We start from the raw sequence: 112225 nt of genomic DNA on the forward strand, positions 1-112225 counted from the left end.
AATTAAATAACCTGAGTCCATATAAATATAGAACTCAGGTTACTTAGTTGTGCTTTTTGAATACAGTCTACTTGACAAGGGTCACTTCATATAGCGAGTTCTTTTCATTTTACATTTACTCAAACTTGTACAGGAGCTGGCTTTTGATAACGTAAAATCGGTTTACGTGCAGCCATTGTTTCGTCTAGACGTTTAATTACCGTCGTATGTGGTGCTTCTTGTACAACTTCTGGATTTTCTTCTGCTTCTTTTGCGATTTGAATCATCTTATCGATGAAACCGTCTAATGTTTCTTTTGACTCTGTTTCTGTTGGTTCAATCATAATACATTCTTCCACATTTAATGGGAAGTAAATTGTTGGTGGATGGTAACCAAAATCAAGCAGACGTTTTGCGATGTCTAGTGTACGTACACCAAGTTTCTTTTGACGGCGACCTGATAATACAAATTCATGCTTACAATGTCTATCAAATGGAAGATCATAGAACGGCGCTAATCTTCTCATCATATAGTTTGCATTTAATACAGCATATTCTGTTACTGCACGTAGTCCATCTGGCCCCATAGAACGAATATACGTATAAGCACGAACGTTGATACCAAAGTTTCCATAGAATGGTTTCACGCGTCCAATTGCTTGTGGACGATCGTAGTTAAAGTGATAACCATTTTCTGTTTTCTCTAAAATTGGTTTTGGTAAAAATGGAATTAAATCAGCTTTTACACCTACTGGACCAGAACCTGGGCCACCGCCGCCATGCGGACCTGTAAATGTTTTATGAAGATTTAAATGCACAACGTCAAATCCCATATCTCCAGGACGTGCTTGACTTAATACCGCATTTAAGTTTGCACCATCATAATACAATTTACCGCCTGCATTATGAACGATTTCTGCCATCTCTAAAATATTCTCTTCAAATAAACCAAGTGTATTTGGATTTGTTAACATAAGTGCTGCTGTTTCTTCGTTCACAACACGTTTTAAATCTTCTAAGTCAACAAGACCGTGTTCATTTGATTTTACTGTAATTGTTTCAAAACCTGCTACTGTTGCAGATGCTGGGTTTGTTCCGTGCGCAGAGTCAGGAACGATAACTTTTGTACGGTTATAATCACCGTTTGCTTCATGATATGCACGGATTAACATTAATCCTGTCCATTCCCCATGTGCACCAGCTGCTGGTTGAAGTGTTACAGTATCCATACCTGTAATTTCGATTAAATGTTCTTGTAAGTCGTACATTAATTCCATTGCACCTTGCACTGTTTTTTCATCTTGAAGCGGATGAATGTGTGCAAAGCCTGGGAAACGAGCCACGTTTTCGTTGATTTTTGGATTGTACTTCATCGTACAAGATCCTAATGGATAAAATCCAGAATCAACGCCGTGGTTACGGTTTGAAAGTGCTGTGTAATGGCGCATAATATCAAGTTCAGATACTTCTGGAAGCTCTGCATCTTCAGTACGGATATAATCGCTCTCAAACACATCTTCTAATTTCACTTCTTCTACATCTAATTGGGGTAAGCTATATCCTACGCGTCCTTCTCTACTCATTTCAAAAATAAGTGCTTGATCTTGGTTCTTCATTGGATAGCCCCCATTTCGTTTACAAGTATGTCAATTTCTTCTTTTGTACGAAGTTCTGTTACCGCTAGAAGCATATGATTTGTTAATTCTTTATAATCACGGCCTAAGTCGTAACCACCGATAATATTCTTTTGTACTAATGCATCATTTACTTCTTGTACTGGACGTTTGCAATCTACAACAAATTCATTGAAGAATGGTCCAGCAAATGTTACTGTAAATCCTTTTTCCTCAAATTGGCGTTTTGCATATTGCGCTTTAGAAATGTTTTGACGTGCCATTTCTTTCACACCTTGTCTTCCAAGTGCTGTCATTGCAACAGACGCTGCTAATGCATTTAACGCTTGGTTTGAACAAATGTTAGATGTCGCTTTGTCACGACGAATATGTTGTTCACGAGCTTGCAATGTTAATACGAAGCCACGTTTGCCGTCTGAATCCACAGTTTGTCCGACAAGACGTCCTGGGATTTTACGCATAAATGCTTTCGTTGTTGCAAAATAACCGCAGTGTGGTCCACCAAACTGTGTTGGGATACCAAATGGTTGTGCATCACCAATTACAATATCAGCACCAAATTTACCTGGTGGTGTTAAAGCGCCTAATGATAATGGGTTTGAAGAAACGATAAATAATGACTTTTGCTGATGAACAATTTTCTCAATATCAGCTAATCTTTCCACCTGTCCAAAGAAGTTTGGATATTGAACGATTACGCAAGCGACTGTATCATCTACTTCACTTTGTAATACATCTAAATCTGTTACACCATCTTTATGATCAATTTCAACAACTTCAAGATGTTGACCTTTTGCATATGTTTCAAGTACTGCTCTTGATTCTGGATGAACTGCTTTAGAAACAAGAATTTTCTTTTTGCGCGTATGACCAGCTGCTAACATTGCCGCTTCTGCTAACGCTGTACCTCCGTCATACATAGAGGAGTTTGCTACATCCATTCCAGTTAATTCACAAATCATTGTTTGGAATTCAAAAATCGCTTGTAATTCCCCTTGTGAAATTTCTGGTTGGTATGGCGTATAAGCTGTATAAAATTCTGAACGAGAAATAACATGATCAACAATTACTGGAGCGTGGTGATCGTATACACCTGCTCCTAAGAAAGAAGCGTATTCTTTTAAGTTAGCATTTTTACGAGCCATATCAGACAGTTCTTTTAAAAGCTCTGGTTCTGACTTTGCTTGTTTAATCTTTAAATCCCCTTTGAAACGAACACTTTCTGGAATATCAGAAAATAATTCATCGATCGTTGGAACGCCGATCGTTTGTAACATTTCTTTTTTGTCTTCTTCTGTCATTGGAAGATAACGATGCAACATGAAATCTACCCCTCTCCCCGTTACTTTGAACGTTTGTAAAATGGTGTTGGAACGACTACTGCTTTAACGCGTTTATTACGAATCTCAATTTCTACTTCTGTATCAACTGCTGCGTATTTTACATCAACTAATGCTAAACCAATGCTTTTCTTTAACGTTGGAGATTGTGTACCACTTGTAACTTCCCCGATTTTTTCTTCGCCTACATATACAGGATAATGCGTACGAGGAATACCGCGTTCAATTACTTCGATGCCGACTAATTTACGAGGTGCACCGTTTTCTTTGTATTCTTTTAATGTTTCTTTTCCAAAGAAATCTGCCTCTTTATTTGTTTTTACTGCAAAACCAATTCCAGCTTCAATTGGTGTAATATCTTTTGATAGTTCTTGACCATAAAGTGGAAGTGTCGCTTCAAAACGAAGTGTGTCACGTGCTCCCAAACCACATGGTTTTAAGCCGTCTTCTGCTCCAGCTTCAAGAAGTTTCTCCCAAAGTTTTGGAGCATCTTCACTCTTGCAGTAAATTTCAAATCCGTCTTCACCTGTGTAACCTGTACGAGATACAAGTGCAGGAGTTCCATCTACAAGAACATCATTTTTAAATTTAAAGAACTTAATTTCTTTTAAATCTTCTGACACAACTTTTTGTAAAATGCCTTCTGCTTTTGGACCTTGAATTGCAAGTTGTGCAATTTCACTAGAAACATTGACTACTTTCGTATTGCCAATGACATGACTTGCTAACCACTCGTAATCTTTTTCGATATTCGATGCGTTGATTACTAATAAGTAGTCTTCTTCACCACGTTTGTAGATTAATAAATCATCTACTGTACCACCATTTTCGTAACACATTGCTGTATATTGTGCGCCTCCTACCTTTAAGGTAGAAACGTCATTTGTAACAACACGTTGTAAAAATGCCAAACTATCTGTACCTGTTACTTCTACTTCCCCCATGTGAGACACATCAAACAGGCCTGCAGCTGTACGAACAGCTTCATGTTCTTCTTTAATGCTTGAAAATTGAACTGGTAATTCCCAACCACCAAAGTCGATTGTTTTTCCACCATACTTCGCGTATACATCAAATAGCGGTGTACGTTGTAATGTAATCATGTTCTTTCCCCCTTATGCTGTCTATGACAAATCAATAAAAGTTGGCTTCCCGTATCTAAACATTTTTCACTCAGAAAAGATGGGATATACGGAATCTCAATGTATTTTTTTATGAAAGCGTAAATAAAAAAGTACTTTCTTGGATAAAATACGAAAGATTCCACACATTTCACACCATTATCCTAACATTTTTCGATCTATTTCATCAATATTCTAGCATAAAAAATAATTTAGAATTTTTTATTCTTATACTTACAAAAACAACTTCACCTTAAAATGTTAGAATTTAGGATTTTTGGTGAGGGATGTAACAATAAGCGTTTTAGTTTACAGAAGGTGGGAGAGTTTCAATGAATGTCGATATTTCCGTAGATCGGACATGGCAAAATAATTTCTTAAAACGAATTGATGAAGATGGCCCTTGGACAAATTGGGAACTATATGATTTAGCCTATAAAACAGAAGAATCATTGCTTGTCCCTACATTTGATGGTTTGCAAGCCCCTAAACATTTATCCCATTTCACACCGCTTCCTCATCAATTAGAAGTAGCACAAACTGTTATTGAACAAATGAATGGAAAAGCGATACTGGCAGATGAAGTTGGACTTGGAAAAACCATTGAAGCAGGTCTTATTTTAAAAGAGTACATGGTGCGCGGTCTTGTAAAAAAAGTACTTATACTCGTTCCAGCCTCCCTCGTTTCACAGTGGGCATATGAACTGAACACAAAGTTTTTTATTCCTGCTGTTGCCCAGAGAAAAAGCTATTCGTGGGAACAAGCTGACGTTATCGTTTCATCCATTGATACAGCAAAGCGTTCACCGCATCGTGACATCGTTTTAAACTTGGAATACGATCTCATCATTATTGATGAGGCACACAAACTTAAAAATAATAAAACAAAAAACTATGAATTTGCACAACGTCTTAAAAAGAAGTTTTGTTTATTACTAACTGCAACACCTGTCCAAAACAAAATTGATGAAATCTTTAATCTCGTTTCCTTATTAAAACCAGGACATTTAGGCAATCAGTCTAACTTCGAAGAATATTATGCATCGAAAAATCGCTCAGCAGAGTCAGATGAAGATTTAAAAGCACTCATTAATAAAGTGATGGTAAGAAATCGGCGAAATGGTACAGGTATCGAATGGCCGAAAAGGCACGTTCGGACAATATTTGTTGATTTTAATGAGGAAGAGCAGGCTCTATACAATGCGATTGAAAATTGGAAAGGACAAGACGCTTTTACCTCTGCCTTTTCATCATTAACTTTGAAACGAGAAGTATGTAGCAGCCGTGAAGCAGTTTATTATTCACTCAAAAAGCATGTAGAAAAAAGACAAAAAGAAAATGAGAATTATATACCAGACCCATATATCGATGTTTTAATGGATAAAATCAATCATATTCCTTTTAATACAAAAGCAAACCAAGCACTGGAGCTTATAAAAGAAATTGATGATAAAGTCGTCATTTTTACAGAATATAGAGCCACGCAAATGTATTTACAATGGTTTTTAAAACAGCACGGTATTTCATCAGTCCCTTTTCGTGGTGGGTTTAAACGGGGGAAAAAAGATTGGATGAAAGAGCTCTTCCAAAATCATGCGCAAGTGTTAATTGCAACCGAAGCTGGCGGTGAAGGGATTAACTTACAATTTTGTAGCCATATGATTAACTATGATTTACCATGGAATCCAATGCGGCTTGAACAGCGAATTGGACGTATCCATAGGCTTGGCCAAAAAAATGATGTTCATATTTATAACTTAGCAACGAAACATACAGTTGAAGAACATATTTTGAAACTTCTATATGAAAAAATCAATTTATTTGAGCGAGTCATCGGTGAACTTGATGAGATTTTAACAAGAATTAATATGAAAAATATCGATGCACATATTCAAGAGATTTTCGCAGGATCAAAGAGCGAAGGAGAGATTCGAATTAAGATGGAAAATTTAACATCTATCATCGACTTTGCGAAGAGAAACGAAGCTGAGGTGCAAGGCTATGCAGCAACATGAAATTCATAATTACTTATGGAATTTTTTCCAAGCAAATGACTGTGAAATTTTGGGGCGTTCCCCGCATCTACTAGATGTACAATTAACAATTGAAATGGATAAACTATTGATGAATCGCCCTTTTTATTGGCACTACCTTGAGAAAACGGGTGGCATCCCAAATCCGATGCAACTTACTCTCATTACGGATCCAGAGAATGATGAAGAAGAAGGTGAGCTTATTCACTATGGCTCTCCTCGTCTGCATCAAATCTTCCAAACAACAAAAGAACTGGGATCCTACATACGTTTATTCGAAGAAGTAAATTCAAGTGGTACAACTCATATACCACTTCATCCATGGCTTGGCGTCAATGTAAAAGTATGTTATCAATGTGATCGAAAGAAAGATATGCTTCATTCCATCGGGATTCATCTTATTTCTGGAACAATGATTACAAATTTTCATGAAACACTAGCGAAAATTCGGCTCACGCCAAAAATACCAGATTTCAGTTTTACACTTACTCCCATTATTAAGCCGCAAAGTGGATTACAGCGGATAGAAGATGCATTAAAAAATCTCATTGCAGCAGATGATCATACATGGGCTGAAGAAGCACGTGTACGCTGGAATCATGATTTAGCGCTTCTAAATCGATTTTACGAAGAAAGCGAGGAACTTCCCGAAAGCTACGACATAGAAAAACAAGCATTACAAGAGCAATATGAACCGCGTATTACAATGCAAATTATAAATGGTGGGCTCTTTTATGTAACCGCTAACCATTTTTTTTCATAAGAAAAGCCCCTTCATATGAGAAGGAGCTTTTCTTATATTTTCCCATTATACTTTCGACCATCGTTATGTTCTTGTTGTTTCTTTTCTGTCATTCGCTTTTGATATTCTCTATCTTTTGCACTCACATGGTTTGCATCTGTTGGAAGATTTTTCTTCGAACGCCCTACACCATTACTCATCTTTTTCACTCCTTGCTCTTTTAAATTCCTCCTTATTTTCAGCTATAGAAGCATTCCTTATTCATTAAAATAAGAGAAGCTTTTCGCTCCTCTTATTCCTTCACATATTTCTGAAACATATCGTGTAAGCCTTGATTTACGAGATGAGAGATCTGTTCGTCAGATTTATGTGGATAACGATCACGCAACCTGATAGATGCTTTCACCATTAAATTTTCTAATACAGAACGGCCACCTGCTCCATAAATAATTTCAGCATATTCTACAAGCCTTCCGTCCTCTAATGTTGCTGGATTATGATTGAAGAAAAATTTACTCATTGTCTCCACCTCTCTTTTTTGATAACGTTTACATTTATATAGATTATTTATGTTATTTATTTCACAATATTGTATGCATGTATAGATGATTAGTTTCATTATAAAACAACATGACGATAGGAATAATGTATTTTTTCGTCAATTTTGTGAACAAATTTTTAAAAAATGAAAGCGTTTTAATTATTATATAATAAAAAAGATTACCACGCTAGAGGCAATCTTTTTTATTTCTACTAAACTATAACTTACGCTTCGTTTAGTACACGCTCAAGACGTTTGCGAAGCATTGGCATACCGCTGCCGCCTGCTTGGAAATGACGAAGTTTTCCTTCTTTATCAAATACGTAGTAAGCAGGAACATATTTATTTTCAAATGCATCTGTGATCGCATGTTTACTATCAACTAAAATTGGTTGAATGATATCGTGGCTTTCTGCCATTTTTTCAATTACTGCTAAGTCTAAATCTTCTTCTGAGCGAGGCATATGAACTGCTACAACGTTTAAGCGATCATCATACTCATCACGTAATTCATTTACTTCTGGCATTGCTTCTTTACATAAGTAACAGCTTACAGACCAAAAGTGAATTAATGTTGGCTTATCTCCAATTAAATCTTCACGCGTTACTGCGTCGTTTAAAATTTCTGTTGCACCTTCTAATGATGGCATTTGTTCACGTAATTTCATTCTATCTATTCCTCCTACGACTTATAAATTATAGAGTTTCTTGTCCTGGTTTCCAATTTGCTGGGCAAAGGCCGCCTGTTTGCAATGCTTGTAATACACGTAATACTTCGTCTACTTCACGTCCAATATTGTTATGGTGTACAACTTGGTACATTAATTCGCCTTCTGGACTAATGATGAATAATCCACGTAGTGCGATTCCTTCATCTTCTAATAACACGCCGTATTCGCTTGATACAACATGGTTTGTATCAGCTGCTAATGGGTAACGTAAGTCGCCTAAACCATTCTTTGTACGATCTGTGTTAATCCATGCTAAATGTGTGTGTACTGTATCTGTAGAAACACCGATTACTTCCGCATCTAAATCTTCGAACTCATCGTAGCGATCAGATAGTGCAATGATTTCTGTTGGACAAACGAAGGTGAAGTCCATTGGATAGAAATATAATACTGTCCATTTATCATTTTTCATGTTTTCTTCTAAACTAACATTTTTAAATTCTTTATTTGGCATTACTGCACTCATTTCGAAACGTGGTGCTTGTTTCCCTACTAAACGTTTTGTCATATCTATATTCATCCTCCTGAAGCTAATTGAGATTAATTTCTAATTTGTAATGATTACAATTTGTATTATATACAAGTTATCAAATTAAAGTCAACACTAAATTAAAATAATTTTAATTTGATTACAATTATCAATTAATCTTGTGCAATATTCAGAAATTGTATTGTAAAATATATCTATAACTAAGGAGGCACAAAATGAATCAAAATAAGAAAGCTATATTCGATATTGTATTTTATCTCGTCTTCCCTTTTCTCATTTGGAAATTTGCAAAAACGCATATTGATCCTTATTATGCAATGCTTATTTCCTCAGTACCGGGAATTCTTTATACACTGTACTGCTTTAAGAAAGAAAAGCAGTTCAACGTTACAGGGTTCTTTATTCTTATTACCCTTATTGCTAACACGACAGTAGACTTACTATCTGGTTCTGCTGAGAGAATGCTATGGAATGACGCATATTATCATATCGTACTCGGATGCATTGTCATCTGTACAATCTTTATTAAAAAACCACTCATGTTATATTTCGCAGCTGATATCGCAGCCTTGCAAGGACATGACCGAGATAAGAGCCGCACTCTTTACCGTGACAAACGCATATATCCAGCCTTGCAATATTTAACACTATTTTTTGGTCTCCAATTCATTTTAAAAAGCTTTTTAAAAATCTATTTCATTTCTGTTTTTGGTGTAGAAGGATATGGTGAAATGAGAGCAATCATGACCGCTGTTGGCTGGGGAATTTCCATATGTATTGGGATAGGATTTGTATGGGTTAATAATAAAATACACTCAGTAACTGAACAGAAAGAATCTACACAATAAGTTAAAAACTATCATAAGAAATAATAAAAATCCCCCTGTACAATATATGTACAGGGGGATTTTTATAGGTTTATCTGTCGAATCGATGACAAGTATACACTCATCGCAAAAATTGTACTATACCGCCCAGCATCATTACTAGCGGTAAATCATTCCAATTTTTATTAACTTGATTTTTTTCGTTTCTTCTTAACGTTTTGATAAAACAAAGCAGCGCTAAGCGGCATCATACCGAACCATCTATTTAAAAACGGCGCTTTTTCAGCACGGCGCTGCTCTTTCTTTTGCTTTCGATCCTCTTTTGGAGCATCCATATACGATACAAATTGTTGCGTCATAAAACGCACATAATCATTAGTAGACATATCATCACCTCTACTTGATTAGTATGTCCACTTTTTTACGCATTAATCTTACGCAGTAGCTCCCCCATAATCTCTTCCACACTTTTATTTGTCGTATCAATATATATATCCGCTTCTTCATAATATGCCCGGCGGTTCTCAAATTTCTCCACAAACGCCTCAATATTTTCTTTTTGAAATAATGGACGTGTCGTATCTTCACGAAGGCGCTCTGCAATAACATATGGATCACAATATAAATACACGACGGTTCCATTCTCTTTCATCCACTGACGATTCTCTGCGCGTTCCACGATGCCACCACCCGTTGTAATAATTACATTACTCGTTAATAACGAACGCAGCATTTCACTTTCATATTGACGAAATGCATTTTCCCCTTCTTCTGCAAAAATATCACGAATTTCCTTCCTTTGCTTCTCTTCAATTTTTTGATCTGTATCTACAACTGGAATATGGAGTTGCTCACTTAGCATCCTCCCAATTGTTGTTTTTCCGGCTCCCATAAAGCCTGTTATGTAAATGGATTTCATTTTGTTACCTCTTTTCTGTCTGTTTAATTATTTGTATTATAACGAAAGATAAGCTAACGTGGTTTATTTTATATACTACTTGCACAAATTAATAAAAAATGTTTTGTCCTTAATTTGTTATCAAGAACAAAACGTAATGGTCATGTAACTTCTTCCTCATCTCTCTTCCACCCAATTCATAACTCTTTTATTTATTTTATCGTACTGAAAGTTCACTTTATAAGAGCGATTTTGTTTCGTCATACACTGCAATGCGACAAATATAATTTCATTTTCAAATACATAATTCCCGCTCGCTTCACCATTTTCGTATCGAAACGAAAATACAGCATTTTGTTCTTTTTCCTGCAAATCATCCTTTATAGAGGAGACTGCTTGATCAGCAATCTCTTCTAACAAAAATTTTTGCTGCGCCTCCTTATAAAATCTTTGATCAGATTTCAACATATTTATTTCATATATAAAGAATGAAAATAGTAAGAAGAGAAGAATTAACGTTCCCGGCATCGCAAAACCATCTTGTTTTCTCATGTCTTCAACTCAATGGGTGTGTAGCGCGTTGCTACACCGTGATACATTTTACCGCTTATATCTTGCACATGTATAATTAACATATAAGGTGTTAAGTCATAAGAAACCGCATTTACCTTTTGTAATAGAATTTCCATTCCTAACGTATTTACTTTTCTCACGATATTATTTCCTAACATTTCATATGTTACATTCGCACCGTTACTCATTTGAAAAAGTATTAGAGCTTCTTTATTCTCTAACTCGACACCTTTCCCGGTTTTACTCTCTCGAAACTCTAATTGTACTTGTTCCAGGAACACATTCCATTCCCAACTGTTTATTTGCTTTGAATATGGTTTCTCGATAAATAAACTATGGAGGCGCGGCACAAGAAGAAAGAAAATAGATAAAAACAATAAACATAACATCATTTCTAATAACGTAAATCCTGCTTCTACCTCTTTACTTTTTGACATGACGACATTGTTCCATCCTTCTTTGTTTGGTATCTTTCCAAATTGTACAAACTTCTTCTTCCCGCCAATGTATCCAGTACACAACGCCATCTATCGCCTCCTCTTTTTGCTGCTTTAGCTGATTTTGATACATATATAGTGCTGCTTCCCTCTTCAACAATGAATGTGCTTTATACCGAAATTGAATATTTTTTCTTTCTTGCATGATGAGGAGTGTTTGCGGAAGTAATAGCGACACAGCCATCATTAATAAACTTAACGATACAAGCATTTCCAGCATAACCGACCCTTTTTGACACTTCACGATACGTAAATCTTCCTCTCCCAAGTTGAAATACAATTTCATAGGTGCGTGAGCGATAAGAAAGTAGAATTGTACCAGCTTTGTTTATATTTCCATTTGCATTATAGGTCATTGGATTTGGAAAAGTATTCAAATCAATTTTTATATCTCGTTCATATTCCCGGATAAAAAGGGAACGCTCATCCCCAGATTCCCAAATACTGTACATATGTTTCTCAGGACTCCATCGCAGCATATGAAGATTCCGGCGGTTTATAGCTAACTGCTGCATATACAAAATATCTTGTGAAAATTGCTTCAAAAACTGCTCTACCTTTTGCTTTTCATATAACGGAGCAACATTAAAGTAAGTGACGACGCTTAATATAGAAATGATGAATAAGACAAGAAGCATCTCTAAAAATGTAAATCCTTTTTGTTTCACGATTTACCAACAGATACTGTGCCGTCCTCACTTGAAATACTAATCGGTTCCCCTTTTGGACACGTTGTAGAAGTAATATACTTTTCTTTCACTAATTCATCTACTGTTGGTATCTTATTCTTTTCTAATTGATAAGCTTGCACTTGCGCTTCGACAGACTTCACGTATGCATCGCAACCTTTTCCTTGTACGGAAGAGCGCTGTTTAATTACATTTGGAATAATTAATAAAAGTAATACTGAAATAACGACCATCACTAATAACATTTCTAAAAGAGTAAATCCTTTTTCATTTTTCATTTAAACTACCTCCTAAATAGAATTCATCATTTGAAACATCGGCATAATCATCGCTAAATACATAAGAACAACAATTATGCCAATACATGTAAACAAAAGTGGTTGAATAATGACTAAAATACGTTGAATCTTTCCTTCCATTTTTTCAATCGTTAATTCGCTATAGTCTCCTAATTCTGTCGCTAAGTTTCCGTTTGCTTGTCCATGCGCAATCACGTAAGACAGTTCCCTCTCGTAATAACCGCTCTTCATAATAATAGAATCCAACTGTTCTCCTGCGATTAATAATTCTTCAATTCGAGTGGCTTCACATTGAAAAAACGGGTGATGTTTTTGTTCAACCATTAACGTTAAGGCCTCTAGTACCGATAGTCCTCCTTGTAATAAGCCGCTTAATTGAACAGAGAAATAATGAGAATTTGTTAAAATAAGAAATGTTTTTATAAGAGGAATACGAATCATAATATTCATTCTTTGAACTGGGGGAAGTTTTTGTATATAAAATACATATATACATGTTCCTAAAACGAGGCAGAGAAAAAATCCTCCAATCATGTACGGAAGCATTCGAATAAGGAGCATAATATGATCGGTAAATGAAACAGAAGAAGCTCGCAAGGAACTATATAATGTTTCAAATTGTGGAAGCAAAACGAAATTGAATACAGCAAGTATCCCTAATAGAAAAAAAGATAAAAATATCGGGTAACGAAGCACTTTCATCATATCTTTTTGATGTTTATCTTTTCTATGCAGCAGTACACTTCCTTGTTGCAACGCAAAAGAAATATCCCCATGCCGCTGTGCATAGAATAAATAACTTAATATGTCTGGATGAAACATAAGTTGGTGAAAAGCATCATGAATGCTTCGACCATTTTTTAATTCTTCTGCAATATGTTGCAATTGAATTTGTTTTTGAGAAGATAACTGAAACTGCAGAAACTCTAATGCTTGCAAAAGTGAATAGCCCTTTTCTAACAATTCCCCAAGTCTTCTTAATAACAAGACTTGCTCATGTAATCGCCACCCTTTTCGTTCAAACATAAACATCCTCTTCTAAAAAGCCTAAGGCATATCCTTTTCTTATACATGATTGCAACGTTTCATAATGATAGGTTACACGCTCTCCATTCGCTTCACGAATAGCTTTTTTCAATTCATGGCCATATAACAACTCATAAACGCTTGCTTGCCGCACTTGCCTCATTGCTTTACATAACGGCGAACATTTCCCTTTGCAAAATGGACACTTCAATTCAACAAGACGCTGTGCTGCCACAGCAAGCAATGATTGCTCAATTTCTTGCCGCGTAATCCCATAGTCCATCAAACGTAACACAGCTCCTTTTGCATCGTTTGTATGCAGTGTTGTCATTACTAAATGGCCTGTTAAACTCGCACGCACAGCTCCTTTTGCTGTTTCTTCATCACGAATTTCACCAACTAAAATAATATCAGGATCATGGCGCAAAATCGCTTTTAAACCAGTTGTGTACGTGATACCTGCTTTTTCATTAATCTGAATTTGTAACAAGCCATCCTTTCTCTTTTCGATCGGATCCTCCAGTGTAACAATACGACGTGTTTGTCCCTTTTTGGCTACCTCTAACAAAGCATACATTGTCGTTGTTTTCCCAGATCCTGTCGGCCCAGTAAACACGAGTAATCCATGAGAATGATGTACAAAAGAGAGAAGTGTTTTTGCCGAGCTTGGAAATAAAGAAAGATGGGAAAGTGGTTGAACCGACGCTTGCAAGTGTAAACGAATGACGAGGCTTTCTAAATACACAGTTGGTAGTGTAGAAAGACGCAAGTGCACTTCTTGCCCCTCAATTTGTAAATACAATGATCCATTTTGTGGCTTACGTCTCTCCCCTATATCCATAGATGCTAAAAATTTAAAATGCGAAACAAGTCTTTCTCCAAATTCCTTTCCAATACAATGCTTCGTTACTAAATCTTTTCCAATGCGCAATTGTATGACTGCATCTGCTTGTCGCGGCACGATATGTAAATCGGATGCCTGTAATGCACATGCTTCCTTCATAATTGTATTGGCAAAATGTTCAACACCATTCATAATGATCTCCTCCTCACTATGTATATATCATGCGGAAATATAAAAGAAAAATAGCGACTTTCGTATTTTCAACAGAGAAAAGAGGGAAAATATGTTTGTGAAATTATGAACAATTTCTGAATTATTGACTAAAATTACCTATAAGCAACTTTATCTGTATTATAATGTTATTATCTTGGATAAAGTGATAAAGGTGGAGATCCTCATGGAACAAGCTTTAAAAATTACAGGTGTACTATCTGATCCAACTCGTTATTATATTTATAAATATATTTCTCAAAAACATAGTTACGTAACTGTACAAGAAATCGCAGATGAATTTAATATCCATCCAAACGTAGCACGTCTACATTTATCAAAATTAGAAGATGTCAATATGTTGCGATCTGAAACAAAGAAAACGGGAAAAGGCGGCAGACCAAGCAGATTATATGTATTGTCTGAAGACTTAATTCAGCTACAATTCCCATTTCGCGATTATCAATTATTAGCAAAAATCGCTTTTAATTCATTGCTTAGCCTCGGTGCAGCCGGTGAAAAAGCACTATATGAAACAGGCAAACAATTTGGTAAAGAATTAATGGAACAACATATGCAGCATTTAAACATTAATGAAGATTCATTAACATTAGAACACAAAGTTCAAATTGCAAAAGAAGCATTATCAACTGCTGGCCTATCCCCTTCATTTGAATTAAGCACAGATGGTACACAAATTTTCTATGACGTGTACAATTGCCCATTCAAAGAAGTTGCTGTCCATCATCCTGAAGAAGTTTGCCATATGCATAGCGATATGATGAAGGGAATTTTTGAAATCCTATTTCCGGGCATGGAATTAACACGACATGATAATTTATTAGACGGATGTAAATCTTGTAACTACAAAGTTCAGCTATAACTTGTTTTTATATGAAATTGTGTCAAAAAGAAGTCAATTTGATTTGGCTTCTTTTCTTTTTTCACAAACATTTACAATAGTAAGAAAAATAAACTATAATGAAGAGAGGTTTACTTTTTTAGAAAAGGAGGGAGATTGCATGGAGCGCATGTTTCGCGTTCTCGGCTTTTGGACTGGAATTTTCTCGGTTATGTTTTACTTAGGGGATATGCACGCAACTGCACTATTATTTTTAGGACAAACAGGATTCTTCGTACTTTTAAGCTATTTAAAATTAACAGAGCGTATGTATATATACGTATTCGGGGCATATTTAACTGTTTTCTTCATTGGGTTTACATACTATACAACATTTCTACTTGTCCCTGGCGCTGGGCATTAAAAAGATGGCAAATTGCCATCTTTTTTTATTTTCTCTAATTACCTAGTTGACTTATAGGTTTTATTGAAATATATTCTATATAACAGATTGGAATTAGGGGGAATTATCATGAATACACTGCTAGTCGGTATTAACATAGCGGTCATGCTCGTATTAGTTGGCATATTGTATTATATGCAGCGCAAGCATGTATCATTTAATAAACGCGTATTTACTGCTTTAGGGGTCGGAATTGTATTTGGCCTTATCTTACAATTTATCTATGAACCTACTTCTAAAATTATCGTGGATTCGAATAACTGGTTTAGCTTAATTGGTAGTGGGTATGTGAAATTACTACAAATGATCGTTATGCCACTTATTCTAGTTTCTATTATCTCGGCATTTACAAAATTAAAATTAACAAGTAACCTTGGTAAAATTAGCGGACTTATTATTGGAATTTTAATTCTTACAACTGGAATCGCTGCAGCTGTTGGTATCGCAGCAAGCGCAGGGTTTGACGTTCAAGCAACTGGCTTACAACAAGGTGATGCAGAAACGGCTCGCTTAAAATTAGTGGAAGAAAAATTCAGTTCAATTGAACAAACACCAATTCCACAAAAATTATTGGAGTTATTACCTACAAATCCATTTCTTGATTTAACTGGTGCACGTCCAACTTCGACAATTTCTGTTGTAATCTTTGCAGCGTTCATTGGAATCGCCTTTATCGGTGTGAAAAGAAAATATCCAGAACAAGCAGAGTTATTTAAGAAAATGCTTGATGCTGTCTATGCAATTGTAATGCGTATGGTAACATTAATTTTACGCCTTACTCCATATGGCGTATTAGCTCTTATGACAAAAACAGTCGCTGGTAGTGATGTAAGTGCCATTTTAAAACTCGGTAACTTTGTTTTAGCATCTTACGTAGCACTTATCGTTATGTTTGTTATTCACTTATTATTAATTGCTCTTTCTGGTTTAAATCCAATTCAATATTTGAAAAAGGTATTCCCAGTATTAACATTCGCCTTCACTTCTCGTTCTAGTGCAGGTACAATGCCACTAAATATTGAAGCACAAAAAGAAAAACTTGGTGTTTCAGAAGGAATTGCAAACTTTGCTGCTTCCTTCGGGGTATCTATCGGTCAAAATGGTTGCGCAGGTATTTATCCAGCTATGCTGGCGATGATGGTCGCTCCAACTGTAGGAATTGATCCATTACAACCACAATTTATTTTAACTTTAATCGCAGTTGTCGCTATTAGCTCATTCGGTGTTGCTGGTGTAGGCGGCGGAGCAACATTCGCAGCATTAATCGTCCTTTCAACAATGAACTTACCAATCGGGATTGTTGCTCTTCTTATCTCTGTTGAGCCATTAATCGATATGGGTCGTACAGCTCTTAACGTAAGCGGATCAATGACAGCAGGTCTTATTTCTAGCAAATGGCTTGGTGAATTAGATCACGATACGTATAATCAAGATGATGTGAAAAGCGAAGAAGTTGCTTCATAAGAAAGAGAAACTTTCATAAAAAGGAATGCTAATTGATATAGCATTCCTTTTTTTTATTCCTTATACCTGTTTTAAAAAATTTAATACTATTTTAGGAACATCCCCATTTATTTGAATTCCTTGAACAGAACCTTTATCTACATCTTTTGCGATTATAATGTTATTTTTATCATCTACCCAGACTAACAAACTTTCCTTAGAATCATCCTTAAAAATAACTTCCATATTAGCATGTACAGCATCCCTTGCTTTTTTATCTAAAGATATTTTTTTAGATGTACCAGCTTTGATTGCTGTAACAATTTGATTTACTAGATCTTCATTATCCGTTCCTGCTTTAGAAATATTATCTTGATCTATCCTCACTAAATTCATTTCTTTTATTTGTTTTTTCTCAAATACTATTGATGTTTCTTTTTCCTCTTTTTGTTCAGTTGATGAAGAAGTTTTTGAAGAACTTGTAATATTGGAACATCCAATTAAACTCAAAAACACTAGAATTATCATAAACAAGCACATATTTTTTCTCATTTCACTCACCCCTTCATACAATACAATTTTTAATACTGAATATCAGTATAAATCGATTCCTCAACTCCCGGAAGAAGTCTGTATACACTCATTCCAATCAAAGATTCTATTTCTTTTTTTATTTCATAAAAACCTTTCCAATGAACAGAAGTGTGAGCATTGGTACCGTGTCTCAATCCAACTAAAATCAATCTTTTTTCAAGGGTAGTAAATCCCTTTTCATCAGCTAGGGCATCACAAAGAGTAATAACTTTATCGTATAAATCATAGTTACTGTTTTCATTTAATATCACTACAAGCTTCATTTTCATATCTGGAGGAACAAGACTCCAATCAGCCGCGATTTCTATGTCTTTATTCCTACAAGGAAATGAATGTGTTACACATTTAATCGCATTCCCTCTAAACCCTAATTGATCTAAGTACATATATCCATCATAAGAATGTATAACAGACTTAGTAACTCCTTTATATCTACCAATGTCATGAAGAAGCCCTGCATTGTAAGCCAAATTATCATTCACATCATATCCTTGTTTCATAAATTCCAAGATTATGTTTTCAGTAGCTTGGGCAACATTTATCGAATGTTTATACCAAGGTCCAGGATTTTGTTTATATGCACGTTCAAGTAACTCACGTGCATATGCTCTATCCATGATATATTCCATAACACCACCACTCTATCATCATTACTTCACATAACAAAGCTGTTTCTTTTGCTCCCAAAGATCCAATTCTGGAATTTGTTTCTCCGCCGAAATCAATACTTCTTCGATTAATAATTCCAAATCCTTCACACTGTTTTCCGGATTTCCAATCAAGATATTCGTCATTCGCTCATAAAGGTTTTCCGGTTTTATTGTCATTCGTTTGATATTAAAAGGCATCCATTTAAATGCAGGGTGATGCACATACATTTTATTAAGGCCGAACAAAACACCAAATACATTCTTCTGTACATCACAAATTACATCGTATAGCATAAGCCAATCTTTTCGTTTTAAAAGTGCTTCACGGTTATGCCAGCGATTACTTAGCAAAAGATTCTCTTCAATCATCTGTTTGGAAAGTTCTAAAGGATATTCTGCAATTCTATCTTTTAGCTTTCTAATTGTTTCTTCTCCATGCAAGCTCACACCATCATGAATTGAGGCTACAATACATTGTTTCTCATAATCAGTTTCATACTTTTCCACCACATCAGAAATAAAACGTTCAACCGTTACGGATAAAAAGTTACTTATTTCTAATTTAATCCCATCTTTCGTTACATAAGATTCAGACCACTCTTCCTCTTCATACGGATGATACGATAAAACTGTCCCATCAATACGTTTAATAGGCCCTTCACGATCTTCATCTTCTGGCGGTGCTGACCATAAAATGTGTAACTCTATATCTGAATTTTCATCTTGCCAGTTTCTTGATACGGATCCTGCTAAAAGAATCGCTTCTACTTTTTGGTTTTGTTTATATATTTTTGCCATGTCTATTGCTTTTTGCATTAAGTTCATTTGATTTCCCCCACGTTTGATTATCCATTTGAACATTTTATTACAGCGTTATTACACTGTTTCTATTTATAGCTTAATGGGAATTTATTACTATATCGAATAACTTTCTTTTATTTCTGAATATTACAGATAAAAACTTTCTTCGTTACCAAGTGTATAAACAGAAAAAGGATATATGCTCCTATATTGAGCATAATATCCCCATCATCATTATCTATTGATATAACCTTTTCAAGCACATAATAAAAATAAAAGTTCCTCTTCACAGCCCGTCCCTTTTACAAATAGCCATTGTGTTCGCACCATTCATGAAACTGCCGCACATCTACCCCTACTAAAACGATATCTTTTAGTTCCACATCAACGACTTGATCGTCAATAACAAGGAAAAAACTTGATCCTTCCTGCTTTTCTTTTTGCTTTACAATTCCAATGCAATTCCGATACGGTCCATCTTTTACATACGCTTTTTGTCCTGTAATATCAAAATTCAAAATTCTCACCTCTTTTACTGCGCTCAACTTTGGCATACTACCCTCTCCTCGGAAAGTTTCCTTTCATCACACTATTTCTGTATATATATGATGAAACAGCAAAAGAGTCCTTCCTTTATTACAATTATTTTTTCTTTGTGTCATTTTTATAAATTATACGTGAAAATTAGGGAAAACCGCACTTGGAAACGCTTTCTTAAGTTTATTTCATGTTATAATGGAAAAGCAGAACTTCGTAAAGAGGGAGAAAAATGGATATAACAATTATTACAAAAGTAATCGAAGCATTAAAATCATATGGATTTCAAGATGTAACATACTGTGAAGAAACAAAACAATTCTTATTTCATAACCAAACCGATATTATGAGTGGCTATGCAGAAATAACATACAGCAGCCAATTTGAAAAGTTTAACGTGCAAATTCATCCGATTGAAACCCATCATCAAGCAGAGTTACAAGAAGTTGAAAAACACATTCAATCTTGTATACGAAAAGTCGAGTATTTAAATGCACTTCTTACAGGACAAAAAAAATTAACTGACAAAATTATTATTATGTAAAAAAAGAACGTGAGATTATCACGTTCTTTTTCATTTTCACTATTATATACTCATCTTCTCTTTCAATTGTAACCCTGTAACAGACTCTAATACATTCATCGCTTCTCCAATTGTCATATCAAAAATTGTCTTATCTTCTATATACGGAAACTGTCTAAAACGTTTTTCTAACATTTTTACTGCATCCGATGAAAATACTGCACTATCTATACCGAATTCTGTTTCAAGTAGAACAATCCAATCTAAAATATGAAATCCTAACCCATTTACAAATGAAATGAGCTTTTCCTCAGGTTGTGAAGATAGAAATACATAACGTTCCATTTCACTAAAGAGTTCTTCACCTAAAATTTCTGCGAGTTCTTCATCATGTTCACGATTTACAATTTCATCATATCCATAATCGTCTGCAAGTTCTTCTACTTCTTCTCCGTCTGCACAAAGTAGCTGACTACGCAGTGCACCTTTTTTGAATTCACTTTTTTGTATAACTTCTAAAAAGCTTGTTTCCCATCCTTGTTCTAATTTCATATTTATAACTCCTTTATGCTTTCTTTATTTTTAAATATATATTTTGATTGAAGTTCTCTTTCGCATTTTGATTGCATAACCTTACATGTTCAGATAAACGAGACGCTTTATATATTTTACCATTCATATAGACATGTGGATCAATTAAGCGTTCCTTCCCACCCGAGTAACAAATATCATACTCTTGATTATTCTCTTCTACTATTACATTTGGATGTAAAGTAGCCAATACACTCGTTATCTCTTCATCACGACAACATTTCAATTTTTGAAGCACTACCTCATCATCGCACAAGAAATCTTCAGTATGTATCACATGCTTTTCTAACGCTAGTTGCAAAACTTTTGTTAATACATGATAACTATATGAGCCTAATGGATGTAGAAAGAAATCAATTGTTTCTTTGTAATAGACTGTTGTAAACCACTCTGCCGCCTCTAGCGTACTAAGACAGATTTGTTTTTCATGGACAATTAATTGATTTAAAAATGTAAGAACTTCTTGTTTTGAAATCATTCCATATGTATATAAATCGCGAAGTGTATAATCTATACGATCTGCGCATAGAGCTGGTAGTGGTTGTTCCAACAGCATCCATTGTTCCCAGTTTTGAAGCATTTTAGAATCATATCCATACTTTTTCAAAATGAGCGGGATATCCGAGTTTTCAATGACTGTATCAAAAATATGTTCATGATAGTCTTCATCTTTTTTATGTAATACACGATCTACAACGTGTGAAAAAGCAGTATGTGATACATCGTGAAGCAATGCTGCAATTTGTTCCGCTTCACCCCCGCCCAGCATTTTCACAAGAAGCATAACTCCAATTGAATGCTCATAACGAGTTATATTCCACTCTGGTTTTACAAGAAAGCTCGCTCCAACTTGATGAATTTTCTTCAGCCTTTGCATAGCTTCTGTTTGTAATAGTTCTTCTAATACACCGTCTATTTCAAAATTACCGTATATCGTATCATAAACCTGCATGATCTATGCGTCTCCTTTATTCATGACGTATGAAACAAACTCCTCCACTTCCCCTTGAAAAATATCCACTTCTGGTAAATGGTAAAACGTTGTTTGAAGCGGATTGTTTTTATGATACATATAGATTTTCTTCTCTAGCGCAATAGCCATACCAAGCTCCGTGTGACTCCCATTTCCGCCATCTAATAAAAGTAGAAAAACATCAGCGTTTTGTATCGCCTGCTTTTCTGCTTGACCAATCTTCTGTAATTGTTCTCTATTTGTCGCTCTTTCATTTTGAGTCCAATTATATGTATGATGCCATCCCGCTTCTTTCAATTGACTCGCTACAAATTGAACAAGGTGTTTGTTTTGAAAACTTGATGCAATATAGAAATTCATATGAATTAGCTCCTTATTTATAAAACCAAAGGGAAACTCCTTTTTTAGCGTTAATGATAATAATAGAGAAGGATTTCGCCAAAAGAAATCCCCACCTTCAAAACTTATTTTGCGTTTAAGTGGTGGGGCGCCTCATGCTTTTCTCTTATTTTTTGCTTTTTATCACTTTCATCGGCTAACATCTCTAACTCAGCTGTTATTTCCGATTTTTCTAAGTTTCGTTCTTGTGAAAATTTTCTTGAAATGTAAATAATAACACTACCAACGTATAGCACAAAACATATAATCAGAGCAGTATTTTCATAGAGACTCAGCTCCAACACAGTCACTCCTAATCCATTCGTATTTTCACGCTCAAAGAACTGGAATTCCCCTATTAAATCTCTGTTATTGTAACATAAATAAAGTAATTCTTCGAACCTTTCATTCTACTAAAAAAGACATGATTTTTTAGAAATCACGCCTCCGTAATATATTTCATAATGGTCTGTACTGCTTCTTTTCCACTATACTTTTTAAATTCTTTTTTATACTTCTCACAATTATGATTTAACTCTTCTATATGCTTCATAAGGGATGTCACTGTTACAGTTTCTTCATATAAAACCGCTGCATACCCTTGTTTTTCAAACGATTGTGCATTTAAAATTTGATCTCCGCGGCTTGAAGCTTTCGGTAATGGAATTAAAAGCATCGGTTTTTGCAATGTTAAAAATTCAAAAATCGCATTCGATCCAGCTCGTGAGATGACAAAATCAGTTGCCCCTAACACATCTGGCAATTCTCCGTGCACATATTCAAATTGCCTATACCCTTCTATACCTTGTAACGTCTCGTCTAGATTTCCTTTTCCGCATAGGTGAACAACTTGATAATTTTTAAGGAGCTGTGGCAATGCTTCTCGTACTGTTTCATTGATTTTCTTTGCCCCTAGACTTCCTCCCATAACCGTGATAACTGGTTTTCTAGTATGGAACCGAAGAAAGTGTAATCCTTTTTCACGATTTCCACGTAGCACTTCTTCCCTCACAGGCGAACCTGTATAAACCACCTTTTCTGTTGGCAAATGTTGTGCAGCTTCTTCAAACGTAACAAATATTTTTGAAGCAAAACGGAGTACAATTTTATTCGCTAGTCCTGGTGTCATATCCGATTCATGTAACAAGACTGGAACACGATTTAACCATCCGCCAATTACTACTGGTACAGATACAAAACCACCCTTTGAAAAAATAACATCAGGTTTTAATTTTCTTATTCGTACATAAGCATCCATAACACCCTTCATAACGAGAAAAGGATCTTTTATATTTTTCAAATCAAAATAACGGCGTAACTTTCCGCTCGCTATACCATAGTATGGAATTCCTTCGTTCTCTATAATCGTTTTTTCAATCCCTTGATGAGAACCTATATAAGAAATATCCCAGCCCTTTTTTTGCAAATGTGGAATAATTGCTAAATTAGGTGTCACATGTCCAGCCGAACCACCGCCTGTAAAGACTATTCTTTTCATACCTCTCCCCCTTCTACACTATAGTACACTAAAATATCGTGCTTCGGGGTGAGCAAATACCATTGCCGTTACAGATGCTTCCGGCTCCATCATAAATCCTTCTGTTAGTGAGATTCCAATCTCCTCTGGCTGAATTAAGCGAAATAGTTTTTCTTGATCAGCAAGTTCTGGGCAAGCTGGATAACCAAAAGAAACACGAATTCCCTGATATTTTGTACGGAATCGCTCTTCCATCGTCATCTCCGGTGAATCCGGAATTCCAAAACGATCACGAATCAACATATGTGTTTTTTCAGCGAGTCCCTCTGCTAGCTCTAGCGCTAACGATTGAATCGCATGGCTACGTAAATAATCCCCTTTCTCTTTCCATTCTTCCGCAATATCACGCACACCTTGCCCCACTGTAACAGATAAAAAGGCGACATAATCCATTTCATCACCGACAGGACGTAAGTAATCCCCTAATGTACGGTACGGAGCTTTCCCTTGTCTTGGGAATGAAAAACGCTCTAGCACACGTGTACGATCTTCTGGATCATAAATAATAATAGTTTGTCCATCACTTTGGGCAGGAAAAAATTGATAAACAGCTTTTGGACATAGCCAAGATTGTCCTTCTTGTAATAATTCATCAATTAAATTGTTTAACTCATGCGCTCTCTTATCACCCTCTTTTAATAATTTTTTCACATTTCCTTTTAAACCAAGGTGATGACCAATTAGCATTTGCCTGTTTAAAAATGGTGCAAGATGTGAAACTGGAATATCACGAAGTACAGCCCGTTTTGTTGAGTCTGGCACCATAACTTTTGCTTTCGGCAACGGTTCAATGACGGCTGGTATCTCCACTTTTTTCTCCTCTTGTTTCACGACATGAATGTGGCGATTTTTTTTATCCTGCTTCATTTTTTCTCGTTCTTCTTCTTTTTGCAATCGATTGATAAGATCGAGTCCTGTCATCGCATCACTTGCATATAATACGAGTCCATTATAGGAAGGTGAAACACGGTTATCTGTAAACTTTCTTGTCAATGCCGCACCACCTACAACAATGGGAATATCAATATTTGCCGCTTGTAAATCTTCGGCAGTTGCTACCATTTGCTGCGCCGATTTTACTAATAATCCAGAAAGTCCGATAATGTCTGGTTTCTTTTCTTTTACCTCTTGCACAATGCGATCAGAGCGCACATTAATTCCTAAATTAACAATATCATAGCCGTTATTTGATAAAATAATCTCTACAAGGTTTTTGCCAATATCATGTACATCACCTTTTACAGTTGCTAATAATACTTTTCCTTTTTTCGCACTATCGCTAGATTCCATATAAGGCTCCAAATACGCAACAGCAGCTTTCATACTTTCTGCACTTTGCAATACTTCAGCAACGATAAGCTCATTGTTATTAAACAAACGACCTACTTCGTCCATCCCCATCATAAGCGGACCGTTAATAATATCAAGGGGCTTTCTTCCTTCTGTTAGTGCGAGACTTAAATCTTCATGTAAACCCTGCTTCGTTCCTTCTACAATATAATTTGCTAACCTTTCATCAAGTGTTAATGTTTCTTGTATGACCGCTTCTTTTTTCTTAGCAACCCGGTAAAAGTTCGTAAATTCTTCTAGTGTTTCTTTCGTTGTTTCGAATAATAGTGCATCTGCGAGTTCCTTTTCCTCTTCTGGAATGGATGCATAGCGCTCTAGCTTTTCAGTATTCACAATTGCGTAGTCAAGCCCAGCCTTTGTTGCATGATATAAAAAGACCGAGTTTAGCACTTCGCGACCAGCTGGCGGTAAACCAAACGATATATTACTTACTCCTAAAATTGTTAAACATTCTGGCAGTGATTCTTTAATAAGACGAATCCCTTCTATCGTCGCTGCTGCCGAACCAATATATTCTTCATCACCAGTTCCTACCGGAAAAACGAGTGCATCAAAAATAATATCGGATGGACGTATACCATATTTCTTCGTTAATAACTCGTAACTTCTCTTTGCAATTTCTAACTTTCTTTCTGCACTAACTGCCATGCCTTCTTCATCAATCGTTCCTACTACAATTGCCGCACCATATTTATGAAGAAGAGGTGTTACTTTCTCAAAACGCTCTTCTCCATTTTCTAAATTAATAGAGTTAATAACCCCTTTTCCTTGTATATACGTGAGAGCTTTTGCCATAACATTATCATCCGTTGAATCTATCATAATCGGAACTTTTAATACTTTCGTTACTTCTGCCAAAAAGTTCTCCATATCTTCTACTTCATCACGATCTGGATCCGCCATACAAATATCAATAATATGGGCATTTTTCTTCACTTGCGCCCTCGCAATTTCAGCAGCTTCTTCAAAATTCCCTTCAGCTACTAATCGCTTAAATTTTCTTGATCCAATAACATTTGTTCTCTCTCCCACAAATAATGGCCTCATAGAATCATCATATTGCAACGCTTCTAAACCACTAATCCCGTGGCCTTCTCGTTCATGATTCTCACGTGGTTCAAGGGACTCAAGCGAAACTTTTATCGCTCGTATATGATCAGGCGTTGTACCGCAACAACCACCGATAATATTGATCCACCCTTCTTTAGCAAATTGTTTCACCTTTTCTGCAAGTGAAGTCGGTGACTCATGATAATGTCCATCCTCGTCTGGAAGACCAGCATTTGGATAACAAGAAATATAACACTCTGATAAGTCAGAAAGAGAACGAATGTGTTCGCGCATAAATTCTGGTCCTGTAGCACAGTTTAATCCGACAGATAATGGTTTCATATGCTCAATTGATAAATAAAATGCCTCGATTGTTTGCCCCGCTAACGTTGTTCCCATCGGTTCAATGGTTCCTGAAATCATAAGCGGAACCGTATGATTTGCTTCCGTAAACGCTTCCTGAATCCCTAAATACGCCGCTTTCACGTTACGCATATCTTGGCTTGTCTCTACAAGTAATACGTCAACGCCACCTCGTAATAAACCCCGAGCTTGTCTCGTATAAACTTCAATTAGTTCTTCAAACGTTACACCGCCTGTTACACTAATTGCTTTTGTTGTTGGCCCCATCGCACCTGCTACATATACTTCTTTACCACTCTCCTTTACCGCTTGCTTTGCTAAAAACGCCGCTCTTTCATTTAACTCTTCATCTAAATGAGATAGCTCATAATCATGCAATACGATATTCGTAGCACCAAACGTATTTGTTTCGATAATATCCGCACCCGCTTCAATGTAAGCTTTATGGATACCTAAAATAACATCTGGCCTTGTTTTTACTAAGTATTCATTACAACCTTCGTATTCTTCACCTCCAAAATCTTCTGCAGTTAAATCTGCCTGCTGAATCATCGTTCCCATCGCGCCATCTAATATTAAAATATCATGTTGTAATCTCTCTTCTATCGGTCTCATCAGTTGATTCCCTCTTTCACGTCTTGCTTTTCTTTCACATACTTAACGAGATTTTCTGTAATTTCATATTTCAAAAATGGCGTAATGAGATAAATACCGTTAAAGTATTTCATTGCGGCATTAATTAATTCCTGAGAAATACGAATTCCTTCTTCAATTGCAGACTCCTGTGTTTCATGCCCATCCATTCTCTGTCTTACTTCCTCAGGCAATGTAATGCCTGGTACCTCAAAATGAAGAAAATCAGCATTACGTTTACTTACTAAAGGCATAATTCCAATAAAAATTGGTTTTTCTAAATGTTTTGTCGCCTCGTATATTTCTTCAATTAAGGCTACATCGTAAATTGACTGTGTTAAGAAATACTCTGCACCAGCTGCAATTTTCCTCTCCATTCGCTTCACCGCTGCTTTTAAATGTCTCACGTGCGGATTAAAAGCTCCTCCAACAGAAAACCTTGTCGCTGGACCAATGGATTTTCCTAAAATAGATCGACCATCATTCATTTCTTTAATCATTTTAATTAATTCAATAGAAGACAAATCATATACAGAAGTCGCTCCAGGAAAATCCCCCACTCGCGCTGGGTCACCTGTTAAAGCTAACACTTCTTCCATTCCTAAAGCTGATAAACCTAGTAAATGAGATTGCAAACCAATGACATTATGATCACGGCACGTTAAATGCGTCAGTACTGGAATATCATGCTTCGTTAATAATGCCCCCATTGCCATGTTTGAAATGCGCGGGGATGCTAACGAATTATCTGCTAACGTAATGGCATCTGCTCCCGCTCTTTTCAATGCCCTTGCCCCTTCAAAAAAACGCTGCGTATCTAATGTTTTTGGGGGATCTAGTTCAACAACCACCGTTGTTTGCTTCTTCGCTTTTTCTGCAAGGGTAACATGAGTGCTAGCACGTTTTGTTTGGATATGAACTACTTGTTGTCTTTGAACAATTTGTTTTTCTGTAACAGGCGTTACATTCGCAATTACACGCTTCATCCCTTCAATATGTGCTGGCGTTGTACCACAACAGCCCCCTAACAAACGAATACCTTGTTCAATAAATTTTGGTGTCATCTCTTCAAAATAAGCAGGGCTTCCTTCATATACGTAACGTCCTTCTACATAGTTTGGAAGGCCTGCATTTGGATAAGCCGACAAATAACCATTTTTAGGAATCGATATCATTTTAAAAGCTTCCGTCATATGAAGCGGTCCTAACTGACAGTTTAAACCGACTACATTTGCACCGTAATCTAAAAGCTGCGTTAATATTCCATTTACATCATTTCCATTTTGCGTTGCGCCCGCTTCATGAAGCGCTAGCTGTGCAATAATTGGAATATCTGTTTGTTTTCGCAATACTTTCACTGCATGTAACAATTCGAACTCATCATAAAATGTTTCTAATAATAATCCGTCAACCTTTTCTTCTAATAATGCTCCCGCTTGCTCAAGTAGCATAAACTCTCGTTCCATATCAGTCGTTGTAACGGCCCCGATATGCTTCATCCCACCGATGGTCCCTAAAATGGCGTTCTTATCTGTTACGGCTGCTTTTGCAAGTTTAACCGCTGCTTTATTAATTTGGGTGACCTGATTTTCCAAACCATACATGCGTAATTTCGCTTCATTTGCACCATATGTATTTGTTTGAATAATATCTGCCCCAGCAGCTACATATTGTTTATGAATAGATATAATAAGATCTGGATCAGATAAGTTTAATTCTTCAAAACTACTTTGCAAACCATGAGAATGTAATAACGTACCAATTGCGCCATCACCGATAACAATTCCTTTTGATACTAAATCTAGAATTTTCACTTGTCTCCCTCTTTTCTATCAATATAAAAACCCCCTCTTCATCTTGAAGAGGGGGACATCATCAATCCTCCTCTTATCATGCAAAACAAATTGTTTTGCAGGTATTAGCACCGTTTCAAACATTTCGTTTGAAGGTTGCCGGGTTTCACAGGGCCTTTCCCTCCACCGCTCTCAATAAGAGTTTGTCTTTATTATTCATCTATGTTTTAAAAGGAAATACGTGTACCTTTTAACAATCTTTGTTAATTTTCTCATAAATTTAGCATGGGATAGACTAAAAGTCAATTGAATTAGCAGAAAAATAAAAATTGTTTAAAATAAAGTTGCAATTCAATTATCTTTTGTTGTAAAGTTAAAACCATAATAAAATTTCATACAAAATATTCTTATCTAGAGAGGTAGAGGGACTGGCCCTATGACACCTCAGCAACCATTAACACGTTCGTTAATAAGGTGCTAATTCCAGCAAATTGTGAAAAGATTTGACAGATAAGAAGAAGACTATATTCGCATGAAAGCCTTCTTCTTAGAAGGCTTTTTTTATTTTTATAAAGGAGGAATTTCACATGTCAACAATCGAAACAAAACTAGCACAAATCGGAAATCGAAGTGAAACTACAACAGGAACAGTTAATCCCCCTGTTTACTTTTCAACAGCTTATCGTCATGAAGGAATTGGAAAGTCAACAGGCTTTGATTATTCACGAACAGGAAATCCAACACGTGGTCTTTTAGAACGCGCAATTGCTGATTTAGAAGAAGGTGAACAAGGCTATGCCTGTAGTTCTGGAATGGCAGCTGTTCTTCTTATTCTTTCCTTATTCCGTTCTGGAGATGAACTTATCGTATCAGAAGATTTATACGGAGGGACCTACCGCTTATTTTCGGAACATGAGGAAAAGTGGAATATTCGTTGTAGATACGTAGATACACAATCTATTAAACAAATAGAACAAGCTGTCACTTCTCAAACAAAGGCTATTTTTATCGAAACACCGACCAATCCATTAATGCAAGTCACTGATATTGCAGCTGTCGCAACTGTCGCAAAACGGCACGGCCCACTTCTAATTGTCGATAATACTTTCTACACTCCTTATATACAACAACCATTAACAGAAGGCGCAGATATTGTCCTTCACAGCGCAACAAAGTATTTAGGTGGACATAACGATGTACTAAGCGGCCTTGTCGTTGCAAAAGGTCAGACACTTTGCGAAGCACTTGCCCACTATCATAACGCTTCTGGTGCTGTATTAAGTCCATTTGATTCGTGGTTATTAATTCGTGGTATGAAAACATTGGCTCTTCGTATGAAACAACATGAAGAAAACGCAAAAAAAATCGTTTCTTATTTAAATGGGGAGAATGGTGTAACCGATGTTTTTTATCCAGGAAGGGGCGGTATGATTTCATTTCGTCTTCGCGATGAAAAATGGATAAATCCTTTCTTACAATCTTTATCGTTAATTACATTTGCAGAAAGTCTTGGCGGGGTTGAAAGTTTAATGACATATCCAGCAACACAAACACATGCAGATATCCCAGAAGCAGTGCTTATAGCACGCGGGGTATGTAATCGTCTTCTCCGTTTTTCCGTTGGCATTGAAAACGGGGATGATTTAATTCAAGACTTAAAGCAAGCTATTAAACATGTAAAAGAAGGTGTAAGAATATGAGTTATTCGTTAGATACACTCTTACTTCATAACCAATATAAACATGATTCACAAACAGGAGCTGTTAACGTTCCCATTTATAATACATCGACATTTCATCAATTTGATGTAGATACCTTTGGAAAATACGACTACAGTCGCTCTGGGAATCCAACACGTGAAGCACTTGAAGACATAATCGCTTTATTAGAAGGGGGAACAAAAGGATTTGCCTTCGCATCTGGAATTGCAGCGATTTCTACTGCCTTCCTCCTTCTCTCGCAAGGCGATCATGTTCTCATTTCAGAAGATGTATACGGGGGAACATATCGCATTGTAACAGAGGTTCTGTCTCGTTACGGTGTTTCACATACATTTGTTGATATGACAAATGTAGAGGCAGTAAAACAAAACATTAGACCAAATACAAAAGTCTTTTACATTGAAACACCATCCAATCCATTATTAAAAGTAACCGACATTCGTACTGTTTGCGAATTAGCGAAATCTACCGGAGCTCTTACTTTTGTTGATAACACATTTTTAACACCACTATTCCAAAAACCACTCGAACTTGGAGCAGATGTGGTTCTCCATAGTGCGACAAAGTTTATTGCCGGTCATAGTGATGTTACAGCTGGATTAGCAGTTGTAAGAGATGATGAACTCGCTAAAAAACTCGGCTTCCTGCAAAATGCATTTGGCGCTATATTAGGCCCACAAGATTGCTCTCTCGTTCTTCGCGGTCTGAAAACATTACACGTACGTCTCGAACACTCAGCAACAAACGCGAATAAAATTGCTCTTTATTTACAAAAACACTCGAAAATTCAGAATGTGTATTACCCTGGATTAGAATCACACCTTGGCTATGACATACAGCACTCACAAGCACAATCTGCCGGTGCTGTTTTATCTTTCACGTTACAATCTGAAGATGCTTTGCGAAAATTTTTATCACAAGTCAAACTTCCTGTATTTGCAGTAAGTTTAGGAGCTGTGGAATCCATCCTCTCCTATCCTGCAAAAATGTCACATGCAGCATTATCACAAAAAGCACGCGATGAAAGAGGTATTTCTAATTCATTGCTCCGTTTATCAGTTGGCCTTGAAAATGTAGATGATTTAATTACCGATTTTGAAAATGCACTTTCTTTTGTAGAGGAACCTGTGAATGCATGAGAAAATTCCCATCTGATATAGAAATAAAATGTTTCACATTATAAAAAAGGATTTACCACCATAAACTCATCATATGCACTTAGGTAAAGTCCCTCTATTGAAGATAATAAGCCATTAATGTATCCTCTCCATAAGAACCATCTTCATATTTAATTTGCTTCCGTTGTCTACCTTCTTCTATAAAACCAGTACGTTTGTATACTTTAATAGCCCTATCATTAACAGAAACGATCCCTAAGCAAATTTTTTCTAAACCTTTCTGCTTTTTAGCCCAATTAACAAGAAATTTTATTAATTTGGTACCGATACCTTGATTGCAACATTCCTCTCTGATACCCATTCCCATTGTTCCTACATGTTTTAAGCGTTCTTGTTTGTAACGATTGAAAATCAAAAAGCCGACTACTGCACCTTCCATCTCACTTACTATATAAAGATTTCCATCCTCAACACTTTTCAATATTTTTTCTCTTTCTTTATTCACATTATCAGGTATTTTATTTGGAGAAGATATAAAAAACTTTGTCGTAGCTGCTGATAAAATGATTTCCTTTCTAATAGCAATAAATGATTCAGCATCAGATTCTTTTGCTAATCGTATCACATCATCACCACTTATCTTTTTTCAGTAAACCTTCAGGAAAGTGAAAGTGTTTTAGGAAATGTATGTTATGATATGCCTTCTTTTCATCCAAAATTATATTCTATAGAAACATATAAAATCTCTTTTTCTTATTATTTTAAAAATTTTGTATATTAATTGAAAGAATAACAAAATCGTGATAAAATTGTGTTACAAATGTATCTGTATATTCACGATTTTTAACAAAAAATACTGTGTTACAAAACGTACAAATTTTGCAAAGTTATTTACATCATGTTCTCTTTTCTTACAATTTCTTTACTTTAGAACATTTTTTCTGCAACAACTATTTTCTTTTCTTTAGATTTTTGGTATGTATAGTATGGGTATAACAGCTCGCATGGAGGTGGAAAAAACATGTTAGAAACCTTTCAAAAGGAATTAGAACTATACGAAAATAATGCAGAATTACTGAAAGTTCTTGCTCACCCTGTTCGTTTATGTATTGTAAAAGGATTGATCGAACGCGGTCCAAGCAATGTTTCGACAATGTACACAGGATTAAATATGCCACAATCCACAATTTCACAACATTTAGCGAAATTAAAAAGCGCTAAAATCGTTTCTAGTGAAAGAAAAGGATTGGAAATTTACTACAAAGTAGAAAATGAAACAATTATCCAACTTGTTCGTGTATTACTAGGTTAGGGGTAACCAAACAAAAAGGACGTATTCTATATTTTCTATCTCATATCTTTAATATAAATATATATCATGAGAGAAAATATACAATACTACATATCCTAAAGTCGTATCAAAAAACAAGACGCAGAATCATTCTGTGTCTTGTTTTTTTCTATATATGTAAATAATGCTTTAAATCAAAATGTGGCATTCCTTTTTTTTGCATAACAACATCAAAAGCATCGCTTATTCCCCCATGTAAAATCATAGAACGAACCGCTCGATTTTGTTTCTGTTTCTCAGAAAAAGGATCGGAATCTTGATGACTAACAAGTTGTTCTAATATACCTGCCGCAAGTAAAAACCCCCTTTGTTTTGTATGCCACACTGTATGAAGACTGCTTTCTTCTCCTATTTTCTTCAATTCATCCCAATGAATATGCGCTGTAATATCCATTTCACCTGGATAATTCAGAGGGTTCTGAATGAGCCTATGGTCATAATATCCCCTTAGACTCCCTTCATGATGCGCAGGACGCATCCACTCCGCCTTTGTATATCCATAATCAACCGTGATGAATAAGCCTTCCTTGAGCCATCCTATAATCTCTTGTAAATAGGTTTCCATTGCTATTGGTACTTCAAAGCGCTGTCCTTCATAAAGCTCAATCTTATGTCTTCGTAAATAGCATCGTATTACTTCTTGTTCTAACGGCCGCAATACTTCTGTAAGTTCCCGCTGCTCCGTATACGTAATACGAACTTCATACAAAATACCAGCTCGCTTCTCTATCACTTCAACAGGAAACGCATCAAACAATTCGTTTGAAAAAACGATTCCTGTAAAAGACTCCCCTAATTCCTTATAGGACTTGTACTGCGAAATATTTTGAAATGAACCAAGTTGACGTTTTTGCAACCTTCTATGAAAAGGACTCACTTCAATAATAGAATATCGTAACTCTGTATAGGTTACTGGAGATAACTGTTTCCATTCCTGTAAAACATCATAAGCAAATCTCCCTGTTCCCCCTCCAATTTCACAAACATTCGGGGGGATCTCTCCATTTTGGACAAGTCGAATAAAAAAACGAGCGAACGTCCTTGCAAATACCGAAGAAATATTACTACTCGTAAAAAAGTCACCATTTCTTCCGATTTTCTCACGTTCTTTCATATAATATCCGTACTCCTCATCATACAGTGCAAGGTTCATATATGTACTATATGAAATCGAATAATCCTTTTCTTTTTCCATCCATTTTCTTAAAACGAGCTCCATCCCCATATAGCTCCTTATTGTAAAAACGGATTATTTTCTTTTTCGAAACCAATATTTGTTTCTGGACCATGTCCACATAATACTGCTGTGTCATCTGGCAGTACAAATAATTTTTCTTCAATGCTTCCAATTAATTCTGCAAAACTTCCACCTGGTAAATCTGTTCGACCAATACTCATTTGGAATAATACATCTCCTGAAAATACAGCATTTGCCTCTTTGCAATAATATGAAATACTGCCTGGAGAATGCCCTGGCGTCTCAAACATTTCAAATGTAAAAGATCCAATCGTTAACATTCCTTCGCCTTCAATAATTTGATCAGCTGGTTTCGCTGTAATACTTCGATTCATCATAAAAATTTGCGAACCATTTACAGTCGCATCTCCTAACCAATCCACTTCTTCTTTATGTACATATACTGGGATATGAAAAGCATCTCTCACAGCATCAACTGCACCAATATGATCGAAATGAGCATGTGTTAATAAAACAGCCAGCGGCTTTAATTGTTCTTCTTGTAAATACGTTACAAGCTTCTCTCCTTCACTACCTGGATCAAAAATAATACATTCTTTTTGATCATTACTTAAAATATATGCATTTGTTTGTAATGGCCCTAATGGCATTTGTATCCATTTCATTTTTAAATCTCCTCCAGTTATTGAACTTACTTTTATGATACAACACTTCTTCCCCTTAGGAAAAGAAACGATGCTATCTCGACAATCATTTCTAAAACATGTACAATAAAAAAGAAGAAATATTGCAAAAACTCAAACGAAAGAATGAGAGAGCAGAGGGGGATCATATATGGGTCTTGTTATCATTTTTGCGCTAGTCACTCTCTTAGCTGTATTCGCAACCCTTAGAACGTTACGTGAAAAAAATTTACTAGCAGGCGGTTTTGCTGTTGCAACTGTACTTGTTTTTGGTTGGTTTACAGTCATGACTGTCCTTTATAGCGGGTACCCACCAGCTCATTAATTCACTTACAGTTCTATTTCCCATCAAGATTTTGCATAAAAAAAGAGGAAGGGATCTCCCTTCCTCTTCTCATTATTTTGCAAATACCAGTAGTCTCATCTTAATTCCGATTCGCCCTGACTGATTCTATTCTTTTTACTTCATAACTTCATATTTATGCTTCTTCACAAGCCAAGCTCCACCAATTACACCAGCATCATTCCCAAGCGTTGCAATTGCTAGCTTCGTGCTCTTAACAGCACGAGAAAATGCATATTGTGCAAAATAGCGCTGAATTGGTTGTAACAATGCATCACCAGCTTTAGATACACCACCGCCAATTACAATCTTTTCTGGATTTAACGTACTAGAAAGATTTGCTACAGCTAACCCTAAATAAGAAGCTACTTTTTCTACAACTTGTTCCGCTAAAGCGTCACCTTGTTCAAGCGCTTCAAATACATCTTTAGATGTAATACGTCCCTCTTCTTCTAACATAGAGTGAAGTATGCTTGGTTCATCTGTACCTTGTAATTTTTGCATAGCAACACGTACAATACCTGTTGCTGAAGCTACTGTTTCTAGACAGCCAGATTTCCCGCAGTTACAAGGAAATCCATTTTCTGTTACGACTGTAATATGTCCGATTTCACCAGCAGCACCACTTACACCGTGCACGATCTCACCATTTGCAATTACACCGCCGCCAACACCAGTTCCAAGCGTCATACAAACTAGATCTTTTGCTCCCTCACCAGCACCTTTCCACATTTCACCAAGCGCTGCTAAGTTTGCATCATTATCAACCACAACAGGTAAGCCTGTTTCTACTTCTAATAAATCTTTTAATGGATAGTTTTTCCACCCTAAATTAACAGCTTCATAAATCATACCAGAAGCGACATGCACAGGTCCAGGAGCGCCCATACCAATACCAATTAGCTTGCTCTTTAATTCTCCTAGTTCTTCTAACTTTTTATCAATTGCTTTCGCTACATCTAATGTAATATGTTTGCCTTGCTCACTTGTATTCGTTGGGATTTCCCACTTATGTAAAATTTCACCATAAACATTGATAAATGCTAATTTAATCGTTGTCCCGCCAAGGTCAACACCAACTAACCACTTTTCTTCCATTTTTGCTAACCTACCTTTATCTAATTCTTGCTCATCTCTTTTTGAATCTCTTGTTTCAATAAAAATAAAGCTGTTTGATAGTCTTTTGGCTCAATCAACTGTGATTGATTTAATTCACGCAATTCATCTTGCATTAATTGTAAATCAGCGATTCGATCACCTGTATAAATGATTGTTCCAAATTTTTTTAGCAATTGCTGAATATCATAAATTGATATCATTTCATCACCCTCTATGTCCACTTATTATGGAAATATAATAAGAAAACGTTCACATATTTTATTATAATCAACAAGAAAAAGTCTCGTCAATTTTTATTTGTCTATACAAGTCCATTTTGAAGAATTGTTTCTTTTTCTGTAATAATTTTTTGTACATTTTGATCAAACGACTCTGTTGGAATATAACTTACAATTTGAAAATCAAAAGCTAATGATAACGTTTTCCCTTCATACTGCAGCAGATAACGATCATAATAACCACCGCCGTACCCAATACGTTCCCCTCGTCTTGTATACGCAACTCCGGGTACAAACAGAAGATCAATTTCATTTGCTTCTGTTTCTACTGTTAGCGCAGGAATTGGTTCACGCAAGCTCATATATACTGTTTCTAATTGATCAAAATTTGTAATTTGACGAAAGATCATTGTTCTTGTCTCTCTATTACACTTTGGTACAACAACTTTTTTTCCTTCTCGCCATGCTTGTTCAATAATTACATATGTATTCACTTCATGTTCCATCGAAAGAGTAATTCCGATTGTTTCCGCTTCTCTCCACTCTTTTTGTTCATATAAAGAAAATACAATTTGTTCTGATAAAGTTTTGTGCTGTTCTTTCGATAAAAAATTCATTTGCTCTACTATTTTCTTACGTAAACGTACCTTCTCCTCTTTCACACGCTTTTCCCCCTATAAAGTGATCCTTTACTTACTTTATAATTATTAATCGCAAAAATGAATTTTGTTCTTGTAAACAGTCTATCATTTTTTTCATGTATCATCACTTTTCAATAAGGGTTATAACCATAGTAAAAAAAAAGAAACAGTAGGAAATCTCCTACTGCTTACTTTGTTTCACGGTGTAACGTAGACTTCTTGTCACGCTTGCAATACTTTTTAAGCTCAAGGCGCTCCGTGTTGTTACGTTTATTTTTCTTTGAGATATAGTTACGATCTCCGCATTCTGTACATGCTAGAGTAATATTCACACGCATTCTTATTTCCCTCCAGTCACTAATAACTTAAATCAGACTATACTATAATACCACTTTTAAAATAAAAATTCTACACCTTTTGATATTGTCTAATTTTTTCTATAAGAGTTTTCATATTTTCCTTTGCTATTACTGGGTTTCTCGCGTGTGAATATACAAGAAATTTAGGATGTTTTGCATCAGAAACAATATAAGACCACTCTTTTTCTGTATATTTAAATTGGATTCCCTCTAATACTTCGACTTCTCTTTTTTCCATATCTTGCAATAACATTCCCATTACTTTCCCTTTCTCTTTCCACGAGCAAACAACTTCATCACATAATAAGTAAAGGGGTGGTGATTGCTCTAACATCGTCGACAAAGTATTTCCTTGCCGAGCAATTAGTTCGAATAATTTTCCAATCCGATATAAAATATCTTGCTGCCATCTCATCTGAAACTTACTTTGTTCACCATACATATAAAAAAGAAGATAGCACTCTCCTAATTTTAACGATAATGGATAAACACTTTCTGTCGTCTCAAGTAATAAATCAGGCACATCGATTTCTTCACAATTTGCACTTTGGTAAATCCCACCATGATTATCATATAATTCAAATTTATTTCCTTGTTCATAAAACATAAGAGCCATATGAGCTCTACTTGATTTCATTAACAATTTAACATGTTCTTTTTGCTCACTAGCATAAACCCATGTAATTGTGCAACCTAGTTTTCGCAAGAAGGATATGAGTAGGGACTGAAACATTTCATCTCTTTTATTAATAAGAAGGTGAAATGTTTGCTTTTGTATCGTTTCGATATCCAAATACACTAATACAGATTCAACATATTTCTCTAAACAAACATGTACCGTTTCATTTCGTCCTATGTCTTTATCATATACATAATGAAATGCTTCTGACATATACAAGTGTTCCATTTCTTTTTGCTGTTTATACGATAACCTTATGCCTTCCTTACCATACAGTTGAATGACAATTCCTTCTTCTTGTTCAAAGCGAATAAAAATGCCCCCTGCACATTCGAGTTCATTGATCGCATACCGAAAGGCCGAATCGTTCATTTCTTGACATTCCATCGTATACAAGCCAACACTATGAATTGCATGTAGAAATAACTTTTTAAAAATATCAACTTTTACATCATCATATCCTCCTATCAATATACGCTCCCCTTTTGAAAAAAGAGAGCCATATGCCATTGCTATTTTTACAACAACTTGAGGTGTCATTTCTATATTACCCCTACCTACTACCCGGCTTTTTTGCAGCCAACCTGAGTTTTTTTCATTTTCAGTAATTCCTGACGAGGCAATAATAGAATGACTATCAACAACTTTATTAGGCCATATTTTCCCATTGTGTTGTATCACTGTATTTTTTCCAATCTGGCAACGGTCTGCTACCACACTTTTCTCAAATAAAGTTACATCATCTTTAATCATCGCATTTTCTCCAACGGTCGCTTCTAATAGCTCACAGCGTTTTCCTACATACGTATGGGCAAGAACAATACTTTTTTGGACATGCGTATGATCTAATATTGTGCTGCACTTACCGATAATTGAATATGGCTCAATTATTACCCCCGCTCCGATGGACGCTCCTTCTCCGATAAAAGATGGACCGTGAATTTTTGTTCCCTTTTCAATAGTTACCCCTTCTCCCATCCAAACCATCGGTAGTACTTCCGTATAAGAAATGGGTACCTGTACTTTCTTTGTAAGTAAGTCAAAATGAGCCTGCCGATATTGATCTAATGTACCAATATCTAACCAGTAGCCTTGCGCTACATATCCAAAGAGTGCTTTTTTATTTTCCAGCAAAGGAAAGACATGGTGACTAAAATCAAAAAACTGCGCTGATGAAATATAAGAAAAAATTTCGGGGTCCATAATATAAATGCCTGTATTTACAATATTTGAAATCACTTCGTTCCAACTCGGTTTTTCCATGTAACGTATAATTTCATGCTCTCTATTCATAACGACCGAACCAAATGATAGTGGGTTTTCCACTTCCTTCACAAACATTGTGACCAGTCTATTCCTGCATTGATGGAATTCAATTCCTTTCGATAAATTAAAATCCGTCAATGCATCTCCACTAATTACAACAAATGGCTCATCTAAAAACGCTTCTGCTTGTTTAATGCTTCCTGCCGTACCAAGCGGTGGCGAATCTTCGAAATATTGCAACTTCACTCCCCATTTACTTCCATCACCAAAATACCGCCTAATTGCCGTACTCATATATTGAACTGTAATTGCAATCTCATGAATACCATGCTGCCTTAGTAACTCAATATTGTATTCTATCACTGGTTTTTCAAGTAATGGTAACATTGGCTTTGGAAGATTACATGTTAACGGTCTAAGACGCCTTCCTTTTCCTCCAGCTAAAATAACCCCCTTCATATACATTCATCCTCCACGTTTATAATGTTGAACGACCTTGTATATCATATGTATGTCACTTATGTAGAAATTAACCTTTTCACTTCACTGAACCACATTAGTAAGCGCTTACTTTGTAGCTTAATACTGTAAAATTTTAATCAGTGGCGTTTTTCCTTGTCCTTCACTGAGTGTCTACCTTCACCAATCAAGTTTTTTACAGGATAAACAATCACTTCCTATATTATTCCATATCATATTATGATACATCTTATCATCATAGAGAGGACAAGACAACGAGCTTTTTTTGTCATGTTTTGACTAAAAAAGCAAGTGATATTCCATCACTTGCTAACATTTTTTCCTATTCATTTAATAAATAATGTTTTCCTTTCACCAAGTAAAAAACATTCTCGGCAATATTCGTAATGTGATCTGCTACACGCTCAATGTAACGTGCAATAAAAGATAATTGTGTAATTTGCGTAATCGCTTCAGGATGTTCAGGGATAGAGGAAATAAATTCACGAATCGCTCTCCCGTATATTTCGTCAACAGAATCATCCATTTCCGCAATTTGTTTTGCAGAAGTTAAATTTTCTTCTTGATATGCTTCTAACGATAAATTTAACATATCCATGGCAATCGTAAACATTTGTTCCAGACTATGCAAGCTAACAGATACATCTTTTTCTCCGAGCCGAATTGTTGATTTAGCAATATTTACGGCATGATCTGCAATACGTTCTAAATCTGTTGCTGTCTTAATCGAAACAAAAATTCTTCGCAGATCGCTTGCAACAGGTTGCTGTTTTGTAATTAGCATAAGTGCAAGGTCATTAATTTCTTCTTCTAAATTATCCATACGGTAATCACCATCAATGACTTCTAGCGCTTTTTCTACATCTTTCTTCTGAAGCCCTTCCATAGAACAAGAAAGGGCTTCTCTTGCCAATTCTCCAAGTTCAATTACCTTTTGCTGCAATGTGTGTAAATCATAATGAAATTGCTCCCTTACCATGTTGTTTCCCCCTTTAGCTGTTACATATATGAAAACTCCCGCCACTTAGCTCCTTTGGATCTTGAAGTGGGGGTTTCTCGTGTGTCTCCTCTAACAGATGCGTAACACGAGTGGAGCTGACACAGTTACCTGATGGCACAACCCCTCTATTTCATTGGCAAACGCCTTTGGAACCACTTTTTTAATATATTGTACAAAGCGTACAAGAATGCGGTTACTAGCAATTCAGCTCCCCGCTCAAGGACTGTGCTGAGCATAGTCCTTGAGCGGGGAGTTTTCTTACTTGATTTTTGATAAAATGATAAAAGCCCCTTATAAAGGGGCTTTTACTCCCAAAAACATTAACCAAATCGTCCCGTGATATAATCTTCTGTTCGTTTATCTGTAGGAGTAGTGAATAATTTGTTTGTATCTGTATATTCAACAACTTCACCGCTTAGGAAGAACGCTGTTTTATCAGAGATACGTGCCGCTTGTTGCATATTATGCGTCACAATTACAATACTAAAATCTTTCTTTAGCTCTTGAATCAATTCTTCAACTTTCAATGTAGAAATTGGATCCAATGCTGATGTCGGTTCATCCATTAAGATTACATCCGGTTCAATCGCTAAACAACGCGCGATACATAAACGCTGTTGTTGTCCACCAGATAAACCATATGCATTATCGTGTAATCGATCTTTTAATTCATTCCAAATCGCTGCACCACGTAAACTTTTTTCAACAATTGCATCAAGTGTCTTCTTATCACGAATACCATGAATCTTTGGACCATAGGCAACATTCTCATAGATAGATTTCGGAAATGGATTTGGCTTTTGGAACACCATTCCAACATGCGTACGTAATTCTTCAACAGGATATGACTTATCAAAAATATTTCGATCTCGATATTCAATTACTCCCGTTGTGCGAACGATAGGTACTAGCTCTACCATACGGTTTAACGTTTTTAAATATGTTGATTTTCCACAACCACTCGGTCCAATAATTGCTGTTACTTCATTCTCATGAATACTTAAATTAACATCTTTTAATGCATGATCTTCTCCATACCATAAATTTAAATTTTTTGTATCGAATACAACCTTCTTCGTTGCTGACTCAATTTTCTCTTCATTTTTCACCTGTACATTTACTACTGTTGCTACCATTTTGAATTCCCCTTTCATCCACTACTTACGATTTCTTAACCATAAGACAACCACATTTATAATGAGCAACAATCCTAATAAAACGATCATACCGGCTGCTGCTACATGCTGAAACTCCTCTTGCGGCCTACTCATCCAATTAAAAATTTGAATCGGTAAAACTGTAAATCTATCAAACATGTTAAGCGGAATATAATTAGCAAAAGCAAGCGCCCCAATGACTAATAATGGTGCCGCTTCTCCGATTGCCCTCGATAAAGCCAAAACACATCCCGTTAAAATTCCTGGTAAGGCAGTTGGTACTACAATTTGATACATTGTTTGCCATTTTGTAGCACCGACACCATATGAGGCTTCTAACAAAGAGCTTGGCACCATACGAATTGCTTCTTGACTCGACACAACAACAGTTGGTAACACAAGAAGACTCATCGTAAACGCCGCTGTTACTATACTCTCACCTAACTGAAGACCATATACAAAAATTGTTAAACCAAGCAATCCAAACACAACAGATGGCACCCCCGCTAATGTTTGAATATTTAATTCTACGATTCTTGTGAATACAGATTGTCTTGCATAATGCTCTAAATAAAGAGCTGTACCTACTCCAAATATAAAGGAAACTGGTACTACTATACTCATAAATACAATTGTTCCTGACAATGCAGCTGCAATACCAGCTTGCTTTGGATTACGCGAAGCAAAGTTCATAAAAAAATCTATCGAAAGATAACTTATACCTTTTTCAAAGATTTGATAAAGTAATAAAATTAGTATGCAAATAGAAAATAGCATTGTCATATAAGAAATTGACTTATATATTTGATCCTTCCAAAAACGCGTTGCCATATTTTCTTTTATTCTCTTATGATTCAGCATTCGCATCTTATATCGCCTTTCTAAAACGGTGCATAATCTGCTGCGAAATCGTATTCATCATGAATGTAAACATAAGTAACGTCGCGCCTACAGCGTACATACTATAGTATGCGATCGTTCCATGGGGGGCATCACCTAAGCTTACTTGCACAATATAAGCCGTTAACGTTTGAATGGAGTGCGTCGGATCTATAGATACATTGGGCGTTGAACCTCCAGCAATGACAACAATCATCGTTTCACCAATCGCACGTGAAGCTGCTAATAGGATTGCAGCCATAATACCGGTAAATGCAGCTGGAAACACAACCTTTCGTACAGTTTCAAAACGCGTTGCACCTAGCCCAAGTGAAGCCTCTTTTATTCCTTTAGATACAGCTCCCATTGCATCTTCAGAAAGAGAAGCGATTGTTGGAACCATCATAATTCCTATAACAATGCCTGGACTAATTGCATTAAAGAACTGTAAATCCGGAATGACACGCTGCAAGGCCGGTGTGACAATCGTTAAAGCAAAAAATCCATATACAATTGTAGGAATACCTGCTAGTAGTTCTAAAATGGGCTTTAACACTTTTCTAACAAAGTGTGAAGCATATTCATTTAAAAATACGGCACATCCTAGTCCAATTGGAATAGCTACTATCATAGCGATTGTTGTTACAAGTAAGGTCCCACATATAAGAGGAAGTATCCCAAACTTAGGCTCTTCAAAAAATGGTAACCATTCTTTTTCAGTAAAAAAAGAATACATTGATATTTCACGAAAAAACATAATTGTTTCATTCGCTAGCGTAATAACAATACCGATTGTTGTTATAATAGATACGCTAGCAATTGCCTTTAATAGTAACGGAACCATTCGATTGATTCGCTGCGTTTTTTTTCTTTTGATTGTATTTCTTTCAATCAAATGTTGCACAGAAAATGTAAATTGACTTTTGTCATTTCGAGCCAAAGATGAAAACCCCTTCCCATCCTGACATTATCTTTTTATTTCTGTTAACATTCGCAGCTGTTCACTATATTTCTTTTGTGGTAATTTAACATATCCGACTTCTTCAGCAAGTCCGCCCACATGTTGCATCATAAACACCACATACTCTGCCACACTGCTTTTATTTCGAATCGAAGCATGGTTTACATAAGCAAATAGCGGCCTAGACAATGGCTTATAAACACCAGATTGAATGTTTGCTTTCGTTGGTGGTACACCATTTACTTTTACGGCTTTTACCTTATCCCGATTCGCCATATAGTACGCATATCCCACAAATGCAATTGCATTTTTATCATTCATTACCCCTTGCATAATGACTTGATCATCTTCAGATAAAGCAACTGTTTTTGCAAGACGATTGTTTCGCAAGACAACACTTTGAAAATAATCATACGTACCGGAATCAACACCTGGCGCATAAAATTGCACCTTTTCGTGCGGCCATTTCGGATGAATATGTGACCATCGTTTCGTTCTCCCATCTTCGCTCCATAATAGACGTAATTCTTCTATTGTCATATTATCAGCCCATGTATTTTGACGATTCACAATGATTGTGAGGCCATCATAAGCAATTTCAAATGGTGTAAACTGGATGGAATTTTCCTTCATAAAATTTTCTTCTACTTGTTTCACCTGGCGCGATGCATTATTAATATCTACTTCGCCTTTGCCAAAACGATGAAACCCTCCTCCTGTCCCAGATATACTAATAGAAATTTTCACACGTGGTTCTTTTTTTGTGTACTCTTCCGCTATAGCTTCCATAATTGGAAAAACAGTTGAGGATCCATCAATTCTCACTTCCCTCACATCATTAGCAGCGGATGGAGTAGACACATATAAAAAAATGAAACATGTCGATATTGCTAAAATCTTGATAGATTTTTTTGTCCATTTCACGTGTAGCTCCTCCTAGAAGTATCCTGGAGTAACAGGATTACAGATATAAGAATAATGCCCAACTATTAATTCGGTTTTAATAATTTGTAAAAGTTTTGTAAAGTTCAACATAATGTGGAGGAATACGATACTTCTTTCTCATTTTCACTTCTTTTCTCAAAAGTAAATATATGGCCGGTCATACTATGAGAGAGTTCACTTTTCCAACCCCCTATTTCGCGTATAGGATATGCTCGTCCACAATTACTAAAACCTATGCATAAAATACAAAAAAAAGCACACTATCTTTTAAAATAGTGTGCCAAATTCACATATTTTTATTCTTTTTTACCTTTTTCATCTTTTGGTGCTTCACCTGTTACTTCTTGTTTTTTTAAGTCAAAGTAAGCATCCATAATTTCACGACCGATATTTCCGTTAATTCCAGACTTATCATCATGTACCCATGGAACAACAACAGAGAATGCAACTTCTGGATTATCAAGCGGCGCATATCCTACTAACGTTAAGTTATAAGTTGGTACCGGTTCACCTTTTGTATTTCTTCCAATATCTTTATTGCCACCATAAAACGTTTGTGCTGTTCCTGTTTTTCCGGCAGCTGTATATTTTGCACCTGTAAAGTATTTTGTACCTGTACCACCTGAATCATTAAACACTTGTCTAAATCCTTCTTGCACACGCTGGATTTGATCTTCAGGCATATCAATGCGATTTAATACTTTTGGTTCCATCGATTGAATCACTTTCCCAACTTCATCTGGCTTAGATGTTGGTTGACGAATTTCTTTTACGATTTGCGGTTGCATACGATAGCCGCCATTTGCAATTGTAGAAACATACTGTACAAGTTGAAGCGGTGTATACGTATCATACTGCCCGATTGCTAAGTCTAATAAGAAACCTGGTTGAAGACCTGGACCTCTCTGACCAGATATTTCGTTTGGTAAGTCAATTCCTGTTTTCACGCCAAGCCCAAACTGTCCAAAATAATAACGCATATCATCGAATGCCTTTTTCTTAATATCTAATGTACCACCTCTAACATATGGCACTCCAGCAATATTCATAGCTGTTTTAAACATATATACGTTAGAAGACATTTTCAAAGCGGTAAGGTCGTTAATACTGCCCATCGTTTTCCAAGAAGCTTTTTGCGGTGTACCTTTTAATTTAATCGGTTCATCCACTAGAACTGTTCCAGGCGTAATTGCTCCTGTTTGATATCCCGTTAGCACCGTAGCACCTTTCACAGTTGAGCCCATCGGATACGCACTTGTCATTGTTCCTAATGCGTAATCTTTTATCTCTTTCGTTCCATTTTCGTCTACGATTTGTTTCCCAGCCATAGATAAAACTTCACCATTTTTCGGATTCATCATCACAACAAATGCACGGTCTAAAAGTGGTTCTGCACCTGCATATTGCTTTAAATACTTCGTAAGGGTTTCTTCTACACGCTTTTGCAGTTCCATATCAATTGTTAAATTCAGGTCATTGCCTCGTTGACCTTTAGAAACGTTTATTGTTTCTAAAATATTTCCGTCTTTGTCTGTAACATTTCTCACTTCTGCTTTTGTACCATGAAGCGTATCCTCATATTGCTGTTCAATATAACTTTTACCAACGCGGTCGTTACGGTTATAATCTCGAACAAGAAAATAGTCTAGTCGTTCTCTTGGCAACCCTTCATCTGAGCTTGTTACACCACCAAGTACACTACGGAACATATCATCATAAGTGTATTTACGATCCCAATCAACTGTCGTATCTACACCTGGCAACAATGCTAAATTTTCACTAATGATTGCATATTCTTCTGTTGTTACATCTTTTTTTATGATTTGCGGTGTCATTGCATATCCGCCATCCATTTTACTCTTAATTGCAAGTATTTCTAAATCTTCGGGTGTTAATTGATTTATTTCTGCCTCTGTCACGCGATTACGCTGACGCTCTGCCATTTCTTTATCATCAATTTTCTTTGCTTTAAATTCAGCTTGGTCTTTCTTTGTAATCTTTTCCTTTGCCTCTTTTTCATGTAAAGAAAGCCAATAATCTTTTTTATCACGTTCTGTTAATTTATCTGGTGATACTTCAATTAGCTTCGCCAGTTTTTTCGCTGTTTCTAAACGTTCTTCCGAAGTTGAACCCTTCAGTCTTGTAAACGTAATGGTACGAACTGGGTTATTATCCACAACCGCACGACCATATCTATCAAAGATCTTTCCGCGTGGAACTGGATTACTTACTGTTGAGTTTTCCTTTTTTTCAACTTCATTTTTATAGTCCTCACCATGTACAATTTGTACCATTCCAAGCTTTACAATGATCGCTGAAAACATTAAAAACACACAAAAAAACAACACGTTAAGCCGAAACGGAACGTGGGTTTTCTTTTTTTTCTTCTTTTTACTCATACGAACCCCCTCTACCAACAGCTATGTAATAGGAAAGGGACACCTTATTATAGGTGTCCTCACTGCTGTTTTACATGTCTTTTTATTCTAGCATAAAATCCAGAAGAAGTTAACCTTCTCGTTCAGTATGATTTTGTGTTGTTTCAGGTGCTAGAATCCTTGGTTTATTTGGATTCCCTTCCCCGTATTTGACATTTCTAACAGCAAAATAAATAAGTAAATGTCCAGCTCCAAGAATACATAATAGAACAGGTAAGCTTTTTTCTGGCTGGAAAAATGATACTGCACATAAAAAACTTAAAATCGAACAAATTCTTCCGCTGTTTAACCATAATTCTCGAACAACAATATACTCGACCCGCCATTCTTTCGCCTGCTTTGCTCTTCCGATTACATCGTATGTCATCGATCCGTACGGAACAAGTAAAATCGGATAAGCTATTGCAATACATGCTGCATAAATGAGTAATTTTACATATGTAACATGAAAAATAACTAAAAATACAACGACATACAAAATAATTCCACCAAGTAAAATCGCCTTTTTTCTCCACTCCTTTTTTAACATACGCGCAACCAAGTAATAGCATACAAATGAAACAGCGGAATTGACTAAACTATACTTTCCTAATGCAAATTCGCTCCCTGATGCCAAATAGACATATACAGAAATAACAAAAATAAACGTCCCTTCCCTTAATCCTTGAAAAAAGTGTGCGCGTGTAATCCTTCCCCAGTTTTTATCAACCTTACGTTCTTTCAAAACTTGAACAATTTCATAGCGCCCCTCACATTCTCTTTTCGATAAAAAGAAGCTTATGACAACAGCAATTGCAAATAAAGTTAATGAAAGAAAAAAGATAACTGTATAACCGCTCCATTTCTCCATACGTGAAATCGTATATCCTGCTGTTATTGGCCCAATCATTCCAGAAAAGGATGTTAAAAGACCAAGAAAACCGTTAAAAAAATCACGTGTTTCCGGTTCCGTAATCTCAAATGTCAACAGATTAAATGCAAGCCAATAAAAACCGTATCCAATTCCAAGAAGACCGCCAAGTAATAAAATGTAATGTGAAGCATGCGTTCCTGCGAGTAAAACAACAATAAAAAAAACAGCTAATGTTCCCACACCGATTCGCAGTAAAATAGCACGATCTATCCGTTTTGCCAATTTTCCTGCAAAAAGAAATGTTAGTGGCTGCAATACAACGCTTGCTAAATTATACAAACCAAGGTTCACATAGTTTTGTGTTTGTTTCCATAAATAAATGTTAACAAACGTGTTGGATAAAGAAATTGCGAGCGTGTATAATCCCCCCATAACAAGTAACAATATTAAATCACGATTCACCTCGACATCGCCAATTACATGTTTCCACTTCATACATAACTCTCCTTTACTTCATGTTCTAGTCTTCCAAAGACGAGCACAATTATGTAAAAGAAAGCATACAAAAAAGCTAGGAGAATATTCCCCTAGCTTCTTCAATATCGCCTTACCTAAAACGGAACAAGCGATATTATTTAGCTTCTTGGTAACGTTTTTCAGCTGCGTTCCAGTCTACAACGTTCCAGAATGCACCGATGTAGTCAGGACGACGGTTTTGGTAATGTAAGTAGTAAGCATGCTCCCAAACATCTAAACCGATAACTGGAGTTTTACCTTCTGTTAAAGGTGAATCTTGGTTTGGAGTGCTTGTTACTTCTAGCTCACCATTGTTTACTACTAACCAAGCCCAACCAGAACCGAAGCGAGTTGCACCAGCTTTTGCGAATTCTGTTTTGAATGCATCAAAGCTACCGAATTTCGCTTCAATTGCAGCTGCAAGTTCACCTACTGGTTGTCCACCACCATTTGAAGATAGAATTGTCCAGAAGAAAGTATGGTTCGCATGTCCGCCACCGTTATTGCGTACTGCAGTACGAATTGCTTCTGGTACTTCATTTAAGTTTGCAACTAATTCTTCAACACTTTTGTCAGCTAGTTCTGCATGACCTTCTAGCGCAGCGTTTAAATTTGTTACGTAAGTGTTGTGGTGTTTTGTATGATGGATGTTCATTGTTTCTTTATCAAAGTGAGGTTCTAAAGCATCATACGCATAAGGTAAATTTGGTAATTCATGTTTTGCCATTGTTACATTCCTCCCAGTTTATGTATTGCCAAAATGACTTGGCATACAACTTCATTTCACCCTAATTGCCATAGGGTGAAAACAAATTAAATCACATTGTCTTGCTATCATTAACGTAGCAAAATTCCCATTTCTTTTCAAATAAAATGCTCATATATTTCGTAAAAAAAGCTTCCTTCTACAAGGAAGCTTCTCGTCTACATGATGAACATTTGAAATGGATATGGACCCTGTAGGACTCGAACCTACGACCGGACGGTTATGAGCCGTCTGCTCTAACCAGCTGAGCTAAGGGTCCAGAATTATGTATATATCGGTGGCTGAAATTTAAATCACACCACCAAGTCTCCACAGAACTTTCATACAAGATAAAAACTGTATGATTGCATGGTTGAGTCACTGCGAGATATATCGGTTAAGAAATGTAAGATAAATTTACCATATAAAAAAGAAAAGTGTCAATTGTATTTTTACTTTTCTTAAAGTCAAACTTCCATCAGTAAACTTTTCCTCATTTCTCAATGATGGTGAGCTCTCGTCTATTTTACATTTACTGAAGTCTATCTTTTTTATTTTCAAATCTTAAAAAAACACCTTACTGCAAGCGAATAATTATATAAATCCATTTTGTTTTTTCGATATATAATAATCCCCCACTACGCAAAACAAAAAGTGACCTGCACTTGTTTTCTCTCTTTGTTTTACCGTCGGACGGGGCAGGAAAAAGGATCTGACTGCTTCTATGCATAGCCAGTTGCCCTCTCCTACCTAAAAGAAAGGTTTTATGTCAGGGTTTCAATTTATATTGATATAGCAAAAAGTCCTTTATAGCTCTCACTTACTGGGGTATCAATCTTACTTCACACGATATAACTTGTGGTTCTCTAGATTCGTACGTTACAATGATTTTATGCATCAATCTATCATACATATAGCAAAGGAAGTGAATATATGTCCGTATTTACGCAGCTAGTAAAAAGTTTATATTCGCCAAAAGACATGGCACTTTTTCGTTTTCAAAAAATCGGAAAAACGATTCTGTATATCATGTTATTGTGTTTAATTGCAACAATCCCAAAAACCTTTACATTTGGGAATTTCACCCAAGATGTCGTTTCTACTGTACATCAATCAATTGAAAAAGATCTCCCAGATTTTAAAATTGAGAACGGCGAACTTCATGCCGACGTTAAAGAACCCATTATAAAAGAAGATGGGAACTTTGTTTTCGTATTTGACCCTAATGCAACGGATACGACTGCATATGCAAATAAACAAGGTGTATTCGTTTTAAAGGATAAAGTTGTATCTATTAATAACAATCAAACACAAAGTCAGTCTTATAGCGATTTTGGGAATGGTACATTTGAGAAAAAAGATATTAAAGATATCATATCAGCCATTGATAGCATTTATCCTATTCTCATGCTTGTGGTAGGAATAGTCATTTATTTGTTCCAATTATTCATTTCATTCCTAGGGGTAACAATTTTAGCCTTTATTGGTTCTGCAATGGGCGGTCAGCGGAAGTTATCTTACAAACAAGTTTGGACATTAACGACTTACAGCTATACAATTCCAACAATTTTCTTTATGATTATGGATTTATTAAAAATAAATGTACCCTGGTCATTCCTTCTGTACACTGCAATCATTTTAATTGTTCTGTACTTAACCATTAAAGAAATACCAAAACCTAAAGAAAAACACGAACTATAAAAAATGCCATTTTGGCATTTTTTTTTTGGACAAGCATATATTTCCTAACAAAGGAGTGAGGAATATGAAAAGACTTGGTACACTCTTACTTGTGCTTGTTCTCGGTTACGTGTTTTATTACGATATAAAAATTGGTACTTTACCAATGTTAAGTTCATACAAAAAACCAACAGCTGTCCAAACTGTAAAAAAAGAAAATGTTGATACAAAATCCAAAAAAGAAACGGATGCACAATATAAAGCGATTGAAGTAAAAACAGGAGATACTGTTTTATCCATTACAGAAGCGATTAACAAGAAAAAAGTTCCTTCTATTGAAAAAGTAATCGATGATTTTAAACAATTAAATAAAAATACATCTTCTACAAAAATTCAAATTGGAAAATCTTACAAATTTCCATTATATCAATGAACCATCACTTAATCCTTGTCAATTACATAAAGGCGCTGATACAATAGTAAAAGTGAAACCGAGCATATAGGTTTCTATCGCTCCATATCACATATACTATATTTGATATGAGGCAACAAAATAAGAAACTTCTTTTATAAGGAGAGCGATCTATTCGTGAATGAAATGACTCATCGTACAAAAACACGTCCTGTTAAAGTCGGTAATTTAACAATTGGCGGTAATAATGAATTAATTATACAAAGTATGACAACAACAAAAACGCATGATGTAGAAGCTACAGTTGCTGAAATTAAACGTTTAGAAGAAGCGGGTTGTCAAATTGTCCGCGTTGCTGTTCCAGACGAACGCGCAGCAAATGCTATTGCTGATATTAAAAAACAAATTAACATCCCACTTGTTGCTGATATTCACTTTGATTATCGTCTTGCTTTAAAAGCAATTGAAGGCGGCATTGATAAAGTACGTATCAATCCAGGAAACATTGGGCGTCGCCATAAAGTAGAAGCTGTTGTAAATGCTGCAAAAGAACGCGGTATTCCAATTCGTATTGGTGTAAATGCTGGTTCATTAGAGCGCCATATTTTAGAAAAGTACGGCTATCCTACTGCAGATGGTATGGTTGAAAGCGCACTGCATCATATTAAAATTTTAGAGGACTTAGATTTCCACGATATCATCGTATCCATGAAAGCCTCTGATGTTAACTTAGCAATCGAAGCTTATGAGAAAGCAGCTCGTGCCTTTGATTATCCATTACATTTAGGCATTACAGAATCTGGAACACTATTTGCTGGAACGGTAAAAAGTGCTGCTGGTCTTGGAGCAATCTTAAGTAAAGGTCTCGGAAATACACTTCGTATTTCATTAAGTGCTGATCCTGTTGAAGAAGTAAAAGTTGCTCGTGAACTTTTAAAATCATTCGGTCTTGCATCGAATGCTGCAACACTTATTTCTTGTCCAACTTGCGGTCGTATTGAAATTGACCTTATCAGTATTGCAAATGAAGTAGAAGAATATATCTCTACGCTGAAAGTACCAATCAAAGTTGCTGTACTTGGATGTGCTGTAAACGGACCTGGTGAAGCTCGTGAAGCTGATATCGGTATTGCCGGTGCACGTGGAGAAGGTTTATTATTCCGTAAAGGAAAAGTCGTTCGCAAAGTACCGGAAGAAACAATGGTAGAAGAACTCAAAAAAGAAATTGATGTAATTGCTGCTGAAATGGCTGCAAATCAAGAAAAAGAAAAAGAAAAACAAGAGCAATAATAAAAACGGCTGCCTGGATGTCACCAGCAGCCGTTTTATAACTACAAATAAAAGCTTCTCAGTCTTTACGCTGACAAGCTTTTACTTTGCACACTTCGGGCAACGCCCATATATTTCAAACTTATGCCCTGTTACTTCGTATCCTTTAAAATCTTTATTCATAAAATCCATTGGACAGGAAGTAATTTCTTTCGTACCACCACAATCCAAGCAAATGAAGTGATGATGATGTTCCATAATTGAACATGTAAAACGAAAATGCTTTTCTCCATTTAATTCTGTTTGCTCCAAAACACCAATTTCAGCAAATACCGTTAAATTACGATAGATTGTATCAAAACTTAGTCCTGGGTAATCATTCTTCATATGCTCTAAAACGTCTTTTGCGGTTAAATAACGATTATGAACCGCAAATAAACGTAACATTTCTTCCCTTTTTCCAGTGTGTTTATAGCCTTTTTCTTTCATAAGACGTAAAGCTTCAGTCAGATTCATAACTATCCCTACTTTATGCAGTTTTTTTCTTCTTCCATAAGATTGCACCGATTAAAATAAGAACCGCTAGCATAACAATTGTACCACCTGGAGCTAAATCAAGCTGATAAGAAGCAAACAGCCCACCTATCACGGAAATTTCACCAAATAAAATGGAAAAGAAAATTGTTTGTTTAAATCCTTTTGCGATGCGGATACTTGCGGCAACCGGTAACGTCATTAGGGATGATACGAGAAGAACCCCAACAACACGCATTGATACTGCAATGACAAGCGCAACTAAAATAATAAAAATAAAATGAATCCATTTAGCACGAAGACCTGTTGATACAGCATATTCCTCGTCAAATGATAATAAAAATAACTCTTTATATAATAAAATAATTGTTGCAATAACTACGATTGCTACAATACCAATAAGAATTAAATCCGTGCTTGTTACAGCACTCACGCTACCAAATAAGTAACTAAATAAATCCGTATTAAATCCATTCGCAAGTGAAATAAAAACAACTCCGATTCCCATCCCTGCTGAAAGAATAATTGGAATCGCTAATTCTTGGTAATGCTTATATACAGTACGTAATTTTTCAATTAATAGTGCTCCGCCTATCGAAAAAATCATTCCCATATATAACGGATTTAAAAAACCACCTGTAAAAATCGTTTTTTCTAGTAACAAACTTGCGGCAATCCCTGATAATGTCACATGACTTAAAGCATCTGCAATCAGTGACATGCGACGAATGACAACAAATACACCGATTAACGGGGCAACAAGCCCTATTAAAATACCAGCGTATAAAGAATTGCGTAAAAAATCATATTGTAAAAAATCCTGTATCATTATATCCTCCCGTGATGCTCATGATCATGTTCTAAACGATGAACATGATGTCCATATAAAATCGACATTTCTGCATCTTCTAACTCTCGGAATTTCTCAACATTTCCATGGAAATGCAAATGCTGATTTAAACATGCAACATGCGTCACCTTCTCTGTTACAGCTCCCATATCGTGTGTAACCAGAATCAATGTGATACCTAGTTTTTTATTTAAATCTTCTAGTATCTCATAAAAGCTCTCTACACTCTTTACATCAATCCCCACTGTAGGCTCGTCCAAAATCAGTAATTCTGGATTACTTACAAGCGCGCGTGCAATAAACACACGTTGCTGTTGTCCACCGGAAAGCTCTCCGATGTTACGATTTTGAAATTCACTCATTCCTACATCTGCGATTGCCTTTGTAACCTTTTCTTTATCTTCTTTCTTCAAGAAACGAAATAGGCCTTTTTTTGAAACAAGCCCCATTGAAACAACTTCAAAGACAGTTGCTGGAAAACCAGAGTTAAAGCTGTTAGCCTTTTGTGAAACATAGCCAATTTTATTCCACTCTTTAAACTTCTTGCTATCAATACCAAATAACCGAATACTCCCTTTCTTCGGCTTCAAAACACCTAATATACACTTTAATAGGGTCGATTTACCAGATCCATTCGGTCCAACCAAACCTAAAAAAGCTCCCTTAGGAACTTGCAAATTAATATCTTCTAACACATTTCGATCTTCATACCGAAATGTCAGTCCTTCTATTTCCAACATATTCTTCATAGCATCTCACCTATTTTAATTCAGAATGATTCCGATTTACCTCTATTTGAATTATAGTATAACTTATTATAGTTGTAAACCAATCTGCCCAAAAATATATTCTTTATTTCGGACAACCTTATTATTATAACAAAAAAGCAGAGAAAATCTCTCTGCTTTTTAAGGATATTCAAAAATTACGGCAAAGATTGCTTTTACATTTCTTCATACTTTGGAACTGATTGGCCTTCTTTATCTTCTTTTTTTGAACATGTACTTTTAATGAATAGCGGATTTAAATTTACCACCATTTGTCTCTTGCGTACTCATAATTGTAATAAAGGCATTTTCATCAATTTCATGAACAATTGATTTTAATTTTGTTACCTCAAGACGTGTAACAACTGCATAAATTACTTCTTTCTCTTTATCTGTATAACCACCTTTAGCAACGAGTTTCGTTGTTCCACGACCAAGGCGGTGTAAGATGGCATTTGATACTTCTTCATACTGATCTGATACAATCAGTACTGCTTTTGTCTCATCCAATCCTTGAATAACCGTATCAATTGTTTTAAATGCGATATAGTATGTCATAACAGAATACATCGCCTGTTCGACCCCAAACACAAATGCTGCCCAAGCAAAAACAAATAAGTTCACAAACATAACAAATTCACCAACAGAAAACGGTAATTTTTTCGTTAATAAAATTCCCATAATTTCCGTTCCATCTAATGAACCACCATGCCTAATAACAATCCCTACACCAATCCCTAAAATAAGACCACCAAAAACGGTTGCCAAAATCGGTTCCGTCGTAAAAGGCTTGAAAGAATGTAATGTTGACTCAATAAATGCTAAAGCGACGATTGCAAAAGCAGAAGATAACATAAAAGTTTTACCGATTTGTTTATACCCGGAATACATAAACGGTAAATTGAGGATGACAACTAAAGTAGAGAAACTTAACCACCAAATGTTTGGAGTAAGATAATCTAGTATGAGGGAAATACCGATAATACCACCGTCAATAATTTTATTTGGCATTAAAAACAGTTCAATAGCTACTGCCGCACACGTTGCACCAAAGACAATCATAACTAAACGATACAATAGGTGAATAATACTTTCTTTTCTATGTTGCTTTTTTTCCATAAACCCTCCTTATATACTTTTTATATAGTTTTGTTCTTTTATTATAACATAGTCTTCTTTTACTTATAGAAAAAAGCATCTACTATGCGAATATATACAAGCATCCCGCACATATATTTCGATATAAGAACAACTGAAGGAGGACTACATCATGAACCTCATCAAGCACATTGTAAACAAAAAATTAAATCATATGACAACAAAAGAATTATTGAAATATAGTAAAGAATATGAAGTTCCCATCACAACTGAACAGGCTGAGCAAATTGTCCCTTTAATAAAAGGGAAAAACATCAACATTTATGATACAGGAGAAAGACTAGAACTTTTAAAAAAGATTGCAAAAGTCACTTCCCCATCTACCGCTCAACAAATAAATACGCTATTTCAGAAACTATTAAAATAAGGAGGTGGAAATCCCCCTCCTTATTGTTCTTTAATCTTCTCAAGAAGACCTTCATCAAATGAGCCACTCTTCAACATTTCAATTTCAAACTTATATGGTGGTTTTTTATCTTTCTTATCCTCACCTACATACGGTGTTTCAAGAATTTTTGGTACATGCTGTAATTGCGGATGGTGTACGATGTGGTGTAACGCTTTATAACCAATATGACCGAAACCAATATTTTCATGACGGTCTTTTCCAGCTCCGCGTATATTTTTACTATCGTTAATATGCAATACTTGCAAACGATCAATCCCAACAATTTTATCAAATTCATTTAATACACCGTCAAAGTCATTCACAATGTCATAACCTGCATCATGCGTGTGGCACGTATCGAAACATACAGATAACTTTTCGTTATATTTTACACCATCAATAATTTTTGCAATTTCGTCAAAGCTGCGTCCGCACTCTGTTCCTTTTCCAGCCATCGTCTCTAGTGCAATATTCACTGTCTGTTCTGGCGTCAATACCTCATTTAGGCCTTTAATGATTTGCTGAATACCAGCTTCAGCTCCCGCGCCAACATGAGCTCCTGGATGAAGTACAATTTGCTTCGCTACACCTAACGCTGACGTTCTTTCAATTTCCATGCGCAGGAAATCAACACCTAATTGAAACGTTTCCGGTTTTGTCGTATTACCAACATTAATAATATAAGGTGCATGGACAATAATTTCTTCAATACCATTGAGCTCCATATGTTTACGCCCTGCTTCTATATTTAACTCTTCAATTGGTTTTCTTCTCGTATTTTGCGGTGCACCTGTATAGATCATAAAGGTTGTCGCACCGTATGAAGCAGCCTCTTCACTTGCTGCTAATAACATTTTCTTACCACTCATAGAAACATGAGATCCAATCTTTAACATATAATCACCTCTTCAATATACAATAGCTATAATGATAGCATAATTTGTAGAAATATGTAGTGAATTGTTTGTTCACAAAACAATAAACATACTGCTAAAACAGATTCACAAGTTACGCCCCCCGCTTCTAAAGCATGGAACTCTTCTTAGCATATCAAGATTAGTAGAGTTTTTCTTAATTCCTGCTGGTTATTAGTCCTCACCTAACGCCTTTATTTTTGCTACAGGAAAGATTCACATTCGCAAATAAAAGGATAAAAAAAGATAAGGGATCTCCCCTTATCTTTTTTTATTACTGTATTTATTCTTCACTTTTGCACGTTCTGTTGCCAGTTTTCTCTTATAATTAGGTTTTACTTTTTTCGGCTTCTTAACAACTTTCGTTGCCATAATATCAAGTTCATCATTTGGCTTTTTACGACTTTTACGACGACGGCGGTCACCTAAATCAGCCCATTCATCTCCACGTAAGTCTACATGATTAAATATGATATTACGTTGTTTTTCTAAGCTATCTAACGCTTCTTCATTTGCTGGATCATAAATCGTAACTGCAATTCCTGAATATCCAGCACGAGCTGTTCTTCCTACGCGGTGAACAAAGAAATCTAAATCAGATGGAAGTTCATAGTTAATAACATGGCTAATCCCTTCAATATCAATACCACGTGCGGCTAAATCTGTAGCGACAATGTATTGAAACTCTAAGTCACGAACTTGTTTCATCATTTTTTTACGATCACGTGGTGATAAATCACCATGAATTCTTCCTACTTTTAATCCACGCTCTGCTAATCCGTCCGCAACTTCATCCGCTTTTTTCTTTGTATTTGTAAAAACGATTGCTAAATACGGCTTAAATTGAAGTAACATATTTTTCACTAATTCAATTTTATTACGATGCCTAGAAGGAACTAAATAATGCTCAATATTCCCTGCTGCAACTTGTTTTGGATTAATATGAATATGCTCTGGATTCTCCATATACTTCTTCATAAACGGTTTTAATTTTTGAGGAATCGTTGCAGAGAAAACAAGCATTTGCAAGTTTTTAGGCATACGCGCTGCAATTTTATCTACATCTTGAATGAATCCCATATCAAGCATCAAGTCTGCTTCATCAACAATAATCGTAGTAGCTTTATGAACGAATAGCGCTTTTTCTTCTACTAGATCTTTAATACGCCCGGGTGTCCCAATAACAACATGAGGTTGTTTTTTCAATTTTTCAATGGATCTTTGCTTATCTGTTCCTCCGATTAAGCAGCGTGCTGTAATCATTTGATCTTCTTCACAAAACTTTGTTAACTTTACAATCTCTTGATAAATTTGTTGTGCTAACTCACGAGTAGGCGCTGTAATGACAAGTTGGACCTCTTCTCGTTTCGCATCAATTCGGTTTAATGTTGGAAGTAAATATGCGTGTGTTTTACCAGAACCCGTTTGGGACTGTCCAATTACACTCACACCTTTTTTCACAACAGGAAAAATTTTCTTTTGAATTTCTGTCGGCTCTGAAAAGCGTAGTTCACGAACTGCATCTATTAAAAACGGTTGAAAATTATATTGTGTAAATGTTTGTAGTGTCATAAGTTACACCTTCTTTCTAAAATTTCTACTGCGCGCACAAATCAGTCAAGTCTACATTATATCGAAATCTAATAGTAAAATCCATCTTTAGTTTAGGTTTTCACTCCAAAAACTAACCTTCTTTCTTTTCATTGCATATTGTATGTGTATATACCTAACTGAAGAAAGGAGGAGTTCTCTTATGTATCCGAACTCTCCTATGGGACAAATGTATACAGGACAGCAACCGTACACCCCGTATCCTATACCTAATTTACCTCCTATGATGCAAAAAAAGAAAGGATTTCTCTCGAAGCTATTCAAAAAACACGATCCGACTCAGCCCTTTATGCAAATGGTTCCTCCCTATCGACAAATGGAGGGGCAACCGATGATGCATCAACATCAGCAGCCCTATATGCAGCAGTCACAACAAATGATGCCACCTCAAATGAACAATCCGAATGAAATCCGTGGCTCAGCACCGATTATACCTAGCGCTAGCGGTGGCGGTGGCATTGGCAGCTTTTTTTCCAACTTAATCTCCAATCCAACAGGTATGTTAAATAACATTGAAAAAGTTGCTCAAGTCGCTCAATCTGTTGGACCTGTCGTCGAGCAGTATGGACCCATTGTGCGTAGCATACCAAGCATCGTAAAAATTCTCACTTCTGGAAAAGGTGCTGCTGAAGAATCAGCAGAAGAGGTGGAAGTAATTACTACACCTCCACCACCTTCAAAAAAGAAAAAAAAGAAGAAAATAATTTTAGAACCAGTTATTGAAAGAGCCTTACCGAAAGAGGAGAATATCCCGCGTATGGCACCAAAACCGAAACTATATGTCTAACAATCCTTTGTTTTCTGTCCGCTCCTCCTTTATAATGGAAAAGACTATGTACAAAAAGGATTCCTTGTTTAGAAGGAGAGGATTACTCACATGAAAATTGTTAAAATTTCCCCTCGTGGTTATTGCTACGGTGTTGTTGATGCAATGGTCATTGCACGCAATGCTGCACTAGATAAAACATTACCGAGACCGATTTATATTTTAGGTATGATTGTTCACAATAAACATGTAACCGACGCTTTCGAAGAAGATGGCATTATTACATTAGATGGTCCAAGTCGATTAGAGATTTTAGACAAAATTGATTCTGGTACTGTTATTTTCACAGCACACGGTGTTTCTCCAGAAGTTAAACAACGTGCAAAAGAAAAAGGGTTAACGACAATCGATGCAACATGTCCAGATGTTACGAAAACACACGACCTTATCGAAACAAAAAAATCGGAAGGATACCATGTGATTTACATTGGTAAAAAGGGACATCCAGAACCAGAAGGTGCCGTTGGTATTGCACCTGACATCGTTCATCTTATTGAAAAGGCAAATGATTTGGAGACACTAGAAATCCCAACAGAGAAAATTTTAGTAACAAATCAAACAACAATGAGTCAATGGGACGTTCAGCACCTGATGGAAGACATTCAGAAAAAATTCCCAACAGCTGAATTTCACAAAGAAATTTGTTTAGCAACACAAGTACGTCAAGAAGCAGTTGCTAAGCAAGCAGATGTGGCTGATTTAACGATTGTTGTCGGTGATCCAAAAAGTAATAACTCAAACCGTTTAGCCCAAGTATCACAAGAGATTGCTGGTACAAAAGCATACCGCGTTGCAGATGTAAGCGAAATTCAATTAGAGTGGCTGCAAGGGATCGAAAATGTCGCTGTTACCGCAGGGGCCTCTACACCAACGCCAATTACAAAAGAAGTAATCGCCTTTTTAGAACAGTACGACCCAATGAACCCAGCAACTTGGGAACGTAAACGAAACGTACCACTTCAAAAAATCTTGCCACGTGTAAAAGTAAAAAAACAACAATAAAAAAAATCCGTTGCTAACTCACTAGCAGCGGATTTTTTTATTCAATATAAATCTATTTTGATTTTTTCACATATAAGTCGCTGCTACGAAGAACAAAAAAATTACCTATATTCTTTTTTCTCTTTGTTTTCACTTGGCATGGGGCAAAAAAAGGCTCTGACCACTTCTATGCATAGCCGGATGCTCTCTTCCATCTAAAAAGAAAGATTTTATAATTTTTCTTTTTAGAGCTTATACAAAAGTAAACGGATCTGTATGTAACTGAGAAGCATGAATTTGCACAGCAAATTTTTTCTCATCTACTTTTTGCTGTAATTGCTTTTGCACACCTTGTTTCATTACTTTTTCAACATTATGTCCTGGATCCACAATATTTAATCCGAGCATCATCGCATCATGTGCAACATGATAATACATATCGCCCGTCACATACACATCTGCCCCTTTAAATTTCGCTTGCGTAATATATTTATTCCCATCACCGCCAAGCACTGCTACTTTCCGCACTTTATCGTCTAAATTCCCAACAACTCGCGCACCTTTTACATCTAATGCCGATTTCACATGTTCAGCAAACTGGCCTAATGTCATTTCTTCTTGCAAATATCCAATTTTACCAAGTCCTAACGTTTCTCCCTTATTATCAAGGGGGTATACATCGTAGGCAACTTCTTCATATGGATGTGCTGTTAACATTGCTTTTACTGCTTTTCGCTCTAGTGGGGCTGGGATAATCGTTTCAATCTTTACCTCTTCTACACGCTCTAACTGCCCAGTTTCGCCTATATAAGGGTTTGTCCCCTCCCCAGGCATAAATGTACCTATTCCTTCACTATTAAACGTACAATGGCTATAGTTGCCGATATAACCAGCGCCAGCATCCCCAAGAGCTTTGCGAACTTCTTCAGCATACGTTGCAGGCACACATACAACAATCTTTTTCATTTCTTCCGAGTATGTCGGAACAAGCACTTCTGTATTTTGTAATCCCAGCGCCTCAGCAAGCAAGTCGTTCACTCCGCCTTTTGTTACATCGACATTTGTATGCGCTGCATAAACAGCGATATCGTTTTTGATACACGTTTCAATAATTCGACCATACGCCTTATCTGTATGGATTGCTTTTAGCGGATTAAAAATAAGCGGGTGATGGGCAATAATTACATTCGCACCTATTTGAATCGCTTCTTCTACAACCGCTTCTGTAACATCTAGTGCAATCAATACATGCTGGACTGGCTTATTGAGTGCACCAATCTGCAAACCAATTTTATCGCCTTCCATCGCTAAATGCTTCGGATACATACTTTCAAATAAAGAAATCACTTCATGTCCATTTGGAATTTTACTCATGATAAAACCTCCTCTATCATTTTCATTTTCTCGACTACTTCAATTCGTTTTGCCTTTGTATCTTCTGATTCTGTCGCACGCTCTATTTGCTTCAGGATATTTTGAAAGTTTTTCAGTTCATTTTCCCATTTCTCTACAAACGCATCACTTTTTTCCTTCATCAAAAATGGTCCAATAAATAACTCTGCTTGTTTGTTTTCATGATAAGGAGTTAGCGGTTCTCCTTTTTCCCCAACTAAAATCTCATAAATCTTTCCGTCTTCTTTTATAATTTTTTCATGAATAAGCTCCCAACCATTTTCAATAAACCATTCACGAATATGATGTGCAGCAATATTAGGCTGTAAAATTAAACGTATTACACCATTTAGCTTTTCTTTTCCATTCTCTAAAATATCACGAATTAGCGCTCCACCCATACCAGCAATTGTAATAACATCGACTTCTCCTGGTGTAATAACAGCTAAGCCATTTCCTTTACGAACATCTACCTTTTCTTGTAGGCCACTCTCAGCTACTGTAGCCTGTGCAGAACGGAATGGCCCATCTACCACTTCTCCCGCTACTGCCTTTGTAGCAATATTATTTATGATTGTATAGCACGGTAAATACGCATGGTCGGAACCAATATCTGCAACTGTAGATCCTACTGGAATCTCCCGCACTACTTCTTCTAATCTTTTTGAAAGCTTCACTTCATTCATTTATTTCCATTACTCCTTCTCTTGTCAGTCTGTCTCCATGATAATGAATTTACAGTAGTTGTTGCAAGTAAAGAAACAAAACAATTCATTTATTTCATCGTATTTTAGATTGAAAGAAAAAACAAGCTCCCTGCTATAAGCAAAGAACTTGTTTTATCGGTCGTATTCCACTACATGCGAATCATACAATTCTCACGGATTAAAGGTTCACTTTATTTTTTCTTTGATAACCAATCAGCTACTTTAGAAGCCTGATCTGCTGGGATTATATTCGCTGGCATATTTCCTTTCCCTTTTGTAAGCACTTCCTTAATTTCATCTTTGGAAAGTTTCCCACCAACTTTTTGTAAGTTAGGCCCTACTGCACCTTGCAACTGATCACCATGACAGCTCGTACAACTTTGTTTCACAATATCTTCTGGTTTCGATGCCGTTTGTGCAGGTTTCCCACCATTTTTTGCATCAGCAAGCTCTTTAGATTTATGTAACCCCTGAAACGAAAATACAAACATAATGATAATGCCCAGTGCTGCAATAAGAGCGAATGGAATCAACGGATTACGTTTCATATCTCTTCTCCCCCCTCTACACCCCCAAATAGTTAGATGATTCAGTCACTTCTATTGTACTTGAAAACGTTCTATCAGAAAAGACAAAACTATCAGTTGTTAAAAATATTCCATAAATTCAGTTTATTGATTCTCTTCCTTTTATCCCATATTATTTTGATAAATATCAACGCTTCTCATCATATTTTTTGTTTTTCTACATATATTTTTGTATAGAATAAACGAAATTAATCGAAAAATCGAAAAATGAGCATTTGCAAATCAAAAGACAATTCTGTAAAATAAATTACAAGAATTGTAATCGTTACTGACAGCTAAATTTTAACAAAAATTAACAAAATAAAAAAGTTTACTTCACAAATGTGAAGTAAACTTAAAAAGAACCCTATTCTAAGAAATCTTTTAAACGTTTGCTACGGCTTGGATGTCTTAATTTACGAAGCGCTTTTGCTTCAATTTGACGAATACGCTCTCTCGTTACGCCGAATACTTTCCCAACTTCTTCAAGCGTACGAGTTCGTCCATCATCTAAACCGAAACGAAGACGTAGAACATTTTCTTCACGATCTGTTAGTGTATCTAACACATCTTCTAATTGTTCTTTTAGCAATTCATACGCTGCATGGTCCGCAGGTGATGTTGCTTCTTGGTCTTCAATAAAATCGCCTAAATGTGAGTCATCCTCTTCACCAATTGGTGTTTCAAGAGAAACTGGCTCCTGTGCAATCTTTAAGATTTCGCGTACTTTTTCTGGAGCAAGATCCATTTCTTCTCCAATTTCTTCTGGAGATGGTTCACGTCCTAAATCTTGTAATAATTGACGCTGTACACGGATTAATTTATTAATTGTTTCAACCATATGAACGGGAATACGAATTGTTCTCGCTTGGTCTGCAATGGCACGTGTAATCGCTTGACGAATCCACCAAGTTGCATACGTACTGAATTTAAAACCTTTACGATAATCGAACTTTTCAACAGCTTTAATTAAACCCATGTTTCCTTCTTGGATTAAGTCTAAGAAGAGCATACCACGGCCTACATATCGTTTTGCAATACTTACAACAAGACGTAAATTCGCTTCCGCAAGACGGCGCTTCGCTTCTTCATCACCTTCTTCAATGCGGGTTGCAAGTCGAATTTCTTCTTCAGCAGATAGTAGATCCACACGGCCGATTTCTTTTAAATACATGCGAACAGGGTCATTGATTTTCACACCTGGTGGCACACTTAAATCATTTAAATCGAATTCTTCTTCTGTCTTTGTGATTTGGTGATTATTCGGACCTTCATCGTTGTCGCCAACTAAATCAATCCCTTGTTCACCTAAATATTCATAATATTCATCCATTTGATCAGATTCAATTTCAAATCCATTCATGCGTTCTGCAATCTCTTCATATGTAAGAACGCCACGTTTTTTTCCAAGCTCAGTGAGTTGTTCTTTCACTTGCTCAAGAGTCATATCAGTTTCAATTTGTTTAGAACGAGCTGGTTTATCAGCCATCTGTTCCCCTCCTTACGCGAGATACAAACATTCATTATAATAAAATTTTATACAAAAAGCTATCTTCTTGCTTTCTGATTTTGTAAATATGCTACATAAAATTTTGCAGCTTCTACTGGATCTGTTTTTTCCATTTGCTTTAATGCAAAAATGGTTTCCATCTTTTTAAGCTTTTGCTTGTGGCGGCTTAGCGCCTCTAAGTGACCTTGCAATATTTCATCACTGTATTCTGGATTAATGAATTCATCCGTTGAAATATTGGTGATAATATTTTTCAATTTCTCATCAGAGAGCCAGCTCAAGAAATTCCCGACTGAAGGTTCATTTCCCTTTTCATAATATGCATATAGTTCATATAAAATCCCTTTATGTTCTTCCGTATGAAAATCTTCTATATGAGGTTCAATACGGAAAGCAACTTCGGCACTTTGTAACATATGGTAAATGAGCTCTCTTTCTGCCCTTTCAAAACCTGAAAATTTCGGTTTTGCCTGAACAATTTGAGGCGGCTTAGAAATTTGTTTCGTTTGTTTTTGCTGTATCTTTTGTTCTTTGCGATATTGGTGCAATTGACCTAAAAGTGTTTCCATTGAGTAAGAAAATTCTTGCGATAATGATTTTAAATACGACTCCGCTTGCATTGCATCTTGCAATAATGCTAGCTCTTTTAAAACACTTTTCACATATTCTTCTTTACCAGACTCATCTTGCAAATTTTTCCCTAAACGCAAGTAATTTATTTTGAATCCAACAAAACTTATACTAGCCTTTACAAGATTTTCAAACGCCGCTGTTCCATATTGTTGCACATATTCATCAGGATCAAGCTTATCTGGCAATGAAGTAACCTTCACATGACAACCAACTTGCGATAACAATTGTCCTGCTTTCATCGTCGCTTCTCGTCCTGCTTTATCACCATCATAGCAAAGAACAACAGTTTCAACATTACGCCGCAGAAGTTTTGCCTGTTCTTCTGTTAAAGCTGTTCCCATCGTCGCAACTGATTCTTCAATCCCGCTTTTTACAGCAGCTAATACATCAGCATATCCTTCAAATAGAACAACTTGCCCTCGTTTTCTGATAAACGGTCTTGCTTGATGGAAGTTATACAGCAATTTGCTTTTGTAAAAAATAGGTGTTTCTGGGCTGTTTAAGTATTTCGGAGTATCATCCCCCAACGCCCTTCCACTAAACGCTGCGACTTTTCCTTGTAGTGTGTGAATGGGAAACATAACCCTTCCGCGAAAACGGTCATGGTGACTGCCATCCCTTTCACTCCGCACAAGCAAGCCAGCTTGCTCCATGGTCGATAACGAAAAACCTCTTTTTTGTAATATTTTTGCTGCTGCATCCCAACCTGGAGATGCATAACCAATTTCAAACTTTGCAATCATCTCTTTTGTAATACCTCGATTTAGTAAATAAGAAAGAGCTACATTTCCCTCTTCAGTATTTACTAAAAGATGGTGATAGTATTTTTTCAAAAGTTCGTGAGCCTGTAACATAATGACACTGTCATCAGATATGTTCTCTTGTTGATCTTGTCCTGATGTATAATCTACAACCGAAATATTATTTCTTTCTCCTAGCTTTTGCACAGCTTCTATGAAAGAGAGCCCTTCCATCTTCATGAGAAATGAAAAAACATTTCCTCCCTCTCCACATCCGAAGCAATGAAAAATTTGCTTGTCTAATGAAACAGAAAATGAAGGTGAATTCTCACCGTGGAATGGACAAAGCCCAAAATAATTGCGCCCTTGCTTTCTGAGCTGAACATACTCACCAATCACTTCTACAATATCAGATGATGTCCGAATCTGTTCAACAACTTCTTCGGGAATTCTGTTCCCCATAACTCCATCTCCGTGTCGTATTTTGTATTCGATACAAATTAAAGGATTCCTTTATAATTCGACAATATTTTTTCTAAATTTATTAAAAAGCATTGTCGATCATGGGTTGAAAATGCTTTTGGACCTTTTGTGTAGGTCCCTTGTCTGCGTAACTTCGCAGATACATACCTACTATATAAAATTGTATCCATTTGCTCATCAGTCACAAATGTACCTCGTGGAGATAATACATATACTCCCTTTTTTCACAAGAAGACCAGCAAGTCCCATATCCTGTGTAATTACGAGATCTGAAGCTTTGGCATGTTTATAGATATAAAAATCCACCTCATCTTGCTCAGAATCCACATATTTCCAATTCCCTTGCTGTTTTCTCGAACGATGGGCGTAGGATGCGACAAACAAAATTTCGACATGGAATTTTTTTCCGGATTGCACAATTTCATCCTTCACAGGACATGCATCTGCATCAACTAGAATCTTACTGATGTTTTGCATATTTCTGTATTCTACATCCCTTCTGTGAATCCTTCCATAATGTGCGTTTTCTTGTCTAGATTTTTGTCGATTTTACGTAAATGCATACCTTTTCCGTAAATCCTATCCCTAGTTTATTCTGAAAAATTAAAGTCTAAACGTAAAATGTACCTTTTTATCACAATTTTTTATTATAATATATTTTCTCTAACTTCGCTACATATCCTTTAAAATTTTATCCGGCTATTCACGGGCAGTAATACTCCCATTTCAAAATTCAGATTAAAGTAAAAGGTTAAGCGGGGGACAACCTACCCGTAAAAGCCCAAATAGTAAAGGATGAAGAACTCCACTGATTAAAGTTTTTCTTTATCTTGAGCGAAAAAAGCACATTCACCCTTGGTAAATGTGCTAAAACATTTTTTGGTTTTGCACTGCATTCACAATAATATTCGCTGTTTCCTCAATTGCCTTATTTGACACATCAATAACTTGACAGTTTATTTTACTTACTACCTTCTCAAAATGATCAATTTCTTCTTTAATACGATTGATGTTCGCATATGTTGCTCCATCACTTAACCCAAGTGATTTTAATCGTTCTTTTCGAATGTGATTTAACTTATCCGGTGTAATTTTCAAACCGAAACATTTCTCTTTTGCAACTTGATATAATTCTTCAGGCGGATCCACTTCTGGTACAAGTGGTACGTTCGCAACCTTCAATCGTTTATTATGAGCTAAATATTGTGAAAGTGGCGTCTTTGATGTACGTGATATCCCAATTAAAACGATATCAGCTTTTAAAATCCCACGTGCATCTCTACCATCATCATATTTAACAGCAAACTCAATTGCTTCAATCTTTTTAAAATATTCTTCATCTAATCTACGAACAACACCAGGTTCATACCTTGGAACTTGTCCTGTAATCTCTTCGATTTGATCGATAAGAGGCCCGATAATGTCATATGCCTCTACACCCTCTTTTGCCGCTTCTGCTAACAAATACTGACGCATTTCTGGTTTTACTAACGTAAAGCAAATAAGCGCTCGATTACTTTTCGCAATTGAAATTACCTCTTTTAATGTCCCTGTATCTTCCACATACGGTACACGTCTAATATCAGGAGCAAATGGAAACTGTCCCATTGCAGCTCGAACAACTAAATCAGCCGTCTCTCCAACAGAGTCAGATACGACATATACGATTTTATTATCCATTACATTACCTCACTTTAAACAAATTACACTTATTCATTGTTTACTAAATTTACAAACGCACGCGTAATATTTGTTTTTGTAATTCGACCAACAACTTCTAACCCTTGTTTCGTGTCTTTTACCACTGGTACAGCATCAATCTGTCTTTCTATTAATTCCATCGCAACATCATATAGAGAATCCTCTCTACGGCACATTGCGATGTTTGGCATCCTTGTCATGATAATATTAACCGGAAGCGATGTTAAATCCTGCTTTCCTAAGCTTGCACGTAATAAATCTTTACGAGAAACTACCCCAACTAGAAGCGTCGCTTGATCTACAACAAATAAAGTACCAACATCTTCTAAAAACATGGTACAAATCGCATCGTATACGGAAATATTTTTATCAATTACAACCGGTCTAGATTGATAATCTTGTACCTTAACTTTCTTAACAGCTTCTGATAATAACTGTCCCCCAGTTTTCCCTGTATAAAAATAACCGACACGTGGACGTGCTTCTAAATAACCTGCCATCGTTAAAATCGCTAAGTCAGGTCTTAATGTTGCACGTGTTAAATTTAATTGTGCCGCAATTGATTCCCCTGTAATAGGACCGTGATCTTTTACAATCTGAATGATATGTTCTTGCCGTTTATTCAGTTCTATGATAATCACCACCTTCAATGCAAAACGAAAAAAGTTATACTATCTCTTAAATATTATATACTAAATATGCTTTTTGAAAAAGAAAGTATGTAAAAAGGACCTATATATGGTCCTCATTATATTTGAAATTTATCAAGTTGTTCAAGAAAACGCCTTGATTTCAAATAGATTCCGCAATATTCATCATAATATGTATTTAATACTGTACGTATTTGCCGCTTCGTTCCATCCTTAACAGATACATTACCAAGGCGAGCTAAATCAAAATGATAAAAGAGACGTAGCAATTTATGAACAGCCTCTCCCACCGGAATACGATATGGATCTTGCTGCGCATGACGCGAGCACAGAAAACCGCCTTCTCGGACAGAGAAGGCGACAAAATCTGCTTCTTGGTGACAAATTGCACATGTATCAAAGTATGGATGCATCCCTAGTACTGGGAGCATTTTCGTTTGATAAATTAAAGACAATACTTCAGCATCAACACCCTCACACATATAGTGCAACGTTTGATGTAACATTTCAAATAAATACGGATTATGTTTCTTATCTTCAGTTGCTTTATCGGTCAATTCCACGATAAATGATGCATAAGCAGTTAAAAATATATCTTCACGAATTTCTTTCATAGATGAAATTATTTCACCTTGTTGCAAAGTCCCAAGTCCAGACCCCATTTGAATCAGAAAGTGACCGTGCATCATAAGTTGCGAAATAGATGCTAACCTACTTTTCGGTTTTTTCGCCCCTCTTGCCATTGCACTTACCTTTCCAAGCTCACGGGAGAATATCGTAACAATTTTATTCGTTTCTCCGTAATCTGTTGTCCGGATGACAATTCCCTCAACTTTTTGAAACATGTTTGTCACCATCCAAGGTTTGAACAAAACGGGTCAAGAAATTGGAGAATCTAGATGCGCTAGCTCCTCTTCATGTTGATCCATCTCATCGTTTACGTCTTTTTCCATTTCCTTCAAAAGCAAATACGTTTCAATGCTTCCTGTTTTGGAGAAAAACTTCCAGGTAAAATCTAGCATAAGAATCCACCTTTCTCAGTAAGCGTAGCATATAAACCAATTTCTTTTGTTGTTATTAAAATGACCCATTTTGTCCATTTTCATGTGAGAAAAATTTTCCTAATTTCTATTAATACTCATCTTCACGGAAACCAAGATCGCGAAGTTGTGACATTTTATTACGCCAATCTTTTTGTACTTTCACCCACACTTCTAAGAATACTTTTGAACCAAGAAGTGCTTCAATATCAAAGCGAGCTCGCTTTCCAACTTCTTTCAGCATCTTCCCTTGTTTTCCGATAATAATTCCTTTTTGCGATGGACGCTCTACAATAATTGTCGCATTCACATAGACCGCTCCACCTTCACGCTTTTGAATCGCATCAATCACAACCGCTACCGAATGTGGTACTTCCTCACGTGTTAAATGAAGTACCTTTTCACGAATAAGCTCAGCAATAATAAATCGCTCTGGATGATCCGTTACTTGGTTGTCTGGATAGTATTGTGGTCCTTCAGGTAAATATTTTTTAATCGCACCGATTAACGCCTCAACATTATTACCATCCAATGCAGAAATCGGAACAATTTCTGCAAATTCATGTAACTTACGATATTGATCAATTAATTCCAGCAATTGTTCCGGATGAACTTGGTCAATTTTATTGATTACTAGAAATACCGGTTGCTTTGTTTCTTGTAATTTTTCGATAATAAACTCTTCACCACGACCAAAACCTTCAGCAGCATTGACCATAAATAATACAATGTCAACTTCTTTTAATGTCGTTTGTGCCATTTTCACCATAAAATCGCCTAATTTATGCTTCGGCTTATGTATTCCTGGCGTATCAATAAAGATAACTTGTGAATCATTTTCTGTGTATACACCTTGAATTTTATTACGAGTTGTTTGTGGTTTGTCGCTCATAATTGCAATTTTTTGACCAATAATTCGATTTAAAAATGTAGACTTTCCAACATTCGGTCTTCCAATTATAGAGACAAAACCTGATTTATAACCTTTTCTATTCATGTAAATCCTCCGCTAAAAATGCTCCTGGTAACAATTCTCCAACTGTTGTCTCCTGAACGTCACCATGTAAATTTGATAAGTATACTTTCGTATCCTGTTTACATAATTCTATCATAACTTGACGGCACGCTCCACAAGGAGGTACTGGACGCTTCGTATCCGCTACTACCGCAATGGCTACAAATGCTTTATCTCCTTCAGAAACTGCTTTGAATAAAGCTGTTCTTTCTGCACAATTACATAATCCATATGATGCATTTTCAACATTACATCCTCGGTATACTTTTCCATCTTCCGTTAATAATGCTGCACCTACTTGAAACTTAGAATATGGTACATACGCTTGTTTACGCGCTTCGATTGCTTCTTGAATTAATTCTTTGCTGTTCATGCTCTCGCATCCTTTCCATTCACAATTGTGAAAAGATAAAATGAAACTTTCATTAACGGCGTTCTTAACGCTACCAAAGCATAACAAAAGCTTTGGAATGCAACTATACCATATAAGGTAAAAAGATAATAGCACCAATTATAACAGCTATAACAGTAAATAATAGCACTGCACCAGCAGCAACATCCTTTGCAATTTTCGCAAATGGTTTAAAATCCGCTGTGACTAAATCAACTGTTTTTTCAACTGCCGTATTGACCATTTCCAAACTCATGACAATTCCAATTGTAATGAGTAATATGAGCCATTCCGTTCTCGTTACACGGAAATAAAAGCCGCAGCATATAACAATAACTGCGGCCCAAAAATGAATTTTCATATTTCGTTCGTGACGAAGACAAAAGTATATACCAGCTATAGCATATCCAAAACTATTTATAAGTTTTCCTTTTTTCATCTACCTAATCCGAACGCCTCTAAAATTTCTTTTTGCTTTCCAAACATTTCTTTTTCGTCTTCATCTGTCATATGATCATAACCAAGTAAATGCAAGAATCCATGCAACGCTAAAAATCCTAATTCACGATCAAAGGAATGCCCATATTCTTCAGCCTGTTCTTTCGCTCTTGGAATAGAAATAATAAGATCTCCTAGCATACGCGGCATTTCCGCGCCAACGATCTCCATCTCTCCTTCTCCCATATCCTCCATTGCAAAAGAAATAACGTCTGTCGGTTGATCTTTGTCGCGATAATCACGATTAATTTCTTGAATACGTTCATTATCAACAAATGTAACAGAAAGCTCTGTTCCATCTTCTACGTTCTCCATTCGTGCAGCTTGCTCTAGCAAATCGCAAATCATATTCACATATTCTTCTTTCACTTCTTCTGTTTCATCAAAAAAATCTATTAATAAACTCATTCTGTCCCCTTTTCTTCCGGCGGTTCCGGATATTTAATACGAGAATGAAAAATACCATTTAACGTTTCACATAAAGTTTTCCCAACAATTTGTAATTCTTTAAATGTCAAATTACATTCACTAAATTGTCCATCCTGCAAACGATCTTTTATAATACTTTGTACTAAATTATTAATTTGTTCTGGTGTCGGATGGTTCATAGAACGCACTGCTGCTTCGACGCTATCCGCAATCCCAACAATTGCAGACTCTTTTGACGTCGCTTTTGATCCTGGATAACGGAACATTTTTTCTGTATATCTCTCTTTATCTTCTTTAATTGCTTTATAGTAAAAATATTTAAGTAATGTCGTTCCATGATGCTGTCCTGCAATATCAATAATTTCTTGCGGAATATGGTGTTCTTCTAACATTTTTACTCCATTTGTCACATGAGCAATAATAATATCTCTGCTCATTTCAGGATCTAATTTATCATGTGGGTTTTCAATCCCCATTTGGTTTTCTATAAAGAAATGAGGCTGCACTGTTTTCCCAATATCGTGATAATACGCACCAACACGTGCTAAAACTCCATTTGCTCCAACAGCCTCACAAGCTGCCTCAGAAAGGTTAGCAACCATAACGCTATGATGATATGTTCCCGGTGCTTCTAGTAAAATTTTACGAAGGAGCGGATGATTCGGGCTTGAAAGCTCCATAAGCTTCATACTTGATACAATTCCAAGACCACTTTCTAAATACGGTAAAATCCCCATAGCTAAAATGGATGAGATGATACCAGAAGCAGCAGCCATTAATAATTGTGAACCAATTTCAAGCGGCGAGAAGTTTCCATTACGCAAAAGTAATAGCGCAGCTAATACAACTACATTTAGAACAGAAACAAGGATGCCCGCTTGTAAGATCATCGAACGTCGATTTTTCTCTCTCAAAAAGATACTAACCGATAACGAGCTTAATAAAACATAAATACCTACACTATAATTCAGTGTACTCGTTACACCTTCATTAAACATAATACTCCCACATACAGAGAAGATCATACTTGTTATAAAAACAAAACGATCACCAATCATTAATTTTACTAGTATTGTTCCCATCGCGACCGGAACAACATATGCGATACCGGCATATTCCAACTTTTGAAACAAACTAATGATTTTCATCAAAACGACTGTAATCGCTACAATTGTTGTATAAGCTAAAATATATGGTTTTTCTTCTCTTTTCAATTTTAAAAACGATTCAAATTGCTTATGCATAAAGAATAGGAGTACACCAATAATGATTGCTAATCCTACAAATGGCTGAAATGTATTTCCTTGTTCAAGAAGCCCAACTAATTTCAATTGATCGTATACTTCTCTTGTAATCGTGTCGCCTTCCTTCACAAGAATTTGCCCTTGAAGAATATAAACTGGCGCAACTGCATCTTCCGCTACTTTTTTCCGGTCTTTTGTAGCAGTTGAATCATAGAAATAATTTGCTTCAATTGCATATTTCCCAAGTACGTTAAGTGCGTCTTTTAAATCGCTATTCACATTAACATTGCGTATTTCATTGACAAATCGTTCTCTCGCATCATTTTCTTCATTCATTTTAATGTGAGTACTCATAATATTATTAATCGCTGTTACCATAGCATCTCTTGCTAATGACAATTGATCTGGTCCAGCATTTACAAACTGTAACAACACAGAATCAGATAAACTTTTTGTTAAATCTGTAGGCAATTTCTTCTTTAATTTCTCCAATCGTTCTGCAGCAGAAATCCTTTTCTGTTCATCAGGACCAGCAGCCTTCGTGTCAGCTTCCACTTCTTCTATCGCTAAAAAGACAGAGTTTACAATATCTACTTTATTTTGCTTGTATTCACTTCGATATGTATATTGGTCCTCTACCTTTTGAGCAGCTTCTCTCTTCTTTCTATCCGTCGTTACTTTATCTTCGATTTTGATAGGAGAGTGGATTGTTTGTTTCGAAATAGATAGCATTTTAACATCTAGTTGCTCTGGTTTCACATTGTTCATGAGTGCAAAAAACAGTACCGCTCCTAATAAAATATAAGAAATCCAGCTTAATTTTTTCGAATGTTGTATGTTACGAAACCACCTAGAAATTTCTTGAGATCTTGACATGATTTCAATACCTTCTCCTCTCCAGACATAAAGTGAATCTTTAATCAACGGGAGTTTTTTATCCCCACTAATGATTAACCCTCACCAATCGGGCTTTTTATAAGCAGGCTTCTACATTGCACTGCACATTCGCAAGTAAATGAATCTACTTGTCCATCCTTTAATGATAGTAAAAAATAGGCTATTCGCCAACCCTTTCATCTATCTCTATCATACAAAAAGAAATGATCCTTACAAATAGGATCATTCCATTTTATCATATGCCTCGATAATCCGCTGCACAAGGGGATGTCTTACAACGTCCGATTGCTCTAATTTAACAAATGAAATCCCTGATACACCTGATAGAATATTCGCAGCAATTGAAAGTCCCGACTTTACCCCCTTCGGTAAATCAACCTGCGACGGATCGCCAGTAACAACCATTTTCGAACTAAAACCTAGGCGAGTTAAAAACATTTTAATTTGAGCACCAGTTGTATTTTGAGCTTCATCTAAAATAACGAAAGAATCATCCAGCGTACGTCCCCTCATATATGCAAGAGGTGCAATTTCAATCGTTCCTCTCTCTAGCATACGCTGTGTATATTCTTGCCCAAGAATATCATGAAGCGCATCGTATAAAGGACGTAAATAAGGGTCTACCTTTTCTTTTAAATCACCTGGTAAAAAACCTAAGCTTTCCCCTGCTTCTACAGCTGGTCTTGTTAAAATAATCTTTTTTACATACCCTTGCTTTAATGCTCGTACAGCCATTACCACAGCTAAATATGTCTTCCCTGTACCAGCAGGCCCTATTCCAAATACAATATCATTCTTCTTCATCGCATGAATGTACTGTCTTTGCCCCATTGTTTTCACACGGATGGATTTACCTTTTGCTGTTTTAAAGATCTCCTCTTCATATAGCTCTTCAAAATGAGTTATTTTCCCTTGACGGCCAAGCTGAATTGCATATGCAACATCTCGTTCCGAGATTGATACACCTTTACGAATAACAGCAAGTAATTGCTGTAAAATTTTTTCAACAAGCGCCACGGTTTCATCTGTTCCAGATACACGAACAGATTCACCTCGCGTTACGATAGATACGGCAAGTTCTCGTTCAATTACTTTTAAATGTGCATCATTCACTCCAAATAGAGCGATTGCTTCATTAGGATTTTCCACTTGTTGATTCATTTCTATTAATTGTTCTGCCATTACTCAGTCTCCTTGAATATCGGATTCAGATATCGGTTGTGGCTCTGCAATATTTTCAATCACTGTATAATGTAATGTTACTCTTAGATGATTCGCCTCAACCTCGTTGTGCAAAATCTTATCACTTACAATCATAGCATGTTCATCCAATTTTTTCTTTAGTTCTTTTTCAGCCATTTCTTTCGCTACTCGCATTGCTTGTTTTTCTGTATATTCACGATTCGCTTCTTCCTCTTCACGCACAATTTCCCTTTCATAGGAAATAGGCAATATAAAACCAAACAGTTTCACATCATGTTTGACATTTTCAGTACGAGACCGCTTATACTTATCATGCTGAAATCCCCATATTTTTATTTTAACACTTCCAAGACGAAGATAATGCTCATTATATGAATTTCCTGTATACACTTGAAATGTTGTTTTTAAAGGAACTGTCACTTCAGATTCATACCACGTTTCTCCATATACAATTCCTTTAGCAGAAACAATCGTTGGATTATCCTCTTTTCCAAACATCCCTGACACAAGAAGTTGTCCCTTTTGCACATAATCATTTTTCATTACAACTGGTTTTCCAGTTTCCACAAATGTTTTTGTAATGATTGCCTCTTTTTTGGCAACTAAATTTTGTGGTTTTTGCTCTTTCTCCTTCTCCGGCTCATTTTTTTCAACAATTTTAAAATGATATGTTGTCCCCTTTATCTCTAGGCCAGCCCATGTAATCGCATTAATATTATCTGTCAAATGACGCTGAACATCTTCTACATTCGGCATTTGAAATTGCAGTCTTCCTTTTTTAATGCCCATTTTATCCAATTCTTTTATAAGAATATATTCCGTTTCCGGTTTTGCCCCTGTAATCTCGATTTTCCAGACCATATTTGATAAAGCAATCATACCGAAAAAAAAGATAAGAAAACCGATTAAAAAACCACTATTCTTAAGCAAACGCTTATTCCAAAACGGAAAACCGAAACGTCCAATAAAGTATAGCTTACATTCATTTTTTCGATAGATCGGTCTCAGTCGCTTCACATCACGAAGCAACATACAAAATACTAATGTATCTTCTGCAATCTTCTTTACATCCCATACGACTAAATTTCTGCGCACACATTCATTAATAAAACGCTCCGCTCCTCTACCTTCAATTCGAACCTTCACATACCCAAGCCATCGTGTGAACCATTGATTTTTCATCGTCCGTCCCACTACCTTTCTCAAGAGCACAAATGTTACGCCACTATTTTCGTAGTGCTTTCTTCAGCTTTTAACATTCAAATAGCTCGTACGAAACGAAATAAGAAGAAAAACTTCACTAATGGAAGTTTCATTATAATTTATCTTTCTTCTCATTTTCCAAAAACGTTACTTGTTCAATAATCCCTTCAAGCAAAAGCTCTTCTGGAAGAATTGTTTTAATAACAAACGATTGCCCTTTTATTAATAGTTGACCATGTTTTAATAACAACCGCACTTCTTTATCTGTAAATACTAATAACCCTCGATGATTTTCTATATAAATATGTACTTGCCCGACAAGGGTAATACGAGGTAGATCCATTAGTACATCTACTGGTAGGTCTATTTGCTTTGTTAGCCAATTTTTCATTTGCACTAATTTCTTCATCTCCAAGACCCCCCTCTCATCCCATATGTATGAAAAAAGAGCTTGTAATATCACGTCCAAAAAGAAAAAAGCATAAAAAAACGTCTCATTTCTCATGAGACGCTTTTTTATGCTAATAGCTGTGCAACCAGCTTATTCACTTGTGATCCGTCTGCTTTACCTTTTACTTTCGGCATAACAGCACTCATCACTTTACCCATATCTGCCTTAGAAGCAGCACCAACTTCAGAAATAACTTGCTTAACTACATTCACTAGCTCTTCTTCTGTTAGTTGTTCAGGTAAATACGTATTTAAAATCTGAATTTCATTTTGCAGTTTATCAACAAGGTCATCACGACCCGCTTTTTTAAATTCAAGGAGGGAGTCCTTATGCTGTTTTACTTCACGAGTTAAAACTGTTAATTCCTCTTCTTCAGTAAGAGTATGTTGCAGTTTAATTCCTTCATTTTGCAAAGCAGCCTTAACCATACGAATAACGGTTAATTTTTCTTTTTGTTTATTCTTCATCGCTTGTTTCATATCATCGTTTAAACGACCGAGAAGACTCATAACTTACACCCTCTCTTAGAATTTACGCTTTCTTGCCGCTTCAGACTTCTTCTTACGTTTTACACTTGGTTTTTCATAAAACTCGCGCTTTCTTGCTTCAGCAAGTGTACCAGTTTTAGAAACCGATCTTTTAAAACGGCGAAGTGCATCCTCCAAAGACTCGTTTTTACGAACGACTGTTTTTGACATTCTCTTTCCCTCCCTCCGAAACATCACACTTACATACTAACTTCAGCATGCAAAAAGAAACACTTCTTCAGCATGTCTTTTACGATTATAATACATTTTGTTACTTCAGGTCAACTATTTGACAGAATAAAAGAAGAGTAGATGCCCTTCTTCTATCTAAATTTGTTCAAATCATACATTACAGCTAATGTATATTTTATTTTTTGAACAATTCAATCCATCTAGCTATAATAGCTAGATGGATTCGTTTCTTTTACCTTCCATACAAGAAGATAACAAGCTTATCAGATAGGACTAAACAGTCGGCTCCGCTTTTAAATTAATAATCCGTTGTTGCTGTTTTCCCACTTACTAGTGCAACACCAGCACTTGTACCAATACGTGTTGCTCCCGCTTCTACCATCGCGTCCATCTCTTCTCCGTTACGAACACCACCAGAAGCTTTCACACCGATTTCTGGCCCAACTGTTTTTCTCATTAGTGCTACATCTTCTACTGTTGCCCCGCCCGTTGAGAAGCCAGTCGATGTTTTTACAAAATCTACACCTGCTTTTACAGATAATTCACAAGCACGAACTTTTTCTTCTTCTGTTAATAAGCATGTTTCAATAATAATTTTTACAAGCGCTTTTCCTTTTGCAGCTTCTACAACCACACGAACGTCGCGCTCTACTAATTCATCATTTTTATCTTTTAATGCACCAATATTAATTACCATATCAACTTCTGTTGCACCTTTTGCAATTGCATCTTGCGTTTCAAACGCTTTTGTTTCTGGTGTATTTGCTCCAAGAGGGAAACCGATTACTGTACAAATTTTTACATCTGTACCTTTTAATAATTCTGCTGCAGTTTCAACCCAAGTAGGGTTTACACATACAGACGCGAAGTCATGTTTCTTTGCTTCCTCACATAATGTAACAATCGCTGCTTTTTTTGTATCCGGTTTTAATAATGTGTGGTCAATTAACTTTGCATAGTTCATTTTTCATATGCCCCTTTCTTCACCACACGGTTGTCTGACAACCATAACGGTTAGCATTATAGCATGAAATATTACAACTTCATATCTTAACTTCTCCAGCAAAGAAAAAAGCATGCAAACCCTTTTCGTTTGCATGCTTTTCTCTTACGCACTTGCTGATTCTTTTTTCACATCATCTTCAAGAACACGAACAAATTGCGCTTCGTTATATGGGTAACCAGCTTTTGTAATTTTCACTTTTACTAGTTTGCCGATTAATTCTTCAGATCCTTCAAACACAACTTTTAAATAGTTATCTGTATAACCTACATATAATCCTTCACGATCGCCGTCTTTGAAAGGCTCTTCTGGAATAATCTCAAGAACTTCACCTTCAAATTGAGATGCGTATTCTTTCGCTAACTGATTCGATAATTCAATTAAACGATGAACACGATCATTTTTTACTTCTTCAGGAATTTGGTCATCCATACGAGCCGCAGGTGTTCCTGTACGTTTTGAATAAGGGAACACGTGCAATTCAGAGAAACGGTTTTCTTTAATGAAATTGTATGTTTCCATAAATTCTTCTTCCGTTTCACCAGGGAAGCCAACAATTACATCGGATGTAATCGCAAGGCCTGGTAACGCTTCTTTCAAGCGATCTAAACGCTCTTGGAAAAATTCCATCGTATACTTACGGCGCATACGTTTTAGTACAGTGTTAGAACCTGATTGTAGTGGAATGTGCAAATGACGGACAACTACTTCAGATTTATCTAATACTTCAATTACTTCATCTGAAATTTGACTCGCTTCAATTGAAGAAATACGAAGACGTTTCAAGCCATTTACCTCTGCTTCCATATCGCGAAGCAATCCAGCTAAATTGTAGTTTTTCATGTCTTCCCCATATCCACCTGTGTGAATACCAGTTAAGACGATTTCTTTATAACCTGCATCCACTAATTGCTGCGCTTGGTGAATAACTTCTTTTCCATCACGAGAACGCATTAAACCACGTGCCCAAGGAATAATACAGAACGTACAGAAATTATTACAACCTTCTTGTATTTTTAAAGATGCACGTGTACGGTCAGTGAAATACGGTACATCAAGTTCTTCATATACACGTGTTTTCATAATGTTACGGACAGCATTGATTGGTTGACGTTCTTTACGAAACTCTTCAATATACCCTAGCATTTTCTCACGATCTTGCGTACCAACAACGATATCTACGCCTGGAATCGCCATAATTTCCGCTGGAGATGTTTGTGCGTAACATCCTGTTACACAAATAACAGCGTCTGGATTTTGACGTACAGCACGTCGAATAACTTGACGGCTTTTTTTGTCTCCAGTATTTGTTACTGTACATGTATTGATTACATACACATCAGCTTTCTTTTCATATTCAGTTCTTTCATAACCACCTTGTTTAAACAGTTGCCAAATTGCTTCTGTTTCATAGTGGTTTACTTTACAACCTAACGTGTGAAACGCAACAGTTGCCATTGATCATCACCCCATCAATTCAAAATGATAAGAAGCGGCACTTAACGCATAAAGCGGCGCCGTTTCTGTTCGTAAAATCCTCGGCCCTAAACTACATGGTATAAATTTATGTTCACGAAGCGCAGAAATTTCTTCCTCAGATAAACCACCTTCTGGGCCAAATACAACCAACAGTTTTTGACCACGTTCAAGTGCCGTTAAAGCCTTCGCAAAATTAGCTTTTTCGCCTTGCTTTGCTTCCTCTTCATACGCAACAAGACAAACATCATAATCACTGCTCATCGCAAGGAATTGTTTAAATGATGCCGGAGCATGTACAGCTGGAATTTCACTTCTATGCGATTGCTCTGCAGCTTCTTTCACAATTTTTTTCAAGCGCTCAACTTTTTTATCTGCTTTTTTTGCATCCCATTTTACAATAGAACGAGATGCTTGAAATGGTAAAAATGCGGCCGCCCCAAGCTCAGTTCCTTTTTGAAAAATTAACTCTAGCTTGTCTCCTTTTGGCAGTCCACTTGCAATCGTCACGAACACTGGCAGTTCACTTGACGCCTCTACCCATTCTACAATAGCACTATCCACAAATTCACTGGTAATTTCAGCAATTGTACACATTGCTGTTTTACCGTTTACACAGCAATAAATGTGATCACCAACTGACATGCGCATCACTCTTGCGATATGATGTACATCATCACCTACAATACGAATACTTGTATCATTTACATACTTCTCTTCTACAAAATAACGTTGCATCTCATCACCTTAGTAAAGTTTCGTTCCTTTCGTAAGTCCTCCCTTACGAAAAGAACGAAACGTTATCATTTTAATATAACAAACGGCAAGTCTCTCACTTCATATAGCGAGAGACTCTTTCGTTCATTATTAACATAAATTATATATTACGCATTTCGTGCAATGATTGCTACCCAATCTTCCATTCTTAACACTTCTTCAATTGTAAATCCAGCTTTTTCTAACGCCTCAGAGATTACTTTTTCTTTTGCTCCAATAATACCAGATGTAATAAATAGTCCACCCTGTTTTACAACTCTCGCTGCGTCTTCAGGGAATAGAAGAATAATTTCTGCAAGTAAATTTGCTACAATCAAATCTACTGGTCCTTCAATACCTTCTAATAAACTATTTTGTCCGACAGATACGATACCGTCCGTTTTATTTAAACGAACATTCTTCTCCGCACTTTCAACTGCAACTGGATCTAAATCATACGCTTGAACAGATGCTGCACCTAATTTTGCTGCAGCAATACTTAATACACCAGAACCTGTTCCAACATCAATTACGGTATTACCTGGCTGCACTGTTTTCTCTAACGCACGAATACACATCGTTGTTGTTGGATGTGTCCCTGTACCAAATGCCATCCCTGGATCTAATTCAATAATTTTTTCATCTGGAGAAGAAGGTATATATTCTTCCCAAGTTGGCACAATTGTGAATGTATCAGAAATTTGAACTGGATGATAATATTTTTTCCAAGCAGTAGCCCAGTCTTCCTCATCGACTTCATTAATCGTAATATTTCCTGTACCAATTTCGATGTCGAAAGATGGAAGTACATCAATAGATGATTTTACACTCGCAACTGTTTCATGTAAAGAATCCGTTTGTGGGAAATATGCTTTTATTAACACACCATCTTCTGGATATTCAGATGGATTGAGGGCATAAATTTCACCATACTGTTGCTCACGCTCTTTTGTTAACTCTGCCGGGTCTTCAATCGCTACACCGCTAGCACCTGCTTCGTGTAAAATATGAGAAACAGCTTCTACTGCTTCCTCTGTTGTATGAATACTAATTTCTGACCATTTCACAATTTACCAACTCCATTTTTTATTTCCATTATTCCCCTTTAAAAGCTCGTTTAAGCTTTCCAAATAGGCTATCATCTTGATCTTCTTGTCCTGCAAATTCACGTAATAATTCTTTTTGATGTGATGTTAATTTCGTTGGTACAACAACACGAACAACTACATATTGATCACCTTGGCCATATCCACGTACATTTGGAGCGCCTTTTCCTTTTAGGCGGAATTCCGTTCCTGTTTGCGTTCCTGCTGGTATTTTCAATTTCACTTTTCCATGAACAGTTGGAACTTCCACTTCAGCACCAAGCGCTACTTGCGTGAATGTTAATGGCATTTCACAAATAATATGATCGCCATCACGCTCGAAGAACTCATGGTCTCTTACATGAACAACAACATATAAATCACCAGCCGGCCCACCGTTTACACCCGCTTCACCTTTACCAGACACACGGATTTGTTGACCATTATCAATACCCGCTGGAATTTTAACGTTAATTTTTTTACGTTTACGTACTTTTCCAGAGCCATGACATGTTGTACATTTCTCTTTAATCATTTGGCCTGTTCCTGAACAATGTTTACACGCTTGACGATTTACAATACGACCAAATGGTGTATTTTGTTCTACGCTCACTTGACCTGTTCCTGAACAATGTTTACATGTTTCTTTTGAAGTTCCTGGTTTCGCCCCAGCGCCTTGACATGTGTCACATGGGTCTTCAACTGGAATTTCAACATTTAATTCCTTACCAAAAATCGCTTCTTCAAAGTTTAAAGTAACTTGATATTGCAAGTCAGCACCTTGACGCGGTGCATTTGGATCACGGCGTCTGCCGCCACCTCCGCCAAAGAATGAGCTGAAAATGTCTTCAAATCCGAATCCACCACCAAAGTCTCCACCGCCGAAGCCGCCAAAACCCTGATTTGGATCAGCATGACCAAATTGATCGTACTGCGCACGTTTCTGATCGTCACTTAAAACTTCATACGCTTCTTGTACTTCTTTAAACTTTTCAATTGCATTTTCTTCTTTGCTTACGTCTGGATGATATTTTTTAGCCAAACGACGGTATGCTTTTTTGATTTCATCTTTTGAAGCGCCCTTGCTAAGGCCGAGCACCTCATAATAATCTCTTTTATTCATAAATTTGTAACCCCCGAATCTTTCACATAAACGTAATTTTAACACCGAAAGAAAGTGCTTTGCAACAAAGTTTCCTCACTTACAGTATGCAAAAAGAAAAACTTAAGACTCTCATATGAAAGAGCTAACCTGCCCGAAGCACTTTCTTCATTCATGAAAAAAGCCAAAGCCAAGGCACGCTTGACTTTGACTTTTTGTCATCTTACTTATGTTTTTTTACTTTATTACTTATCTTCTTTTACTTCTTCAAACTCAGCGTCAACTACGTTGTCATTTTTTGCACTAGCGTTACCTTGTGTACCTTCTGCTTGCTGAGCACCAGCAGCTGCTTGAGCTTGTTCATATAATTTTACAGTAAGTTGTTGTACGATTTCTTGAAGTGCATCTTTTTTCGCACGAATTTCATCAAGATCATTTTTCTCGATTGCCGCTTGTAATGCTTCTTTTGCTTCTGTTGCTTTCGCTACCTCAGCTGCATCTACTTTACCTTCTAAATCTTTTACAACTTTATCTGTTTGGAATACAAGTTGGTCAGCTTCATTACGAAGTTCAACTTCTTCCTTACGCTTTTGGTCAGCATCAGCATTTGCTTCAGCTTCTTTTACCATACGATCTACTTCTTCATCAGAAAGACCTGAAGAAGATTGGATTGTAATTGTTTGTTCTTTACTTGTTCCTAAGTCTTTTGCACGTACATTTACGATACCGTTCGCATCAATATCGAATGTTACTTCGATTTGCGGAATACCACGTGGTGCTGGTGGGATATCTGTTAATTGGAAGCGACCTAGTGTTTTGTTGTCAGCTGACATTGGACGCTCACCTTGCAATACGTGAATGTCTACTGCAGGCTGGTTATCAGCAGCAGTTGAGAACACTTGTGACTTACTTGTTGGAATTGTTGTGTTACGCTCGATTAACTTCGTGAATACGCCACCCATAGTTTCGATACCTAAAGAAAGTGGAGTTACGTCTAATAATAGAACGCCTTTTACATCACCAGTAAGTACACCGCCCTGAACTGCAGCACCTAACGCTACAACTTCATCAGGGTTAACGCCTTTATATGGTTCTTTACCAGTTTCACGTTTAATTGCTTCTTGTACAGCTGGGATACGAGTAGAACCACCAACAAGAATAACTTTATCTAATTCACTTGGAGAAAGACCAGCATCTTTTAATGCACGACGAGTTGGCTCTAATGTTCTTTCAACAAGGTTAGCTGAAAGTTCTTCGAATTTCGCTCTTGTTAAGTTTAATTCTAAGTGTAATGGACCAGCAGCCCCAGCACTAATGAATGGTAATGAAATTTGTGTTTGTGTTACACCTGAAAGATCTTTTTTCGCTTTTTCAGCTGCATCTTTCAAACGTTGAAGTGCCATTTTATCTTGGCTTAAATCAATGTTATTTTCTTTTTTGAATTCAGCTACTAAATGATCGATGATAACTTGGTCAAAGTCGTCACCACCAAGACGGTTGTCACCCGCAGTTGAAATAACTTCAAATGTTCCATCTGCTAACTCAAGAATAGATACGTCGAATGTACCGCCACCTAAGTCATATACTAGAACTTTTTGTTCTTCGTCTTGTTTTTCTAAACCGTAAGCAAGCGCAGCTGCTGTTGGTTCATTAATAATACGTTCTACTTCTAAACCAGCAATACGGCCAGCGTCTTTTGTTGCTTGGCGTTCTGCATCGTTGAAGTATGCTGGCACTGTGATAACAGCTTTCGTTACCGTTTCACCTAAGTACGCTTCAGCAGAAGCTTTTAAGTTTTGTAAAATGATTGCAGAAATTTCTTGAGGTGTGTAGTTTTTACCTTCAACTTCTACTTTGTAGTCTGTACCCATATGACGTTTAACAGACATGATTGTATTTGGGTTTGTAATCGCTTGACGCTTCGCTACTTCCCCAACTTGACGCTCTTCATTTTTGAAAGCTACAACAGAAGGTGTTGTACGGTTCCCTTCTGGATTTGGAATAACCTTCGGTTCTCCACCTTCCATAACAGCTACACAAGAGTTTGTTGTACCTAAGTCAATACCGATAATTTTACTCATGGCGAAACCTCCTACATTTATGTAAATTATTGATTTACTTTTACCATTGATGGGCGAATCACACGGTCTTTCAGTTTATAACCTTTTTGGAATTCTTCCACAACCGCGTTTGATTCAAACTCGCTGTCTTCTACTTGCATAACAGCTTGATGTTCATGCGGATCAAACTGTTTACCAACAGCTTCAATCGCTTCAACACCTTCTTTAGTCAGCGCTTCTAGCAATTGACGATATACCATTTCCATCCCTTGTAATAAGGACTTCATCTGCTCGTCGCTCGCTTCCACTTGCATCGCTCTTTCAAAGTTATCAAGAGCTGGCAAAATATCTGACACAAGGCTTTGCGATCTATATTTTTCAGCCGCTTGCTTATCCAGTTGAACACGGCGCTTATAGTTTTCAAAATCAGCTTGTAGACGTAGTGTGCGACCTTCCGTTTCCGTCAATTTCGCTTGCAATCCATCTACTTTTTCTTGTAAAAGAGCCGCTTCACTTTTTTCTTCTACTACAGTTTCTTCACTGTTTTCTGCTGTAATAGATTCCTCAGTTTGCGTTTCTTTCGCTTCTTCAACTACTTGTTCGTTACGCTCTTCCACAACTTTCACCTCCTTAAAAGGCACCAGAGCTCATGCTTAACATGAGCGTCCAAGCATAGTTTTTATGTTACACACCAGCAATGACAATGTTCATCGCTCGAGCGAATTTATTATTTTGATTTATACAATCCATTTAGCCCATCTGTAAATTGTCTTGAAAACAATTGTAACAGACTAATTACGCGAGAATACTGCATTCTCGTTGGACCTAGGATCGCGATTGTTCCAATCTGTTCTTCGCCAATGGAATAGGTTGCAGAAATTAAACTACAATCTTCCATAGCCGTCGAAGAATTTTCTCGACCGATTTTCACTTGAATCCCGACTTGTTTATTACGCAAAATATCGTAAAATTCAGCTTCATTATCAATCATAGTCAGCAAGGAGCGTACCTTTTGAATGTCGTGAAACTCCGGCTGCGAAAGCATATTCGCTTTCCCCCCAAAGTATATCTTTTCCGACAAGGGAACTTGAAATGTACCATCTAACATTTTTATTGCACTATCATAGTTGTGGACATACCCACGTAGAACCGTCACAATCTCTTTTAAAATTTTATTATGCAGCTCCGCCATCGGCACACCAGATAGCTTTTCGTTTAAAATATTAACCATTTTTTCTAAATCTGATAAATCAACAGATTCCGGAACGGTAATCGTTTTGCTTTGTACATGACCTGTATCTGTTACAATAATGGCGACTGCTGTTTGATGATCCAGCGGAACAATTTGTACATTCTTTAATTTATTTGCACTCACTTTCGGTCCAAGAACAATTGCCGTATAATTTGTGAGCTCTGATAAAATTTGAGCGGATTGCTGTGCAATTTTTTCCGCTTCAAAAATTCTTTCAGCAAATAAATCCTTAATCTGTACAACATCCTCATTCGATAAATGTTGTGGTGCTAAAAGATGGTCTACATAAAATCGATATCCTTTTTCTGAAGGAACACGTCCAGAAGAACTGTGTGTCTTTTCGATAAATCCCAGATCCTCTAAATCAGCCATTTCATTTCGAATCGTAGCTGAACTAAATGTAATTTCATCTTTTTTAGCCAACGTTCTTGACCCAACAGGTTGCGCTGATCCAATAAAGTCATCAATAATTGTTTGTAAAATCAAGAGCTGACGTTCCGTAAGCATCTCATCATCACCTCTGTTAGCACTCTTTGTCTTCGAGTGCTAAATCTATTAATAACTTACCAAAATTGACATTCAATTGTCAACGGAAACGTCACAAAATAGAGAAACTTTTTCATACCTACTGAACATTTAATTAATCAATTAAAAACGACTGAAATACTTCATTCCCTAATAACTTACCTTGTCTCGTCAAACAAACATGGTTACCTTTATCCTGAAGCAATCCATATTCCTTGTTGGATAATAACTGCTTTGCAAAAATCTCATCCATTTCGACACCAAATTTCTTTTGGAATGTAAGCTTAGAAACGCCCTTTGTTTTCCGAAGCCCTAAAAATAGTTCTTCTTCCATTCTTTCTTTTCTTGTTACTTCGTGGACGTCTAAATAAGGGAAGCCTGTCTCATCAATTTTAGAGAAATATTGCTTTAACGGGCCAACATTTTGAATTCGTTCTCCGTTTACATAACTGTGAGCACCAGCTCCAAAACCATAATACTGTTCATTATTCCAGTATGTGAGATTATGTCTACTTTCATAGCCTTCTTTTGAAAAATTACTGATTTCATACTGTTTATAGCCATGATTTTCCATCTCATCCATTACCATTTCATACATTCTTGCTTCATGCTCTTCCCCTGGAAGTCTTAATTTTCCTTTGTTCATTAAATTATAAAAAACCGTTTTCGGTTCAACAATTAAGGAATATGCAGAAAAATGCTGAACTCCTAACGTAAAAGCAATGTCCAACGTTTCTTTCACATCTTCTATCGTTTGCCCTGGTAATGCATAAATTAAATCCACATTAATATTCGTAAAGCCTACTTCCTGCGCTTCACGAATCGCTACAAATGCATCTTCCCTCGTATGCTTACGTCCAATTTTCTGAAGTAATTCATCTCGAAATGTTTGCACACCAAAGCTAATTCGATTGACACCACCATCTAATAGTAGGTTCAACTTTTCTTTTGGCAAATCTCCAGGATTTGCTTCAAACGTCAATTCACAGTTTGGAGCGAACGGACGTAAACGGCGATTAATAATATCTAACAGCTTTTTTGTCTGCTCCATATTTAATGCCGTTGGTGTCCCGCCCCCAACAAAAATCGTTTTCATATTTTCAAACGGCACCTTTTGAACCGTATTTATAATTTCTTTCTCTAAATACTCTAAATATTGATCAACAGGCTGACGTTCAATAAATACTTTATTAAAATCACAATAGTGACAAATATGCTGACAAAACGGAATATGAATATATGCAGCTTGCATTAAACTAGACTCCTACCTTTCTAAAAAGAAAACCTCCGCACTTCGGAGGCTCCTTTACTTCTGTAACGTGTTACGGATTTGTTCCATTCGCATTTTTCCCCAATCATACATCATTTCGACGATTGGTAAAAGCGTCATACCTAAATCAGTCATAAAGTACTCTACCCGCGGAGGTACTTCTGGATATACTGTCCGATCAATGATTCCATCTTCCATTAATTCTTTTAATTGATTAGATAAAACCTTATGAGAAATGTTTGGGAATAGTCGTTGTAACTCACTAAAGCGATGCGACCCTTCTACACCTAGATGCCACAAGATTACAACTTTCCACTTTCCGCTAATAATAGAAAGCGTCAATTCTTTTTCACAATTAAAATCACCGTTTTGTATTTTTTCTTGAATATCTTTTCGAATATTTTCAGACATCAATAGTCTCCTAACTCTATATCACTGTTGTTTCTTACAATAAAAAGCATCCTCACCATTGTAAAGGAGAGATGAAAAGATGTCTAAAAAAGTAATCCTACGTACAAAAAGAAGCCGCACAAACGGCTTCTTTTTTATTAGTTATCGTCCATTTTCAATACAGCCATGAATGCTTCTTGTGGCACTTCTACAGAACCAACAGACTTCATACGTTTTTTACCTTCTTTTTGTTTATCAAGAAGTTTACGTTTACGAGAAATGTCACCACCATAACATTTTGCAAGTACGTTTTTACGCATCGCTTTAATTGTAGAACGCGCTACAACTTTGTTCCCAATTGTCGCTTGAATTGGTACTTCAAACTGTTGTCTTGGAATTAATTCTTTTAATTTTTCTACAATTACTTTACCACGATCATAGGCTGAATCGCGATGTACAATGAATGATAAAGCATCGACTTGTTCATTATTTAATAAAATATCCATCTTCACAAGTCTAGACGGTTTGTAACCGATTAACTCGTAATCAAATGATGCATACCCTTTCGTATTAGATTTCAATTGATCAAAGAAGTCGTATACGATTTCAGAAAGTGGGATCTCATATGTTAACGTAACACGTGTTTCATCTAAATATTGCATATCAAGGAATGTACCACGTTTCCCTTGGCAAATTTCCATTACAGCACCAACGTAATCATTTGGAACCATAATCGTCGCTTTTACAAACGGTTCTTCCACACGGTCAATAGATTGCGGATCTGGCATGTTAGATGGGTTATCAACAATAAGATCTTCACCGCTCGTTAAATATACTTTATAAATAACACTTGGCGCCGTTGTAATTAAATCAATCTTAAATTCACGTTCAATACGTTCTTGAATGATTTCCATGTGAAGCAACCCTAAGAAGCCACAACGGAAACCGAATCCTAATGCTTGAGATGTTTCTGGCTCAAATTCAAGAGCAGAATCATTCAATTCAAGTTTTTCTAATGCATCACGTAAATCGTTATAACGCGCCGAATCGATTGGATATAAACCACAGAATACCATTGGGTTTAATTTACGATAACCTGGTAATGGTTCTGCTGCTGGACGTTTCGCATGTGTGATTGTATCACCAACGCGTGTGTCTCCTACATTTTTAATAGATGCTGCTAGGAATCCTACATCACCTACTGTTAACTCTTCACGCTGCGTTGTTTTCGGTGTAAATACACCTACTTCTGTTACCTCAAATTCTTTACCAGTTGCCATCATACGTACTTTATCGCCAACTTTTACTGTACCGTTCACAACACGGATATACGCAATTACACCACGATATGGGTCATATAAAGAGTCAAAAATCATACATTGAAGTGGCTCTTCCGGGTCACCTTCTGGAGCTGGTACTTTTTCAACGATTTGTTCTAAAATATCTTCAATCCCAATTCCAGCCTTTGCGGAAGCAAGTACAGCTTCTGATGCATCTAAACCAATTACATCTTCTACTTCTTGACGAACACGCTCTGGGTCAGCACTTGGCAAATCGATTTTATTAATAACCGGTAAAATTTCTAAATTATTATCAAGCGCTAAATACACGTTCGCTAACGTTTGCGCTTCAATACCTTGCGCTGCATCAACAACAAGGATAGCACCTTCACAAGCCGCTAAACTACGAGATACTTCGTACGTAAAGTCGACGTGCCCTGGTGTATCGATTAAGTGAAGAGTATATTCTTCACCGTTTTTTGCCGTATACGTTAATTGAACTGCATTTAATTTAATTGTAATACCACGCTCACGCTCTAAATCCATAGAGTCAAGTAATTGAGCTTTCATTTCGCGCTGTGTTAACGCATTTGTTTTCTCCAAAATACGATCTGCCAACGTTGACTTTCCGTGGTCAATATGAGCAATGATGGAGAAGTTACGAATGTTGGACTGTCTTTTTGCTCTTTCTTCTTTATTCATCTATGTTCTCAACTCCTAATAGTCTCGCCAATATACACTAGCACTGATTATATCAATAGAGCAGCAAAGATTCAATGAAAACTCGTGCTGCTTATAAGACAAATCTTCCTCTCTTTATCTTATGCGAGCAGATCAAACGAGACAAACCTTTTTATAACAAAAAAATGGTTGTCTTACAAAATGATAAGACAACCTCTTTTTATTCTCCCAATTGGCTAAAAATATCTTTTATTTTCCCAATTACTATATCTGTACTAAACTTAGCGATACTTCGAACAAATTCTGCGATTCCCATTCCCAGTCCTTCTACAACATTAAAACTTCTGAGACTTTCTAACTGTTTTTGTTTTTCACTTGCTGAAAATGTACCTCCTAAAATTTCTAAATCAACATTTTCACTTCCAGTTCCCGTCATTCGTGCAACTTGTTCATATGTTGGCTGCCGATAGCCTTTCATGCTTTTTAAGCCATGATTAACGATTCCAATTCCGATTAGCATCACAAACAAAAACAGAATAACGCAGCACACACATTGAAGCGTAAATCTACTCAACTACTTTCGCCTCTTCTCCTCAATGCGTATATGCACCTGTATTATCTTGGTCAATTTGATGATGAAGTGCAGCATTTAAACCACTCGCTATTACATTTGCCATATCTTCAATAAATGCATCTACTTCTTTCGGCGTCACCATTAAATTATGACCAAGAGGAGCTAATACTTCGTAAATTAATTTTCGTTTTTCTTCATCTTCCAATGTGCCCACTGCCCCTAAAAACATATTACGGCTTTTTTCATCCGGCATATCTTCCTCTGTTAGTTTCTTCTTTTCTCCAAATGTAAAACCTGCTGGCAATAAAGATCGAGACGGCTTATCTCCTTCTCTCATTTCACGTCCAAAATGTTTTAGGATAAAATCAATTGTATCGCTCGTAATGGAAACAGCATCTACAACCGTCGGAACACCGATAGCAATCACAGGAATTCCTAGCGTTTCTTTACTTAGTTCTTTTCGTTTATTTCCTACACCAGATCCAGGATGAATTCCCGTATCTGAAATCTGTATCGTACTGTTTACTCGTTCAATAGACCTTGCAGCAAGCGCATCGATAGCGATAACAAAATCCGGCTTTGTTTTTTCAATGATACCGTAAATGACGTCACTTGTTTCAATCCCTGTAATCCCCATTACACCTGGACGAATTGCACTAACTGGGCGATACCCTTCCTCTACACTTTCAGGTTGTAATTTAAAAAGATGGCGTGTCACAAGCACATTCTCTACAACAATCGGACCAAGTGCATCTGGTGTGACATTCCAATTCCCTAGCCCTACAATTAAGCAGCTTGCTTCTTTGGTTATTCCAATTTCTCCTAATAAGTAAGAGAATTCTTTTGCAAAAATACGTTCCACTTTTTGCTGAAGTTCCGTATCTTGCTGGCGGATCCCTTGCACTTCAAGCGTTAAATAATTCCCGGCTTTTTTACCCATCGATTCAGAAGCACTTTCATCGATTATCACTTTCGTAATCGTAATCCCTTCTTCTTCACGCTCTTTTACAACAACACCTTCGATTCCCGTTTGTTTTTGTTGACGTTCTTGTAACATTTGATGCGCTTCTACTGCAAGGTCTGTCCTAACGCTATATTTACTTAAATCTAATGGTTCTTTCATCGTATCTCCTCCGCATTTAATAGTAAATATCGTTAGATTTCCCAAAATTATATAAGGCCATTCTTTCCCTTACATGAAATTTCATTGATCTCGCTATTGCAATTCTCTTCTCCGTTTGATAGAATATCACTTGTTCTATGTAAGTATCGAGTCACTCGATCGCACCAGGGAGGTGAAAAGTATGGCAAACATTAAATCTGCTATCAAACGCGCTAAACTTAGCGAAGAGCGTCGTGCACATAACGCTTCTATCAAGTCTGACATGCGTTCAGCTGTTAAAACTGTAGAAGCTTTAGTTACTAATAACGATCTTGAAAATGCTAAAGAAGCTTTCAAAACTGCTTCTAAAAAACTTGACAAAGCAGCTCGTAAAGGTCTTATCCACCAAAACGCTGCAGCTCGTCAAAAATCTCGCTTAGCGAAACAAGTAAACGCGTAAGGCGTTTAAAAAACGATCCATTTGGATCGTTTTTTTATATACAAAAAAGTCCATGCAGCAGATGACATGAACTTTTTTATTTTATCCAGCTATAGCAACTAGAATCTCCGGCCATTTCATCCTCTCGATTGAAGCCAAAAACACTTCTCGGTGGGGGGCTCCAATGACCTGTGATTCTGAGCGAACTGCCTCCGCTTTTATTTTACCCAATATGATTTAAACGCATTAAGAAAAACTCCAAGACAAGCTTTTTATCCATTTTCCCTGTTTTCATACTATAATCAGCTTCAGCTAGCTCTAAAATAACTTTTTTCAATTCTTCAAACGAGAAAAATTTCGTTTGATTCATCGCCAACTTTACTCGGTACGGGTGAACACCAATATGCGAAGCAATTTGATTTTGTCCATATCCACGTTGCTGTAATTCCTTCACTTGGTACAGTAAACGAAATTGACTCACTAATAACGCCAATAATTTAATTGGTTCCTCTTGCTGCGTAAATAGTCCATCTAGAATTAGCATAGCCCCAGCAATATCTTTTTTTACTACCTTTTCTGTTAACGCAAACACATTTTGTTCAACCGATTTTGGTACCAGTTCCGCTACAAGCCCTGTTGTAATTTCTCCACCTATACCAACATAAAGGGTCAACTTGTCCATTTCCTTTGCTAGCATCGTTACATTGCTTCCTACAAGCTCCAATAGTAAACTAACAGCTGCTTCCTCAATATGTACATGCACTTCATCTACACGGGCCACAATCCATTTACGAACGTCCTGTACTTGCATCGTACTTGCTTCTACTACATCTGCCGTTTTCTTTAATAATTTTGTGATTTTTTTCCGCTCATCTAATTTTTCATAAGGAGCTACAAATACAACAATCGAAAATGGAGATGGTTCTGCAACATACTCCTCCAAAATCTTTAGATTTTGTTCTAGTTTTTCTTTTTGTGATGTTAAAAACAATGGGGATTTAACTAGTAGTATTTTACGTTCTCCAAAAAAAGGAAGCGTCCGTGCATCTTCTATTACATCTTCCAAATACGCTTCTTCTAAGTCATATGTTACAACATTAAACTCACGATCTTCTTCAGCTAGCGCTTCCGTTGTTATAAGCTTTATTGTTTCATTTATAAAATAAACTTCCGTTCCATATATTAAATAAAGTGGTGCAAACTGTTTCTTTTTAATCTTCTTATGTATTTCACTCATGCTTTTTCCTACTCCCTAATTTGGCAATATATCTCTATACTAATGTGGTATCTTTTGTTTTACAAGTACAAAGGAACAGGTTTAAACTAACCCGTCCCTTTATCTATATAAAACGCCACGCAATAAGTCCCGGGATTCTTATTGGTGTGCGGTAACCACTTTACTGTTATTATTCGCAACTGCCGGATAAGTATAATTGTTAACTGTTAACATGCATGGAAATCAAATTTCCATCTTCTTTTCACATAAGATTTACCACCTACTTCTACACACATATTCTCTATCTCCCCCGCTACTCACGTGCAGTAAGACCCTCATCTCAAAATTCAGCGAAAGCAAAAAAGTCAGATATGGGATCAATTGCCCGTAAAAACCCGATTGGTGGGGGTTAATCATCAGTGGCAGAGCAAACCCACTGATTAAAGTCTCCCTTTATCTTCATATGGAAATTGTAGATTTTTTTCTGACAATATCTTATACTAAAATGGAATGTTGGGGAGGGATTCTAAATGAATGAATTTGAGCAAAACGTTCAAAGTAAACGCAATGACGCTATTGATTCAGGGGTAGGTTTTATCGTCTCATTTGGTTTTTTCGCAACAATTTTCATTATTGCAACAATTATTAAATTTATTGGTTCTTAAAGGCTGCTGCTTGCGGCCTTCTTTTTTTTCACTTCACCTTTTCTGTGCTTCATCATATGTTAGTTTACTTTGAAACGTTCCTCTTTCGCCTTCAAAAACATAGGAAATAGCTCCTTGCTTGTCTGTTCGCCATATTTCAATATCAAGTTCTAACAAACGCTCTAGCACTTGCTGATGCGGATGACCATATCGATTATGCTCTCCAGCTGAAATAATTGCCTTTTTAGGCTGAATCAGGTGTAAAAAAGAAGATGAGGACGACGTCTTACTACCATGATGCCCAACCTTTAAAATATCCGCTCGCAACTCTGGATACTGCTCTACAATTCGTCGCTCGCCTTTCTCTTCTAGATCTCCAGTAAACAGCCATATAAATCCACCTAGCTTTACCCATAACACAATAGACGAATCGTTATCCTCTTTCTCTCCTCCCTCTGGGGATAGTACAGTAAATATCGCTTCGTCTACTTGCCATCCATCCCCTTCTCCTACAATGTTTATCCTTATATTTTTTTCCTTTGCAATTTTTTTCAATTCTTTTTCGACCACAGCATCTTCTCGCTTCTTCCCAAATACGATTTCCCCTACAGTAATAGCGGATAACAATTCTTTAGCCGCTCCCATATGATCTGTATCTCCATGCGTTACAATCAACTTATCAATTTTCCGAATACCCTCTTTTTGCAAAAATGGAAGGAGAATATCGTGTCCAACAGAAAATTCATGTTTTTTCTTCTGCCATGCTTCTTTTTTTACAGGAATCGTTCCTCCTGTATCAATGAGATAGACCCCCTTTTCATACGGAAGACGAATCAAGATCGCATCCCCTTGTCCAACATCAATAAAAGTCACACTTCCGTTAGTACGGAAATAAGGCGAAATATAATGAAAAATACATATAAAGAGGAAAAACCCAACAGTCAGGAATAAAAACTTTTTTCTAACCACTCTTTCCCACACAATAAATATACTAACGATACTAAAACAATATAAAACTATAAGAAATAAAGGCGTTTGGCCAAAGGTAAAGCGAAGAAACGGGAGATTTTCACAGTACTGAAGAATATTATTAGAAATTGTTAAACATACTGATAACATTTGTGCGAGCCATTTCGCTACGAAAGGTACAAATAGTATACACGCAAAAATTACAATACTACACGGTAACACAACACAAGATAGAAGCGGGACATATAGAAGGTTGAGGAAAATACTATATGGAGAAAAATAACCAAAATGATATAACAAAATAGGAGTACTAGCAAGTTGTGAAATAACAGAAAGATAGATTGTATTTTGAATCAGACCATTATCATGCTGTAATAGCCTACTTGCTGACAGCAATAACGCAAAACTACCAACAAACGAAAATTGAAATCCAATATCAAAAGCCATATAAGGGTTATATAAAAGCATTAATACAGCCGTCATACTAAGCGCATCTAAACTGGAAACACGGATAGAATGCATTAGTGCTAGCAACAACATAACACCCGTTACAGAAGCCCTCATGACAGATGGAGACGCCCCTGCTAAAAACATATACAGCGGAATGCAAATAATAAGGCAGATTGTCGCCATTTCCCTCGTTACACCAATCCGTAGTAGAACAAAGTAGCCAATCGCCATTAATAATACAATATGTGATCCTGAAATGGATAATAAGTGGATAAGACCAAACTGTTGGTATTGTTCTTCTACTTCAAATGTCATCAGTTGCCGATCTCCAAATAACAACGCATTCATAAACGCTCCGGATTGCCCAGGAAACATTTCTGCGACTATCGACACCGCATTTTGGCGTAATAAAAAGACCCACTGTGTAAACGTCAAAGATTTTTGGATACAATTTGAAATCTCTTTTGCTTCGAATAAAAAGTGAATCTTTTGCTTATGTAAGTAGTCACGATAGTCGAACCCGTGGAAATTCCGTGCTTCTGACGGCACTTTCATTTCTCCTTGAAATGTACAACTCATACCAGCATGTAATTTCTGCAACTGTTCTTTTTGTTCAACTGATTGAATTTTGTACATCAATTGCAACGTATCTCTATCATTGACCTCCATTTGAAAAGAGAGTCGATCACCATTTATAAGGGGTGTAGTTTGAATCACACCTTCTGTTATTTCAAAGTCTAACCCTTTTGAATGCTGATTTTTCCATTCAACATATGAGGTATAGAGGAAGCTACCGGAACATGCCAGTATGCAAAAAAAGAGGATTCGACGTGAAGTACGATATATACAAAATAGAATATAACAACAAAATAAACCAATATACAACAATTTAAAGGAGGAACAGGCAATCGCAATCCCAATAACAAACGAGATTGCAATATAGCCCCATTGTCCACGCAACTTATACTCACCCCTTATAGCGGATGTTCAAAAAATCCAGGAAAGATACCTTTCACATTTCTTCGTCTGCTTCGCCAATCCGGCACTCATGTAGTTCCATCTACACTCCGCACTCTCCTGACTTCCGCGTCTCGAACTGCCAGGCTCTCTTTATCCTCCTTTTTGAACACGCACTTATAGTATCTCTTTTGCTCTAGCGAATACTTGTTGTAATTCATTCATTGTTAAATCATCTTTTTCTAAAGATGAAAACAGTTCTTTTAATTGCAAATGACGTTCTTGTTGCTCTAACGTTGTAATATCATATTCTAACGGAACATGTTTCACAGTGACATTTGCTTGTTCGAATAGTTCCACAGCATACGGGTGATTTTTATAGTTTTGTGCGTAATAAACAGCTGTAATACCACTTTGAATAATGGCTTTACAACATTGTAAACAAGGAAAGTGTGTAACATAAATTTCCGCACCTTCTGTTTTCGCACCAAATTTTGCACATTGCAACAGTGCATTCATTTCAGCGTGAATTGTACGAACACAATGATTATCAATGATATAACACCCATCATCTATACAATGCACACCACCTGTGATTGAACCGTTATATCCACCCGCAATAATTCGCTTATCGCGGACAATTGTCGCTCCTACTGCAAGCCTTGTACACGTACTACGTAGCGATAATAAGTGACTTTGCGTCATAAAATATTGATCCCAAGAAATTCGTTCCATATCTTTTCACCTACTTTTTCATCTACTTGTAGTGTAGCGAAAGAAGAAAAAGTTCGTCAATCCTTTATGGAATAATTATTTTATCTTTTATTTTTTCAAGCGATTTCTCTCCAATGCCATCTACCTCCAATAAATCTTCCATTTTTTGAAACGGCCCATGTTCTTCTCGATATTTCAAAATATTTTCTGCTTTCCGAGGCCCAATTCCCGTTATTTTTTCGAGCTGCTCTTTTGAAGCAACATTAATTTGAATTTTCTCCTCCTGCCGCCCTGAAGGTAGATTAGCTCCTTGAAATTGCTCTCCTTTTTTCGGGACATAGAGTACCATTTGATCTTGCATAAGCTGCGCTAAGTTCACTTTTTCCATATCCGCTTCAGGTAAAAAACCACCCGCTTTTTCAATCCCGTCTTTTACGCGTGCACCCGCTCCTACCTCATATACACCTTCGCGATGCACAGCACCTTTTATATCAATCATAATTGTTTTTTTCTGTTCATTTGATTCTGCTACTTTCAATTTACCTTTTCTCTCTTCACTCTTCACATTTGTATCAAGTTTCACGGTCGGTTGCACAGCTTGTTGCTTCGTCTGCCACATAAACAGTATAAATACGACGCCAACAGCCCCTAATAAAACGAGCCACTTCTTTTGAAAATTCTGCATAATTTTAATACCTCCAATTCATAAATTCACAACATGGTTCATATTGTTTAGGAGAAAGATGTTACGAAGGAGGGATGAAACATTGAACATAGGAATTATAGGGACAGGAAACATGGGGAATATACTAATCGATGCATTTTTAGAAACCCGTGCTGTCAAACCTTCGTGCCTTACTATTATTAATCGTACGCCTGCCAAAGCATATCATATAAAAGAGAAGTATCCTTCTGTTCATATAGCAAAGACAGTGCAAGAGGTAATTGAACGTTCAGAGCTTATTTTTATTTGCGTTAAACCTTTAGACATCTATCCAATTTTAAAAAAACACACTGCCCACTTTACTGATGAAAAATGTTTAATTTCTATTACAAGCCCCATATCAGCAGCTCAATTAGAACAGGTTGTATCTTGTCACGTCGCACGTATTATTCCGAGCATTACAAACCGCGCATTCTCTGGCGCCTCACTATTCACATTCGGGAAAAACTGTTCGAAAGAATGGGAACAAAAGTTACTTCGTTTGTTTAAAAATATTTCTACACCTATTGTGATCGGAGAAGATATTACACGAGTTTCATCTGACATTGCAAGCTGCGGACCCGCATTCTTCAGCTACTTACTACAATGTTTCATTGATGCTGCTGTGGATAAAACAAATATTACTCATGAAGAAGCAACTACTTTAGCAAGTGAAATGATTATCGGGATGGGGAAATTACTAGAAAAAGAAATTTTCACATTACCAACTCTACAAGAGAAAGTATGTGTAAAAGGCGGTGTTACAGGAGAGGGTATTCGTATTTTAGAGGATCACGTCGGAGATATGTTCCATAAATTATTCGAGCGGACACATGAAAAATACGATGAAGATTTAGAAGGCGTTGAACAACAATTTAATAAGCACACGTAAATAATACGCCACAATGATACAGAATCCTCTTAAAAATCCTTCTCTTTTTCTCATCCTATTTTTTATCAAACCCTTATTTTTAGATTTTATAGGTATTACTTTTCTACTTTTCTATAAATAAAATATTGTATTCTAAACAAAAAAAAGCAACCTAATCGGTTGCTTTTTTTTATCCATTCTTTTTCGCCATAAAAAAGATACGTTCCGTTTGTTCAGTTACTTCCATTCGTTCAAAATCACCCGTTACACGAAGTACTGTAAATCCAGCTTCTTCAAGCCATTTTGTTAACAATTCAACTGAATAGGCACGTTGCATATGACATTCATCAAAGCGATGATATACACCTTCCTCTGGATCCTGTACAAAGAATGACAAGTCATGTTCTACACTATCTGATTCTTCGCCAGGGAAGCAGTTCCAAATGAGAGCTATCTCTTCCCCATTGACTGTGTACGTTTCATTTTGAAAGACATGATAAATTTTATATAAAGAGTGTACATCAAATAAGAACAGACCATCTTGACGCAAATGGTGAAATACTCGTCTGAATGTTTCTTGTATCCCTTCTTCTTGCAATACATAATTTAATGAATCACAAAAGATTGTCACACAATCAAATTCACCAGGAACATCCAGTTCTCTCATATCCTGTTGATAAAAAGGAATAAAATACCCTTCTCCCCCTAGCTTTTGCTGGGCAACTGTTAGCATTTCTTCTGAAAGATCGACACCAATCATGTCATAACCTTTTCGCACAAGCGGAAGTGTTACATTCCCAGTCCCGCACGCTACATCAAGAATCTTCGCCTCTTTCATGCCTGCCTGCTGTAAGCTTTCCTCTGTGAATTCTACCCATTTATCATATGGGACATCATTCATGAGTTCATCATACAACAATGCAAATTGCTCATATCTCATTAGCTTAACTCTTCTGTAATATCTTCACGTGGCACATCGCCCCATAGACGCTCTAAATTATAATGATCACGCTCATCTTTATGGAATACATGCGCAACTACATCACCAAGGTCCACTAGAACCCAACGCGCTTCATCGAAGCCTTCCATACGTTGTACGTCGATTTGGAATTCATGTGCCTTCGCTTTAATTTCACGTGCAATTGCTTGTACTTGCTTATCAGAATTCCCGTGACAAATAATAAAATAATCTGCAATTGGTGAAATTCCTTGCATGTTTAGTACAACCATATCTTCTGCTCTTTTATCATCAGCTGCTTTTGCTGCTAATACTAATAACTCTTTATCTTTCATTCAGTAATTTCCTCCTTCAGTACCGCATTGTATGTTTGAAATGTTAACGGATAGATCGTTTGATCCTTTTCCATTAAAAATTGAATCGTACGTTTTAATGCAAATAATAAAGCTTTATTTATATCTTCCTGTGCTAATTTCCGTGCTTCTTCCACACCTGGAAATTTGCGTCCAGGTTCAATATAATCTGCCACATAAATAACTTTATCAAGCATTGTCATCTCTTCATGACCGCTTGTATGATATGTAATAGCTTGCAGAATTTCAGAGTCCGTAATGCCGACTTCTTTTTCTACTAAGTATGCCCCAACTGGTGCATGCCATAACTCTTTGTTGTAGTGAAGTAAATCTTTTGGCAACTCTTCCTGCTTAATAATGTCTTCCATCTCTTGAATCGGTCTACATTTTGCATAATCATGAAATATAGCAGCCATTTCTGCTTTTTTCTCATCCACGGCATATAGCTTAGCAAGTTCAATTGCCGTTTCCATTACACCAATTGTATGTATATAACGTTTTTCATGCATTTGTTGTTTTACAATCTCAAGTGCTTTCTCACGATTCATACAACCCATTCCTCTCGATATATACCTGTACTTGTTCTGGAAGCAAATATTTGCACGTTTTCTTCTCTTTATATCTCTCACGTAACAAGGAAGACGAAACAGCAAATTCCGGAATTTCTACTGTGACGATTTCATAAGGTGTATTTAATGTATACCCCGGTCTTGCAACCCCAACAAAAGTTACAAGTTGAAGTAATTTCTCGATGTTATACCATTTTGGTAAATACTCCACCATATCTCCGCCAATAATAAAATGAAACTGCGCGTCCGGATGCTTCTTAGTTAATTGTAACATAGTGTCATATGTATAGGATGGACCTTCTCTTCTTAACTCTTCTAAACAAACCGAGAAATACTCCTCTTGCTCAATTGCTAACTCTAACATGTTCAATCGATTTTCTACACTTGTAATACTACGATCTTGTTTATGAGGTGGAATTTGATTCGGCAAAAACCATATTTCATCAAGCGCGAGTGCATCATATACCTCATTTGCAATCAGCAAATGTCCATAATGAGGCGGATCAAACGTGCCGCCAATGATTCCGATTTTTTTCAAATGAAACGCCCCCTTTAATTCACAAGCAGTAATCTTTCCGAAACAACATGCGGAGAGATTACTGCCTGTAAAAGCTCAATTGGTCTAAACCCTATTATCCCGAACATAGCAAGCATATGCTATGGAAACGACATATACACATCCTGAGCACATTAAACTTGCTATTATGGAAGTTTGATTTGTTTATTTTCTCTTGATTCTTTATATAAAACAATTGTGCTTCCAATTACTTGGACAATTTCAGCTCTCGCACCTTTAGCCAATTCTTCTGCAACTTCACGACGATCAAATTCACAGTTTTGTAGTACGCTCACTTTGAATAACTCACGAGCTTCTAACGCCTCTGCAATTTGTTTTACCATATTTTCATTTACGCCACCTTTTCCAACTTGAAAAATCGGTGTTAAGTGATGTGCTTTTGCACGTAAAAATCTTTTTTGTTTTCCTGTTAACATATAGTTAGCCTCCAAGCTTTCTCATTACTAATTGTTTCATTTTTTCGATATTCGGCATACGTCCTGTCCACAATTCAAATGCAAGTGCTCCTTGATAAACAAACATATCTATTCCATTCTGTACGATCGCTCCTTTAGCTTTCGCATCTTGCAGAAGCTTTGTCTCAAATGGATTATAAATAATATCCGAGACAATCGTCCCTTGTTTCAAAGATTGAATTTGCAACGGTGTATTTTGGATATGCGGATGCATTCCTATCGTTGTTGTATGAATGATAATATCATAATTCCCTTGTTCTTCAGTTGCTTGCTCTAATGAAAGAGCTTGCGATGTAATCTTTGCTTGGCATCCAGAGAGAAGATGATTTGCCTTTTCCACTGTTCGATTGGCAATATCAATTTCCTTTACACCTGCGTCTGCAAGCGAAAAATAGATAGCACGGCACGCTCCACCTGCACCGAGTAATAAAATACGCTTTTGATAAAGCGGCTCTTTACTAATCGATTGTAATGAACGAACATAACCAATTCCATCTGTATTATAACCAATTAGTTTTCCATCTCTATGAACTACCGTATTCACAGCACCAATTTGCTTTGCTAACGGATCAATTTCATCCAAGTATTTCATAATTGAAACTTTATGTGGAGTCGTGACATTAAATCCTGAAACTCCTAACGCCTTTAACCCTTTCACTGCTTCCCCTAATGTTTCTTCTTCTACAAGAAACGCATGATAATGAGCATCTATATTCAAGTGTTCAAATGCATCGTTATGCATGAGCGGTGACAATGAATGTCCAATTGGATTCCCGATTACACCATATAATTGTTTCATAAATCCCTCTCCATATTAAATTAAAGATTTACGTAATGAAACACTAACTCCTTTTGGTACATGAGCAACGATTTTTGCACCTGGCTCATTTACAGTCACCCATCCTAATCCAGAGAATACAACATCTGTTTTGGGCTCACGAATATTAAATTCATATTTCACAAGCCCAGGCATATTTTCTAGTTCTTCTGGAGTTGGTGGATTTAATAACTCCCCAGCATGTTTTTCATACAATTCATCTGCTTTTTCAAGTTTTGTACGATGAATTGGTAGACGATTTGATAAATGACAAGTGAACGCACGACGACCACCACTAATATAATCAAAACGTGCTAATCCCCCGAAGAATAATGTTTGTTCTTCGTTTAATTGGAATACCATTGGCTTAATTTCCTTCGTTGGTGTAATAAGCTTTAAGCTTTGCTTTCCAACGTAATGTGCCATTTGGTGGTGATTAATAATACCTGGTGTATCATATAAAGAAGATGTTTCATCTAATGGAATGTCAATTAAATCAAGTGTTGTTCCTGGAAAATGAGACGTTGTAATCACATTCTCAGTTTCTTCACTAAATTCTTTAATCATGCGATTAATAAATGTAGATTTCCCAACATTTGTACACCCTACAACGTATACATCCTTACCACCGCGGTACTGTTCAATCGCCTCAGCAAGCTCGCGAATACCTTGTCCTTTTGCTGCACTAATTAAAAAGACATCTTCTGGTTTTAAGCCCAGTTGCTTTGCACTATAACGCATCCAATGTTTTACTTTATCATGCTTTACTGACTTTGGAATTAAATCCGATTTGTTTCCAACAAGCAATACTTTGTTGTTCCCTACAAAACGATGTAAGCCTGGTAACCAACTACCATTGAAGTCAAAAATATCTACAATTTTGACAACAAGTGCGTCTGATTGTCCAATTCCATTTAAAATGCGCAAGAAATCATCATCTGTTAAAGACACATCTTGAATTTCATTATAGTTCTTTAAACGGAAACAACGTTGACAAATCACCTGTTCTTTTTCTAAAGATGAAGTTGGTGCATATCCAACTCCATTTTTATTTTCTGTTTGAATTTCTACACCGCAACCAATACATTTAATTGTTTCAGTCAAACTTTATTCCTCCCAGTTAATTAAACCTTTTTTCTTCATATTGCTCATAATTCTTCGTTCAATTTTTCGATTAAAGCGCGTTACTAGTCCATCTGTTTGTGCCACTGGCACGACTAAAATTGTATATAAACCAACGCGATTCCCGCCTAATACATCCGTTAACAATTGGTCCCCAATAACAACTACTTCATCCGCTTTTAAATTCATTTCTTGTATCGCACGTTTAAAAGCACGAACAAATGGTTTACGTGCGCTATGGATAAAAGGAATGCCAAGTGGATCTGCAAAATCCTTTACACGTTGCTCATTATTATTTGAAACGACCGTTACTTGAATGCCTTGCTCTTTCATTTTTAAAAACCATTGCTCAAGCTTAGGCGTTGCATTCGGACGATCCCATTCAATTAAAGTATTATCTAAATCAGTAATAATACCTTTGATCCCGCGTTTTTTTAAATCTTCCGGTTGAACATGATATACGTTTTTTACGTATTCATTAGGTAAAAATAATTTCAATTTCTTTCACCTCTTTGAGGAGTTTTCTTAAAATTTTTCGACAACATTTTTCGATAGCGAGCTTGTGGATAACATTGTACACATTTTCCACATTAATATTTCAGTTAATTCAAAATTTATCAACAACTCATACACACCTTATCCACGGTGATATGTGGATAACCAGTCGTTTGTGACTATCATAATTTTTTGATACAGTAGATGCAACAAAGAACCTATCCTTATTATCGGAGGTGACTCACCTTGAAAACGAAACATATGGAACAGTTATCTACTGAGTTACTCACTGAGTCTTATTATAAAGCAAAAGAACTAAAATTAAATCCTGACTTCATTTTACTTATAAAACAAGAAATCATCCGGCGATCATTAGAGGACAAGCTTGTCAAATCGTCTTGAGTACATATAGATTACTGCTTCGCCTGTAAAAAGAGCCATCCTCAAGATGGCTCTTTTATAAAATGAAACTTCCATCCGTGGGAACTTTTCACTCATCACATAAGTCCATCTAACTTCTTGGTGTCCTCACAAGTTTGTGATAAAACTTTTACTGCCCGTTACCATTAGATAAGCGCGTTGCGATTTTTTCACCAACGCGAAGTTCTTGGCCACTCGTTAATGTTGAAACAACTTCAACCATTCCTTTTTCAAACAGTAACACGACTGTTGAACCAAATGTAAAGTATGCCATCTCTTCACCTTTTTGAACAGTATTTCTTTCATGAAGAAGCTCAATACTATTTACAAACATAGCTCCTACTTTTACAAGCGCCATATGTTGTCCTTCACTATCGATCTCTGTGACAGAACGATAGTTCTTTGACAATGGTTCTTTTCCATATTTCATTCCTGCTGCGTTTACTGGATATGATTTTCTTCCAAGTACAAATCTCTCTGTCACAGCACCTGAGAGCGGGCTATGAATGCGATGATAATGACTTGGACTTAAATAAATAACCATATATGTACCGCCGGCATAGCGTCTTGCTCGCTCTTCATTACCTAGCATATCCACAAGCGAATACCGCTTACCTTTAATATCAAATGTTTTCGTTTCTTCAATAGGGCCATGATCAGCAAATACCCCATCAACAGGACTAACAATACTTGATGCCGCTGCATCTATTTCTCGTTTTCCTTCTTTCAACTTACGTGTAAATAATTCATGCAGCGTCTGGTATTCCTTTAAGTCCTTCTCCATCTCATCCTGATTCAATTGAAATGCTTTTGCATAAGATGAAATAATAATGGAACTTAAGCGAGACTGTGCAAATTTACGTAATATATAAGAAGTAAAACGCCCGTTTGTAAGTTCGATCATGAGTCGATATAATGTACGTCGCAAACCGCGAAACCTCCTAATAAGTCTTAATGTAACAATTAAGTTTAGCTTTCCCTTCTTTTCTTTCTATATCAGAAAGTGGTTTTTATATTCACTTATCATACATCGAGTCAGTCATATAAAAAGAAAAAACAAGTACTATTTCATTCTTAAATTCGTTAGCACCTTTTAATATTACAGATAGAACCCGTCATTTTCAACAGTGAACGTATATTTCTTCTTAGAGTTTCTTGTTTTATTCCCTTTTCATCAAAAGAAAAAACGGCTGCACTCGAGCTGCAACCGTACCACACACCTTTACGCTTTTCCCTTCTTTTCCTTCTCCGCACGAACAAATTCATGAAACATTTTCATCAGCGCTCGCTTCTCAATCCGGGACACGTAACTTCTTGAAATGCCTAGCGCTTTCGCAATTTCTCGCTGCGTTTTTTCTTTATCAAGACCAAGTCCAAACCTTTTTACAATCACTTCTTTCTCTCGTTCATCTAAAATATCGATATATTCCTTAATTTTTTCTAATTCCATGCTAAGCTGGATCATATCAATTACATCTTCGGATTCGGATTTTAAAATATCGATAAGTGATATTTCATTTCCTTCCTTGTCCTGTCCAATCGGGTCATGAAGTGAAACATCTTTTTTTGTTTTCTTCAGTACACGCAAATGCATTAAAATTTCATTTTCAATACAACGAGCTGCATATGTCGCCAGCTTCGTTCCTTTCCCCGCTGAATAACTCTCAATTGCCTTAATGAGCCCAATCGTTCCGATAGAAATTAAATCTTCCGAATCCTCACCTGTGTTTTCAAATTTCTTAACAATATGAGCCACAAGCCGTAAATTATGTTCAATTAAAAGATTTCTCGCATGAGCATCACCTTGCTCCATCAGCTCTAAGTACTTCTTTTCATCGTCTGATGACAATGGCTGTGGGAACGCATTGTTTTTAACATAAGAAACAAATACAAACACTTCGCGAATCATGTATCCAATTGCGGCGAATAGACTCAAACCCTTCACCTCCGCCAAAATAGTGGTCTTTACTATATGTATGTGGGCGGGGGGTTGTTTGTGTCTGTACCTACTTAAGAATAGAAATGCATAAAAAAACAGCAAGATTTCTCTAGCTGTTTTACTTCGTTTCACGATGCAATGTTACTCGCTTTAATCGTGGACAATATTTTTTCAGTTCAATACGCTCCGGATTATTTCGCTTATTCTTCTTCGTAATATAATTACGATCACCGCATTCTGTACAAGCTAATGTAATGTTTACACGCATATGTAGACCTCCTTTTCTCCAAAGATCGCAACTAAAACGTAACAATTACGATTTATACAATAAATGCTATTATTCTTTTTGTCAATTCACCCTTTTAACAATCATTCTAAAAAGACAAAAAACTGAAACAATTAGTTCATACGAAATTCACATCAATCCATTACTATTAGAATTGTACATAATCAATTTATTAACAATCCAATTTATTGATATATGAAAGCTAATTAGAAAGGAATTAAAAACAAATGAAAGCAAAATACCGTTTTATGATCTCATCATTTGCAGCATGCGCTTATATGATTTGGTATTTAGTATAATAAGCAACCTTATTTGCAAATATGAAAAGGTGTGTATATAAATGAAATATAATCAATCAACTGTTAACTATTGGAAAGCATTTGTATTACCTTATACATTCGCTTTAGAAGAGTTAAAAACAAAATTCGAAATTATGAACCGGGAAGCTCAATTCTTAGAGGACTACAACCCGTTTGAACATATAAAAACAAGATTGAAACAGCCTGAAAGCATCGTAAAAAAACTCGAACGCAAAAATTTAGCACCAACGATTGCAAATGCGCAAACACATTTGCAAGATATTATCGGCATCCGGATTACATGTTGCTTTGTGGAAGATATTTATCACTTAAAACAAGTCATTGAAAATCGTGAAGACATGGAAATTGTAGAAGTAAAAGATTACATTGCTAATCCAAAGCAAAACGGCTATAAAAGTTTGCATATGATTATTAAGTATCCACTAGCGCTAAATTCTGGTACAAAAGAAGTTTTTGCAGAAATTCAATTACGTACACTCGCTATGGACTTCTGGGCAAGTTTAGAGCATAAACTCTACTATAAATATGAGGGGAATATCCCCGATTATTTAAAAGATGAACTCCACGATGCTGCCATGAAAGCTGAAGAGCTTGATAATAAAATGGCAACCATCCGCCAAGATATTGATGAGATTGAAGCATGTTCAAATCAAATTTTACTACCATTATAAAAAGGTTCTCCTAATAAGAGAACCTTTTTATTTCTTTTCTACCGTCCGGACTTCTTCAATTTTCCAATGCTCATCTTCTTTTCCTAGCGCATACCGGATCTTTTTCTGAAGAGAGCTTCCACCATCTATTTCTTTTTCTTCTGTTTCAACAATGACAAAATTGCCTTTTGAACTTTTCACTTGAACACGATTCAACTCAATTCTCTTATTTTCTCGTTGAAACGCCGCTTCTTTTTGTGTTCGTAAGTCTTCGGCGCCAACAATTTTACCCGAAAACAAAGCCATATGTTGATCGAAATTTTTTTCGTTTGTCGTCTGCACAAACGTCTCTATTACATTCCGAATTTCTTTCTCTTCTTCTGGTGTTACATGTACCTTCGTTTCTTGTTTTACCGTTACCTCTTTCTTTTCTATATCTTTCTGCTTCGTTTCTTGCTGAAATTGACAACCCATTAATAATAACCCAGCTAGAGCAGAAGCCCCTATTTTCTTAACAAAGTTTTGCATCCTTTATTCCTCCAAAAAAGAAAAAACGAGGCGAAATGCCTCGCTTTCCTTCACAATTAGCGTCTGCCTTTATTAGGGTCACCGCCACCAACAATATCGAAGACACGTTTTGCTAAATTTGTATTTTCTTGAACACCAGAGAATAGATATTTACCTGGTCCAAATGCATATACGTTCACATCTTCACCCGTATGTCCACCTGTTGTCCAGCCTGTAAATGAACGTTTATTGAAGATTTCTTCAATCGCATTATCGATTTTCGTTACATCTTTTGATGGAGCAATGTCATTCACGGATTTAATTTCTTCTGTTGTTAATTGTAAATCAATGTATTTTTTCAACGTTTCTTCTACATTTGCACCTTTTGCAATTTCATTTGCCATAAAGTCTGGTGTACGTTTCGCAGCTTTAATTGCATTTGCATTAAAGTTATATTCACCGTTTACACCAAGAGAGAATCCACCAGTAGAATGATCAGCTGTTGCAATCACTAATGTATGTTTATCTTTTTTCGCAAATTCAATTGCTGCTTTAAATGCTTTCTCAAAGTCTTCCATTTCACTCATCGCACCAACTACATCATTATCATGGCCAGCCCAGTCAATTTGACTACCTTCTACCATTAAGAAGAAACCTTTATCGTTTTTATTTAAACGATTGATTGCTGCATTTGTCATTTCTTCTAACGAAGGTGTTTTTTCATTACGATCGATCATTTTATCTAAGCCACCTGGTGCAAATAAACCAAGAATTTGATCACTTTTATCATTTAATAATTGCTCACGATCTGTTACATAGCTATAACCAGACTTCTTAAATTCTTCTGTAAGATTTCGATCTTTTCTTACAAAGTTATTCACGCCACCACCAAGAAGAACATCTACTTTATGTTTCCCATTAATTTTCTCATCAAAGTAATCATTTGCAATTGCATCCATATTTTTACGGCTTATATCATGCGCTCCAAAAGCAGCTGGCGTTGCATGTGTAATTTCAGAAGTTGCAACTAAACCTGTTGATTTCCCTTGCTCTTTTGCTTGTTCAAGTACTGTTTTCACTTCTGCCTGATCATTATCAACCGCGATTGCTGCATTGTATGTTTTCACACCTGCTGACATCGCTGTTGCCGCTGATGCAGAATCTGTAATATTTTGATGCTCATCTTCTGGATATGTCTTTTGTGTTCCTACAAGATGATTATCAAATTCTGTCGATTCCATTTCAAACGTCTTTGGATTGTCTTTCATATAACGATGAGCAGTCATATACGAAGGTCCCATGCCATCCCCAATTAAAACAATTACATTCTTAATTTTTGAATCACTTGCTTTTCCATCCGCTTTAATTACATCTGAACGTGTTACGCCCCACGTTACTACGGAAGTAAGTGCTAACGATGTGACAACTGCAAATGGCCATGCTTTCTTCATAAACTTTTTCACTTTTTTTGTCCCCCTAATACGTTATTAAGTTCCCTATACCCAATTTAAAGGAAGACTATTAAGGAAAAGTTAGTTATATGTAAATATTTTGTTAAGTAATGTAAATTTTAGTTATAATTTGTATATCTTTGTCTTATATCATTAAGCTTTATCACCTTTACAAAATGAAAAGAAACTAGTATGGATTTTTCAAAATTAAAAATTACGGCTTTACATTCTCTCTGTTTATGACTATGTATTCATTTTTTTCATGGTAAAATATTTCTACTAGATTAGAAATGTGGTGATTCAATATGCAAATACAAAAACTAAATAATTCTAGTATTTCACAGCTCATTTCTCTTTGCGAGGCTGTTGGATGGTTACAGCCTCAATTATTTATGCGAAAGCAATTTGAAATGTACCTGTCAATCGGAAGTCTATTTGGCTATACACAGAACGAAAAACTGATTGCTACTGGTGGGGTATTCCCTTCCGAATCTGGATTTTCTTCTATCGGTATGTTAATGGTTCACCCCAACTTTCAAAAACAAGGACTTGGCCATTCTTTACTCGATTTTTGTGTGCAACAAGCGCCTACTTCTCTCCCAGTTATACTCATCGCAACAGATGCTGGTGTGCCCTTGTACCAAAAATACGGCTTTACGACAATTACAACAATCCATCGCTTTGAAAAATTTGTTACAAATACATCTACGAATCTCTCTCATTTAAAGCAAATTATACAAGATGATCTTAGTTCTCTCAATAAGCTTGATAAAACCGCAACAGGTACGCATCGTCCAAACCATTATTCAATATTACTAGCTAGAGCAGCACTCACATTTAAAATTGAAAGAAACCACAGGATAGAGTCTTTTGCATTATGTATCCAAAAAGGGGATGTACTGTGCATTACCCCATGCCCATCAACTTAAGAGTAGAATCAAAATGAACTTTCGTTCATATAAACAAAAAAACTCTTAAAATATTTTGTGTCCTTAAAAATGAGCATACCAAATAAACCTAGATAGGTATCGTTTTCAAAGTTATGCAGCTTTCTTTTGTTTACTCAATCCATTATACTCATAGACAACACCCAAAATATCAAAGACTGTTTTCTTATCGTATCGATGAGATTTCCGGCCATTCTTCTGGAGTAAGTGGAACAGGCGGATTAAAATCTTTGTTATTTCTTACGATTAGTCAACCTATATTTTTAGATTTTTGATGAACTGGATATCACAAAATGTAGGTATCCATTCTCATA

General features: G+C 36.4%; 120 protein-coding genes, 1 tRNA gene, 3 pseudogenes and 2 riboswitches. Of the genes and pseudogenes, 23 read left to right on the forward strand and 101 right to left on the reverse strand.

The window, feature by feature from the left end; translation table 11 throughout:
• Positions 1-119: 119 nt before the first annotated feature.
• The 3 genes from gcvPB to gcvT are packed head-to-tail and all read right to left on the reverse strand — an operon-like array spanning position 120 to position 4056.
• The gene (gcvPB, locus tag JDS96_RS09160) at positions 120-1595 is read right to left on the reverse strand and encodes an aminomethyl-transferring glycine dehydrogenase subunit 2 (RefSeq protein ID WP_018765808.1); all 1476 of its coding nucleotides are present in this window, start codon (positions 1593-1595) and stop codon (positions 120-122) included.
• Complete coding sequence (gcvPA, locus tag JDS96_RS09165; protein WP_199666650.1) at positions 1592-2935, reverse strand: aminomethyl-transferring glycine dehydrogenase subunit 1; 1344 nt, start codon at positions 2933-2935, stop codon at positions 1592-1594. Before gcvPA ends, gcvPB begins: the two co-directional genes overlap by 4 nt.
• Positions 2936-2955: 20 nt before the next feature.
• Positions 2956-4056 carry a glycine cleavage system aminomethyltransferase GcvT gene (gene gcvT, locus JDS96_RS09170; RefSeq protein WP_003200273.1) on the reverse strand — a complete coding sequence of 367 codons (1101 nt, stop codon included), beginning with the start codon at positions 4054-4056 and terminating at the stop codon, positions 2956-2958.
• 350 nt (positions 4057-4406) lie between these two features.
• Here gcvT and JDS96_RS09175 point away from each other — a divergent pair, with 350 nt between their 5' ends.
• The gene (locus JDS96_RS09175; protein ID WP_003200271.1) at positions 4407-6089 is read left to right on the forward strand and encodes a DEAD/DEAH box helicase; all 1683 of its coding nucleotides are present in this window, start codon (positions 4407-4409) and stop codon (positions 6087-6089) included.
• Positions 6076-6870, forward strand: coding sequence for a YqhG family protein (locus JDS96_RS09180; RefSeq protein WP_018765810.1), 795 nt, complete (start codon positions 6076-6078; stop codon positions 6868-6870). Before JDS96_RS09175 ends, JDS96_RS09180 begins: the two co-directional genes overlap by 14 nt.
• 32 nt (positions 6871-6902) lie before the next feature.
• Here JDS96_RS09180 and JDS96_RS09185 read toward each other — a convergent pair whose 3' ends face one another.
• The 4 genes from JDS96_RS09185 to JDS96_RS09200 form a co-directional block, all read right to left on the reverse strand.
• Complete coding sequence (locus JDS96_RS09185; protein ID WP_016116306.1) at positions 6903-7049, reverse strand: hypothetical protein; 147 nt, start codon at positions 7047-7049, stop codon at positions 6903-6905.
• Between the two features lie 92 nt (positions 7050-7141).
• On the reverse strand, positions 7142-7369 hold the full coding sequence (locus tag JDS96_RS09190) for a hypothetical protein (RefSeq protein ID WP_003200265.1): 228 nt from the start codon (positions 7367-7369) through the stop codon (positions 7142-7144).
• A gap of 245 nt (positions 7370-7614) precedes the next feature.
• Complete coding sequence (locus tag JDS96_RS09195; protein ID WP_199666651.1) at positions 7615-8058, reverse strand: TlpA disulfide reductase family protein; 444 nt, start codon at positions 8056-8058, stop codon at positions 7615-7617.
• A 28-nt stretch (positions 8059-8086) separates the two neighbouring features.
• The gene (locus tag JDS96_RS09200; RefSeq protein ID WP_016116309.1) at positions 8087-8629 is read right to left on the reverse strand and encodes a peroxiredoxin; all 543 of its coding nucleotides are present in this window, start codon (positions 8627-8629) and stop codon (positions 8087-8089) included.
• Between the two features lie 197 nt (positions 8630-8826).
• Here JDS96_RS09200 and JDS96_RS09205 point away from each other — a divergent pair, with 197 nt between their 5' ends.
• Entirely contained in the window at positions 8827-9459 is a 633-nt protein-coding gene (locus JDS96_RS09205) for a VC0807 family protein (protein ID WP_003200259.1), read from the forward strand.
• A gap of 164 nt (positions 9460-9623) precedes the next feature.
• Here the strand turns inward: JDS96_RS09205 and JDS96_RS09210 are convergent, their stop codons facing one another.
• From JDS96_RS09210 to comGA, 9 genes and pseudogenes are all read right to left on the reverse strand, one after another.
• Positions 9624-9824: a YqzE family protein gene (locus JDS96_RS09210; protein WP_016116311.1), complete on the reverse strand. Its 201-nt coding sequence runs from the start codon at positions 9822-9824 to the stop codon at positions 9624-9626.
• A 35-nt stretch (positions 9825-9859) separates the two neighbouring features.
• Entirely contained in the window at positions 9860-10357 is a 498-nt protein-coding gene (locus JDS96_RS09215; protein WP_003200427.1) for a shikimate kinase, read from the reverse strand.
• 156 nt (positions 10358-10513) lie between these two features.
• Positions 10514-10888 carry a competence type IV pilus minor pilin ComGG gene (gene comGG, locus JDS96_RS09220; protein ID WP_018765812.1) on the reverse strand — a complete coding sequence of 125 codons (375 nt, stop codon included), beginning with the start codon at positions 10886-10888 and terminating at the stop codon, positions 10514-10516.
• The gene (comGF, locus tag JDS96_RS09225) at positions 10885-11436 is read right to left on the reverse strand and encodes a competence type IV pilus minor pilin ComGF (protein WP_242479882.1); all 552 of its coding nucleotides are present in this window, start codon (positions 11434-11436) and stop codon (positions 10885-10887) included. The genes comGG and comGF overlap by 4 nt, the downstream gene beginning before the upstream one ends.
• Entirely contained in the window at positions 11333-11650 is a 318-nt protein-coding gene (gene comGE, locus JDS96_RS31975) for a competence type IV pilus minor pilin ComGE (RefSeq protein ID WP_231398946.1), read from the reverse strand. The genes comGF and comGE overlap by 104 nt, the downstream gene beginning before the upstream one ends.
• Positions 11631-12074, reverse strand: a pseudogene (gene comGD, locus JDS96_RS09230) (competence type IV pilus minor pilin ComGD); the annotation flags it as partial. The gene comGE and the pseudogene comGD, both read right to left, overlap by 20 nt.
• Complete coding sequence (gene comGC, locus JDS96_RS09235) at positions 12071-12373, reverse strand: competence type IV pilus major pilin ComGC (protein ID WP_003200417.1); 303 nt, start codon at positions 12371-12373, stop codon at positions 12071-12073. The gene comGC and the pseudogene comGD, both read right to left, overlap by 4 nt.
• 12 nt (positions 12374-12385) lie before the next feature.
• Positions 12386-13426: a competence type IV pilus assembly protein ComGB gene (comGB, locus tag JDS96_RS09240; protein WP_026008570.1), complete on the reverse strand. Its 1041-nt coding sequence runs from the start codon at positions 13424-13426 to the stop codon at positions 12386-12388.
• The gene (comGA, locus tag JDS96_RS09245) at positions 13413-14456 is read right to left on the reverse strand and encodes a competence type IV pilus ATPase ComGA (protein WP_199666652.1); all 1044 of its coding nucleotides are present in this window, start codon (positions 14454-14456) and stop codon (positions 13413-13415) included. The genes comGB and comGA overlap by 14 nt, the downstream gene beginning before the upstream one ends.
• Positions 14457-14661: 205 nt before the next feature.
• On the opposite strand from comGA, the gene JDS96_RS09250 reads away from it, so the two are divergent.
• The 3 genes from JDS96_RS09250 to JDS96_RS09260 all read left to right on the forward strand — a co-directional run bounded on the left by JDS96_RS09250 (position 14662) and on the right by JDS96_RS09260 (position 17242).
• Positions 14662-15357, forward strand: a complete 696-nt coding sequence (locus JDS96_RS09250) for a helix-turn-helix transcriptional regulator (protein WP_003200412.1) — start codon at positions 14662-14664, stop codon at positions 15355-15357.
• Between the two features lie 139 nt (positions 15358-15496).
• A complete protein-coding gene (locus JDS96_RS09255) occupies positions 15497-15739 on the forward strand; it encodes a DUF2626 domain-containing protein (protein ID WP_006096019.1) in 243 nt (80 codons plus the stop codon).
• 87 nt (positions 15740-15826) lie between these two features.
• Positions 15827-17242: an L-cystine transporter gene (locus JDS96_RS09260; RefSeq protein WP_003200409.1), complete on the forward strand. Its 1416-nt coding sequence runs from the start codon at positions 15827-15829 to the stop codon at positions 17240-17242.
• Between the two features lie 60 nt (positions 17243-17302).
• On the opposite strand, the gene JDS96_RS09265 is transcribed toward JDS96_RS09260, so the two are convergent.
• The 4 genes from JDS96_RS09265 to JDS96_RS09280 all read right to left on the reverse strand — a co-directional run bounded on the left by JDS96_RS09265 (position 17303) and on the right by JDS96_RS09280 (position 19784).
• The gene (locus JDS96_RS09265) at positions 17303-17773 is read right to left on the reverse strand and encodes a hypothetical protein (RefSeq protein WP_242479883.1); all 471 of its coding nucleotides are present in this window, start codon (positions 17771-17773) and stop codon (positions 17303-17305) included.
• Between the two features lie 29 nt (positions 17774-17802).
• Entirely contained in the window at positions 17803-18444 is a 642-nt protein-coding gene (locus JDS96_RS09270; RefSeq protein WP_199666653.1) for an HD domain-containing protein, read from the reverse strand.
• 21 nt (positions 18445-18465) lie between these two features.
• Positions 18466-19290, reverse strand: a complete 825-nt coding sequence (locus JDS96_RS09275; RefSeq protein WP_199666654.1) for a DUF4037 domain-containing protein — start codon at positions 19288-19290, stop codon at positions 18466-18468.
• A gap of 278 nt (positions 19291-19568) precedes the next feature.
• Positions 19569-19784, reverse strand: a complete 216-nt coding sequence (locus JDS96_RS09280; RefSeq protein ID WP_199666684.1) for a DUF3912 family protein — start codon at positions 19782-19784, stop codon at positions 19569-19571.
• Positions 19785-20035: 251 nt separating this feature from the next.
• Between JDS96_RS09280 and JDS96_RS09285 the strand changes: the two genes are divergently transcribed.
• Positions 20036-20347: a hypothetical protein gene (locus JDS96_RS09285; RefSeq protein ID WP_003200402.1), complete on the forward strand. Its 312-nt coding sequence runs from the start codon at positions 20036-20038 to the stop codon at positions 20345-20347.
• 42 nt (positions 20348-20389) lie between these two features.
• Here JDS96_RS09285 and JDS96_RS09290 read toward each other — a convergent pair whose 3' ends face one another.
• The 7 genes from JDS96_RS09290 to JDS96_RS09320 form a co-directional block, all read right to left on the reverse strand.
• Entirely contained in the window at positions 20390-20878 is a 489-nt protein-coding gene (locus tag JDS96_RS09290) for a hypothetical protein (RefSeq protein WP_003200401.1), read from the reverse strand.
• 13 nt (positions 20879-20891) lie between these two features.
• Positions 20892-21869 carry an HD domain-containing protein gene (locus JDS96_RS09295; protein WP_144569208.1) on the reverse strand — a complete coding sequence of 326 codons (978 nt, stop codon included), beginning with the start codon at positions 21867-21869 and terminating at the stop codon, positions 20892-20894.
• Positions 21870-21872: 3 nt separating this feature from the next.
• Positions 21873-22250: a nucleoside 2-deoxyribosyltransferase gene (locus JDS96_RS09300; RefSeq protein ID WP_003200399.1), complete on the reverse strand. Its 378-nt coding sequence runs from the start codon at positions 22248-22250 to the stop codon at positions 21873-21875.
• 104 nt (positions 22251-22354) lie between these two features.
• Positions 22355-22627 carry a DUF3966 domain-containing protein gene (locus tag JDS96_RS09305; RefSeq protein WP_026008572.1) on the reverse strand — a complete coding sequence of 91 codons (273 nt, stop codon included), beginning with the start codon at positions 22625-22627 and terminating at the stop codon, positions 22355-22357.
• 80 nt (positions 22628-22707) lie between these two features.
• Complete coding sequence (locus tag JDS96_RS09310; protein WP_199666655.1) at positions 22708-23766, reverse strand: undecaprenyldiphospho-muramoylpentapeptide beta-N-acetylglucosaminyltransferase; 1059 nt, start codon at positions 23764-23766, stop codon at positions 22708-22710.
• A gap of 18 nt (positions 23767-23784) precedes the next feature.
• Positions 23785-27183, reverse strand: a complete 3399-nt coding sequence (metH, locus tag JDS96_RS09315; RefSeq protein ID WP_199666656.1) for a methionine synthase — start codon at positions 27181-27183, stop codon at positions 23785-23787.
• Positions 27183-29015, reverse strand: coding sequence for a bifunctional homocysteine S-methyltransferase/methylenetetrahydrofolate reductase (locus JDS96_RS09320; protein WP_199666657.1), 1833 nt, complete (start codon positions 29013-29015; stop codon positions 27183-27185). Before JDS96_RS09320 ends, metH begins: the two co-directional genes overlap by 1 nt.
• Positions 29016-29085: 70 nt before the next feature.
• A riboswitch (SAM riboswitch) is annotated at positions 29086-29196 on the reverse strand.
• A 202-nt stretch (positions 29197-29398) separates the two neighbouring features.
• Positions 29399-29511: riboswitch (SAM riboswitch) on the forward strand.
• Positions 29512-29581: 70 nt separating this feature from the next.
• On the opposite strand from JDS96_RS09320, the gene JDS96_RS09325 reads away from it, so the two are divergent.
• Together JDS96_RS09325 and metC are read left to right on the forward strand one after the other, a co-directional pair.
• Complete coding sequence (locus tag JDS96_RS09325) at positions 29582-30694, forward strand: methionine biosynthesis PLP-dependent protein (RefSeq protein ID WP_199666658.1); 1113 nt, start codon at positions 29582-29584, stop codon at positions 30692-30694.
• Positions 30691-31854, forward strand: coding sequence for a cystathionine beta-lyase (gene metC, locus JDS96_RS09330; RefSeq protein ID WP_199666659.1), 1164 nt, complete (start codon positions 30691-30693; stop codon positions 31852-31854). The genes JDS96_RS09325 and metC overlap by 4 nt, the downstream gene beginning before the upstream one ends.
• 94 nt (positions 31855-31948) lie before the next feature.
• On the opposite strand, the gene JDS96_RS09335 is transcribed toward metC, so the two are convergent.
• On the reverse strand, positions 31949-32458 hold the full coding sequence (locus JDS96_RS09335; protein ID WP_003200379.1) for a GNAT family N-acetyltransferase: 510 nt from the start codon (positions 32456-32458) through the stop codon (positions 31949-31951).
• Between the two features lie 396 nt (positions 32459-32854).
• Between JDS96_RS09335 and JDS96_RS09340 the strand changes: the two genes are divergently transcribed.
• A complete protein-coding gene (locus tag JDS96_RS09340; RefSeq protein ID WP_000894376.1) occupies positions 32855-33145 on the forward strand; it encodes an ArsR/SmtB family transcription factor in 291 nt (96 codons plus the stop codon).
• Between the two features lie 148 nt (positions 33146-33293).
• On the opposite strand, the gene JDS96_RS09345 is transcribed toward JDS96_RS09340, so the two are convergent.
• Positions 33294-34409: a class I SAM-dependent methyltransferase gene (locus JDS96_RS09345; protein ID WP_199666660.1), complete on the reverse strand. Its 1116-nt coding sequence runs from the start codon at positions 34407-34409 to the stop codon at positions 33294-33296.
• Between the two features lie 8 nt (positions 34410-34417).
• Entirely contained in the window at positions 34418-35047 is a 630-nt protein-coding gene (locus tag JDS96_RS09350; protein ID WP_003200375.1) for an MBL fold metallo-hydrolase, read from the reverse strand.
• A gap of 169 nt (positions 35048-35216) precedes the next feature.
• Here JDS96_RS09350 and JDS96_RS09355 point away from each other — a divergent pair, with 169 nt between their 5' ends.
• Positions 35217-35390: a DUF2759 domain-containing protein gene (locus tag JDS96_RS09355; RefSeq protein WP_003200373.1), complete on the forward strand. Its 174-nt coding sequence runs from the start codon at positions 35217-35219 to the stop codon at positions 35388-35390.
• A 135-nt stretch (positions 35391-35525) separates the two neighbouring features.
• On the opposite strand, the gene glcK is transcribed toward JDS96_RS09355, so the two are convergent.
• The 14 genes from glcK to JDS96_RS09425 all read right to left on the reverse strand — a co-directional run bounded on the left by glcK (position 35526) and on the right by JDS96_RS09425 (position 49944).
• Positions 35526-36506, reverse strand: coding sequence for a glucokinase (glcK, locus tag JDS96_RS09360; protein WP_003200371.1), 981 nt, complete (start codon positions 36504-36506; stop codon positions 35526-35528).
• Positions 36507-36526: 20 nt separating this feature from the next.
• Positions 36527-36727 carry a YqgQ family protein gene (locus JDS96_RS09365; protein ID WP_016116335.1) on the reverse strand — a complete coding sequence of 67 codons (201 nt, stop codon included), beginning with the start codon at positions 36725-36727 and terminating at the stop codon, positions 36527-36529.
• A 101-nt stretch (positions 36728-36828) separates the two neighbouring features.
• Positions 36829-37407, reverse strand: coding sequence for a 5-formyltetrahydrofolate cyclo-ligase (locus tag JDS96_RS09370; protein WP_003200367.1), 579 nt, complete (start codon positions 37405-37407; stop codon positions 36829-36831).
• 167 nt (positions 37408-37574) lie between these two features.
• Positions 37575-37724 (reverse strand): 50S ribosomal protein L33, encoded by a 150-nt coding sequence (gene rpmG, locus JDS96_RS09375; RefSeq protein WP_001265618.1) that lies wholly within the window; start codon positions 37722-37724, stop codon positions 37575-37577.
• A 70-nt stretch (positions 37725-37794) separates the two neighbouring features.
• Positions 37795-40149 (reverse strand): sugar phosphate nucleotidyltransferase, encoded by a 2355-nt coding sequence (locus tag JDS96_RS09380; protein ID WP_018782562.1) that lies wholly within the window; start codon positions 40147-40149, stop codon positions 37795-37797.
• 343 nt (positions 40150-40492) lie between these two features.
• Entirely contained in the window at positions 40493-41149 is a 657-nt protein-coding gene (gene phoU / locus JDS96_RS09385; RefSeq protein WP_016116338.1) for a phosphate signaling complex protein PhoU, read from the reverse strand.
• Positions 41150-41490: 341 nt separating this feature from the next.
• On the reverse strand, positions 41491-42306 hold the full coding sequence (pstB, locus tag JDS96_RS09390; protein WP_098017494.1) for a phosphate ABC transporter ATP-binding protein: 816 nt from the start codon (positions 42304-42306) through the stop codon (positions 41491-41493).
• A 21-nt stretch (positions 42307-42327) separates the two neighbouring features.
• On the reverse strand, positions 42328-43194 hold the full coding sequence (gene pstA / locus JDS96_RS09395) for a phosphate ABC transporter permease PstA (protein WP_006096005.1): 867 nt from the start codon (positions 43192-43194) through the stop codon (positions 42328-42330).
• A 1-nt stretch (position 43195) separates the two neighbouring features.
• Positions 43196-44146, reverse strand: coding sequence for a phosphate ABC transporter permease subunit PstC (gene pstC / locus JDS96_RS09400; protein ID WP_199666661.1), 951 nt, complete (start codon positions 44144-44146; stop codon positions 43196-43198).
• 27 nt (positions 44147-44173) lie between these two features.
• A complete protein-coding gene (locus JDS96_RS09405) occupies positions 44174-45091 on the reverse strand; it encodes a PstS family phosphate ABC transporter substrate-binding protein (RefSeq protein ID WP_199666662.1) in 918 nt (305 codons plus the stop codon).
• Positions 45092-45408: 317 nt separating this feature from the next.
• Complete coding sequence (locus JDS96_RS09410; RefSeq protein ID WP_199666663.1) at positions 45409-47511, reverse strand: peptidoglycan D,D-transpeptidase FtsI family protein; 2103 nt, start codon at positions 47509-47511, stop codon at positions 45409-45411.
• 109 nt (positions 47512-47620) lie between these two features.
• Positions 47621-48898, reverse strand: a complete 1278-nt coding sequence (locus JDS96_RS09415; protein WP_199666664.1) for an MFS transporter — start codon at positions 48896-48898, stop codon at positions 47621-47623.
• 136 nt (positions 48899-49034) lie between these two features.
• Complete coding sequence (sodA, locus tag JDS96_RS09420) at positions 49035-49646, reverse strand: superoxide dismutase [Mn] (protein WP_003200350.1); 612 nt, start codon at positions 49644-49646, stop codon at positions 49035-49037.
• A gap of 224 nt (positions 49647-49870) precedes the next feature.
• Positions 49871-49944, reverse strand: a tRNA-Ile gene (locus tag JDS96_RS09425).
• A gap of 653 nt (positions 49945-50597) precedes the next feature.
• Here JDS96_RS09425 and JDS96_RS09430 point away from each other — a divergent pair.
• The 3 genes from JDS96_RS09430 (at position 50598) to ispG (ending at position 53046) form a co-directional block, all read left to right on the forward strand.
• Positions 50598-51365: a DUF1189 domain-containing protein gene (locus JDS96_RS09430; RefSeq protein ID WP_199666665.1), complete on the forward strand. Its 768-nt coding sequence runs from the start codon at positions 50598-50600 to the stop codon at positions 51363-51365.
• Between the two features lie 64 nt (positions 51366-51429).
• Positions 51430-51777: a hypothetical protein gene (locus JDS96_RS09435; protein ID WP_199666666.1), complete on the forward strand. Its 348-nt coding sequence runs from the start codon at positions 51430-51432 to the stop codon at positions 51775-51777.
• 165 nt (positions 51778-51942) lie between these two features.
• Positions 51943-53046 (forward strand): flavodoxin-dependent (E)-4-hydroxy-3-methylbut-2-enyl-diphosphate synthase, encoded by a 1104-nt coding sequence (gene ispG / locus JDS96_RS09440; RefSeq protein WP_179863990.1) that lies wholly within the window; start codon positions 51943-51945, stop codon positions 53044-53046.
• Between the two features lie 81 nt (positions 53047-53127).
• Here the strand turns inward: ispG and JDS96_RS09445 are convergent, their stop codons facing one another.
• From JDS96_RS09445 to JDS96_RS09460, 4 genes are all read right to left on the reverse strand, one after another.
• A complete protein-coding gene (locus tag JDS96_RS09445; protein ID WP_003200343.1) occupies positions 53128-53541 on the reverse strand; it encodes a Fur family transcriptional regulator in 414 nt (137 codons plus the stop codon).
• A 13-nt stretch (positions 53542-53554) separates the two neighbouring features.
• The gene (locus JDS96_RS09450; RefSeq protein ID WP_199666667.1) at positions 53555-54388 is read right to left on the reverse strand and encodes a metal ABC transporter permease; all 834 of its coding nucleotides are present in this window, start codon (positions 54386-54388) and stop codon (positions 53555-53557) included.
• Entirely contained in the window at positions 54388-55158 is a 771-nt protein-coding gene (locus JDS96_RS09455; RefSeq protein WP_003200336.1) for a metal ABC transporter ATP-binding protein, read from the reverse strand. The genes JDS96_RS09450 and JDS96_RS09455 overlap by 1 nt, the downstream gene beginning before the upstream one ends.
• Before the next feature lie 258 nt (positions 55159-55416).
• A complete protein-coding gene (locus JDS96_RS09460) occupies positions 55417-56295 on the reverse strand; it encodes a YitT family protein (protein WP_003200334.1) in 879 nt (292 codons plus the stop codon).
• A gap of 151 nt (positions 56296-56446) precedes the next feature.
• Here JDS96_RS09460 and JDS96_RS09465 point away from each other — a divergent pair, with 151 nt between their 5' ends.
• The gene (locus JDS96_RS09465; RefSeq protein ID WP_003200331.1) at positions 56447-56701 is read left to right on the forward strand and encodes a DUF2624 domain-containing protein; all 255 of its coding nucleotides are present in this window, start codon (positions 56447-56449) and stop codon (positions 56699-56701) included.
• 20 nt (positions 56702-56721) lie between these two features.
• Here JDS96_RS09465 and JDS96_RS09470 read toward each other — a convergent pair whose 3' ends face one another.
• Together JDS96_RS09470 and JDS96_RS09475 are read right to left on the reverse strand one after the other, a co-directional pair.
• On the reverse strand, positions 56722-57618 hold the full coding sequence (locus JDS96_RS09470; protein WP_003208520.1) for a deoxyribonuclease IV: 897 nt from the start codon (positions 57616-57618) through the stop codon (positions 56722-56724).
• Positions 57619-57897: 279 nt separating this feature from the next.
• The gene (locus JDS96_RS09475) at positions 57898-59208 is read right to left on the reverse strand and encodes a DEAD/DEAH box helicase (protein WP_003208521.1); all 1311 of its coding nucleotides are present in this window, start codon (positions 59206-59208) and stop codon (positions 57898-57900) included.
• Between the two features lie 181 nt (positions 59209-59389).
• Between JDS96_RS09475 and vrrA the strand changes: the two genes are divergently transcribed.
• Positions 59390-60034, forward strand: coding sequence for a VrrA/YqfQ family protein (vrrA, locus tag JDS96_RS09480; protein WP_018765841.1), 645 nt, complete (start codon positions 59390-59392; stop codon positions 60032-60034).
• Positions 60035-60124: 90 nt separating this feature from the next.
• Positions 60125-61075: a 4-hydroxy-3-methylbut-2-enyl diphosphate reductase gene (locus JDS96_RS09485; protein WP_003200678.1), complete on the forward strand. Its 951-nt coding sequence runs from the start codon at positions 60125-60127 to the stop codon at positions 61073-61075.
• Positions 61076-61306: 231 nt separating this feature from the next.
• Here the strand turns inward: JDS96_RS09485 and JDS96_RS09490 are convergent, their stop codons facing one another.
• The 33 genes and pseudogenes from JDS96_RS09490 to gpr form a co-directional block, all read right to left on the reverse strand.
• Positions 61307-62428 carry a Nif3-like dinuclear metal center hexameric protein gene (locus tag JDS96_RS09490; RefSeq protein ID WP_199666668.1) on the reverse strand — a complete coding sequence of 374 codons (1122 nt, stop codon included), beginning with the start codon at positions 62426-62428 and terminating at the stop codon, positions 61307-61309.
• Positions 62425-63132: a tRNA (adenine(22)-N(1))-methyltransferase gene (locus JDS96_RS09495; protein ID WP_006095998.1), complete on the reverse strand. Its 708-nt coding sequence runs from the start codon at positions 63130-63132 to the stop codon at positions 62425-62427. The genes JDS96_RS09490 and JDS96_RS09495 overlap by 4 nt, the downstream gene beginning before the upstream one ends.
• A gap of 212 nt (positions 63133-63344) precedes the next feature.
• A complete protein-coding gene (gene cccA, locus JDS96_RS09500; protein WP_003200671.1) occupies positions 63345-63701 on the reverse strand; it encodes a cytochrome c550 in 357 nt (118 codons plus the stop codon).
• 385 nt (positions 63702-64086) lie between these two features.
• Complete coding sequence (gene rpoD / locus JDS96_RS09505) at positions 64087-65208, reverse strand: RNA polymerase sigma factor RpoD (protein ID WP_003200669.1); 1122 nt, start codon at positions 65206-65208, stop codon at positions 64087-64089.
• 59 nt (positions 65209-65267) lie between these two features.
• A complete protein-coding gene (gene dnaG / locus JDS96_RS09510; protein WP_003200667.1) occupies positions 65268-67064 on the reverse strand; it encodes a DNA primase in 1797 nt (598 codons plus the stop codon).
• A gap of 38 nt (positions 67065-67102) precedes the next feature.
• Positions 67103-67562, reverse strand: a pseudogene (locus tag JDS96_RS09515) (YaiI/YqxD family protein).
• A 390-nt stretch (positions 67563-67952) separates the two neighbouring features.
• On the reverse strand, positions 67953-68765 hold the full coding sequence (locus JDS96_RS09520; protein ID WP_003200663.1) for a pyruvate, water dikinase regulatory protein: 813 nt from the start codon (positions 68763-68765) through the stop codon (positions 67953-67955).
• Between the two features lie 29 nt (positions 68766-68794).
• Positions 68795-69427: a transcriptional regulator CcpN gene (locus JDS96_RS09525; protein WP_026008574.1), complete on the reverse strand. Its 633-nt coding sequence runs from the start codon at positions 69425-69427 to the stop codon at positions 68795-68797.
• A 107-nt stretch (positions 69428-69534) separates the two neighbouring features.
• Positions 69535-70281, reverse strand: a complete 747-nt coding sequence (gene recO / locus JDS96_RS09530) for a DNA repair protein RecO (RefSeq protein WP_016116361.1) — start codon at positions 70279-70281, stop codon at positions 69535-69537.
• Between the two features lie 33 nt (positions 70282-70314).
• A complete protein-coding gene (locus JDS96_RS09535; RefSeq protein ID WP_000883924.1) occupies positions 70315-70458 on the reverse strand; it encodes a YqzL family protein in 144 nt (47 codons plus the stop codon).
• 109 nt (positions 70459-70567) lie between these two features.
• The gene (gene era / locus JDS96_RS09540) at positions 70568-71473 is read right to left on the reverse strand and encodes a GTPase Era (protein WP_018765845.1); all 906 of its coding nucleotides are present in this window, start codon (positions 71471-71473) and stop codon (positions 70568-70570) included.
• Positions 71466-71864 carry a cytidine deaminase gene (locus JDS96_RS09545; protein WP_003200655.1) on the reverse strand — a complete coding sequence of 133 codons (399 nt, stop codon included), beginning with the start codon at positions 71862-71864 and terminating at the stop codon, positions 71466-71468. The genes era and JDS96_RS09545 overlap by 8 nt, the downstream gene beginning before the upstream one ends.
• 103 nt (positions 71865-71967) lie before the next feature.
• Entirely contained in the window at positions 71968-72321 is a 354-nt protein-coding gene (locus JDS96_RS09550) for a diacylglycerol kinase family protein (RefSeq protein ID WP_199666669.1), read from the reverse strand.
• Entirely contained in the window at positions 72318-72788 is a 471-nt protein-coding gene (gene ybeY, locus JDS96_RS09555; protein ID WP_018765846.1) for an rRNA maturation RNase YbeY, read from the reverse strand. The genes JDS96_RS09550 and ybeY overlap by 4 nt, the downstream gene beginning before the upstream one ends.
• Positions 72785-74929: an HD family phosphohydrolase gene (locus JDS96_RS09560; RefSeq protein WP_026008575.1), complete on the reverse strand. Its 2145-nt coding sequence runs from the start codon at positions 74927-74929 to the stop codon at positions 72785-72787. Before JDS96_RS09560 ends, ybeY begins: the two co-directional genes overlap by 4 nt.
• Before the next feature lie 243 nt (positions 74930-75172).
• Entirely contained in the window at positions 75173-76132 is a 960-nt protein-coding gene (locus JDS96_RS09565; protein ID WP_199666670.1) for a PhoH family protein, read from the reverse strand.
• A gap of 3 nt (positions 76133-76135) precedes the next feature.
• On the reverse strand, positions 76136-77335 hold the full coding sequence (yqfD, locus tag JDS96_RS09570; RefSeq protein ID WP_018782549.1) for a sporulation protein YqfD: 1200 nt from the start codon (positions 77333-77335) through the stop codon (positions 76136-76138).
• Positions 77336-77468: 133 nt separating this feature from the next.
• On the reverse strand, positions 77469-77765 hold the full coding sequence (gene yqfC, locus JDS96_RS09575) for a sporulation protein YqfC (protein WP_003200641.1): 297 nt from the start codon (positions 77763-77765) through the stop codon (positions 77469-77471).
• A gap of 107 nt (positions 77766-77872) precedes the next feature.
• Complete coding sequence (locus JDS96_RS09580) at positions 77873-78316, reverse strand: GatB/YqeY domain-containing protein (protein WP_003200639.1); 444 nt, start codon at positions 78314-78316, stop codon at positions 77873-77875.
• Positions 78317-78331: 15 nt separating this feature from the next.
• Positions 78332-78505, reverse strand: a complete 174-nt coding sequence (gene rpsU / locus JDS96_RS09585) for a 30S ribosomal protein S21 (RefSeq protein WP_000048061.1) — start codon at positions 78503-78505, stop codon at positions 78332-78334.
• 319 nt (positions 78506-78824) lie between these two features.
• The gene (gene deoC, locus JDS96_RS09590) at positions 78825-79490 is read right to left on the reverse strand and encodes a deoxyribose-phosphate aldolase (protein WP_199666671.1); all 666 of its coding nucleotides are present in this window, start codon (positions 79488-79490) and stop codon (positions 78825-78827) included.
• A 144-nt stretch (positions 79491-79634) separates the two neighbouring features.
• Positions 79635-80987 (reverse strand): tRNA (N(6)-L-threonylcarbamoyladenosine(37)-C(2))-methylthiotransferase MtaB, encoded by a 1353-nt coding sequence (gene mtaB / locus JDS96_RS09595; RefSeq protein WP_003200635.1) that lies wholly within the window; start codon positions 80985-80987, stop codon positions 79635-79637.
• A 6-nt stretch (positions 80988-80993) separates the two neighbouring features.
• Positions 80994-81743, reverse strand: coding sequence for a 16S rRNA (uracil(1498)-N(3))-methyltransferase (locus JDS96_RS09600; RefSeq protein WP_199666672.1), 750 nt, complete (start codon positions 81741-81743; stop codon positions 80994-80996).
• 146 nt (positions 81744-81889) lie between these two features.
• Entirely contained in the window at positions 81890-82828 is a 939-nt protein-coding gene (gene prmA, locus JDS96_RS09605; protein ID WP_199666673.1) for a 50S ribosomal protein L11 methyltransferase, read from the reverse strand.
• Between the two features lie 28 nt (positions 82829-82856).
• A complete protein-coding gene (gene dnaJ, locus JDS96_RS09610; RefSeq protein WP_003200629.1) occupies positions 82857-83969 on the reverse strand; it encodes a chaperone protein DnaJ in 1113 nt (370 codons plus the stop codon).
• 224 nt (positions 83970-84193) lie between these two features.
• Positions 84194-86029 carry a chaperone protein DnaK gene (gene dnaK, locus JDS96_RS09615; protein ID WP_003200627.1) on the reverse strand — a complete coding sequence of 612 codons (1836 nt, stop codon included), beginning with the start codon at positions 86027-86029 and terminating at the stop codon, positions 84194-84196.
• A 26-nt stretch (positions 86030-86055) separates the two neighbouring features.
• Positions 86056-86625 carry a nucleotide exchange factor GrpE gene (gene grpE, locus JDS96_RS09620; RefSeq protein ID WP_018765852.1) on the reverse strand — a complete coding sequence of 190 codons (570 nt, stop codon included), beginning with the start codon at positions 86623-86625 and terminating at the stop codon, positions 86056-86058.
• Positions 86626-86735: 110 nt separating this feature from the next.
• Positions 86736-87767, reverse strand: a complete 1032-nt coding sequence (hrcA, locus tag JDS96_RS09625; RefSeq protein WP_199666674.1) for a heat-inducible transcriptional repressor HrcA — start codon at positions 87765-87767, stop codon at positions 86736-86738.
• 133 nt (positions 87768-87900) lie between these two features.
• Positions 87901-89037, reverse strand: a complete 1137-nt coding sequence (gene hemW / locus JDS96_RS09630) for a radical SAM family heme chaperone HemW (RefSeq protein ID WP_003208531.1) — start codon at positions 89035-89037, stop codon at positions 87901-87903.
• A gap of 54 nt (positions 89038-89091) precedes the next feature.
• Entirely contained in the window at positions 89092-89466 is a 375-nt protein-coding gene (locus tag JDS96_RS09635; protein ID WP_003200619.1) for a winged helix-turn-helix transcriptional regulator, read from the reverse strand.
• A 137-nt stretch (positions 89467-89603) separates the two neighbouring features.
• A complete protein-coding gene (gene lepA / locus JDS96_RS09640; protein WP_003200617.1) occupies positions 89604-91427 on the reverse strand; it encodes an elongation factor 4 in 1824 nt (607 codons plus the stop codon).
• A 199-nt stretch (positions 91428-91626) separates the two neighbouring features.
• Positions 91627-91980 carry a DUF3679 domain-containing protein gene (locus JDS96_RS09645; RefSeq protein WP_018782546.1) on the reverse strand — a complete coding sequence of 118 codons (354 nt, stop codon included), beginning with the start codon at positions 91978-91980 and terminating at the stop codon, positions 91627-91629.
• 19 nt (positions 91981-91999) lie between these two features.
• Entirely contained in the window at positions 92000-93103 is a 1104-nt protein-coding gene (gpr, locus tag JDS96_RS09650) for a GPR endopeptidase (protein WP_006095982.1), read from the reverse strand.
• Positions 93104-93284: 181 nt separating this feature from the next.
• Between gpr and rpsT the strand changes: the two genes are divergently transcribed.
• Positions 93285-93542: a 30S ribosomal protein S20 gene (gene rpsT, locus JDS96_RS09655; protein WP_001274011.1), complete on the forward strand. Its 258-nt coding sequence runs from the start codon at positions 93285-93287 to the stop codon at positions 93540-93542.
• Positions 93543-93744: 202 nt separating this feature from the next.
• Here the strand turns inward: rpsT and holA are convergent, their stop codons facing one another.
• Positions 93745-94758, reverse strand: coding sequence for a DNA polymerase III subunit delta (gene holA, locus JDS96_RS09660; protein ID WP_199666675.1), 1014 nt, complete (start codon positions 94756-94758; stop codon positions 93745-93747).
• A gap of 509 nt (positions 94759-95267) precedes the next feature.
• Between holA and JDS96_RS09665 the strand changes: the two genes are divergently transcribed.
• Positions 95268-95402 (forward strand): YqzM family protein, encoded by a 135-nt coding sequence (locus tag JDS96_RS09665; RefSeq protein ID WP_199666676.1) that lies wholly within the window; start codon positions 95268-95270, stop codon positions 95400-95402.
• A gap of 33 nt (positions 95403-95435) precedes the next feature.
• Here the strand turns inward: JDS96_RS09665 and JDS96_RS09670 are convergent, their stop codons facing one another.
• From JDS96_RS09670 to JDS96_RS09680, 3 genes are all read right to left on the reverse strand, one after another.
• Complete coding sequence (locus tag JDS96_RS09670; RefSeq protein WP_199666677.1) at positions 95436-97760, reverse strand: DNA internalization-related competence protein ComEC/Rec2; 2325 nt, start codon at positions 97758-97760, stop codon at positions 95436-95438.
• A gap of 174 nt (positions 97761-97934) precedes the next feature.
• Positions 97935-98492 (reverse strand): ComE operon protein 2, encoded by a 558-nt coding sequence (locus JDS96_RS09675; RefSeq protein WP_199666678.1) that lies wholly within the window; start codon positions 98490-98492, stop codon positions 97935-97937.
• Between the two features lie 64 nt (positions 98493-98556).
• On the reverse strand, positions 98557-99159 hold the full coding sequence (locus tag JDS96_RS09680) for a helix-hairpin-helix domain-containing protein (RefSeq protein ID WP_307838172.1): 603 nt from the start codon (positions 99157-99159) through the stop codon (positions 98557-98559).
• Between the two features lie 79 nt (positions 99160-99238).
• Here JDS96_RS09680 and comER point away from each other — a divergent pair, with 79 nt between their 5' ends.
• Positions 99239-100066 carry a late competence protein ComER gene (gene comER, locus JDS96_RS09685; RefSeq protein ID WP_018782543.1) on the forward strand — a complete coding sequence of 276 codons (828 nt, stop codon included), beginning with the start codon at positions 99239-99241 and terminating at the stop codon, positions 100064-100066.
• Between the two features lie 169 nt (positions 100067-100235).
• On the opposite strand, the gene JDS96_RS09690 is transcribed toward comER, so the two are convergent.
• The 8 genes from JDS96_RS09690 to JDS96_RS09725 all read right to left on the reverse strand — a co-directional run bounded on the left by JDS96_RS09690 (position 100236) and on the right by JDS96_RS09725 (position 105394).
• Positions 100236-100985, reverse strand: a complete 750-nt coding sequence (locus JDS96_RS09690) for a class I SAM-dependent DNA methyltransferase (protein WP_003200600.1) — start codon at positions 100983-100985, stop codon at positions 100236-100238.
• Positions 100985-101338 carry a ribosome silencing factor gene (gene rsfS, locus JDS96_RS09695; protein WP_018765860.1) on the reverse strand — a complete coding sequence of 118 codons (354 nt, stop codon included), beginning with the start codon at positions 101336-101338 and terminating at the stop codon, positions 100985-100987. Before rsfS ends, JDS96_RS09690 begins: the two co-directional genes overlap by 1 nt.
• Positions 101335-101904: a bis(5'-nucleosyl)-tetraphosphatase (symmetrical) YqeK gene (gene yqeK, locus JDS96_RS09700; RefSeq protein WP_199666680.1), complete on the reverse strand. Its 570-nt coding sequence runs from the start codon at positions 101902-101904 to the stop codon at positions 101335-101337. The genes rsfS and yqeK overlap by 4 nt, the downstream gene beginning before the upstream one ends.
• Positions 101894-102463: a nicotinate-nucleotide adenylyltransferase gene (locus JDS96_RS09705; protein ID WP_003200594.1), complete on the reverse strand. Its 570-nt coding sequence runs from the start codon at positions 102461-102463 to the stop codon at positions 101894-101896. Before JDS96_RS09705 ends, yqeK begins: the two co-directional genes overlap by 11 nt.
• 164 nt (positions 102464-102627) lie before the next feature.
• A complete protein-coding gene (gene yhbY, locus JDS96_RS09710) occupies positions 102628-102918 on the reverse strand; it encodes a ribosome assembly RNA-binding protein YhbY (protein WP_003200592.1) in 291 nt (96 codons plus the stop codon).
• A 4-nt stretch (positions 102919-102922) separates the two neighbouring features.
• On the reverse strand, positions 102923-103756 hold the full coding sequence (gene aroE / locus JDS96_RS09715; protein WP_018765862.1) for a shikimate dehydrogenase: 834 nt from the start codon (positions 103754-103756) through the stop codon (positions 102923-102925).
• A 15-nt stretch (positions 103757-103771) separates the two neighbouring features.
• Positions 103772-104878, reverse strand: coding sequence for a ribosome biogenesis GTPase YqeH (yqeH, locus tag JDS96_RS09720; protein WP_003200588.1), 1107 nt, complete (start codon positions 104876-104878; stop codon positions 103772-103774).
• Positions 104879-104881: 3 nt separating this feature from the next.
• On the reverse strand, positions 104882-105394 hold the full coding sequence (locus JDS96_RS09725) for a YqeG family HAD IIIA-type phosphatase (protein WP_003200585.1): 513 nt from the start codon (positions 105392-105394) through the stop codon (positions 104882-104884).
• Positions 105395-105637: 243 nt separating this feature from the next.
• On the opposite strand from JDS96_RS09725, the gene sda reads away from it, so the two are divergent.
• A complete protein-coding gene (sda, locus tag JDS96_RS09730) occupies positions 105638-105793 on the forward strand; it encodes a sporulation histidine kinase inhibitor Sda (RefSeq protein ID WP_000850094.1) in 156 nt (51 codons plus the stop codon).
• Between the two features lie 148 nt (positions 105794-105941).
• On the opposite strand, the gene JDS96_RS09735 is transcribed toward sda, so the two are convergent.
• The 3 genes from JDS96_RS09735 to rpmG (JDS96_RS09745) all read right to left on the reverse strand — a co-directional run bounded on the left by JDS96_RS09735 (position 105942) and on the right by rpmG (JDS96_RS09745) (position 108018).
• A complete protein-coding gene (locus tag JDS96_RS09735) occupies positions 105942-106739 on the reverse strand; it encodes a phosphatidylserine decarboxylase (RefSeq protein WP_199666681.1) in 798 nt (265 codons plus the stop codon).
• Positions 106740-107033: 294 nt separating this feature from the next.
• A complete protein-coding gene (sigK, locus tag JDS96_RS09740) occupies positions 107034-107747 on the reverse strand; it encodes an RNA polymerase sporulation sigma factor SigK (RefSeq protein ID WP_018765865.1) in 714 nt (237 codons plus the stop codon).
• A 121-nt stretch (positions 107748-107868) separates the two neighbouring features.
• Positions 107869-108018, reverse strand: a complete 150-nt coding sequence (rpmG, locus tag JDS96_RS09745; RefSeq protein ID WP_001265619.1) for a 50S ribosomal protein L33 — start codon at positions 108016-108018, stop codon at positions 107869-107871.
• 358 nt (positions 108019-108376) lie between these two features.
• Between rpmG (JDS96_RS09745) and JDS96_RS09750 the strand changes: the two genes are divergently transcribed.
• A complete protein-coding gene (locus JDS96_RS09750; protein ID WP_003200578.1) occupies positions 108377-109027 on the forward strand; it encodes a GTP pyrophosphokinase in 651 nt (216 codons plus the stop codon).
• 27 nt (positions 109028-109054) lie between these two features.
• Here the strand turns inward: JDS96_RS09750 and JDS96_RS09755 are convergent, their stop codons facing one another.
• On the reverse strand, positions 109055-109534 hold the full coding sequence (locus JDS96_RS09755; RefSeq protein WP_006095975.1) for a Cif family virulence factor: 480 nt from the start codon (positions 109532-109534) through the stop codon (positions 109055-109057).
• Positions 109535-109590: 56 nt separating this feature from the next.
• Positions 109591-110976 (reverse strand): alkaline phosphatase, encoded by a 1386-nt coding sequence (locus JDS96_RS09760; RefSeq protein WP_199666682.1) that lies wholly within the window; start codon positions 110974-110976, stop codon positions 109591-109593.
• Between the two features lie 293 nt (positions 110977-111269).
• Between JDS96_RS09760 and JDS96_RS09765 the strand changes: the two genes are divergently transcribed.
• Positions 111270-111893: a GNAT family N-acetyltransferase gene (locus JDS96_RS09765; protein WP_242479884.1), complete on the forward strand. Its 624-nt coding sequence runs from the start codon at positions 111270-111272 to the stop codon at positions 111891-111893.
• 111 nt (positions 111894-112004) lie between these two features.
• Here JDS96_RS09765 and JDS96_RS09770 read toward each other — a convergent pair.
• Positions 112005-112151: pseudogene (locus JDS96_RS09770) on the reverse strand (IS4 family transposase); the annotation flags it as partial.
• Positions 112152-112225: the final 74 nt, after the last annotated feature.

This window comes from Bacillus cereus group sp. N21 (assembly GCF_016483395.1).
In the GTDB taxonomy this organism is placed as follows: Bacteria; Bacillota; Bacilli; order Bacillales; family Bacillaceae_G; genus Bacillus_A; species Bacillus_A pseudomycoides.

What these genes read in the sequence shown, in the direction of transcription:
- gcvPB (WP_018765808.1), bottom strand. Translation starts at nt 1,595, where the DNA reads ATGAAGAACCAAGATCAAGCACTTATTTTTGAAATGAGTAGAGAAGGA.
- gcvPA (WP_199666650.1), bottom strand. Translation starts at nt 2,935, where the DNA reads ATGTTGCATCGTTATCTTCCAATGACAGAAGAAGACAAAAAAGAAATG.
- gcvT (WP_003200273.1), bottom strand. Translation starts at nt 4,056, where the DNA reads ATGATTACATTACAACGTACACCGCTATTTGATGTATACGCGAAGTAT.
- JDS96_RS09175 (WP_003200271.1), top strand. Translation starts at nt 4,407, where the DNA reads ATGAATGTCGATATTTCCGTAGATCGGACATGGCAAAATAATTTCTTA.
- JDS96_RS09180 (WP_018765810.1), top strand. Translation starts at nt 6,076, where the DNA reads ATGCAGCAACATGAAATTCATAATTACTTATGGAATTTTTTCCAAGCA.
- JDS96_RS09185 (WP_016116306.1), bottom strand. Translation starts at nt 7,049, where the DNA reads ATGAGTAATGGTGTAGGGCGTTCGAAGAAAAATCTTCCAACAGATGCA.
- JDS96_RS09190 (WP_003200265.1), bottom strand. Translation starts at nt 7,369, where the DNA reads ATGAGTAAATTTTTCTTCAATCATAATCCAGCAACATTAGAGGACGGA.
- JDS96_RS09195 (WP_199666651.1), bottom strand. Translation starts at nt 8,058, where the DNA reads ATGAAATTACGTGAACAAATGCCATCATTAGAAGGTGCAACAGAAATT.
- JDS96_RS09200 (WP_016116309.1), bottom strand. Translation starts at nt 8,629, where the DNA reads ATGACAAAACGTTTAGTAGGGAAACAAGCACCACGTTTCGAAATGAGT.
- JDS96_RS09205 (WP_003200259.1), top strand. Translation starts at nt 8,827, where the DNA reads ATGAATCAAAATAAGAAAGCTATATTCGATATTGTATTTTATCTCGTC.
- JDS96_RS09210 (WP_016116311.1), bottom strand. Translation starts at nt 9,824, where the DNA reads ATGTCTACTAATGATTATGTGCGTTTTATGACGCAACAATTTGTATCG.
- JDS96_RS09215 (WP_003200427.1), bottom strand. Translation starts at nt 10,357, where the DNA reads ATGAAATCCATTTACATAACAGGCTTTATGGGAGCCGGAAAAACAACA.
- comGG (WP_018765812.1), bottom strand. Translation starts at nt 10,888, where the DNA reads ATGAGAAAACAAGATGGTTTTGCGATGCCGGGAACGTTAATTCTTCTC.
- comGF (WP_242479882.1), bottom strand. Translation starts at nt 11,436, where the DNA reads ATGGCGTTGTGTACTGGATACATTGGCGGGAAGAAGAAGTTTGTACAA.
- comGC (WP_003200417.1), bottom strand. Translation starts at nt 12,373, where the DNA reads ATGAAAAATGAAAAAGGATTTACTCTTTTAGAAATGTTATTAGTGATG.
- comGB (WP_026008570.1), bottom strand. Translation starts at nt 13,426, where the DNA reads ATGTTTATGTTTGAACGAAAAGGGTGGCGATTACATGAGCAAGTCTTG.
- comGA (WP_199666652.1), bottom strand. Translation starts at nt 14,456, where the DNA reads ATGAATGGTGTTGAACATTTTGCCAATACAATTATGAAGGAAGCATGT.
- JDS96_RS09250 (WP_003200412.1), top strand. Translation starts at nt 14,662, where the DNA reads ATGGAACAAGCTTTAAAAATTACAGGTGTACTATCTGATCCAACTCGT.
- JDS96_RS09255 (WP_006096019.1), top strand. Translation starts at nt 15,497, where the DNA reads ATGGAGCGCATGTTTCGCGTTCTCGGCTTTTGGACTGGAATTTTCTCG.
- JDS96_RS09265 (WP_242479883.1), bottom strand. Translation starts at nt 17,773, where the DNA reads ATGAGAAAAAATATGTGCTTGTTTATGATAATTCTAGTGTTTTTGAGT.
- JDS96_RS09270 (WP_199666653.1), bottom strand. Translation starts at nt 18,444, where the DNA reads ATGGAATATATCATGGATAGAGCATATGCACGTGAGTTACTTGAACGT.
- JDS96_RS09275 (WP_199666654.1), bottom strand. Translation starts at nt 19,290, where the DNA reads ATGAACTTAATGCAAAAAGCAATAGACATGGCAAAAATATATAAACAA.
- JDS96_RS09285 (WP_003200402.1), top strand. Translation starts at nt 20,036, where the DNA reads ATGGATATAACAATTATTACAAAAGTAATCGAAGCATTAAAATCATAT.
- JDS96_RS09290 (WP_003200401.1), bottom strand. Translation starts at nt 20,878, where the DNA reads ATGAAATTAGAACAAGGATGGGAAACAAGCTTTTTAGAAGTTATACAA.
- JDS96_RS09295 (WP_144569208.1), bottom strand. Translation starts at nt 21,869, where the DNA reads ATGCAGGTTTATGATACGATATACGGTAATTTTGAAATAGACGGTGTA.
- JDS96_RS09300 (WP_003200399.1), bottom strand. Translation starts at nt 22,250, where the DNA reads ATGAATTTCTATATTGCATCAAGTTTTCAAAACAAACACCTTGTTCAA.
- JDS96_RS09310 (WP_199666655.1), bottom strand. Translation starts at nt 23,766, where the DNA reads ATGAAAAGAATAGTCTTTACAGGCGGTGGTTCGGCTGGACATGTGACA.
- metH (WP_199666656.1), bottom strand. Translation starts at nt 27,183, where the DNA reads ATGAGACCGATAGAAGAGAGATTACAACATGATATTTTAATATTAGAT.
- JDS96_RS09325 (WP_199666658.1), top strand. Translation starts at nt 29,582, where the DNA reads ATGTCAACAATCGAAACAAAACTAGCACAAATCGGAAATCGAAGTGAA.
- metC (WP_199666659.1), top strand. Translation starts at nt 30,691, where the DNA reads ATGAGTTATTCGTTAGATACACTCTTACTTCATAACCAATATAAACAT.
- JDS96_RS09340 (WP_000894376.1), top strand. Translation starts at nt 32,855, where the DNA reads ATGTTAGAAACCTTTCAAAAGGAATTAGAACTATACGAAAATAATGCA.
- JDS96_RS09345 (WP_199666660.1), bottom strand. Translation starts at nt 34,409, where the DNA reads ATGGGGATGGAGCTCGTTTTAAGAAAATGGATGGAAAAAGAAAAGGAT.
- JDS96_RS09350 (WP_003200375.1), bottom strand. Translation starts at nt 35,047, where the DNA reads ATGAAATGGATACAAATGCCATTAGGGCCATTACAAACAAATGCATAT.
- JDS96_RS09355 (WP_003200373.1), top strand. Translation starts at nt 35,217, where the DNA reads ATGGGTCTTGTTATCATTTTTGCGCTAGTCACTCTCTTAGCTGTATTC.
- glcK (WP_003200371.1), bottom strand. Translation starts at nt 36,506, where the DNA reads ATGGAAGAAAAGTGGTTAGTTGGTGTTGACCTTGGCGGGACAACGATT.
- JDS96_RS09365 (WP_016116335.1), bottom strand. Translation starts at nt 36,727, where the DNA reads ATGATATCAATTTATGATATTCAGCAATTGCTAAAAAAATTTGGAACA.
- rpmG (WP_001265618.1), bottom strand. Translation starts at nt 37,724, where the DNA reads ATGCGTGTGAATATTACTCTAGCATGTACAGAATGCGGAGATCGTAAC.
- JDS96_RS09380 (WP_018782562.1), bottom strand. Translation starts at nt 40,149, where the DNA reads ATGAAGGGGGTTATTTTAGCTGGAGGAAAAGGAAGGCGTCTTAGACCG.
- phoU (WP_016116338.1), bottom strand. Translation starts at nt 41,149, where the DNA reads ATGGTAAGGGAGCAATTTCATTATGATTTACACACATTGCAGCAAAAG.
- pstB (WP_098017494.1), bottom strand. Translation starts at nt 42,306, where the DNA reads ATGGTAGCAACAGTAGTAAATGTACAGGTGAAAAATGAAGAGAAAATT.
- pstA (WP_006096005.1), bottom strand. Translation starts at nt 43,194, where the DNA reads ATGCGAATGCTGAATCATAAGAGAATAAAAGAAAATATGGCAACGCGT.
- JDS96_RS09410 (WP_199666663.1), bottom strand. Translation starts at nt 47,511, where the DNA reads ATGAGTAAAAAGAAGAAAAAAAAGAAAACCCACGTTCCGTTTCGGCTT.
- JDS96_RS09415 (WP_199666664.1), bottom strand. Translation starts at nt 48,898, where the DNA reads ATGAAGTGGAAACATGTAATTGGCGATGTCGAGGTGAATCGTGATTTA.
- sodA (WP_003200350.1), bottom strand. Translation starts at nt 49,646, where the DNA reads ATGGCAAAACATGAATTACCAAATTTACCTTATGCGTATGATGCTTTA.
- JDS96_RS09430 (WP_199666665.1), top strand. Translation starts at nt 50,598, where the DNA reads ATGTCCGTATTTACGCAGCTAGTAAAAAGTTTATATTCGCCAAAAGAC.
- JDS96_RS09435 (WP_199666666.1), top strand. Translation starts at nt 51,430, where the DNA reads ATGAAAAGACTTGGTACACTCTTACTTGTGCTTGTTCTCGGTTACGTG.
- ispG (WP_179863990.1), top strand. Translation starts at nt 51,943, where the DNA reads ATGACTCATCGTACAAAAACACGTCCTGTTAAAGTCGGTAATTTAACA.
- JDS96_RS09445 (WP_003200343.1), bottom strand. Translation starts at nt 53,541, where the DNA reads ATGAATCTGACTGAAGCTTTACGTCTTATGAAAGAAAAAGGCTATAAA.
- JDS96_RS09450 (WP_199666667.1), bottom strand. Translation starts at nt 54,388, where the DNA reads ATGATACAGGATTTTTTACAATATGATTTTTTACGCAATTCTTTATAC.
- JDS96_RS09455 (WP_003200336.1), bottom strand. Translation starts at nt 55,158, where the DNA reads ATGAAGAATATGTTGGAAATAGAAGGACTGACATTTCGGTATGAAGAT.
- JDS96_RS09460 (WP_003200334.1), bottom strand. Translation starts at nt 56,295, where the DNA reads ATGGAAAAAAAGCAACATAGAAAAGAAAGTATTATTCACCTATTGTAT.
- JDS96_RS09465 (WP_003200331.1), top strand. Translation starts at nt 56,447, where the DNA reads ATGAACCTCATCAAGCACATTGTAAACAAAAAATTAAATCATATGACA.
- JDS96_RS09470 (WP_003208520.1), bottom strand. Translation starts at nt 57,618, where the DNA reads ATGTTAAAGATTGGATCTCATGTTTCTATGAGTGGTAAGAAAATGTTA.
- JDS96_RS09475 (WP_003208521.1), bottom strand. Translation starts at nt 59,208, where the DNA reads ATGACACTACAAACATTTACACAATATAATTTTCAACCGTTTTTAATA.
- vrrA (WP_018765841.1), top strand. Translation starts at nt 59,390, where the DNA reads ATGTATCCGAACTCTCCTATGGGACAAATGTATACAGGACAGCAACCG.
- JDS96_RS09485 (WP_003200678.1), top strand. Translation starts at nt 60,125, where the DNA reads ATGAAAATTGTTAAAATTTCCCCTCGTGGTTATTGCTACGGTGTTGTT.
- JDS96_RS09490 (WP_199666668.1), bottom strand. Translation starts at nt 62,428, where the DNA reads ATGAGTAAAATTCCAAATGGACATGAAGTGATTTCTTTATTTGAAAGT.
- JDS96_RS09495 (WP_006095998.1), bottom strand. Translation starts at nt 63,132, where the DNA reads ATGAATGAAGTGAAGCTTTCAAAAAGATTAGAAGAAGTAGTGCGGGAG.
- cccA (WP_003200671.1), bottom strand. Translation starts at nt 63,701, where the DNA reads ATGAAACGTAATCCGTTGATTCCATTCGCTCTTATTGCAGCACTGGGC.
- rpoD (WP_003200669.1), bottom strand. Translation starts at nt 65,208, where the DNA reads ATGGCTGATAAACCAGCTCGTTCTAAACAAATTGAAACTGATATGACT.
- dnaG (WP_003200667.1), bottom strand. Translation starts at nt 67,064, where the DNA reads ATGGGGAACAGAATTCCCGAAGAAGTTGTTGAACAGATTCGGACATCA.
- JDS96_RS09520 (WP_003200663.1), bottom strand. Translation starts at nt 68,765, where the DNA reads ATGGATAATAAAATCGTATATGTCGTATCTGACTCTGTTGGAGAGACG.
- recO (WP_016116361.1), bottom strand. Translation starts at nt 70,281, where the DNA reads ATGTTTCAAAAAGTTGAGGGAATTGTCATCCGGACAACAGATTACGGA.
- JDS96_RS09535 (WP_000883924.1), bottom strand. Translation starts at nt 70,458, where the DNA reads ATGCTAGATTTTACCTGGAAGTTTTTCTCCAAAACAGGAAGCATTGAA.
- era (WP_018765845.1), bottom strand. Translation starts at nt 71,473, where the DNA reads ATGAATAGAAAAGGTTATAAATCAGGTTTTGTCTCTATAATTGGAAGA.
- JDS96_RS09545 (WP_003200655.1), bottom strand. Translation starts at nt 71,864, where the DNA reads ATGAACAGCAAAGAATTAATTCAAGAAGCAATCGAAGCGCGTAAACAA.
- JDS96_RS09550 (WP_199666669.1), bottom strand. Translation starts at nt 72,321, where the DNA reads ATGAAAAAAGGAAAACTTATAAATAGTTTTGGATATGCTATAGCTGGT.
- ybeY (WP_018765846.1), bottom strand. Translation starts at nt 72,788, where the DNA reads ATGAGTTTATTAATAGATTTTTTTGATGAAACAGAAGAAGTGAAAGAA.
- JDS96_RS09560 (WP_026008575.1), bottom strand. Translation starts at nt 74,929, where the DNA reads ATGTCAAGATCTCAAGAAATTTCTAGGTGGTTTCGTAACATACAACAT.
- JDS96_RS09565 (WP_199666670.1), bottom strand. Translation starts at nt 76,132, where the DNA reads ATGGCAGAACAATTAATAGAAATGAATCAACAAGTGGAAAATCCTAAT.
- yqfD (WP_018782549.1), bottom strand. Translation starts at nt 77,335, where the DNA reads ATGAAAAATCAATGGTTCACACGATGGCTTGGGTATGTGAAGGTTCGA.
- yqfC (WP_003200641.1), bottom strand. Translation starts at nt 77,765, where the DNA reads ATGAAGAAATTAGTGCAAATGAAAAATTGGCTAACAAAGCAAATAGAC.
- JDS96_RS09580 (WP_003200639.1), bottom strand. Translation starts at nt 78,316, where the DNA reads ATGAGTCTTCTCGGTCGTTTAAACGATGATATGAAACAAGCGATGAAG.
- rpsU (WP_000048061.1), bottom strand. Translation starts at nt 78,505, where the DNA reads ATGTCAAAAACAGTCGTTCGTAAAAACGAGTCTTTGGAGGATGCACTT.
- deoC (WP_199666671.1), bottom strand. Translation starts at nt 79,490, where the DNA reads ATGAACTATGCAAAGTTAATTGACCACACATTATTAAAACCGGATACA.
- mtaB (WP_003200635.1), bottom strand. Translation starts at nt 80,987, where the DNA reads ATGGCAACTGTTGCGTTTCACACGTTAGGTTGTAAAGTAAACCACTAT.
- JDS96_RS09600 (WP_199666672.1), bottom strand. Translation starts at nt 81,743, where the DNA reads ATGCAACGTTATTTTGTAGAAGAGAAGTATGTAAATGATACAAGTATT.
- dnaJ (WP_003200629.1), bottom strand. Translation starts at nt 83,969, where the DNA reads ATGAATAAAAGAGATTATTATGAGGTGCTCGGCCTTAGCAAGGGCGCT.
- dnaK (WP_003200627.1), bottom strand. Translation starts at nt 86,029, where the DNA reads ATGAGTAAAATTATCGGTATTGACTTAGGTACAACAAACTCTTGTGTA.
- hrcA (WP_199666674.1), bottom strand. Translation starts at nt 87,767, where the DNA reads ATGCTTACGGAACGTCAGCTCTTGATTTTACAAACAATTATTGATGAC.
- hemW (WP_003208531.1), bottom strand. Translation starts at nt 89,037, where the DNA reads ATGCAAGCTGCATATATTCATATTCCGTTTTGTCAGCATATTTGTCAC.
- JDS96_RS09635 (WP_003200619.1), bottom strand. Translation starts at nt 89,466, where the DNA reads ATGTCTGAAAATATTCGAAAAGATATTCAAGAAAAAATACAAAACGGT.
- lepA (WP_003200617.1), bottom strand. Translation starts at nt 91,427, where the DNA reads ATGAATAAAGAAGAAAGAGCAAAAAGACAGTCCAACATTCGTAACTTC.
- gpr (WP_006095982.1), bottom strand. Translation starts at nt 93,103, where the DNA reads ATGAAAGAACCATTAGATTTAAGTAAATATAGCGTTAGGACAGACCTT.
- rpsT (WP_001274011.1), top strand. Translation starts at nt 93,285, where the DNA reads ATGGCAAACATTAAATCTGCTATCAAACGCGCTAAACTTAGCGAAGAG.
- holA (WP_199666675.1), bottom strand. Translation starts at nt 94,758, where the DNA reads ATGAGTGAAATACATAAGAAGATTAAAAAGAAACAGTTTGCACCACTT.
- JDS96_RS09665 (WP_199666676.1), top strand. Translation starts at nt 95,268, where the DNA reads ATGAATGAATTTGAGCAAAACGTTCAAAGTAAACGCAATGACGCTATT.
- JDS96_RS09675 (WP_199666678.1), bottom strand. Translation starts at nt 98,492, where the DNA reads ATGGAACGAATTTCTTGGGATCAATATTTTATGACGCAAAGTCACTTA.
- JDS96_RS09690 (WP_003200600.1), bottom strand. Translation starts at nt 100,985, where the DNA reads ATGAGATATGAGCAATTTGCATTGTTGTATGATGAACTCATGAATGAT.
- rsfS (WP_018765860.1), bottom strand. Translation starts at nt 101,338, where the DNA reads ATGAAAGATAAAGAGTTATTAGTATTAGCAGCAAAAGCAGCTGATGAT.
- yqeK (WP_199666680.1), bottom strand. Translation starts at nt 101,904, where the DNA reads ATGAATCGTGAGAAAGCACTTGAGATTGTAAAACAACAAATGCATGAA.
- yhbY (WP_003200592.1), bottom strand. Translation starts at nt 102,918, where the DNA reads ATGTTAACAGGAAAACAAAAAAGATTTTTACGTGCAAAAGCACATCAC.
- aroE (WP_018765862.1), bottom strand. Translation starts at nt 103,756, where the DNA reads ATGAAACAATTATATGGTGTAATCGGGAATCCAATTGGACATTCATTG.
- rpmG (WP_001265619.1), bottom strand. Translation starts at nt 108,018, where the DNA reads ATGCGTGTAAACATTACATTAGCTTGTACAGAATGCGGTGATCGTAAT.
- JDS96_RS09750 (WP_003200578.1), top strand. Translation starts at nt 108,377, where the DNA reads ATGAAATATAATCAATCAACTGTTAACTATTGGAAAGCATTTGTATTA.
- JDS96_RS09755 (WP_006095975.1), bottom strand. Translation starts at nt 109,534, where the DNA reads ATGCAAAACTTTGTTAAGAAAATAGGGGCTTCTGCTCTAGCTGGGTTA.
- JDS96_RS09765 (WP_242479884.1), top strand. Translation starts at nt 111,270, where the DNA reads ATGCAAATACAAAAACTAAATAATTCTAGTATTTCACAGCTCATTTCT.